The sequence below is a fragment of the Paenibacillus sp. J22P143 genome, from assembly GCF_059692035.1.
Genome location: NZ_JCAUAQ010000016.1, coordinates 1 through 115343, shown reverse-complemented (window position 1 = coordinate 115343; position 115343 = coordinate 1). Strand labels below are relative to the sequence as shown.

97 protein-coding genes and 1 riboswitch (1 of these 98 running past the window's edge) are annotated in these 115343 nt (G+C 48.8%); of the genes, 63 read left to right on the top strand and 34 right to left on the bottom strand.

Translation table 11 applies throughout. The features are described 5' to 3' along the window. Positions 1-952: the 5' portion of a copper amine oxidase N-terminal domain-containing protein gene (locus AC58PQ_RS20180; RefSeq protein WP_497244646.1), read on the bottom strand. 77 nt of this gene lie to the left of the window's left edge; the window shows 952 of its 1029 coding nt (coding positions 1-952); its start codon is at positions 950-952; its stop codon lies off the left edge, out of view. Between the two features lie 182 nt (positions 953-1134). Between AC58PQ_RS20180 and AC58PQ_RS20175 the strand changes: the two genes are divergently transcribed. The 30 genes from AC58PQ_RS20175 to AC58PQ_RS20030 all read left to right on the top strand — a co-directional run bounded on the left by AC58PQ_RS20175 (position 1135) and on the right by AC58PQ_RS20030 (position 37450). Next, a complete protein-coding gene (locus AC58PQ_RS20175) occupies positions 1135-2880 on the top strand; it encodes an ABC transporter ATP-binding protein (protein WP_497244644.1) in 1746 nt (581 codons plus the stop codon). A gap of 62 nt (positions 2881-2942) precedes the next feature. After that, positions 2943-4691, top strand: coding sequence for an ABC transporter ATP-binding protein (locus tag AC58PQ_RS20170; protein WP_497244642.1), 1749 nt, complete (start codon positions 2943-2945; stop codon positions 4689-4691). Positions 4692-5312: 621 nt separating this feature from the next. Continuing rightward, positions 5313-6266 carry a Fic family protein gene (locus AC58PQ_RS20165; protein WP_497244640.1) on the top strand — a complete coding sequence of 318 codons (954 nt, stop codon included), beginning with the start codon at positions 5313-5315 and terminating at the stop codon, positions 6264-6266. Positions 6267-6459: 193 nt separating this feature from the next. Then, on the top strand, positions 6460-6903 hold the full coding sequence (locus AC58PQ_RS20160) for a MarR family winged helix-turn-helix transcriptional regulator (protein WP_497244638.1): 444 nt from the start codon (positions 6460-6462) through the stop codon (positions 6901-6903). Positions 6904-7015: 112 nt separating this feature from the next. Next, entirely contained in the window at positions 7016-7969 is a 954-nt protein-coding gene (locus AC58PQ_RS20155; RefSeq protein WP_497244636.1) for a ring-cleaving dioxygenase, read from the top strand. Then, positions 7966-8574, top strand: coding sequence for an alpha/beta hydrolase (locus tag AC58PQ_RS20150; protein WP_497244634.1), 609 nt, complete (start codon positions 7966-7968; stop codon positions 8572-8574). Before AC58PQ_RS20155 ends, AC58PQ_RS20150 begins: the two co-directional genes overlap by 4 nt. Positions 8575-8598: 24 nt before the next feature. After that, on the top strand, positions 8599-9210 hold the full coding sequence (locus AC58PQ_RS20145) for a flavin reductase family protein (RefSeq protein WP_497244632.1): 612 nt from the start codon (positions 8599-8601) through the stop codon (positions 9208-9210). A gap of 231 nt (positions 9211-9441) precedes the next feature. Further along, positions 9442-10476: a Delta(5) desaturase DesA gene (gene desA, locus AC58PQ_RS20140; protein ID WP_497244630.1), complete on the top strand. Its 1035-nt coding sequence runs from the start codon at positions 9442-9444 to the stop codon at positions 10474-10476. 127 nt (positions 10477-10603) lie between these two features. Next, the gene (locus tag AC58PQ_RS20135) at positions 10604-11227 is read left to right on the top strand and encodes a TetR/AcrR family transcriptional regulator (protein WP_497244628.1); all 624 of its coding nucleotides are present in this window, start codon (positions 10604-10606) and stop codon (positions 11225-11227) included. A 70-nt stretch (positions 11228-11297) separates the two neighbouring features. Further along, entirely contained in the window at positions 11298-14423 is a 3126-nt protein-coding gene (locus AC58PQ_RS20130; RefSeq protein ID WP_497244626.1) for an MMPL family transporter, read from the top strand. 783 nt (positions 14424-15206) lie between these two features. Then, positions 15207-16139 carry an ABC transporter permease gene (locus AC58PQ_RS20125; protein ID WP_497244659.1) on the top strand — a complete coding sequence of 311 codons (933 nt, stop codon included), beginning with the start codon at positions 15207-15209 and terminating at the stop codon, positions 16137-16139. Between the two features lie 18 nt (positions 16140-16157). Next, positions 16158-17039, top strand: a complete 882-nt coding sequence (locus tag AC58PQ_RS20120) for a carbohydrate ABC transporter permease (RefSeq protein ID WP_497244624.1) — start codon at positions 16158-16160, stop codon at positions 17037-17039. Between the two features lie 169 nt (positions 17040-17208). After that, entirely contained in the window at positions 17209-18795 is a 1587-nt protein-coding gene (locus AC58PQ_RS20115) for an extracellular solute-binding protein (protein ID WP_497244622.1), read from the top strand. An 88-nt stretch (positions 18796-18883) separates the two neighbouring features. After that, entirely contained in the window at positions 18884-19921 is a 1038-nt protein-coding gene (locus tag AC58PQ_RS20110) for a response regulator transcription factor (RefSeq protein WP_497244620.1), read from the top strand. Continuing rightward, positions 19921-21777: a cache domain-containing sensor histidine kinase gene (locus tag AC58PQ_RS20105; protein ID WP_497244618.1), complete on the top strand. Its 1857-nt coding sequence runs from the start codon at positions 19921-19923 to the stop codon at positions 21775-21777. The genes AC58PQ_RS20110 and AC58PQ_RS20105 overlap by 1 nt, the downstream gene beginning before the upstream one ends. 351 nt (positions 21778-22128) lie before the next feature. Further along, the gene (locus tag AC58PQ_RS20100) at positions 22129-22896 is read left to right on the top strand and encodes an SDR family NAD(P)-dependent oxidoreductase (RefSeq protein WP_497244615.1); all 768 of its coding nucleotides are present in this window, start codon (positions 22129-22131) and stop codon (positions 22894-22896) included. After that, positions 22893-24965 (top strand): heparinase II/III domain-containing protein, encoded by a 2073-nt coding sequence (locus tag AC58PQ_RS20095; protein ID WP_497244613.1) that lies wholly within the window; start codon positions 22893-22895, stop codon positions 24963-24965. The genes AC58PQ_RS20100 and AC58PQ_RS20095 overlap by 4 nt, the downstream gene beginning before the upstream one ends. Positions 24966-25120: 155 nt before the next feature. Then, positions 25121-27421: a DUF4962 domain-containing protein gene (locus AC58PQ_RS20090; protein WP_497244611.1), complete on the top strand. Its 2301-nt coding sequence runs from the start codon at positions 25121-25123 to the stop codon at positions 27419-27421. A 255-nt stretch (positions 27422-27676) separates the two neighbouring features. Then, positions 27677-29017, top strand: coding sequence for an extracellular solute-binding protein (locus AC58PQ_RS20085; protein ID WP_497244609.1), 1341 nt, complete (start codon positions 27677-27679; stop codon positions 29015-29017). A gap of 191 nt (positions 29018-29208) precedes the next feature. Continuing rightward, the gene (locus tag AC58PQ_RS20080) at positions 29209-30099 is read left to right on the top strand and encodes a carbohydrate ABC transporter permease (RefSeq protein WP_497244607.1); all 891 of its coding nucleotides are present in this window, start codon (positions 29209-29211) and stop codon (positions 30097-30099) included. Between the two features lie 17 nt (positions 30100-30116). Further along, entirely contained in the window at positions 30117-30998 is an 882-nt protein-coding gene (locus AC58PQ_RS20075; protein ID WP_497244605.1) for a carbohydrate ABC transporter permease, read from the top strand. An 82-nt stretch (positions 30999-31080) separates the two neighbouring features. Next, a complete protein-coding gene (locus AC58PQ_RS20070; protein ID WP_497244603.1) occupies positions 31081-32919 on the top strand; it encodes a sensor histidine kinase in 1839 nt (612 codons plus the stop codon). A gap of 5 nt (positions 32920-32924) precedes the next feature. After that, the gene (locus tag AC58PQ_RS20065; protein ID WP_497244601.1) at positions 32925-34121 is read left to right on the top strand and encodes a response regulator; all 1197 of its coding nucleotides are present in this window, start codon (positions 32925-32927) and stop codon (positions 34119-34121) included. Positions 34122-34278: 157 nt separating this feature from the next. Further along, positions 34279-34818 (top strand): C40 family peptidase, encoded by a 540-nt coding sequence (locus AC58PQ_RS20060; protein ID WP_497244599.1) that lies wholly within the window; start codon positions 34279-34281, stop codon positions 34816-34818. 83 nt (positions 34819-34901) lie between these two features. Beyond that, positions 34902-35300 (top strand): pyrophosphohydrolase domain-containing protein, encoded by a 399-nt coding sequence (locus AC58PQ_RS20055; RefSeq protein ID WP_477588213.1) that lies wholly within the window; start codon positions 34902-34904, stop codon positions 35298-35300. A gap of 12 nt (positions 35301-35312) precedes the next feature. Beyond that, entirely contained in the window at positions 35313-35525 is a 213-nt protein-coding gene (locus tag AC58PQ_RS20050; protein WP_497244597.1) for a helix-turn-helix domain-containing protein, read from the top strand. 175 nt (positions 35526-35700) lie between these two features. Then, positions 35701-35901, top strand: a complete 201-nt coding sequence (locus AC58PQ_RS20045; RefSeq protein ID WP_028555213.1) for a cold-shock protein — start codon at positions 35701-35703, stop codon at positions 35899-35901. 196 nt (positions 35902-36097) lie between these two features. Further along, on the top strand, positions 36098-36394 hold the full coding sequence (locus AC58PQ_RS20040; RefSeq protein ID WP_497244595.1) for a cyclic nucleotide-binding domain-containing protein: 297 nt from the start codon (positions 36098-36100) through the stop codon (positions 36392-36394). Positions 36395-36466: 72 nt separating this feature from the next. Then, positions 36467-36757 (top strand): hypothetical protein, encoded by a 291-nt coding sequence (locus tag AC58PQ_RS20035; protein WP_497244593.1) that lies wholly within the window; start codon positions 36467-36469, stop codon positions 36755-36757. Positions 36758-36829: 72 nt separating this feature from the next. After that, positions 36830-37450, top strand: a complete 621-nt coding sequence (locus tag AC58PQ_RS20030; RefSeq protein WP_497244591.1) for a TRAP transporter large permease subunit — start codon at positions 36830-36832, stop codon at positions 37448-37450. Between the two features lie 186 nt (positions 37451-37636). Here the strand turns inward: AC58PQ_RS20030 and AC58PQ_RS20025 are convergent, their stop codons facing one another. The 4 genes from AC58PQ_RS20025 to AC58PQ_RS20010 form a co-directional block, all read right to left on the bottom strand. After that, a complete protein-coding gene (locus tag AC58PQ_RS20025; RefSeq protein ID WP_497244589.1) occupies positions 37637-38971 on the bottom strand; it encodes a 5'-deoxyadenosine deaminase in 1335 nt (444 codons plus the stop codon). A gap of 70 nt (positions 38972-39041) precedes the next feature. After that, a riboswitch (purine riboswitch) is annotated at positions 39042-39141 on the bottom strand. Between the two features lie 133 nt (positions 39142-39274). Then, positions 39275-39910: a multicopper oxidase domain-containing protein gene (locus AC58PQ_RS20020; protein WP_497244587.1), complete on the bottom strand. Its 636-nt coding sequence runs from the start codon at positions 39908-39910 to the stop codon at positions 39275-39277. Between the two features lie 9 nt (positions 39911-39919). Beyond that, positions 39920-41143, bottom strand: coding sequence for a multicopper oxidase family protein (locus AC58PQ_RS20015; protein ID WP_497244585.1), 1224 nt, complete (start codon positions 41141-41143; stop codon positions 39920-39922). Between the two features lie 244 nt (positions 41144-41387). Beyond that, on the bottom strand, positions 41388-43469 hold the full coding sequence (locus AC58PQ_RS20010) for a multicopper oxidase family protein (protein WP_497244583.1): 2082 nt from the start codon (positions 43467-43469) through the stop codon (positions 41388-41390). A gap of 309 nt (positions 43470-43778) precedes the next feature. Between AC58PQ_RS20010 and AC58PQ_RS20005 the strand changes: the two genes are divergently transcribed. The 4 genes from AC58PQ_RS20005 to AC58PQ_RS19990 all read left to right on the top strand — a co-directional run bounded on the left by AC58PQ_RS20005 (position 43779) and on the right by AC58PQ_RS19990 (position 48411). Then, complete coding sequence (locus AC58PQ_RS20005; protein WP_028555206.1) at positions 43779-43979, top strand: cold-shock protein; 201 nt, start codon at positions 43779-43781, stop codon at positions 43977-43979. A 90-nt stretch (positions 43980-44069) separates the two neighbouring features. Further along, positions 44070-44297, top strand: coding sequence for a cold-shock protein (locus AC58PQ_RS20000; RefSeq protein ID WP_056622331.1), 228 nt, complete (start codon positions 44070-44072; stop codon positions 44295-44297). Between the two features lie 219 nt (positions 44298-44516). Next, complete coding sequence (locus AC58PQ_RS19995) at positions 44517-45929, top strand: peptidoglycan DD-metalloendopeptidase family protein (RefSeq protein WP_497244581.1); 1413 nt, start codon at positions 44517-44519, stop codon at positions 45927-45929. 136 nt (positions 45930-46065) lie between these two features. Continuing rightward, positions 46066-48411: an ATP-dependent DNA helicase gene (locus AC58PQ_RS19990; protein ID WP_497244579.1), complete on the top strand. Its 2346-nt coding sequence runs from the start codon at positions 46066-46068 to the stop codon at positions 48409-48411. A 100-nt stretch (positions 48412-48511) separates the two neighbouring features. On the opposite strand, the gene AC58PQ_RS19985 is transcribed toward AC58PQ_RS19990, so the two are convergent. Then, positions 48512-49675, bottom strand: a complete 1164-nt coding sequence (locus AC58PQ_RS19985; RefSeq protein ID WP_497244577.1) for an iron-containing alcohol dehydrogenase — start codon at positions 49673-49675, stop codon at positions 48512-48514. Positions 49676-49817: 142 nt separating this feature from the next. On the opposite strand from AC58PQ_RS19985, the gene AC58PQ_RS19980 reads away from it, so the two are divergent. Next, the gene (locus tag AC58PQ_RS19980) at positions 49818-50213 is read left to right on the top strand and encodes a VOC family protein (RefSeq protein WP_497244575.1); all 396 of its coding nucleotides are present in this window, start codon (positions 49818-49820) and stop codon (positions 50211-50213) included. A gap of 493 nt (positions 50214-50706) precedes the next feature. After that, positions 50707-52527, top strand: coding sequence for an ABC transporter ATP-binding protein (locus AC58PQ_RS19975; protein ID WP_497244573.1), 1821 nt, complete (start codon positions 50707-50709; stop codon positions 52525-52527). Between the two features lie 64 nt (positions 52528-52591). Here the strand turns inward: AC58PQ_RS19975 and AC58PQ_RS19970 are convergent, their stop codons facing one another. After that, complete coding sequence (locus AC58PQ_RS19970; RefSeq protein WP_497244571.1) at positions 52592-53203, bottom strand: FMN-binding negative transcriptional regulator; 612 nt, start codon at positions 53201-53203, stop codon at positions 52592-52594. A 179-nt stretch (positions 53204-53382) separates the two neighbouring features. On the opposite strand from AC58PQ_RS19970, the gene AC58PQ_RS19965 reads away from it, so the two are divergent. Beyond that, a complete protein-coding gene (locus AC58PQ_RS19965) occupies positions 53383-54363 on the top strand; it encodes a Gfo/Idh/MocA family protein (RefSeq protein ID WP_497244569.1) in 981 nt (326 codons plus the stop codon). A 64-nt stretch (positions 54364-54427) separates the two neighbouring features. Here the strand turns inward: AC58PQ_RS19965 and AC58PQ_RS19960 are convergent, their stop codons facing one another. Then, positions 54428-55915, bottom strand: a complete 1488-nt coding sequence (locus AC58PQ_RS19960) for an MDR family MFS transporter (RefSeq protein WP_497244567.1) — start codon at positions 55913-55915, stop codon at positions 54428-54430. A gap of 118 nt (positions 55916-56033) precedes the next feature. Here AC58PQ_RS19960 and AC58PQ_RS19955 point away from each other — a divergent pair, with 118 nt between their 5' ends. Next, positions 56034-56573, top strand: a complete 540-nt coding sequence (locus tag AC58PQ_RS19955) for a PadR family transcriptional regulator (protein WP_497244565.1) — start codon at positions 56034-56036, stop codon at positions 56571-56573. Positions 56574-56580: 7 nt separating this feature from the next. Here the strand turns inward: AC58PQ_RS19955 and AC58PQ_RS19950 are convergent, their stop codons facing one another. Beyond that, on the bottom strand, positions 56581-57066 hold the full coding sequence (locus tag AC58PQ_RS19950; RefSeq protein WP_497244563.1) for a hypothetical protein: 486 nt from the start codon (positions 57064-57066) through the stop codon (positions 56581-56583). Between the two features lie 189 nt (positions 57067-57255). Here AC58PQ_RS19950 and AC58PQ_RS19945 point away from each other — a divergent pair, with 189 nt between their 5' ends. Both AC58PQ_RS19945 and AC58PQ_RS19940 read left to right on the top strand, forming a co-directional pair. Next, positions 57256-57930: a response regulator transcription factor gene (locus tag AC58PQ_RS19945; protein WP_497244561.1), complete on the top strand. Its 675-nt coding sequence runs from the start codon at positions 57256-57258 to the stop codon at positions 57928-57930. Then, positions 57927-59069 (top strand): ATP-binding protein, encoded by a 1143-nt coding sequence (locus AC58PQ_RS19940; protein ID WP_497244559.1) that lies wholly within the window; start codon positions 57927-57929, stop codon positions 59067-59069. The genes AC58PQ_RS19945 and AC58PQ_RS19940 overlap by 4 nt, the downstream gene beginning before the upstream one ends. Before the next feature lie 969 nt (positions 59070-60038). On the opposite strand, the gene AC58PQ_RS19935 is transcribed toward AC58PQ_RS19940, so the two are convergent. The 3 genes from AC58PQ_RS19935 to AC58PQ_RS19925 form a co-directional block, all read right to left on the bottom strand. Further along, complete coding sequence (locus tag AC58PQ_RS19935) at positions 60039-60410, bottom strand: DUF2500 domain-containing protein (protein ID WP_497244557.1); 372 nt, start codon at positions 60408-60410, stop codon at positions 60039-60041. Positions 60411-60463: 53 nt separating this feature from the next. After that, positions 60464-60907, bottom strand: a complete 444-nt coding sequence (locus AC58PQ_RS19930) for a GNAT family N-acetyltransferase (protein WP_497244555.1) — start codon at positions 60905-60907, stop codon at positions 60464-60466. Positions 60908-61106: 199 nt separating this feature from the next. After that, on the bottom strand, positions 61107-62183 hold the full coding sequence (locus AC58PQ_RS19925) for a M42 family metallopeptidase (RefSeq protein WP_497244553.1): 1077 nt from the start codon (positions 62181-62183) through the stop codon (positions 61107-61109). Positions 62184-62375: 192 nt separating this feature from the next. Here AC58PQ_RS19925 and AC58PQ_RS19920 point away from each other — a divergent pair, with 192 nt between their 5' ends. Continuing rightward, the gene (locus AC58PQ_RS19920; protein ID WP_497244551.1) at positions 62376-63101 is read left to right on the top strand and encodes an MBL fold metallo-hydrolase; all 726 of its coding nucleotides are present in this window, start codon (positions 62376-62378) and stop codon (positions 63099-63101) included. Positions 63102-63116: 15 nt separating this feature from the next. Further along, the gene (locus AC58PQ_RS19915) at positions 63117-63695 is read left to right on the top strand and encodes a TetR/AcrR family transcriptional regulator (RefSeq protein ID WP_497244549.1); all 579 of its coding nucleotides are present in this window, start codon (positions 63117-63119) and stop codon (positions 63693-63695) included. A 71-nt stretch (positions 63696-63766) separates the two neighbouring features. Here AC58PQ_RS19915 and AC58PQ_RS19910 read toward each other — a convergent pair whose 3' ends face one another. Further along, positions 63767-64447 carry a DNA-3-methyladenine glycosylase family protein gene (locus AC58PQ_RS19910; protein WP_497244547.1) on the bottom strand — a complete coding sequence of 227 codons (681 nt, stop codon included), beginning with the start codon at positions 64445-64447 and terminating at the stop codon, positions 63767-63769. A gap of 98 nt (positions 64448-64545) precedes the next feature. Between AC58PQ_RS19910 and AC58PQ_RS19905 the strand changes: the two genes are divergently transcribed. From AC58PQ_RS19905 to AC58PQ_RS19890, 4 genes are all read left to right on the top strand, one after another. Continuing rightward, positions 64546-66546 carry a GTP-binding protein gene (locus AC58PQ_RS19905; protein WP_497244545.1) on the top strand — a complete coding sequence of 667 codons (2001 nt, stop codon included), beginning with the start codon at positions 64546-64548 and terminating at the stop codon, positions 66544-66546. A 190-nt stretch (positions 66547-66736) separates the two neighbouring features. Further along, a complete protein-coding gene (locus AC58PQ_RS19900; RefSeq protein ID WP_497244543.1) occupies positions 66737-67318 on the top strand; it encodes a glycerol-3-phosphate responsive antiterminator in 582 nt (193 codons plus the stop codon). After that, positions 67315-68823, top strand: a complete 1509-nt coding sequence (glpK, locus tag AC58PQ_RS19895; protein ID WP_497244541.1) for a glycerol kinase GlpK — start codon at positions 67315-67317, stop codon at positions 68821-68823. The genes AC58PQ_RS19900 and glpK overlap by 4 nt, the downstream gene beginning before the upstream one ends. A 150-nt stretch (positions 68824-68973) precedes the next feature. After that, a complete protein-coding gene (locus tag AC58PQ_RS19890; RefSeq protein WP_497244657.1) occupies positions 68974-70731 on the top strand; it encodes a glycerol-3-phosphate dehydrogenase/oxidase in 1758 nt (585 codons plus the stop codon). Between the two features lie 95 nt (positions 70732-70826). On the opposite strand, the gene AC58PQ_RS19885 is transcribed toward AC58PQ_RS19890, so the two are convergent. From AC58PQ_RS19885 to dgoD, 5 genes are all read right to left on the bottom strand, one after another. Then, positions 70827-72197: an MFS transporter gene (locus AC58PQ_RS19885; protein ID WP_497244539.1), complete on the bottom strand. Its 1371-nt coding sequence runs from the start codon at positions 72195-72197 to the stop codon at positions 70827-70829. A 46-nt stretch (positions 72198-72243) separates the two neighbouring features. Then, the gene (locus tag AC58PQ_RS19880; RefSeq protein WP_497244537.1) at positions 72244-73860 is read right to left on the bottom strand and encodes a beta-N-acetylhexosaminidase; all 1617 of its coding nucleotides are present in this window, start codon (positions 73858-73860) and stop codon (positions 72244-72246) included. Between the two features lie 131 nt (positions 73861-73991). Further along, positions 73992-74648 (bottom strand): TetR/AcrR family transcriptional regulator, encoded by a 657-nt coding sequence (locus AC58PQ_RS19875; RefSeq protein ID WP_497244535.1) that lies wholly within the window; start codon positions 74646-74648, stop codon positions 73992-73994. A gap of 205 nt (positions 74649-74853) precedes the next feature. Then, a protein-coding gene (locus AC58PQ_RS19870) for an IS1182 family transposase (protein ID WP_497244533.1) occupies positions 74854-76211 on the bottom strand; the annotation gives its coding sequence in 2 pieces (ribosomal slippage) (positions 74854-75647 and positions 75647-76211; 1359 coding nt in all). Positions 76212-76365: 154 nt separating this feature from the next. Further along, entirely contained in the window at positions 76366-77514 is a 1149-nt protein-coding gene (gene dgoD, locus AC58PQ_RS19865) for a galactonate dehydratase (protein ID WP_497244531.1), read from the bottom strand. 177 nt (positions 77515-77691) lie between these two features. On the opposite strand from dgoD, the gene AC58PQ_RS19860 reads away from it, so the two are divergent. Continuing rightward, complete coding sequence (locus tag AC58PQ_RS19860) at positions 77692-78345, top strand: glycosyltransferase (protein ID WP_497244529.1); 654 nt, start codon at positions 77692-77694, stop codon at positions 78343-78345. 151 nt (positions 78346-78496) lie between these two features. After that, positions 78497-79084 carry a TVP38/TMEM64 family protein gene (locus tag AC58PQ_RS19855; protein WP_497244527.1) on the top strand — a complete coding sequence of 196 codons (588 nt, stop codon included), beginning with the start codon at positions 78497-78499 and terminating at the stop codon, positions 79082-79084. Between the two features lie 105 nt (positions 79085-79189). On the opposite strand, the gene AC58PQ_RS19850 is transcribed toward AC58PQ_RS19855, so the two are convergent. The 5 genes from AC58PQ_RS19850 to AC58PQ_RS19830 all read right to left on the bottom strand — a co-directional run bounded on the left by AC58PQ_RS19850 (position 79190) and on the right by AC58PQ_RS19830 (position 84006). Further along, positions 79190-80302 (bottom strand): ArsR family transcriptional regulator, encoded by a 1113-nt coding sequence (locus AC58PQ_RS19850; RefSeq protein WP_497244525.1) that lies wholly within the window; start codon positions 80300-80302, stop codon positions 79190-79192. Between the two features lie 97 nt (positions 80303-80399). Beyond that, positions 80400-81131, bottom strand: a complete 732-nt coding sequence (locus tag AC58PQ_RS19845) for a DUF421 domain-containing protein (protein WP_497244523.1) — start codon at positions 81129-81131, stop codon at positions 80400-80402. Positions 81132-81244: 113 nt separating this feature from the next. Continuing rightward, entirely contained in the window at positions 81245-82096 is an 852-nt protein-coding gene (locus AC58PQ_RS19840; protein WP_497244521.1) for an SDR family oxidoreductase, read from the bottom strand. Between the two features lie 292 nt (positions 82097-82388). Continuing rightward, on the bottom strand, positions 82389-82889 hold the full coding sequence (locus AC58PQ_RS19835) for a DinB family protein (protein WP_497244519.1): 501 nt from the start codon (positions 82887-82889) through the stop codon (positions 82389-82391). 175 nt (positions 82890-83064) lie between these two features. Next, positions 83065-84006, bottom strand: a complete 942-nt coding sequence (locus tag AC58PQ_RS19830; protein WP_497244517.1) for a helix-turn-helix transcriptional regulator — start codon at positions 84004-84006, stop codon at positions 83065-83067. A gap of 191 nt (positions 84007-84197) precedes the next feature. On the opposite strand from AC58PQ_RS19830, the gene AC58PQ_RS19825 reads away from it, so the two are divergent. Beyond that, the gene (locus AC58PQ_RS19825) at positions 84198-85058 is read left to right on the top strand and encodes a YybI family spore inner coat protein (protein ID WP_497244515.1); all 861 of its coding nucleotides are present in this window, start codon (positions 84198-84200) and stop codon (positions 85056-85058) included. Between the two features lie 87 nt (positions 85059-85145). Here AC58PQ_RS19825 and AC58PQ_RS19820 read toward each other — a convergent pair whose 3' ends face one another. Next, positions 85146-86375: an aminopeptidase gene (locus AC58PQ_RS19820; protein WP_497244513.1), complete on the bottom strand. Its 1230-nt coding sequence runs from the start codon at positions 86373-86375 to the stop codon at positions 85146-85148. 84 nt (positions 86376-86459) lie between these two features. Here AC58PQ_RS19820 and AC58PQ_RS19815 point away from each other — a divergent pair, with 84 nt between their 5' ends. Continuing rightward, a complete protein-coding gene (locus AC58PQ_RS19815; RefSeq protein WP_497244511.1) occupies positions 86460-88139 on the top strand; it encodes a glutamine--tRNA ligase/YqeY domain fusion protein in 1680 nt (559 codons plus the stop codon). A gap of 381 nt (positions 88140-88520) precedes the next feature. After that, on the top strand, positions 88521-88676 hold the full coding sequence (locus AC58PQ_RS19810) for a hypothetical protein (RefSeq protein WP_497244509.1): 156 nt from the start codon (positions 88521-88523) through the stop codon (positions 88674-88676). A gap of 63 nt (positions 88677-88739) precedes the next feature. Here the strand turns inward: AC58PQ_RS19810 and AC58PQ_RS19805 are convergent, their stop codons facing one another. Continuing rightward, entirely contained in the window at positions 88740-89087 is a 348-nt protein-coding gene (locus AC58PQ_RS19805) for a hypothetical protein (protein ID WP_497244507.1), read from the bottom strand. A gap of 207 nt (positions 89088-89294) precedes the next feature. Between AC58PQ_RS19805 and AC58PQ_RS19800 the strand changes: the two genes are divergently transcribed. From AC58PQ_RS19800 to AC58PQ_RS19780, 5 genes are all read left to right on the top strand, one after another. Further along, positions 89295-89999 carry a response regulator transcription factor gene (locus tag AC58PQ_RS19800; RefSeq protein ID WP_497244505.1) on the top strand — a complete coding sequence of 235 codons (705 nt, stop codon included), beginning with the start codon at positions 89295-89297 and terminating at the stop codon, positions 89997-89999. After that, complete coding sequence (locus tag AC58PQ_RS19795; RefSeq protein WP_497244502.1) at positions 89993-91381, top strand: sensor histidine kinase; 1389 nt, start codon at positions 89993-89995, stop codon at positions 91379-91381. Before AC58PQ_RS19800 ends, AC58PQ_RS19795 begins: the two co-directional genes overlap by 7 nt. A gap of 97 nt (positions 91382-91478) precedes the next feature. Further along, positions 91479-92045, top strand: coding sequence for a hypothetical protein (locus AC58PQ_RS19790; protein ID WP_497244500.1), 567 nt, complete (start codon positions 91479-91481; stop codon positions 92043-92045). 290 nt (positions 92046-92335) lie between these two features. Next, on the top strand, positions 92336-93868 hold the full coding sequence (locus AC58PQ_RS19785; protein ID WP_497244498.1) for a hypothetical protein: 1533 nt from the start codon (positions 92336-92338) through the stop codon (positions 93866-93868). Positions 93869-93916: 48 nt separating this feature from the next. Next, complete coding sequence (locus AC58PQ_RS19780; protein WP_497244496.1) at positions 93917-94951, top strand: potassium channel family protein; 1035 nt, start codon at positions 93917-93919, stop codon at positions 94949-94951. 3 nt (positions 94952-94954) lie between these two features. Here the strand turns inward: AC58PQ_RS19780 and AC58PQ_RS19775 are convergent, their stop codons facing one another. From AC58PQ_RS19775 to AC58PQ_RS19745, 7 genes are all read right to left on the bottom strand, one after another. Continuing rightward, entirely contained in the window at positions 94955-96136 is a 1182-nt protein-coding gene (locus AC58PQ_RS19775) for a cation:proton antiporter (RefSeq protein WP_497244494.1), read from the bottom strand. Positions 96137-96176: 40 nt separating this feature from the next. Further along, positions 96177-96455, bottom strand: coding sequence for a hypothetical protein (locus AC58PQ_RS19770; protein WP_497244492.1), 279 nt, complete (start codon positions 96453-96455; stop codon positions 96177-96179). 17 nt (positions 96456-96472) lie between these two features. Further along, entirely contained in the window at positions 96473-97753 is a 1281-nt protein-coding gene (locus tag AC58PQ_RS19765) for an ArsB/NhaD family transporter (RefSeq protein WP_497244490.1), read from the bottom strand. 216 nt (positions 97754-97969) lie between these two features. After that, positions 97970-98425 (bottom strand): hypothetical protein, encoded by a 456-nt coding sequence (locus AC58PQ_RS19760; RefSeq protein WP_497244488.1) that lies wholly within the window; start codon positions 98423-98425, stop codon positions 97970-97972. Between the two features lie 101 nt (positions 98426-98526). Continuing rightward, entirely contained in the window at positions 98527-100365 is a 1839-nt protein-coding gene (locus AC58PQ_RS19755; protein WP_497244486.1) for an ABC transporter substrate-binding protein, read from the bottom strand. A gap of 125 nt (positions 100366-100490) precedes the next feature. Next, complete coding sequence (locus AC58PQ_RS19750; RefSeq protein WP_497244484.1) at positions 100491-101999, bottom strand: ABC transporter permease; 1509 nt, start codon at positions 101997-101999, stop codon at positions 100491-100493. An 11-nt stretch (positions 102000-102010) separates the two neighbouring features. After that, positions 102011-103432, bottom strand: a complete 1422-nt coding sequence (locus tag AC58PQ_RS19745) for an ABC transporter permease (protein WP_497244655.1) — start codon at positions 103430-103432, stop codon at positions 102011-102013. Positions 103433-103677: 245 nt separating this feature from the next. On the opposite strand from AC58PQ_RS19745, the gene AC58PQ_RS19740 reads away from it, so the two are divergent. From AC58PQ_RS19740 to AC58PQ_RS19730, 3 genes are all read left to right on the top strand, one after another. Continuing rightward, positions 103678-105411 (top strand): ABC transporter ATP-binding protein, encoded by a 1734-nt coding sequence (locus AC58PQ_RS19740; RefSeq protein WP_497244482.1) that lies wholly within the window; start codon positions 103678-103680, stop codon positions 105409-105411. A 158-nt stretch (positions 105412-105569) separates the two neighbouring features. Continuing rightward, on the top strand, positions 105570-106403 hold the full coding sequence (locus AC58PQ_RS19735) for a DUF72 domain-containing protein (RefSeq protein WP_497244480.1): 834 nt from the start codon (positions 105570-105572) through the stop codon (positions 106401-106403). A 258-nt stretch (positions 106404-106661) separates the two neighbouring features. Beyond that, on the top strand, positions 106662-107030 hold the full coding sequence (locus tag AC58PQ_RS19730; RefSeq protein ID WP_497244478.1) for a Na-translocating system protein MpsC family protein: 369 nt from the start codon (positions 106662-106664) through the stop codon (positions 107028-107030). A 245-nt stretch (positions 107031-107275) separates the two neighbouring features. Here the strand turns inward: AC58PQ_RS19730 and AC58PQ_RS19725 are convergent, their stop codons facing one another. Further along, positions 107276-107524, bottom strand: a complete 249-nt coding sequence (locus tag AC58PQ_RS19725) for a hypothetical protein (protein ID WP_497244476.1) — start codon at positions 107522-107524, stop codon at positions 107276-107278. Between the two features lie 367 nt (positions 107525-107891). Between AC58PQ_RS19725 and AC58PQ_RS19720 the strand changes: the two genes are divergently transcribed. The 3 genes from AC58PQ_RS19720 to AC58PQ_RS19710 all read left to right on the top strand — a co-directional run bounded on the left by AC58PQ_RS19720 (position 107892) and on the right by AC58PQ_RS19710 (position 113682). Beyond that, entirely contained in the window at positions 107892-110249 is a 2358-nt protein-coding gene (locus AC58PQ_RS19720; protein WP_497244474.1) for an FdhF/YdeP family oxidoreductase, read from the top strand. A 2-nt stretch (positions 110250-110251) separates the two neighbouring features. Further along, positions 110252-111058 (top strand): formate dehydrogenase accessory sulfurtransferase FdhD, encoded by an 807-nt coding sequence (fdhD, locus tag AC58PQ_RS19715; RefSeq protein ID WP_497244472.1) that lies wholly within the window; start codon positions 110252-110254, stop codon positions 111056-111058. A 95-nt stretch (positions 111059-111153) separates the two neighbouring features. After that, positions 111154-113682 carry a trypsin-like peptidase domain-containing protein gene (locus AC58PQ_RS19710; protein ID WP_497244470.1) on the top strand — a complete coding sequence of 843 codons (2529 nt, stop codon included), beginning with the start codon at positions 111154-111156 and terminating at the stop codon, positions 113680-113682. A gap of 43 nt (positions 113683-113725) precedes the next feature. Here AC58PQ_RS19710 and AC58PQ_RS19705 read toward each other — a convergent pair whose 3' ends face one another. Continuing rightward, on the bottom strand, positions 113726-114544 hold the full coding sequence (locus AC58PQ_RS19705) for a (2Fe-2S)-binding protein (RefSeq protein WP_497244468.1): 819 nt from the start codon (positions 114542-114544) through the stop codon (positions 113726-113728). Positions 114545-115155: 611 nt separating this feature from the next. Between AC58PQ_RS19705 and AC58PQ_RS19700 the strand changes: the two genes are divergently transcribed. Next, on the top strand, positions 115156-115343 hold a 188-nt coding region (locus AC58PQ_RS19700; protein WP_497244466.1), incomplete at its 3' end, for a hypothetical protein.

Sequence of the window (115343 nt, the reverse complement as noted above, 5' to 3'; positions counted from 1 at the left end):
AAAACCCGATGACATTCGTGCCTTTAACGAGAGCGGATTTGTCTACAGGCTCACCTTTGCCGTCTACGATGGCTGTGTCAGCGCCAACTGTAAGAACAACCTCACCTGGAGCATCTTCGGTAAGCCCCTGACCTTTGACCAGAAGTCCGCCATCCTCGCGAACAGCTTCAATCACACCCGCTGTACCTAGCGCACCCTTATGAGCTGCTGTATCAAGCACCGTGATGTTGGATGCGGACGTTTGTGGCGGCAAGCTAAGTGTCATCGCCATAGAATGCTCTGCTGTGATCGTTAAACCAACGTGAAGATCAGCAAGTGTCAGCTTCGTGCCGTCAAGCATTTGGTAGGTCGTTTCCGGGCTCACGTTGAGAACGATACCGCCCGTACCCGTGTCTTGAATGTGAATTTGAGCGTTAACGCCTGTCGTGTTAATAGAGGTAATGACGCCAGTAGATTGCACTTTCTTGGCCTCCTCTTTCATCGAGATCGTAACGGAATTGCCTTCTGTCACAGCAGTGCCGTGCAGAATTTTAGTAACGAAGGAAGCGGGCACATACAGCTTGCTGTCCACCAATTCAGGTGCCGTGCCGAGCTGCGTCAACATTTTATTAATCGTATAGCGATCTTCGCCGGTTTTCACGGTTGTAAAAAGGTTACCCTTTGTCAAATCTACAGAATAAGTTTCTGGGTTCCACGTTAAAGAAAATCCAAGGCTTTCGCTCACAGCACGTAAGGGAATCATCGGCTGGGTGGTGCCGGATTTCACAAAGCCATTCTCGGTTGCTGTTCCATTTACTTGAACGGTAACATCGAGCTGGGTCTTCACAGGCTGGATCTGAATCGTGTTCATAATGGGAACGACTGCTTCAGGGGCAGCTGCATAAGCTGCACCTGTTGCCAGCATGCTGGATAGGGAGAGGAGAGTGAGCGTTTTTTTCATCATCGGTTTCATGGTTGTGTACGTCCTTCCTGTATGTAAATTATGGTGGGTGTTCGGATTCTCTAACGCAAGGGTTTGTGAGAAGGTTGCAGACAAGCCGAAAGTTTCATTATAAACAACATCGGGTGTGGACTTCACTTGGTTGAAACTATAGAATCAATGTGATGACTGGAAATTTGGAAAAAGAGGTGGAAATGTTGTCTTTTGTTATGAAGCTGCGATGGTTTTTTAAAGAGAGATGGAAGTATTATGTACTCGCGGTCTCCCTGCTGATCGGTGTCAATTTATTGGCGACCATTCCCCCTAAAATGATAGGAAATACCATTGATCATATTCGAAATGGGAATTTAACAGCTTCGGAGCTTCATCAAACGGTCTTATTGCTCGTTGGACTTTCTCTCCTTCTGTATGGGATGACCTTTGTGTGGATCACGAGCCTATTTGGTAACTCTGCCTTAGTGGAGAAGCTGCTTAGAGGGAGGTTGCTGGCGCATTTGTCGACAATGTCACCGGCCTTCTTCCAACGCAACTCAACGGGTCAGCTCATGGCTTTGGCGACGAATGATATTCTAGCCATCGGTCAAACCTCGGGTTACGGGGTGATGACACTCGTCTCAACCTTCGTTGGTGCTTCGGTCGTTATTATAACGATGGTGTCGCTCATCTCCTTCAAATTAATGCTTGCGGCGTTGATTCCGCTGCCTTTTCTTGCTGTTGTCATTAATCTGCTAGGTAAAAAGGTGAGAGTGCGCTTCCTTGCGGCTCAGGCCTCCTTTGGTGTGATGAATGATCATGCGCTGGAATCAATCTCAGGCATACGCGTTATTCGCTCCTATGTGCAAGAAGCGCAAGATTTGAAGGCTTTTGATGACGTCACCTCCGATGTCATGAACAAAAATCGCCGCGTCTCGATGCTCAATGCGCTATTTCAGCCGCTAACCTCGTTGATCGTTGGTTTAAGCTACTCGATCGGCATCGGATATGGCTCTTATCTGATGTTTCATGATGAAATCACGCTCGGTCAGCTGATATCGTTCAATATTTACCTCGGTATGCTGATCTGGCCGATGATTTCCTTCGGTGAGTTTATTAACGTCCTGCAGCGCGGAAGCGCTTCGGCGGATCGTCTGGATAAGGCGTTGTCGCAAAAAGCCGATCTCATTGATGTGGAAACGCCAGTTCCAGTAGCTGTCCCTGAACGCATCGAGATGAAGGGGTTAACCTTTACCTACCCGACAGCTAATCATGCGAGCCTCGTCAATGTCTCATTCCAGCTGGAGAGAGGACAAACGCTCGGTATTGTCGGCCGAACCGGCAGCGGCAAAAGCACGCTGCTCAAGCAACTGCTGCGCCAATACCCGATCGAACCGAGCAAGTTGTGCATTTCGGACGTTCCAATCGAACAAATCGCCATAGATCAAATAAAGCGTTGGGTCGCTTATGTGCCGCAGGAGCATCTGCTGCTGTCCAAGTCGATTCGCGACAATGTCGCGCTAGGCAAGCATACGGCTTCGCCAGAAGAGATCGCACATGCCGTGGAGATGGCTTCTTTTACCCAAGATATCGCTCAAATGCCAGAAGGTTTAGCAACCATTGTCGGTGAGAACGGCGTGATGCTGTCCGGTGGACAAAAGCAGCGTTTGGCGATTGCACGGGCCTTGCTGATTGATTCCGAAATTTTGCTGCTGGATGACTCCCTCTCGGCGGTAGATGCGCGGACAGAAAGTCGCATTCTGCAGCATATCCGCCAGGAACGTGCGGGCCGCACAACGCTGATTTCTACCCATCGCTTGTCTGCTGTCAGCCATGCCAACTGGATTCTCGTCCTCGATGAAGGCAGAGTGATTGAGGAAGGCACGCATGAAGAGCTTATGCTGTTCGGCGGCTGGTATCGCCAGCAGTGGGATCGCCAGCAGATGGAAGCCAGTCTCGAGGATTGAGAACTTAGCCCATGCTTACGACGATCGTTTTACCAAAGTAAAACTTTTAGGAGGACGACAGATTGTCTAAACCGACTACGGCCAGACGGCTGATTTCCTACGCACTCGTCCACAAGTTCAGAATTCTCGGTGCGCTGCTCATTCTTTGCTGTTCAGTAGCTGCAGATCTGGGCGGGCCTTTTATAACCAAAACAATTATTGATCAGCATCTCTCGGGTGGTGCGCGCGAAATTGCGCCCGTTCTTAAGCTGCTTGGCCTCTATATGGGTTTACTGTTAACCGCTGGTCTATGTAATTATTCGCAAGCTTACATTTTACAATCCACCGCACTGCAAATTATTAAAAACATGCGGATGGATCTCATGCAGCACATCCAACGCATCTCGCTGCGGTATTTCGATAACACACCGATTGGGCAAGTCGTTTCGCGTATTGCAAATGATACGGAAGCCGTTCGTGATCTCTTCATGAGCTTCATGGCGACTTTCATTGTCAGCATCATGCAGCTCATTGGGATTTACGTCGCACTTTTCTTATTGGATTGGCATCTTGCGGTGTTTTGCTTGGCGCTGCCGCCGATCTTCGTTGTGATTATGTACATTCATTTGAAATATTCGAAAATCTTCATCACCATCATGCGCGCTAGACTGAGTGATATGAATGCGATGATAAACGAGTCCATCGTCGTGATGCCGATTATCCAAGCTTTTCGCCGTGAAAGGGTCACATTGGAGGAATTTGAAGTCCTGAACAAGGATCGCTATGTAAATCAGGTGAAGCAGTTCCGTATTTATGCGCTTTCCACGCGGAATATCGTAGGAACGATTGGCAGCCTAGTGACAGCGATGGTGATTTGGTATTTCGGTGGAAAATCCTTGGAAACCGCCATCTCCTTCGGGGTGTTTTATGCGTTTATCGATTATTTGGGACGGATATTTCATCCGATCATTGGGATTTTTGATCAGTTGACGAATGCGCAGCGGGCTTTTGTATCTGCGGAGAAGGTATTTACGATCCTTGACATGGAAGGTCAAGAGGTCGAGAAGGTTGGTCACGTGCAGCGCCCAGAGGGCATCGTGAAATTCGACAACATCACCTTTGCATATAAAGAAGGGGAGAATGTATTAAAGGGGATTTCCTTCGAGGCGCGAAAAGGGGAAACGATCGCTTTAGTCGGGCATACCGGCTCAGGCAAAAGCTCCATCTTGAACCTGTTACTCGGCTTCTACGAGCCGAATGAGGGCTTGATTACGATTGATGGCCGTGATATTAAAGGCATGTCCAAACAGGCGCTGCGCAAGCATATGGGGATCGTGCTGCAGGATCCGTTCTTGTTCGCGGGGGACATCAAGTTCAACGTGAGTCTGTACAATCAGGACATCTCGCTGGATAGAGTGAAAGCTGCGCTGCGTGATGTTGGGGCAGCTGGCTTTATCGAGCAGCTGCCGAACGGCTACGACGAGCAGGTCGTGGAGCGGGGAAGCACGCTGTCCTCCGGTCAGCGGCAGTTGATCTCGTTCGCGCGAGCGCTGGCGTTCGATCCGTCGATCCTGATTCTCGATGAGGCGACAGCCTCCATCGACAGTGAGACGGAAGGTCTCATCCAGCAAGCGCTGAAGGTTGTGAGTGAGGGGCGCACGACGCTCATCATCGCGCACCGGCTTTCCACGATCCGCGATGCGGATCAAATTCTTGTGCTGCACCGCGGCGAGATCGCCGAGCGGGGTAATCACGACACGCTCATGGCGCTGGGCGGGCGCTACGCGAAAATGTACCAACTGCAGAAGGGGACTTCGGCAGTTGTAGGGTAAGGAAAGGCGCTTCCTCGGGATGAGGAGGCGCCTTTTCACATGTTAGTTGGAGATATCTTGTAAATTATCGGTGAGCGGGGATTAAACTCGATGTGTGGAGTCGAGAATAGTAACACTTGTAACTGATGGAGGTGTCTCTATGACAGTTGTTTGTCCGTCCTGCAATAGGGAAGTGGAAATTAAGAGGAACGGGAATGGCAAATGTTCATGTGGATCTCATATAAAAGTGATAAATTAATGCATAAATGATGTTTGTGGAATCGTATTTATAAAATATTGCGTTTTTTTATAATTAGAAATAGACAAATCGTTAATAATGTGTAAATATCTTTATATATTAGAATTGAGGTGTCTAACTTGAGGTACATACATAAATTTTATCATGAACAAACATCCGCTCAGTTTAACGAATTACACCAGATGAGGCTTAATTCTGATTCGACTGTTCATTTGGGTTTAAGCATAAAACCTATAAGTCAACCTCATCGTTATGAGTTATATTACATACCGACAAATGACATGCTGAATATGATAAGTAAAATTCATCATGTATCTAATGCATTTTTGAAAACATTTAGTGGACTCCCTACAGTTGCTCAGAATCAATTCATTAACGAGTGTTTGGTAGAAGAATTATATAATACGAATCAATTAGAAGGAATAAGGAGTAGTAGAGAGGAGATAGCGAGAAGCACAAAAGAATTAAAGTTAAATAGAAAAACAAAAACAAGGTTCGACAGCATGATTAAATCATATATGAGTCTACTGGGGGGTCTAATTGATGTACCAAAGAAACCAGAGGAGATAAGGAACATCTATGATGACATTACGAAGGGGGAAATAGATCAAGAGGAGCTCCCAGACGGTGAGGTTTTTAGGAAGGAAGCAACCTATGTATTAAAGAAGTCTGGTTCTGGTAAGGTTATTCATCAAGGAGTAACGCCGGAAGAGGAAATTATTTCTAAATTAAAGCAACTGTTATCCTTCATGAACGATAATGACGAAATACCTGAGCTCATTAGAGTTGCAGTCGGTCATTATTATTTTGGATATATACACCCATTCTATGATGGAAATGGAAGAACATCTAGATTTATTAGCTCCTTATATCTATCGAAGACATTGGATAATATCTCCTCATTATCAAGGGGTTGCAATACATATAAAAATAAATACTTAGAAGCGTTTGAATTTACCAATAGCATTAAGAGTAGAGGAGAAATGAATGGTTTCATTGAAACTTTTCTAAGTATTATGCTAGAGGCACTTGTTGAAATGAATGCTGAGTTAAAGGAAAAGAGTGAGTTGTTAGGCATTGCAGCAACTAAATTGAGTAGCGAATTAAAATTACGTGAAATGGATGACCTTCATAAGGAAGTTATGTTTATTCTGGCGCAAAATCATTTCTTCGACTCCAATAGTGGACTGACTATTAAAGAATTAGCAGGGATTCTCGCTAAATCGGAAGCGACTCTCAGGAAAATAGTCAAAGAATTGCTTGATCTTTCATTAATTAGTCAAAAGGGTGAGAGACCAGCCTATTATTATATTGGGCAAAATTACTTTGAGCTCTAAGTGAAGCATCGGCCAGCCTCTGCGCTAAAAATTTTCTGTTGATAAGGATCGGAGCGATGCAAGTAAACACGGCAAACAAACTGCTGCGGCCTAATGCACCGATCCAGTACGATATACCTGTTGACTTTTATCTCAAAATAAAGTATCTTTAAATTAAGATAAATGAAACGAACAAGAAACGAGGTGAAGCAACATGAGCGAAACGAGAAATCATTCTCTAGATCTGTACATCGCCCTTTCCAGAGCGAGTGAGTGGGTGAATGCCCACGGGGACCGAGATATTCGCAAGCATGGACTGAACCGCACGGAGTTTGGCGTACTGGAGCTGCTTTACCACAAGGGAGCGCAGGCCATTCAACAAATTGGCAGCAAGGTACTGATGAGTAGTGGAAATATCACCTATGTGGTTGATAAACTGGTCAAGAAGGAATACGTAAGGCGCAACACGTCAACGGAAGATCGCAGATTGATTTTTGCTGAAATTACCGACAAAGGGAAACAATTTATTGAGGACGTATTTCCGAAGCACGCCGTCGTGATCGAAAGCGCCTTAGCGGGATTGACGGATGAAGAGAAGAAGCTCGCAAGTCAGCTTTTGAAGAAGCTTGGTAAATATGCACAAGAGGGATTCAAGTAGAGAGTCATCCGAATTCTTCTTTATCGCGATGTTGCATGCTCGGCATAAATGATAACATCTCACGTGAACTATCTTAAAATAAAGATTCTTAAATATGAAGGAGTTGGTTATGATGTCAACACAACAAACCGCAGGTATTCACCATATCACCGCTTTCGTTCAACATGCACAGGCAACCGTTGATTTCTATGCTGGTATCTTGGGGCTTCGCATGATCAAAAAAACAATCAACTTCGATGCACCGGAAGTCTACCATCTCTATTTCGGTAATGAAGCGGGTAGTCCAGGCACGATCATTACCTTCTTCCCTTACGCAGGTTCACGCAAAGGTCGGATTGGTGGCGGTCAGGTCGGCATCACAACTTACGCCGTGCCAACGGGAAGCCTTTCCTTCTGGGAAGCGCGTCTAGCACAATTCGATATCGCCTTTGAGAAAAATGCTCGATTCGGCGAAACGTACCTTCAATTCAAAGACCCAGACGGTCTGAGACTTGAGATCGTCGAGCGCGAACAAGGCGCGCTTAGTCAGTGGGCTTTTGGCGGCGTTCCAACGGATAAAGCGATCAAAGGTTTCGGAGGCGCTGTTCTATACAGCACAGCGCCAGACAAAACCTCGGAGCTACTCGTTAACGTCATGGGGCTGCAAAAAGTAGGGCAAGAAGGTGCCTACGCACGCTTCGCTTCCTTCGGCGACTTAGGCAACATCGTCGATATCAACGTAACGCCGATGGACTACGGTGCTGGCGGATCAGGAACGGTACATCATATCGCATGGCGCGCCAAAGATGATGCGGAGCATGCGCTCTGGAGAAGTCATGTGGCGAGTCACGGCTACCACCCTACACCGATCGTAGATCGTCAATACTTCAATGCGATTTACTTCCGTGAAGAAGGGGGCATCCTATTTGAAATTGCAACAGATCCTCCAGGCTTTGCGAGAGATGAGCAGCCAGAGGCGCTCGGTGAAAAATTGATGCTGCCGGAATGGTTCGAAGCAAGCCGTGATCAAATCGTAAACAATCTGCCGCCGATTGAAGTGCGGGTATTGGAGGGTGACGGGCAATGAGACATATCTATCAGCAAGGTTCTGATCTAACTGCACCCGTGCTCGTTCTGTTCCACGGAACGGGCGGGACAGAGCAAGACCTGCTGCCTTTGGCGCAGGCAATTTCACCAACCTCCACTGTACTGAGCGTACGAGGGAATGTCCTAGAGAATGGCATGCCGCGGTTTTTTCGCAGGCTAGCTGAAGGCATCTTCGACGAGGAGGATCTCATCTTCCGCACGAAGGAAGTATATGATTTCCTCGACGCAGCAGCGGTAGAACATGGCTTCGATCGCAGTAACGTGGTCGCTATCGGCTATTCGAACGGCGCGAATATCGCGGGCAGTCTCTTATTCCATTATCCGAAGGCACTCCGCGCAGCCATTCTGCATCATCCCATGGTGCCGCGTCGTGGCTTGCAGCTGCCAGATCTCTCAGATACACCTGTATTCATCGGCGCAGGCAAGAACGATCCGATCTGCTCCCCTGAGGAGTCCGAGGAGCTAGAGCGCCTGCTGAGCGATGCTGGATCGGATGTTCATGTGCATTGGGAGAACTCGGGTCATCAACTGACGCGCTCCGAGGTTTTTGCCGCAGCAGAGTGGTTGAAGGGAATTTCTATCTAACAGAATGAATAAGGAGTGGTCATAATGTTAAGTATAGATCCATCAGCGCTAAGCGAGCGAGAGAATTATAAGCTGCTCATCGGCAGTATTATTCCGCGGCCGATCGCATTTGTCACGACCTTGTCCACAGGAGGCGTGCTAAACGCCGCGCCCTTCAGCTACTTCACCATCGTCACGGCGGATCCGCCGATGGTCGCTGTCTCCGTGCAGCGGAAGCAGGGTATCCGTAAGGACACATCCCGCAACGCAATCGATACTGGGGCCTTCGTCGTTCATATCGCAGGCGAATCCTATATCGACCAGATCAATCAGAGCGCCGCTGCGCTGCCACCTGAGGAAAGCGAAGTGACGCTGACGGGACTTACACCCGTCGCGAGCCGCCAAATCGCCGTCCCTGGCGTCGCAGAAGCCAGCATCCGCATGGAATGCGTCCTCGAGCAGGCGATCCCGCTCGGCGGTACAGCGGATTCACCCGCGGCAGATTTGCTCATCGGACGTGTCGTATATTTTCACATCGATGAGAACTTAGTTGACAACGGTCATATTGATCCGCAGAAGGTGAAGCCTGTAAGTCGGTTAGCCGGGAGCTCGTACGCGAAGCTCGGTGAGATTTTTGCAATAGATCGCCCAGTTTAACGGGGAGACGAATGGCTTCGTTCTTAGTCTGAACGAGCGGCCATTCGTCTATTTTTTGAGGCGACTGACTTTTATTGCATTTTACAAAAAGGGTTTACCCACGTATGATGAGATAGCTATGTAATATTTCTTATCCTATAACGGGAACTTATTTCGGTTCGCAACGTACTAACTTCAGTGATATAAACTTACAAGATCCGACACGACGCGGAGAGAGGGAGTTCTAACAGGATGAAGCATGAAGATAAGGGTGGGTGGCGTTCAGATATCGCACCTTTCGAAAGACCACATATGAAGCATAGTGTGTGGCAAATCATCAATACAGTGGGACCCTTTTTCGTGCTTTGGTATTTTGCTTTTCTAAGTCTTTCCGTTTCCATTTGGCTAACTTTCGTGATCGATCTAATAGCCGCAGGATTTTTAATCCGCATTTTCATTATTTTCCATGACTGCTGTCACAAATCTTTTTTCAAAAACAAACTCGCCAATGAAATTGTTGGCACGCTGACAGGGATTCTAACCTTTGTACCGTACCACCAATGGCGCCATACACACTCCGTTCACCATGCATCCAGCGGGAATTTGGATCGCAGAGGTGTGGGTGATATCTGGACGCTAACCGTGGATGAATATATGCAAGCAACATGGCTCAAAAGAATGACATATCGCCTCTATCGCAGTCCGTTCGTGATGTTTGTTATCGGGCCGATTTTCATCTTCCTCATTGATTACCGGTTTAACCGCAGGAAGGTAGGCATGAAAGAAAGAATCAATACGTATATCACCAATATCGGAATTGTTGGCAGCATTGCTCTACTTTGTTGGGGCATCGGCTGGCAGTCTTTCCTGCTGATTCAAGGACCGATGTTCTTCTTCTCAGGTATGGCGGGAATTTGGCTTTTCTACGTACAGCATAACTATGAAGAAACGTACTACGAGAATGATGCAGAATGGGATTACGTCAAAGCCGCGATGCACGGCAGCTCGTTCTACAATTTGCCGCGCATTCTACATTGGATCACGGGCAATATTGGGTATCACCACATTCATCATTTAAGCCCGCGCGTTCCTAACTATAATCTGCAAAAGGTTCACAATAAGAGTGCAGCACTTCGTAATGTGCAGACGATTACACTGAAAACCAGTCTGGAATCTCTAAAGTTCCGTATCTGGAACGAGGAGTCCAAGAAATTTATTCAGTTCAAGGATTTGAAGCAATTCCGAGTGAAAGTGGAGCCTCGTATTGTTAAAGCTGTAGAAGAGTGAGAAATTATCGTCCAACCTGTGGTAGTAACTGCGGGTTGGACGTTTTTTTATCAAAATAGCGTTGCAATACCATATAGGGCGCTGTATAATGCCTCTATGACGTCAAATAGTGAACGGGTGTTTATTAATGCAAATTTTAAAAGATGAAGTCAAAAAGAGTATCCGCCAAGCGGCCTTGGCCGAGTTCAAGAAGCATGGATATTTGAAAGCCTCCATTCGGCAAATTGCAGATGCCGCTGGCATAACACCTGGCAACATCTATCGCTACTTCAAGAGCAAGGATGATCTGTTCGATGAGCTGATCCAGCCCATTCAGGAGCAATTAGCCGAGGTTTTGCGAGTGAGTAAGCAAGAGGTGGATAACACCCTTTGTACGGCATTGTCTGATCATTTACTGATTTTGCGCAGAATTGATGCATCACTGATGCTGCTGTTCAAGGAATCCAGCACGGAGCTTACGATTCTTCTGAATCTGAGTGAAGGCTCGCGATTCGCGTCGGCGAAACAGGATATGATTACGCTTGTGTATCAGATTATCACGGAAGTATTTACAGCAGAATTGGCACCGACGGGTGATCTACCACAGAAAGAACAGCTAGCTGCTCGCATGATTGCGACCACCATGATTGAGAGTATTTGTCTCATTTTGCGCGACCATGAGGATGGCGATACGATTAAAATGCTTGTTGATGAACTGTTGTACCTGTATTGCACAGGTATTTCAGAAAAAATAAAGCTTTGCCAGTCCTAAATTTTTTAGCCCAATAATGAACGCTCGTTTACTATCAGTTTCAATTGGGTGAGTGGAGGAGAAGAGAGAGATGAAATCAATTATTAAATGGCGCTGGGCGATTCTTGCCGTATGGTTGGCAGTTACTGTGCTGTTGACGGCTTTCCAGCCCGATGTGAACGCGATTCTTGGACTTAGAGGGCAAGATCCGCTGCGCAGTGACGCACCGTCGAAGGTTGCTTCAACGATTTTGAACAAAATCAATGGGGTCGAGGGCACGAGTGATATCGTCGTTTTCCATAACCCAAGCAAACTGTCGGATGCGGATATGAAGGCGATCGAGGCAGGCATTACGAATTTGAAAAGCCATCAAGCCGAGCTTGGATTCAATCAGTTGATTGATCCGTTTACGATGCCTGAGGCGAAGTCATCGCTGATTTCCGAGGATGGCACCACCTTAATGGCGAGTTTCTCTTTGGACAAAAGAGGGCGCCACGTTGAGGACATTAAGCTGGAATTTGAAGATGTTTTGAAGGACGTGAAGGTGGAGTATTACCTCTCTGGGGAGGATTTTATCCAGGATGATTATATTAAGGTTTCCGAGTCTGGTGTTGAAAAAAGCGCCGCGCTAACGGTCATTTTCATCCTAGCTGTCCTAGTGATTATGTTCCGTTCCGTCATTATTCCTGTGGTGTCCTTGCTTGCGGTCGGTATTTCGTACCTCGTGTCCATGGGGATCGCCGCACAGCTCATTGATAAGTTTAATTTCCCGGTGACGAGTGTCACGCAGATGCTGTTGATTTTGATTCTTTTCGGGATTGGAACCGATTATAACATTCTCTTATTTAATCGATTCAAAGAGGAATTATCCCATGGCTTATCCGTGGATGAAGCGATCCTTGTCACCTACCGCACGGCGGGTAAAACGATTTTCTACAGTATTTTGACTGTGTTTATCGCGTTTGCCGCATTAACCTTCTCCGATTTCGGTATTTATCAATCAGGTAATGTGGTTGCGATTGGTACGGCGATACTCCTGCTCCAAATCGTAACAGTGACACCATTTTTCATGAAAATGCTTGGGAATAAGCTCTTTTGGCCTTCCAAGGGAGCAACCGGGCATAAGGAGAGTAAATTCTGGGCTGGCTTGACGAAAATTGCAGTGAAAAGGCCAGTCGTTACGACGGTCATCATCTTGATTGTGACGATTCCGCTTGCACTTGCGAATCATCAGAAGCTGTCTTTTGACCAGTTGAAGGAGCTTGGGAATGATCACCCATCCACCAAAGGCTTCAGCCTTGTGGCGGAGCATTTCAGCCGCGGTCAGGCGCTTCCGACGATGGTCGTGCTCGAAAATGATAAACCACTTAACACCAATGAGGGTTTAGCTGCGATTGATAAGGTGACGGAGAAGCTGAAAAGTATTCCAGGTATCGATATGGTATCTAGCGTGACACAGCCGGAATCGAAGCCGATTGATGATTTCTATATCTCTAGCCAAACCAAAACAGTTGCGGATGGGATTACCGCTTCGCAAAAGGGTGTAAACCAAATTCGCGACGGACTTACACTGATGCAAAGTAAATTGACGACACCGGATACATCAAGCGTGGGCCAACTTGTAGATGGCACGAGTCAAGTGCAGGGCGGCTATAGCAAGCTCACGACTGCGCTGGATCAAGTAGCTAGCGGCATTGCGCAAGGTGCTGGCGGTGCGGGTGAATTGAGTTCGGGTATTGCTGCGCTGAAGGATGGTATTGACCAAGTGAATGCCAATAGCGTGAAGATCACGGATGGGCTTACGCAGCTTGGTCAAGGTTATAGCGCCATGACAGATGGCTACAGTCAGATTGAGAATCAGCTTGGGGGCATCCAGCAAGGGCTTGTCGGCATGAATGGGTTGATTGGCGGACTTGGCAGCAAGTACAGCGAGCTGACCATAGATAGCGATTACATCAAGCTGAAGCAAACGGGCGAAGGTCTTGCTTCCGGTCTGGCGCAGCTGAGCGGCGGACTTGGGGAGCTTGGCAAGAACGCTGCCAAGCTGAATAGTGCTTTCGCGGAGGCGACGCAAGGCTTGGCGCAAGTGAATGGCGCGCAGGCGCAGCTTGCCGCAGGGTTGGCTTCACTGGAGAGCGGAGCGGCTGAGCTCGCCAAAGGGCTGAAGCAAGGCAGCGCGGGCAGCCGCGAGATCGCTGCAAACATGGCGAAGCTGAACGCTGCGCTAGGCAGCGTCAAGGACGGTCAGCAGAAGCTGAGCGAAGGCTTGTCGGGCCTCAGCGGCGGCATGGGCCAGCTGAAGGACGGCCTTGGCCAGAGCGGCAACGGACTCGGTGACGTGTCCGAGGGGCTTGGCTTGACGAGCCAGTTCCTGACGCAGCTGAACGGCTCGAAGACGTTTTTCATCCCGAAAGAAGCGCTGTCGAGCGCGGATTTCGGGAAGTCCTTGGACAGCTTCATGTCCAAGGATCGGACGATGACGAAGATGATCGTCATTCTGAAGGATGATCCGTATTCATCGGCTGCGATGGATACGATTGAAGCCATTAACGCAGAGCTCGCTGCCAGCGTGAAGGGCACGGTGCTCGAGCATGCCAAGGTTGGCGCGGCGGGGCCGAGCTCGACGACGTATGACACGAATAAGGCACAGGTGAAGTCGTTCAACAGCACTGCGATCATCGTCATCATCGGCGTGTTCATCGTCTTGTTGTTCGTGATTCGCACCTTCTGGCCAGCGGTTTACATCATCCTGAGCTTAGTGATTTCCTACTACGTGGCGATGACAGCGACGAATGTCGTAACGGATAAAATCATCGGTGCCGATGGGGTTTCCTCCTTCGTACCGTTCTTCTCCTTCATCATTATTATTGCTGTCGGTGTCGACTACAGCATCTTCCTGATGATGCGCTACAAGGAGCTTGGCGAGCTATCGCCGGCAAAAGCGATCGTTCAAGCCGCCAAGCACATCGGCGGCGTGGTTATCTCGGCCATGGTCATCCTCGGCGGAACCTTCGCCACCCTCGTGCCATCGGGCCTCGTTCTGTTGATCGAGCTGGCGGTGGCCGTGATCGTCGGTCTCATCGTGCTCTGCTTCGTCTTGCTGCCGATGCTTCTCCCGGCGCTTCTAGCTATGCCAGAAGTACTGCGGACGAAACGCGGTGTCGCGGCGCACAAGGTGTCGACGGAAAGTCGCACGGCGCAGCACGTGAACGGGTAAATGAAAAGAGATAAATGAAAGTGCCTTCCCACCTTTGTCCTTTGTGGGAGGGCACTTTTTTGCTTATGATGCAGTAGTCGCAGAACGCTACCAAAGGTTGCCTCACTTGGTACACAACCTTCTCCGTAACCCGAACCCGAACTCCAGCCCTTGTAGCCTCCGCCCGCTAGCCCCTGTCCCCCTCGCAGAAATCCTGCTCGATCACTAGTGGCGGCATTCATAACCTAACGGACATGAATGCCGTTATATCGGATAGAATGGGCCATTTCAGAATCCAACGGACACAACAGCCATTAATTGGGCATATTGACTCCAAATGTGTACGAGAATTGGTAAATAGAAGCGTCTGTGTCCGTTAGCAAGGGTTGGAGGAGAGTATATCTCCTCCCCTCCAACCTTTGACTAGCCGTAATGATGAAAAACATAACTACAGCAACCACATTCGTCTGTTGAACCCACTGTAGTGGTGAAAAACCACCTTACAGATGATGAAGCCGGCCAAGAGGCCGTCCTTCTGTACCCGTAGTGATGAAAAACATCACTACAGCAACCATACTCAGCGCTCGAGTCTTTGAATTGCTGGAATCCGCCCAAGCTACTGTGCATCATGCAGGAGGCACTCCCTGTTTTTACCACCCCCAAAAACCTAAAAAAAACACAAGTCAGTGAAAAGGCATTCCATAGCTGTAAGCTGCTGTATCGGGGTAGGATAGACCTATAACATCGACGAAGATGAGTGAGGGGGGCCAGAGGATGGCGGTCAACGCACAAGCGGTAAAGCAAATGACTAAACGTAAGCAGATAAGCAAAGGAAAGGCCTTGCTGCGAGCGTTTTGGAAGTATAAGGCGTTATATCTGATATCACTGCCGGGCATTGTTTATTTTATTATTTTCAAGTATGTACCGTTGTTAGGCTCTATTATTGCGTTTCAGGATTACAACATTTTCGACGGCTTCACAGGCAGTAAGTGGGTAGGCTTTGATAACTTTACCCGGATGTTCGCACACTATGACTTTCTCAACATTTTGAAAAACACAGTGCTCATTGGTGTTTATGATTTATTACTTGGTTTTCCAGCGCCGATTATTCTCGCCTTGCTCTTGAACGAGCTTCGCGTTGTATTGTACAAGCGTATTCTTCAAACCGTCGTGTACATGCCGCACTTCCTGTCATGGGTTATCGTGAGCGGGATCGCGATTGGTATTCTTTCTCCATCTACAGGGGCAGTGAACCACTTCGTTACGTGGCTGGGCTTTGAACCGATTTATTTCTTAGGTGAAGAATCATGGATTCGCACCGTGTTGATTGGTTCGGGGATTTGGCGTGATTCTGGTTACGGCACGATCATTTATTTGGCTGCACTAGCGGGAATTAACCCCGATTTATATGAAGCTTCTGAAGTAGATGGCGCGAATCGTTGGAGACAAACGATTTCCATTACACTTCCGTCGCTTCTACCGACGATTATGATTTTGTTCCTTTTACACATTGGTAAATTCCTAGACTTTGGCTTTGAGCGCGTGTATGTATTCTTGAATCCGCTCAACAAAGAAAATGGTGAAATTTTAGATACGTATATTTACACCGCAGGTTTGCTAGGTCAGCAATATAGCTATACGACGGCAATTGGACTTTTCAAAGCGGTAGTCGGGGTCATCTTCATTGCGACTGGCAACATTTTGAGTAAAAAAACAACGGGTGAAAGCTTGTACTAAGACGGAGGTGAACGCTATATGAATCGCAAGCCGACAGCCGGCTGGCAAGTGTTTAACGGCTTTAATGTGATAATCCTAACGGCAATTTCTCTCGTGATGCTGCTGCCGTTCTTAAACGTACTGGCTCAATCCTTCAGTTCATCGGAAGCGATCGTGAAGGGGGATGTTCTTTTCCTGCCGGTTCATTTTACGACGATTAACTATCAATACGTGTTCAGTGATCATGCGATCTGGCGTTCTTTCGGGGTAACTGTGTATATTACGATCGTAGGTACGCTTATCAATCTAATTGCAACAGCGTCCTTGGCTTATCCGGTTTCACGCCCTGAGTATATGGGCCGCAAAGCGATTGTCGTCATGGTTTTGATTACGATGGTGTTTACAGCGCCGCTGATTCCTAACTTTATTTTGATGAAAAATTTACATTTGACGAACTCACTCTGGGCTCTTATGATTCCTGGTGCGATCAGTGCTTTTAACTTTTTCATTATGCGATCGTTTTTCTTGCAAATTCCAAGTGAAATCATTGATTCGGGTCGTATTGACGGCACCTCTGAAATGGGCATGATTTGGAGAATCGTGCTGCCGCTATCGAAGCCAGTTATGGCTTCACTCGGTATTTTCTACGCGGTAAGCCACTGGAACACGTATCAAAGTGCGATTTACTACCTCAATAAGCCTACGCTCTGGCCGCTGCAAGTGAAGCTGCGTCAGTTGATCGTGTCAGACGATATTACGATTGATCCGAACGCCTCCCAATTCAGCGGGCTTGCTCACATGGATCCGGAGGGTATTAAAATGGCGACGATTATTATCGCAACACTCCCGATCATTATTATTTATCCGTTCTTACAGCGTCATTTCGTCAAAGGGATGATGGTTGGATCGGTTAAATCCTAAATATCTTCGACAAAATTATACAAAATAGATATTATTTAACTCTTTTTACACAATTCTAAAAAAAAGACAATTCAAACTAAAGACAGTCCATAGTCGCTAATTGTAAACGCTTTTACAATGAAGATGTGAAAGCGTTCGTTACTTAGTCGATATGAAAAGAGGGGTAGAAATGAAAAAATGGATTCCCACGACGATGGCTGCGGTGTTAATGGCCAGTACATTGGTTGCTTGTTCTTCTTCGAAGACGGAGGATCAACCTACATCTAGTGCTGCTGCAGGTGCAGCTAGTACGAAGCCAGCAGAGAAAACGAAGTTCTCGATCTCCTTGCGTACACTTGCGTTCGGACACGTTGAGAAATCACCTGATATTAACCAAGACAAATGGGTGAAGAAGCTTGAAGAGCTAACGAACTCGGATATGAATATCGTGCTTGTTCCTCACAAAGAATATGAACAAAAAATGATCCAAATGTTTGCAACCAACGACATTCCTGATGTTGTACAAGGCAGCGGCGGTGTAAACGGGAAAGAAATGGCAGGATCTGTGAAAGCGGGTGTATTCCAACCGCTGGATGAGTTACTGAAGAAGTACGGCCCGAATTTGCTGAAGAAAGTTCCGAAAGATGCATGGGATAACGTAACGTACAACGGTAAAATCTATGCGATTCCAGAGTACTTGTCCAACCCATCCCGTCGTTCGATCTTTATCCGTAAGGATTTGCTGGACAAAACGGGTCTAGGCGTGCCGAAAACCGTAGATGAGTACATGGCAGTTCTGCGTAAGTTCAAAGAAATGGGTGTTGAGAACCCATACATGGGCCGCGAGAACTTCAAGTATTCCGATTCCTTCTTCGGCGCTTATGATGTGTATCCGTACCTGTCGATGTTCGAGAAATCAGGCGATCAAATCTTGCCGAAATTCTTCGATACAGAGAACATGACGAAAGCCCTGCAAACATACAAAACGATGTTTGATGAAGGCTTGATCAACAAAGAATTCGCAACCATCAACGCGACTGTGTTCAAGAACACCATTCTTGCTGGTAAAGCAGGTATGTGGTCCATGAACGCGAACGAAATGCTGCAATGGGAAACACAGCTGAAAGCAGCCGTTCCAACGGGCGATATTGAAATTATTAGTTCCCCAACGGGACCGGATGGCAAAGGCGGTCACTACTTGTATGGACCTGCGCCGCGTGCTTATTTCATCAATAAGAATGTGAAGAACCCAGAGCAAATTATTAAGTTCTACGATTGGATGATGTCCGACGAAGCTGAGAAATTCTTCACTTTCGGTATCAAAGACGACACGTACACAGAAGTAGATGGCAAAATCAACTACAAAACGCCAACGGATCCGGCTGCGGTTGATGAGGAGCGTTACCGTCAATCCTTCTTGTGGCTCGTTCAAGATACAACTTATAATAAGGGAACACTTAACTTGACAGAAGATGGTAAGAAATTGATGAACGTGTATGACACAACATTGAAGAATGAAGGACGCGATGGTATCAACTTCGAGCCTCGTCTAGAATCTTTGATGAAAAATCCTGATATTTCACCGCTTTCCGATCAAGCGCCTCCTGTTATCCTTTCGCACATGGTGAAAATGGTTTATGGTAAAGAACCGATTTCCGACTGGCCGAAAGTATTGGAAGAGTGGAAGTCCAAAGGCGGAAATGAAGTGATCAAGGAAGCAACAGAGAAATTTAATAGTAAAGATTCCGGTACGACAGTGTCGATGCCGCGTAAATAAGCTCAGTTCCTGAGCATGCCGACTCCTCACGTACCCAACGGTACGTGGGGAGCGTGCATTTCAACAGGTTTTGAAAGGAGAGCTCCTCATGTACCGCATACTCATTGTCGATGACGAACCGATGATACGCAGAGGATTACAGAAGCTTGTGGAACAATCGGAGCTGCCCATTGAAAGCTTGCGAACGGCTGAGAATGGCGTTGTCGCAATGCAGCGGATTCAAGAGGAACGACCTGATTTTCTGTTTACAGATATACGCATGCCGAAGATGGATGGCCTGGAGCTATGTGCTCAAATTGCCAAGCTGGATGCCGACATTCAAGTGGTCGTGATTTCAGGTTATGGAGATTTCGAGTATGCACAGAAGTGCGTGTCTTATGGTGTGAAAGAATACCTGTTAAAGCCAGTCAATATTAAGGGATTTCAGCAGGTGCTGGAGAAGCTCATTCTGAACAAAAGCAAAGTGAGCTCAGAGTCATTTGTCGCCGTCACGAAGCTGGAGAACTGGGCTACCCGCCTGGAGCAAGCGGTGTGGATGCTGCAGCAAGAGGAGCTTGAGCGTGTTCTCGAGGAGATCCAATCCGAGCTAAGCACCTATAAATTAAAGCTCAACCGCGTTAGTGATATTGTGCAGGAGATCTATACGCTTGTGCATGGGCGGCTCACCGTTCGCGATGTGTATGTGATCCAGGAGGAATTGAAAATTTCCGCTTCGCTAAGCGAGGAGGACGTGTGGCTCTGGTTCACGACATCTGTGAAAGGGCTGCTGCAGGAGCTTAAGAGCAAGCGTAAAGGCAAGCAGAAGGATCCTGTCGAAGAAGCGAAGCAGTACATGGAGAAGCATCTCGCTGAGGAGGTTTCCTTAGAAGAGGTAGCTGATTTCATTGGGTTAAATCCCTCTTACTTTAGCCAATTGTTTAAGCAAAATACGCAAGAAACCTTCGTTCAGTATCGGACACGTCGACGTATGGAGAAGGCGAAGAAGCTGCTTCAGCAGCCGCATTGGCGTATTACAGATATCTCCGGTGAGGTTGGGTATGCGGATCATCCGCATTTTACGAAAACATTCAAAAAGTATGAAGGCTGTCTACCCTCGGAATACCGTCAGCGAATGGGGATTCGCTAATGAAGAGAAAGTCGCTTTCGCGTCAAATTTATGCGTACTTTCTCATCGTTATCGTGCTGTCGCTGATGTCCGTTGGCGCTGTTTCCTACTGGCAATCTTCGCGTGCACTGGATGATCAAGTGAAGCAATATATGGAGCAGATGATCGATAGTGCGAACTATCAGACGGATAGCTATTTACAGGCGTATGAGCTGCTCAGCAATGCCTTTTCGTCGAATTCTGACGTGCGAGCGTTCATGGAAATTAAGCCGGATGATGGCTATGAGTATTATGTGTATTCGGAAAAAATTAAGGAATTCGGCCGCATTTCGGTCACGTCGGTCATTACCTTGTATAAACAGCTAAACATGATCTATGTCGCAGGTCAGCACGGTCGTTCGGTTATTTATGAGAATCAGAACTTGCTGAATTTTGATCCTGTGCTTGTGCGTGAGAAGTACGATTATTTAATGAAATCAACGCCTGGCGATGGCAAAATCGCGCTGCTCAACATGAGTATCCGTCCTGTTGATGAAGGAGCTGTTGTAACGATGGCTCGCAAAGTGCGGGGTCCTTCGTATGGGGATGCGAACCGCGGCGTTGTCGCCATTGAAATTAAATTAGACGAACTTGCGAAGACGTGGGACCGTGTCAGCTTGGGCAAAGAGGGCTTCTTCTTCATCGTAGACGACGCTGGTCATTACATTTATCCGCAAGCCATGAGTGAACGGAACCCGCAAGACGATCTAGCTTCACAAGTGCTTGCAAGTGGTAATCAAACCTTTTTGTCCAAATACAACGGGGAAGAGCGGATGTTTGTATCGCGCAAATCAGCCTATTCAGACTGGAATCTGGTAGCCTCCATGCCGGTGAAGGAGCTTCGTCGACCCGCTAACACGATTCGAACAACGACGATTATTGTAGGTCTAGTAACATTGGCTGCTGCGCTCGTGCTTGCTTCACGGTTTGGTCGCTCCATTATTGCTCCGATTCGAGATCTCAAAGACAGTATGAGGGAGACGGAGAAAGGGAACTGGCAGTATATCGAAGATACAGGCCGAACCGATGAGGTGGGTGGGCTCATTCACAGCTATAACCTGATGGTGACGCGCCTGTCGGATATGATCGAGCGGGTGTATGAGGCAGAATTGGATCAGCAGAAGAACGCGCTGGAGCTTGGCGAATCCAAGCTAGAACGTCAGCGGGCTGAATTCCAGTCCTTGCAGCTGCAAATCAACCCGCATTTCTTATATAACACGTTAGAAACGATCAACTGCTACGCCATTGTTCAAGATTCCAGTGAAATTACGGATATGGTTGAAGCGATGGCATTCATGCTTCGCTACTCCGTTCAAACTAATTTGGAAGAAATCACGGTAGCGAATGAGTTGAATCATGTACGTAACTATATGATTATTTTGCAGCATCGCACAGAGCGGGAATTCGAGATTGAAGTTGCGATCCCACCGAGCTTGCTGTTGGAGAAAATGGTTCGCTTGACGTTGCAGCCGTTGATTGAAAATATTTTTCAGCACGCCTTTCCAGATGGTGTGGAGGATCGGCATACCATTCGGATTGATGCCCGCAAAGAGGCCGGCTTGTTTCAGGTCTTCATTGAGGACAACGGCGCGGGCATGTTGCCGGAACGACTAGCTGAGCTGCGTAGGAAACTGAAGGAGAATCGCTTGGCGGAGCCGGAAGAAGCTAGTACGGTGGCTAAGCGGGGTGGTGGCATCGGATTAATGAACGTCCACCGACGGATTCAAATGGTGTTTGGCGAAGCTTACGGGCTGTCCATCGACAGCGAGTGGGGACGCGGGACCAACGTCACGATGACGATGCCGGAGACGGTGCGGCCTCGGCTGCGTAATCCCTAACCATCCGAATCCATCCGAATCGATCACCTAACGGACATGAGAGACGTTATTTGGCGGAAAAGGCAGGATTACGAATTCTTACGGACATCACAGCCGTTATTTGCTGCATTGAGGCACATTTGTACCTTCAAAACCGTAAATAACGGCGCTGATGTCCGTTACATCGGGAATCTGCTTCTTTTTCAAGATATAGAGGCTTTCATGTCCGTTAGAGATTCAGTAGATAGAGCAGATAGAGCAGATAGAGCAGATAGAGCAGATAGAGCAGATAGAGCAGATAGAGCAGGAAGTCGCGCTGCTATCAGCGCATTTTAATAAAAAATAGGTTTACATCCATGGGAGGATAACACAATGAACATCAACTTAACGGGGAAAATTGCACTTGTAACAGGATCTAATGCAGGGATTGGACGCGCGATTGCGCTGGCGTTGGCTAGTAATGGCGCTAAAGTTGGCGTTAACTGTTTGAACAATGTGGCACAAGGACAGGAAGTTGTTGCTGAAATTCAAGCATTGGGTGGGGAAGCGGTTCTGGTACAAGCGGATGTAACGAATGTAGAGCAAATCGACAGACTTGTGAGTGAAGTTGAGCAAGCACTAAGCGGAACCATAGATATTCTTGTTAACAATGCAGGTCACCTCGTACAACGTGTACCGAATGCTGACATGTTTGAAGAGATGTACGATCGCATCATGGATGTGAATTTGAAGAGCACCGTATTCATGTCCAAACGAGTGCTTGCTGGTATGAAAGAGAAAGGTTACGGTCGTATCATTAACATGACATCCGTTGCAGCTCATAACGGCGGTGGACCGGGATCCAGCATTTATGCAGCAAGTAAAGCAGCTGTGCTAACCTTCTCTAAAGGTCTTGCGAAGGAAGTTGCTGCTAGTGGAATCACCGTGAACAACGTATCCCCTGGTTTTATCGGTAATACGATGTTCCACGCGACATTCACGACGGATACAGCGCGTCAAGCTACGATCAATGGCATTCCGCTGCAACGTGAAGGCACGCCGGACGATGTAGCTGGTGCAGTTCTTTACCTAGCATCCAATTTAGCTGCATATGTAACGGGTGAAACGATCGAAATCAACGGCGGGATGATGATGCGATGAGTACCGCGATTCCGTTAGGCGCCAAAGTAGAGACAACGACGTGGGCGGGTCAAACCGCCCAAAGGCTGAAAGAAGAAATCGACAGGCTGCAGCAAGCAGGCAGCCTGATCGTTCCTAAAGAACCTGGGGGTTGGTGGCACCAGTATGTTTGTCCACACCATCATACCGAACTGGTGTTCGATGAAAGCGTTGTAGATGCTTCAGAATTTCTATGTCCGCATGGTTGTGTCATCACAGGTGAAGCCTATCGCGGTGCGTGGCTCGTGTTTAAGCATCAGTCCTTAGCGCGAGTTGCTTTGCAATCCGCGGCAGTTTATGCAGCTTTGGGCAACCAGTCCTACGCGGAGATCAGCAAAAGCTTGCTTGTCGAATACGCGGAGCAGTTTCCGCTCTATCCAGTGCATCCGGAAGCACAAAGTTGGATGCTGAAGGGACGCGCCTTCCATCAAGCGCTGACGGAGGCGATTTGGTCGACAACGCTGATCCGCGCTTATCTGCTTCTTCGCGATGAGGGCATTACCTTCGATGCCAAGGAACAGGTAGCGATCGACGTGTTCTTAGATTTGTTGTCGGGGAGTATGGAGGAGTACCGTCATATTCTAATTCATGAACGGAACAATGCGGAGAATAACTATACCGCTTGGCTGAATGCGTCCTTATCTTGTGTATATGCAGCGAGAGGCGAGCAAGCAGCACTAGAAGCGCTAATTGAAGGCGAAGGCGGCTTCATTCATCATCTTTCCATCGGCGTCAAACCCGATCAATTCGAATTCGAAGGAAGCACGTATTACCACGTATTCGTGCTTCGTGCCTATCTGATCGCTGCCGAAATGGCACAGCGCTTTGGCATTGATCTCTACGCCACGACTGGCGCAGAGGAACAATCCATGTGCGGCATGCTTGCAGCATTGGCCGACTTGGCCGACGACCAGGGCGCTCTGCCGGCCCTGCATGACGGGCCGCTTGCGCGGGGCCCTTACGCCCGCGAAATCGCCGAGATCGCTGAGCAGGGGCTCACGATCTACGGCATCGCCGGGCTTGCGCCAGTGCTGCGCGAAGCGTATCGGCAGCTAGGCGCTGCCGGGAACGAGCAGCTCGAGGCGCTGCTCTACGGCGGTGGCGCTGACCGCGCCGCTACACCAGAGCCGCGCAGCTCGCGGCTCTGGCCCGAAGCTGGCTTCGTCATCGGCCGCATGGCGGGGAACCCGTTGTCGTTCCTCGCCGATTTCGGCGAGCACGGCGGTTCCCACGGCCACTACGACAAGCTGCATCTCACGTTGATGCACCAAGATCAAACCCTGACGCCCGATCTCGGGATGGTGCCTTACGGCTCGTCCATGCGCAGATCGTGGTTCGCAGAAACAGCCAGCCATAATACAGTGTCGCTGGCAGGGCAATCCCAAGCGCCGCATGAAGGACGCCTTATGCACTACGAAGCAACGGAAACATCGGTCTACGCTTGGATACAATCGACCGAAGGTTACGAAGGCTGTACGATGAATCGTCATCTTTTGCTCACGGGTGAGTGGATGTTGGACTGGTTCCAGGTAGAGCTCGCGGCCGAAGAACCGCAAGCGATTGAATGGTGGATGCATCCCGTTGTGCCGATCGTAGCCTCACAACAACCGCTTAACCAAGAGGCTGCCTATAAGCTGCTTATCGCTGAAAAAACGGGTGAAACAACGGCGCTCAAGGAGCAACAGCTGCCTATCGTTGGCCGATATGTGCCGTGCGAAGGTCTTGGCGCTAACGGAGCGGGGCAACTTCAGGTTTCGTATAATCTCACTGGTTCTGGCGAAGTCATCTTCCATTCCGCACTCGTTCAGCCAGGCGATGAGGTTGTCGCCGTGCAAACACCAGGAGATGCTGTAGATCCTAGCCGCTCCCTTACGGCGATGCTTCATCGCCGAAATGACCGCAAGGCGGATTTCATCCACGTGTATCGTGCGGGAAGCTCTGTTCAGCTTGCGCAGAGTGCGGTAAATGAAATTAGCATTCGTATCCCTGATCACCCAAGTGATTCTGTCCGCATTCAATTAATGACAGATAAGGGATTACAAATTTTGTGAAAATATAAGATTTTATATGTTTCACATAGTAAGTCGGCTATATTTCTCCATAAACGCACTCGTCCTAAGAGGACGGCGTAGACGATTATTTTGTTTATCATTCGAGCGTTTGCTCGAAGAACATACTTAACGCGCTGAAATCGGGGGAATCATCCATGACATTATCTCCACTTTACGAACCGCAGAGCGGTGTGTTAACCGTACAATACGAGCCGAATGAGAAGACGGTGTTGCTGGAAAACCCGCCACGCTTCACGTGGATTCCGGCACAGCTGGAGCAGGATCGATATGTGCTTCAGATTGCACAATCCGAGGCTTTCTCGCAGGCAGAAACGCAAACGGTTCAGCCAATTCCATATAACCTATATACACCTGATGCAGCGCTTGAAGCAGGCACGTACTACTGGCGTTATGCGTTGCTTCAAGAAAACGGAGAACAAACGGCGTGGAGCTGTGTTCGACGCTTCGATGTACCGGCAGATTTGCCGGAAACGCCACTGCCAAGCAGAGCCAAGCGCTATGCAGAGGTTTCAGCTCAGCATCCAAGATTATGGCTCCAAGCGTCCGAGGTAGAAGCCTTCCGCAGTCAATTAGCAACAGATCCAACCTATTGTGCATGGGATGTTTTCTATGAAAAATCCGTTCAACCATGGATCGAACGCGACCTGATTGCAGAGCCCCTTCATTACCCAGGAAATAAGCGGGTAGCCAAACTGTGGCGTCAGATGTATATGGATACGCAAGAAGCGCTCTATGCCGTGCGTCATCTTGCCGTAGCTGGTCAGCTTTTAAACGACACATCCTTATTACATCGCGCGAAAGCCTGGTTGCTCCACATCTGCACATGGGACATAAGAGGGACTACAAGTCGCGATTATAATGATGAAGCTTCCTTCCGAATGGCAGGGGCAATCGCCTGGGGATATGACTGGCTCTATGATCAACTTTCCGATGATGAACGAAAGCAAATTCGCCACGTTCTTCTCGAACGTACACGCCAAATCGCGCAGCATGTCATCGAGCATTCCAAGATTCATCATGTTCCTTTCGACAGTCACGCCGTGCGCTCCTTATCCAGCGTGCTTGTGCCTTGCTGCATTGTGCTTTTGCAGGAAGAACCGGAGGTTCAAGCGTGGTTAGACTATACGCTTGAATACTACGCGTGTCTCTACTCGCCATGGGGCGGGCCGGACGGAGGCTGGGCCGAAGGTCCGATGTATTGGACGACGGGGATGGCTTTTGTGACGGAAGCGATGAATTTACTGAAGAAATATACGGGGATTAACTTCTATATACGACCATTTTTCGCTAAAACGGGCGATTTCCCGCTGTATGCGTTCAGTCCAGACACCTTGCGGGCAAGCTTTGGCGATCAATCGACATTGGGAGATCCGGTCAGCCTGAAGACCGGCTTTAATATCCGTCAATTTGCAGGCGTGACAGGAAACGGCTTGTATCAATGGTATTTCGAACGCGTTAAAGAGACAGATACGGATTCGGAAATGAAATTTTACAATTACGGCTGGTGGGATTTCCGGTTTGATGAGATGGTGTACCGTCACGACTATCCGCAAGTTGAAGCTGTCGCGCCAACAGACGCGAACATTCAGTCCGTCAAATGGTTCCGTGACATCGACTGGGTTGCATTCCACTCGAATATGGCGGATCCAGAGCGTCACATTATGCTGCTTACAAAGAGCAGTAAATATGGCTCTGTCAGCCATAGTCATGGCGACCAGAACGGCTTCTTGCTGCATGCCTACGGCGAGCCGTTAGCTATCGAAAGCGGCTACTACGTTGCGTTCAGCTCCACCATGCATATGAATTGGCGCAGACAGACACGATCGACGAACAACATTTTGATCGATGGCCTGGGCCAATATGCGGAGAAGAATAAAGTGCTGAACATGGCGGCCAATGGTTTCGTTGAGATTGCCGAACAGCGCAAGGGCTACGGCTATTCCCGCAGTAACGCGACTGCGGCATACCAAGAATACGTGCCATACCTGGATCGCTATGTACGTGAGTTGTATTTCTTCGGCACCTACGTTTTGGTCGTTGACCATATCGATCTCACACAGGTTGGGACCGTTGATTGGCTGTTCCAGACACTGTATGAAATGAAGCTGAGCGGTCAAATGTTTAAAGTTCAAGGCCGCAAGGCCGATATGGACGGCCGATTCGTGTACTGCTCCTCAGGTGAGCTAGAGCTTTCACAGCATCAAAGCTTCACAGATATCGATCAGTCTGAGATCGAGGGATTACCGCCGCACTATCATTTGAAGGCAACAACGAAGCCTGCTCGCAGCCACCGCATCGCGACACTTCTTGTGCCGATCAAGCACGGCGAACCGAAATACGTGTCGTATTTCATGGATGATCAAGGATTTGACGTTCACATCTACTTCACCCAAGACGGTATCACGAACCGCGTAGAAGTGCCAAAAGCCTACTGAAAAATCCTGTTTAACCAAGCGATTCCAAGTCAGCGTATGCTGCCGAGGGGTCGCTTTTTTCCTTTCCATTTTTCCTGTAATTCGCATCGAACTTCCGTTTTTCTCATAAAGAAACCGCCTTGCGGGGAAGTTATGTGAGGAGATAAACCTATAAAAATCAAACATGATACCTAAAGTTCACGCATTGTAAGGGGTATCATTTTCACGGCATAATAAGGACATAAAGACATTCACTCAAAACGAGGGGGATTTACATTGGTGAAAAAATATAAATCACTACAAGTCATTGCGGCAAGCTTGCTAGCCATTAGTTTAACAGCGTGTGGTTCAGGTGGAGATAGCACGAGCACAGCATCACCAGCAGCAGGAGCAACAACGGCGCCAGCAACTGGGAAGAACATTACGATCACGTTCCAAAACATATATCCGGATCCAACTGATCCGAAAAACGGTATGTTGAAGAAAATCGTAAACGACTATCAAACTAAAAATCCGAACATCAAGATCGAACTTGATTCCTTGAACACGGATCAACAAAAGCTTAAATTGAAAACACAAGCAGCTTCCAAAGAAGTTCCTGACATCACTGTCGTGAACCCAGCTGCACAAATGCAACCTTTCGTTGATGCAGGCCTATTCGCTCCTTTGAATGACATGGTTGAGCAAAACGGACTTAAAGGTACATTCCAAGAGGGTATCCTTAACTGGTATACATTCAACAATAACATCTACGCATTGCCGGATGGTAACAACATCGCTGTTGTTTATTACAACAAAGACTTGTTCAAGCAAGCTGGCGTTGAAGTACCAAAAACATTCGAAGATATGGTTGCAGCTGTTAAAACATTGAAAAGCAAAGGCATTCAGCCAATGGCGATCGGTGAAAAAGATTCATGGACAGGTTCCTTCTTATTCATGAACGTATTGCTTCGCACAAACGGCGGTCCTGGATTCTTGCAAGCCGTTGTAGACGGTAAGAAAACATTCTCTGATCCCGCATTCACAGATGCAGTAAGCTCTTTCCAAGACTTGGTTCAAGCTGGTGCGTTCCAAGAAGGCGCAACATCGTTTGACTACAACGCAGGTGAGAACTTGTTCAAAACAGGTAAAGCAGCTATGTACTTCATGGGTAGCTGGGCAACTGGCGGTATCGAAACATCTTCCGTTAACGGTAAAGTTGGCGTATTCCAATTCCCAACTGTTAAAGGTAAAGGTAACCCAGATGAGTTCATGTTGGCTCCAGGTTCTGCATTCGCAGTATCTGCTAACAGCAAGAACTTGAAAGAAACGAAAGATTTCTTGAACTACTTCATGTTGAACTTCCCTAAAGAAGCTTTCGCAGTTAAAGGCGCTGTAGGTATCGCACAAAAAGTTGACGGCGACTTCAAAGCTGCTGGATACTCCGATATGGCAATGGACGTACTTGGATTGTTCAAAAAAGTTAAAGGCGGAGACCTTGCGTTCGATAACACGATGAACCCAGGAACAGCGCAAGGCCACTTAACAAGCATTCAAAACCTTTTCGTACAGAAGTCAGATCCAGCTGCTGTAGCGAAAGAGCACCAAACAGCTTACGATACAAACAAGAAGAAATAAGTTGATATTATAGCCCAATAGGGAATTTGCCTGGTGTGCCGCAAAGGGTACGCTAGGTAAATTCCCATTGAAATATAATCATATATATGTTTCACATAATACGCCGGCTATATTTTTGGATAAACGCATTCGTCCTGTAGGGAAGAGGGAGTCGTTTATTTTAGTATATCCCCATGAAGGAGGCGAGCCAAGTGAATGTGTTAAGAGTCTCCAAGTGGACGATTGCCATGTTTGTACTGCCCTGTTTATTGATCTATGTTTGTCTCGTTTTTGTGCCCATTCTTGTATCCATGTATAGTGGATTGCTTGATTGGAACGGGATCAGTGGTGCTAAGTTCATTGGACTTGAGAATTTCCGCACGATGCTTTTCCATGACCCTGTGTTCTGGCCATCCGTGAAGCGCACATTAATGTTTGCTGTATTTTCCATGTGTGAAATCCCAATTGCATTGGGTGTAGCCATTTTACTTAATCGTTTTGTCAAAAAACCGAATTTCCTCGTTTCTGCGTACTTTTTACCGGTTATTTTATCAGTTGTTATCGTTGGTCAATTGTGGAAAACCATTTATAATCCAGCGTCTATGGGCGGTATGCTCAATCAAGTTTTAGATCTGCTAAACTTACATAGCTGGACGAGATCGTGGTTAACCGATCCGAAAATAGCCATGTATTCCCTCTATTTTGTAGCACTTTGGCAGTACTTGGGTTACCACACTTTAATCCAGTTTACTGGTATTCAGAACATTCCTGCTGATATCTATGAAGCTGCGCGTCTTGATGGAGCAGAAGGCCTTAAAGCCGACTGGTATATTACTTTCCCTATGAATATTCCGATTTTCAAAATATCGATTGTCCTTGCTTTCATCGGTTCCTTACAAGCGTTTGACATGGTTATGGTTATGACTGGTGGCGGACCTGCCCATGCGACAGACGTTATTTCTACACTGATGTACAACAACTCATTCCTTTCCATGAAATATGGCTACGGAAGCGCGATTGCTGCGTTCTTGGTTGTGATTTGTCTGATTGCTACGGTCATTATTAACTCGGTGTTTAACCGTTTAGAGAGAAGATTTACTTGAGGAAGGGGAGTGTCACCATGCAAAACGCCAGGGAAGCAGCTTCGGCTAAACCTGCCATTATACGGAGACGCAAGAGCTTCTCTATCCTGAAAGTCATTGTCATTGCATTCTTGTCCTTACTTGTGGTCACACAGGTATACCCATTGCTGTGGCTATTTATTTATTCATTAAAAACCAATGAGGAAATTCTCTCGGGACGTTTTTTCGCTTTACCAGAAGTGTTTCAATGGAAGAACTTTTCCAGTGCGATTGAAGCAGGGAATTATTTCAAATATTTAAAGAATAGTTTATTTGTTACGTTGGTCACGATGGTAAGTGTTCTGTTCTTGAGCTCCTTAACGGCCTTTGCGATTACAAGGTTCAAATGGAAATACGGTCAATTGGTCATGGTTATCTTCCTGATCGGGATGATGGTTCCGATGCAGGCAACATTATTGCCGCTTATGATTATTTTTAAAAACATGCATATCCTGAACACGCATCTGTCCATCATTTTGCCTTACATTGCGTTTCAGACGCCAGTTGCCGTCTTTATCCTTAGCGGCTTCATGAAGTCTATTCCGGCAGAAATTGAAGAGTCAGCGGTCGTGGATGGAGCCGGAGTCTTTAAGATTTTCAGCGGCATCATTCTTCCCATTTCCGTGCCTCCGATGATGACGGTGTGTATTCTAACCTTCATTAATATCTGGAACGAGTACATCCTTGCGGCGACATTTATCTCGTCCGAGCGGCTTAAGACGCTTCCTTTCGGGGTGAACAGTTTCGTAAGTCAATATTCCGTTAATTATGGAGCGATCGGCGCTTTCCTCGTACTAGGTGCGCTGCCGGTTATTCTCGTGTACTTCTTATTAGCGGACAAAATCACAAAAGGTATGGTAGCGGGAGCGGTGAAGGGTTAACTTCACCCCTCTCTTTTTTCGTTTTCAAATTTAGGTGTGTTAAAATAGCAAATACTGCCTAACGAAAGGGGACCGCGCAGACGTGAAACGGGGCCTTAATTCCATTCATAATCGGCTATTCATGCTATTTATCACTTCTATGCTCGTGCTCGTGCTGCTTGTCAGTGTTCTGTACTACCAGAAGACAACCCAAATTATACATAGCAAGATTAGTGATTTGGCTCAGAAAAATATCTCGCAAACCGTAGGTTTATTTGATCTGCTCTTACAGGGCTATGATAGTATTACGAAATCATTAAATAGTAACTATGAAATGCTTCGTCTCATTCAAGATCGTGATTCGAATCCTGATCTGGCAAGTAGTATTTTCAATGAACGTACCATCACGAATATTTTGGGAGCGATCTATTATTCGCGTGATGATATCATCGGTATTCATGTCATCACGAATGCAGGTAAGAACTATAATTATGAGCGCGGCTTTGACAGTGTCATTAATACCAACTATTCATCTGCGGACTGGTACCAGAAGCTACAGGACTCCTCAGGCGAAATGGTCTGGTTAGGGTTGGTCGAGGGATCAGTCATCAATCAGTTTCAGCGCGCTCCACTCTTCGTCTTTGGCAGGAAGCTATATGACCTCACGGACCATCGGGTGATTGGTGTCATGCTGATCGAAACGAATCCACAACCCATTCTTGCTGCACTTTCCAACGTGACAATTAGCCCGAACAGCAGGGTTTATATCGTAGATCGAGAGAATCACCTGATCGCAACGACAGCTGAAGATAAGAAATCATTTCCTTCGTTCAGTGGTCTTCCGCGTCCTTCAGAGAATGAAATCATTGTAGATGATCGCACAGATCAATTAATTGTAGCCGCGAAAGCGAAAATGTCAGATTGGACCGTTTTCGGCTTAACACCCAAAGAGGATATCAATGCGGAAGTCGTGAAAACGAGAGAGTACCTCTATGTTGTCATCGTTGTGCTCATTATTCTTTCTACGGCATTGGCGAGTCTGATATCGCAGAATATTGCCTCCCCGCTGAAGCTGCTGATCCGTGAGATGAAGCAAGTGGAGATGGGGAATTTCAAGGGCTCGGTGACGGTCAAATCCTTTGAGGAAATTAACTCGCTGGTGTCCTCCTTTAATCGCATGGTGAATCGGATGGATGAGCTGATTGAACGTATTACGCTAGCTTCCATGAGTGAGAAGAATGCCGAACTGCAGGCACTGCAGTCTCAGGTGAATCCTCATTTCCTCTATAACACGTTGGATATGATTTATTGGATGCTAGATGAACGAGAGAATGATCGCTTAGGCAAAGTCATTCTGGCGTTGTCTCATATGTTCAGGTACAGCAGTGATTGGCAGGAAGCGTCCAAAACGACGCTGCAACAAGAGCTGGATCAGATGCGCCATTATATGACGATCATTGAGAACCGCTTGGAGGGCAGGGTAAGTACGGAGATTCACATTGATCCGGAGTGGTTGGATGTTGTTCTGCCCAAAATGACGCTGCAGCCCATCATCGAGAATGCTGTTAAGTATGGGCTAGAGCCACTTCGAGAGCCTGGGGTGCTTCGGGTATTCGCTCAGGTGCAGGAGCAAGAGCTGCATATCATTATCTCCGATAATGGGGTGGGGATTGAGGAAAGACTTCTTCGCCAGATGCAGGAAAGACTTGTAGAGGATGCGCGCATGATAGGTGATCCGTATACCTACAAAGCAGGTGACAAATCAACTGACTTGCAGCCCATCCAGGGCAGCATGATGACGCGGAGAGGCATCGGTCTTACCAATGTACATCGACGTATTGTATTACTGTTCGGTGAGGCCTACGGACTCCGGATAGAAAGTAAACAAGAGGTAGGAACTACGGTTATCATTGCGATGCCGCTTCCTCGTAAGGGGGTATAACGATCATGGATATTCTTATCGTTGATGACGAGACCATTATTTTGCAAGGCATTCAACGCACGCTTCAGAATCGCTTTCCCGAACACATAATCCACTTAGCTTCGAATGCGGAGCAAGCCATAAGTATACTTCGCAGTCAAACGATTCATATCGTGCTAACGGACATACTGATGCCGGGGATGACGGGTCTAGAGCTTATGAATATGTCGCGCAGCCGCCATCCCCATGTGAAATGGGTTGTGATCTCCGCTTATTCGGAGTTTTCCTACGCACAAGAGGCTGTGCGTCTTGGGGCAAAGGACTATTTGCTCAAGCCGATCGGCAAAGAAGTGCTGAGCGAAATGATTCGCAAGCTGAGCGACGAGATCGCCCATGATACAGAGCTGATCGAGGAAGCGGAGCTGCTTAAGACGAATCGCAAATTTCTGCAGGAAGCTGTTTTCCAGCGCTGGGTGCAGGGTCTAGATACGGGGCGTATCGATATGGGACCTTTCGTGGAGCAGCACCCTTATTTCAACTTAATTATGGTCAAAATGGAGACCGACAAGGCCGTCTTCCTCGAAAATTTCATTATCGAGAACGTCCTGTTGGAGCTGATTGAACGCTACGGCAAGGGCTTCGTGACGGTTCACGACAGCAAAAGCTTGCTGGGACTCGTCACGCCGCCCGAAGGAACAAGTATTGCACAGCTCATTGAGGAGCTTCGCAGTCATCTCATTAAATATTTGAAGGTTCCCTTCCAAATCATGAGTACGGAACGGATCAAGCAGTTCCAATCGGTGCCCGCGGAGGTGCAACGGATGCGGCAAGCGTCAACCACGCAGGTTTATGAGCATCATGCCAGCGGCAGTGATCGTTCTGTCGAAGTTGCCCTCCAATATATGCGTACTCACTATCATGACGATCTTTCACTGGAGAAAGTGGCGTCGATTGTCTACTTGAACCCTGTGTACTTTAGTCAGCTCTTTAAGCAGAAGACGGGTCAAGGCTTCAAGGAGTTCGTGATTAACCTGCGATTGGAGCAGGCGAAGCAGCTGCTTATGAATCCGAAGATGAAGCTGGCTGACGTTGCTGAGCGTATTGGCTATCAAGATATGAGGCATTTTTCTCAGGTGTTTAAAAAGAAATATGGGGTTACGCCGTCGGAGTTCCGTCTGGAGCATACAGGCGATAAAGTGGATTCATTGCTGTCAAGAGATTGATTCTCATCGAATTCTCATGGAATTCTCAGAATAATGCCTACATCTAGGCGTGACGCGACTTTCCTCCTTCGATGTTAAATATTAGGGTGTTTGGCATGTGCTATGGTAGTAGCAGGTCAAGCAAGCTCATATTTAATTTTAGAGGAGGAAATCAATCATGCTTTTTGTGAAAAAGAACCGCCTTACTCAATCTGTCGTAGGTCTAAGTCTTTCCTTGTTAGTCGCGGGAACTGCGATTTTAAGCCCGCAGGCGGCCTCTGCTGCCACGGCGACTACTAGTTCAACCATAACAAGCGCTTCAGCTACATCACTGAGCACGTCCCGCGTAGACAGCATTCTGCGTACAGCGAAATCGTATATCGGGAAGGTTACCTACCGCTACGGTACGAGAAACACAAGTAGTCTTATCCTAGATTGCTCTGCCTATACGCAACTCGTATTCAGCAAAAATGGGATTTCGATCCCATGGGGGTCTAAAGCGCAAGCGCAATTAGGAACCCGTGTCTCCAAGAAGACAAGCCTAAGCAAGGGTGATCTAGTGATGTTCAGTACATCGACACCAGGTCGTGTTAATCATGTAGGCATCTATATCGGCAATGGGCAGTTCATTAGCAATACAACCAGTTCTGGTGTTGTCGTACGTGAAATGAACTCAGGCTATTGGAAGGACCGTTTTATTATGGGTCGTCACTTGTAATAGGCATGGGAGATATTGACCACAACTCCTCCAAATGGTATATAGTAGAAAACGAAAACCATGGTAAGGGAGTTTAAGATACAATGACATTAAAGCTAGCTTTTGAAGCTGTGAAAAAGTTTCATGAAACATTTGAGCATCCGGTGGGCGCATCACCGCAGCGCCTATCCGCTCAGCGTAAGGCCGCGCGACTTGCGTGGATGCAAGAAGAGCTGAATGAATTTGAAGAAGCAGCTACCTTAGAAGATGAAGTCGATGCAATGATCGATGAATTATATTTTGTACTGGGAACACTTGTAGAAATGGGTGTAGAGCCAGGACCGATCTTTGATATCGTTCAGCACGCGAACATGTCCAAGGTTTGGCCGGATGGCAAGGTTCACAAGAATGAAATGGGCAAAACCATCAAGCCGCCAGCCTGGGAAGACCCATTCGACAAAATTAGAACTGAAATTCATAGACAAAAAAAGTTGGAAAGTTGAGGTGAGGCGATCATGGCCTTCCATATCCGGCTCAAAGAGCTGCGGCAACAGCAAAATATCACACTTCGTAAATTAGGGGAGAAAGCTGGGATCTCTTATTCCATCCTAAATTCCATCGAAAATGGTCGAATCGTCCCGTCGAAAGATGTCGCATTAGCACTAGCTGTGGCGCTTAAAATTGACGATAGGGAATCCTTCATAGCTTTAGCAATAAATCCCTCTTAGGTATAATTGCAATACCGAATATTGTGTGGTACAGTATTAATAGTCTTAAAGGGAAAACCTGAATTGCGTATTGCAAAGGGTTATCATTTAAGTAAATGAAACCTTTTCCAATGTGTAATTTTTTTGTTCGAAACAAGAAAAAAGACATGTTAATAAAACTTTGGAGGTATTACCCATGGCAGTAGGAACAGTTAAATGGTTTAACGCAGAAAAAGGATTTGGATTTATCGAAGTTGAAGGTGGAAACGATGTATTCGTACATTTCTCCGCAATCACTGGCGAAGGTTTCAAATCTTTGGACGAAGGCCAACGCGTTGAGTTCAACGTAGTTCAAGGCAACCGCGGACCACAAGCTGAGAACGTTGTAAAACTGTAAGCTTCAGCTTGCAAATATAGCATTCTCTAGAAAGACCCTTAACTTTTAGTTAAGGGTCTTTCTTTTTGCGTTGTGATGGCTGCTAGGAATTTTTGTGGACAAATTTGTCATATCAAACGTACAGTATTCTTTGAGCTGATAGATTTACGTGTATACATAGCATCTGCAAGAGTAAACTTTTGTGGTGATTAAAGACATGGAGATGTTTAAGGACTTCTCTAACATAGAGTTAGCTAAGCTTTTGGGGAAATTAGACAAGCTGAAGGGGCGAGCGGGAGATACGCTATTTAAGCAGGGTGACCCTGGCGATAGCATGTATCTAATTGAGAGTGGCAGAATTGAGCTGTTCTCTCAATCGCCAGAGGGTGCGCGCCAGTCGCTAGCGAGCTTGCAGGATGGGGATACGCTAGGGGAAATGGCGCTGTTAACGAACGAGCCAAGATCGGCAACAGCCATCGTAGCTGTAGATAGCGTTCTCTACTATATTGATTGAGAAACCTTCGATCGTTTAGTCGTCGAGCAGTCTCAGATCTCCTCTTATTTCATTCGGCTGCTTTCGCACCGGTTGGTATCGACCAACGGTCGATTACAAGCCTCGAAGGAAGCGAAAGCGCAATGGGTGCTGCACGAGGTGGAACAGCTGCCAGAGCCTGTGCGAGACTTCCTATTTGCGTGTGCACGCTTGCCGAGTATGAACAGCGGACTGTTGATGCATCTGTTTAAAGTGACCATGCAAGAAGCGGATGAGGCATATGCTGCTCTTGGACGCTTCTTGCAGAAGGACTTGGAGAGCAATTCCGTTCAGATGCGTTCTGAAATCGCACGAGTGATGCTGGACATCTTGCCACAGTGGTAAGACGAGAGTCAGCAACAGCTGTGGGTGGATCAAGCTTTGGCTTACTACCGAGCCGAAGGAGACTGGGCAGCTATGGTTGAGATTTATGCTGCGCGAAATGAATGGGAGCATGCACTCGACGTGGCGGCGCTAGCCGCAGGGGAAGCCGAGGAGCCGGGGCAGGCACTCGAAGGAGAGCGAGCAGAGTCTGAGCGGCAGCAGCAGGCAATCGGCCATGCGCTTCGACGCTGTCCAGACGGGCTGCTCGTCGCGCGCTACGCGGTCTTGTGGGCGTATGGCTATGTCCGCTACTGCGTGAAACACGCGCCTGAAGCGGGCTTATCCATCGTTGAGGCGGCGCTGGATCAGCAAGGCGCCGCCTTCAGCTTCTCGGCCGCCGCCAATGAGCTTGGACTTGTCGAAGCGCTATCTTCGTTCCTAGGCCAACATATGGGCGTTTTCGTAACGTCGCCGTTCTTCTTCCTGGCCGCGGTTATCTTGCTCTCGTTCATCGTTACGTTGATCGTTCGGGATGATCCAGCCGTTATTTTGCTGGTCACGGCACTCTTGCCGTTGGCTGACCAAGCAGGTGTGCACCCGTGGATTCTCGTTTTCGTGGTGCTGCTATCGACGGATCCGTTCTTCTTCGCGTATCAATCGCCGACGTATCTGACGGCTTACTATAGCTCGGAGGGGAAAGCTTTTAGTCATTGACAAGGCCAAAAGGTTGCATTTGCCTACGGATTAGCCGTGTTGCTGCTTGCTCTTCTGTGTGTACCTTATTGGAAATAGCTTGGGCTGATTCACTAGTTAAATACAGCAGAAATCCTCCAGACCCTTAGGTGACGAAAGGGTGATGGAGGATTTTTTGAGTTGGGAGAGGAATGGCGGGAGTTGAGGTTAACGCAGGTTAGCTCGCTTCAGCAACCGCTGAATCGAGCGGTTCGCTTCCGGCAGGACGATGTCCTTATCAACCGTCCGCATGATACGGTTTTCCATGACGATCCGACCATTGATGATGGTCGTCTCCACATCGGCGCGTGTCGCGGAGTAGACGATGCGCGAGATCGGATCCACGTCGTAGGACGGATACGTGTGGAAGTTGTTGAGATCGAGGATCGCAAGGTCGGCCTTCTTGCCGACTTCGAGACTGCCGATCTCACCCTCCATGCCGACCGCGCGAGCGCCGCCGATGGTCGCCATGCGGAACACCGTCTGCGCGTTCATTGCCGTCGGTCCGTGAACGGGCTTCTGGATGAGCGCAGCGAGCCGCATCTCGTTGAACATATCGAGATTGTTGTTGCACGGCGCACCATCTGCTCCTAAGCTGACCGAGATGTCCAGCTTCAGCATCTCTGGGGTCTCGGCGACCCCTGAAGCCAGCTTCAGGTTGGAGCCTGGACAGTGGCTGACATGCACGCCACGCTCGTGGATGATGCGTTTTTCCTCATCATCGAGCCAGATGCAGTGCGCCAAGATCAGCCGCTCATTGGCTAAGCCGAGATGATCGAGGTAGACGACGTTGCGCATGCCCGTTTCGGCTTGAACGATCTCGATTTCACCGCGATTTTCGGACGCGTGTGTGTGCACTTTCACTTTGTACTGTTCGGACAAATTGCGAACCTCACGCAGCAATTCCTCCGTACACGAGATGACAAAACGCGGTGAAAACGCGTACTGGATGCGTCCGTCGTCGTGTCCGTGCCATTTTTCTAGCAAATCAACACTCTGTTGTAGCGATTCTGTCGTATTTTCCTGCAAGGCGAAAGGAACCTCGTCCCCTTTGTCCATCATCACCTTGCCAGATAAGGCCCGAATGCCGCTCTCTTTTATAGCCTGAAAAGCAAAATCGGTGTGATGCACCGTCTCCATATCCACGATCGTTGTGGTTCCGCTTTGAATCAGTTCGCCAATACCGAGCATCGCGGAGTAGTAGATCGACTCTTCGTCATGGGCGGCTTCCAGCGGCCAAATCCGATTTGTCAACCAATCCATCAACTCGAGGTCGTCCCCCTTACCACGGAACAACGTCTGACACAGGTGAATATGCGTTTGAATAAAGCCGGGAATGACGGTGCGGTTCTTGGCGTTGATGATTTTATCTACATGTGCGGGATTCAAATCCGGTCCAATAGCGGTAATGCGATCATTTTCGATCAACATATCCCCGTTTAAAATGTCTCCATTGCGGTTCATGGTCACGATCTGCGCATCTTTAATTAAAATAGTTGTCATCGTTCAAAACCTCCTACTCCCCTAATGTATGAAAATGTAGGCATAAAAAAACTAGCCATGAAAAATATGCCTGTCCGTGCACATTTTTCGTAGCTAGAAATTTACGGTTTCTAAGTAGAGACCCTTAATCCAATTATTAAGGTTATACGAAAGAAGTCATATGCAATTATGTCGTGCCTGCTTTTCTTAGCGTAATCCGCAGAGGTCAATTTGTCAACGGTGTAAGTTAACATGACATGCCCTCCCTCTTTTTTGAAAAAACGGCTTCCAATTGTTGAAATTGCGCGATAAATAGCACTTTGGTTATTCAGGATGGTTTAACGTGCCGCTTCCTACCGAATAAGGCGTTGTGATTCCCTCATACATCAAATGCATGGTCATCCCCGTAGTCGCATGCTGCAGATTGTGGCAATGGTCCATCCAAAGGCCAGGATTATCCGCGACAAAAGCAACCTCGTACGTCTCACCTGCGGCGACGTTCAATGCATCCACACACCAGGGACTTCCGGTTGAAGGCTGCCCGTTGCGACTCAGCACCAACATGTGGTGTCCGTGCAAATGCATCGGATGGGTAGCGCTGCTGTGATTGGCGATCGTCGTTTTCACAACGTCTCCCTCTTTTACCATTAACATAGGCGTATCAGGAAATAGCTTGCCGTTTATCGTAAATGAATACGTGAATGCTCCATTGAAGAAGCCTAATCGTTTATCTAAAATGAGCTGGAATTCGCGGTCGTATTGTCCGTTGAAGGCTGCAATAGCGTTGGCATCTGGACTGCCGTACGTCAGTGGGTCCCAGAGGGATCCGCGCGTGCTCGCAGTGTCCTCAAACGCTATATCCTTGCCATCTGGACTCATCAACAAGGAGGCATGGTTACCCCTCCCATTCTCGGACTGTGGACCTAGTAGCACATACCCCAGCGGCATCGTGAATGTCACGTCATAGCGTCAACCTGCTGCGAGGAGTAAATCTTTCTCAACTAGATCTGTAGGCCCATGAAGGTTCGATCCATCAATGGCGACCACTTGAAAAGTCGTACCTAATAACTTGAAGGTTATGGGTGCATTGTCTGTATTAATGAGACGTAAGCGAACCGGCGTACCCGGTGTAATCCGCTGGATTTGGCGTGTATCCGAAGCTCCAAAAGCGATTTTGTTCGATGTACCGTCAACGGTTGAATAGGTATGTGCAACAATCGGGATGTCTAGTTCATTTGGCTTAGTATCGGTATCAAGTTGAGCAGGCTCTACAAGTAATGACCCAAACAGACCTTTACCAGCTCCCACATAGGATTGCTGATGAGAATGATACCAATACGTTCCCGCATCGCTGGCCATGAATCGGTACACATAGGTTTGGCCGGGCATGACGGCATTTTGTGTTACTCCTGCCACTCCATCCTCCGCATTGGGGACATCGAGGCCATGCCAATGGAGGGTAACGCCATCCTCGATATCGGTGTTCACCAACGTGACTTCCACCAATTGCCCTTGCTTCACGCGCAGCTCTGGGCCTGGCAGCTGGCCGTTAAACGTCCACGCATCCACCTGTTTACCTGAGCTGAGCATCACGGTTTTCTTCATAGCCGTGAGCGTAAACCGCTGATCCGGCGTCCCCTCGCGGGGACCCGTCAGCGACGCCACGCTCGTACCGCCCACGCCGTGGTGGGCGTGGGAAGTGCCCTCCGCCGCCATGTTCATTTCGGCGGGCAAACGGCTCATCTGGCTAGCTGCGCTTAGCCAGATCCATAAAACAGCTGCCGCCGCTAGGACGCCAGTGGCAGCGCGCACAACCCGCACCCCGAGCCGTGGCTTCGTCCACGCGGGGCTGCGTATGGCCAGGTATCGGCGGTGCAGCCGATACCCCTGCAACAACGTGCCGGCTGCGGCTAGCAGCGTCGGCACGACGATAAGCTTCACCGGCAGCGGAACCGCGGTGAAGTAGGTGTAAAAGAACACGGTCATCGCACCTAGCATGACCGCGTGCACGGGCAGCGCCAGCGCGATATGCGCAGCGCTAGCACGCACTTCCGCAGTAAGAGCTACGCACTGCGGCCCTTTCAACCTTTCCAACAGCCGAGTCAACCGCCACAGCCTAGGCACGGACCAACACAGCGTCGCCAACACCGGAGCGCCGACTAATAACAGCTCAAGCCCCAGCTTCACCTGCATCGATGGCCAACCTGCCGGCCACGATGTTAGGATGATCGCGGCTTTGACAAGGACAAGAATCTCACCTAGCAGGATGAGGTTGAGTAGCCCTTTAGACCTGCATCTCAGCTGATTTTTCCCGGAGATATAGGCCAAACGACTGATAAATACACAGTGATGGACCATAAAAGAAGGAGCCCAAAGGAACTAAATCCTGCGGCTCCAAATATGTCTTAAGTCATGTTTATAGGTCCCCCATGCCAAGTTATTCCGGATGATTCTGGGTGCCGCTTCCCACCGAAAATGGTGTGGTAACCCCTTCATACATCAGATGCATCGACATGCCAGCAGCAGCGTGCGCGAGATTATGGCAATGATCCATCCATAGACCAGGATTATTGGCGACGAAAGCGACCTCATACGTTTCCCCTGGTTGAATATCCAGTGTATCCGACCACCAAGGACTGCCTGTGGAAGGCTTGCCGTTGCGCGAAAGCACAAGAACGTGATGACCGTGCAAATGCATCGGATGCTCCACAATGCCGCGGTTGACGAATGTCGTTTTGACTACATCCCCTTCCTTCACCATGAACATCGGTGCGTCTGGGAACACTTTGCCATTCAAGGTATAGAGTAAATCGAAATTCCGATTATAGAAGCCTAATTTATTATCTAAAATAAGGGTGAAATCACGATCGAATTTGCTATTCGCATCGAAAGGTGTTGCTTTCGGACTTCCATATACGAGCGGGTCGAAAGCTAAGGTTGGCGGTACGTCAGGGATGTTGCCTTGCCCATTAGGTGACAGCAGAATACCTCCATTTTTCAGAAATCCCACATTTAAATAAATAGGGTGATCCGGCATGATAAAAGTTAGATCATAACGACCCCCAGTAGGCACGGTAACACGAGTATTCGTTAGGAGATCTGGTTTATTCAGGTCCGTTCCGTCAATAGCCGCGACTTCAAAAGGTGTACCTACTAATGTATACGTTTGATCAACCCAATCATCGGTGTTAATTAAACGCATGCGGACAGGCGTCCCTGGTGCAACCGTTTGGCGGTCCAATTCATCATTGGCACCAATAGCGAACGTATTTTTCCAAAGATGGGTCATCACGGTGATATCCTTCAGTGCTTGAGAAACATCTTTCGGCTCCACGATCAGCGCCCCGAAAAGCCCCTTGCGAACAGCTTCTTGTGATTCCTGATGCGAATGGTACCAGAAGGTTCCCACCTGTTCAGCACGGAATCGATACGTGTAGGATTCGCCAGGCATGACCGCATTTTGTGTAGCGCCAGCAACGCCATCCTCTGCATTTGGTACATCTAGACCATGCCAATGGGCGGTTACGCCTTCTTCAATATCTTGGTTCGTTAAAGTGACCTCGATGAGCTCGCCTTCCTTCATGCGAAGCTCAGGTCCGGGAATTTGCCCGTTGTACGTCCAAGCGTCGACGGTTTTGCCGGAGCTGAGTGTGACTGTATTTTTCTGCGCAACGAGTGTAAAACGACGATCCGGTGTCCCCTCTTTCGGGCCCGTTAAGTCGGCGACAGAGACCATCCCTGCCATTGCGGTCTTATCATGACTGGCATGCTCTCCTGCAGCGCCGCCGCCGTAATCATGCGTTCCGCTTGCCATATTAATCTCGGCTGGCAGTACGCTTTTGTCCATGGCGAATGTGATTAAATAGAAGCCAATACCCGCGATCACGACGAGAACGCCTGTCATCGTGCCAACTCGCGTCCATAGACGCGGTGCTTGATAGCTAGCCACTTTACTTACTCGCTCGGAGCGAAGTTGATGCCTCCACCAAAGCCCTGCAGCGGTGAGAACAAGCGCGCCAAGCGGAATGGTGGTTTCTACCCATTCGAATGGTACAGGTGCTACAATTGTGAAATAAAGTGATGTCACGGCGCTAAGTGCGGTTAATTGATAAGGGAAAGTGAGACCAGGACTAGCGGATCTTTGGAACATAGCAGGCTCAATTGTAATGCCGGTCTCAGCCAAGCTTTGTTTCGTTAAGGAACGAAGCTTCAACAGTTTAGGAACGGCTACGAACCATATGCTCAAAAGAGGAATAATAATTAGAGGTGCTTGCAGATAGACACGGTCCCTCCAAAAGATTGGATCCATGTTCATCTGAAACCACGCAATGGCGGCGACGATGGCAGCTCCGGGAATAGCCGGGAACCATGCCCAGAATAGCAGCTTGCGCGTTTTTCGGTGAAGCTTCTCTAGGCTCCTGCTATACAGTAATCGGGACGCCTTGACGCCGCCGATCCATGTGAAAATGACGAATAATAAGCTTGCGATTACAATGGTTAAAATACTTGCGTTAAACATGATTTGGACCCTCCTAGACGCGATATTTCAAGTATAGACCCCCTACTCTGCGCATCAAACCGTCTGGAGACCAAGGGGCAACCTAGACTAAAGTTGGGGAGCCCATTTTTTAGTTTTATACTTGCAAAGTCTGGAAATAGGTTGCGTTTTCATAAACGGTGTGTTATGATAAATCCAATCGACAAATAGAACCTGAATTCACATATTTTAAAGGGTTTTCATTTTTGTTAGTGAACCTTTTATAATGTGTGAATTTTTTTCTCTTTGAAGAATAAAAAACATGTTAATAATTTTTGGAGGTATTTCACAATGGCTACTGGTACAGTAAAATGGTTTAACGCAGAAAAAGGTTTCGGTTTTATCGAAGTTGAAGGCGGCAACGATGTATTCGTTCACTTCTCCGCAATCCAAGGCGACGGTTTCAAAACTTTGGACGAAGGTCAAGCAGTTGAATTCAGCGTAGTTCAAGGCAACCGCGGTCCTCAAGCTGAAAACGTTGTAAAACTGTAATATAATTAAAAAGACTGCCTTTACGTAAGTAATGGCAGTCTTTTTCAATTTAAAGCAAGCTGACACTCAGCACTCTAAGGAGGTTTATCCATGTATTCCAGAAAAAAGTCGCTCGAAGAGATGCCTCTAGAAAATGTGACGGTATGGTCTTGTGAAAATGAAGGCTGTAAAGGCTGGATGCGAGATAATTTTGCATTCGATCACGTGCCGACATGTCATTTATGTCAGTCCACAATGGTTCGAAGTGTCAAGTTACTTCCATTAGTAAATAACACCAATAGTGATCAGAAAACGCTCAAAAAGGGCGTACAAATATAGCATAGTAAAACCCGGAGGCATAGCTGTCTTCGGGTTTTTTGTAAATTGTAGACTGTATGTTTCACATATTACATGGGCTAAATTTCTTGATAAACGCGCACTCGTCCTAAGAGGACGGCTTAGCCGTTTATTTTGGTTACCATGAGAAGAGCGAAATCAGAGACGAAGGTGTCTAGCAAGTGGACAAACCGCCGTCATTCAAGGGAGGTAGGAACGTCTGTGAGACCAAGAAAGAGGCGTCAATGGCCACTGTTGGCTGGCGCTTGCATCCTTGCGGCGTGCGTGGTGATTCTTTTCGGCAAATATCCATTTGAGTCATCACCTGCATTGCAAACGAATGTACCTGACACGGTAACAGCAACACCAGTGCCAACGCCAACACCACGTGTGGCTGTGGAATTTCGGATGCTCGATCTCGATCGAGGCTGGGTGAAATACGCAGACGGCATGGTTCAAACCGTGGATGGCGGCGCGCATTGGCAAGAAGCTTCGGGTACGGAAGTACTCCCAGTAGATGGTGCGGTTGATACGATGGGCAGTGAAACGATTGCTAAGCTGCTAAGCTTGGAAGCAGAGACTGGCAGTCCGACGGGATCGGCTGGTGCCGCAGTTCAAGGCGGCCTAACTTCCGTAACACTGAACGGCAACACGGTTGCTGTGAAGCAATCACAATTCGTGACACCGAAAATTGGTTGGGTGCTTTTATCCCGAACGATGGATAGTAAGAACCCTCTCCTCCTCACCACGGATGGCGGGCAAACCTGGATAGATGGCATGACGGAGGACGCGAAGGCGATCATTCTTGGGGAGAAAGCACATTTGGCACAGCTAAAAGCGGAATCATCTTTATATAAAGATGAAGCAGGCGCTAAAGCGGTCATGGGCTCTATCTGGAAACTCATACCGGAGCAGGCTTCGCCGGGTGATATTGTGCTTGTGCGCCATAAGGAGCCTGGCAGCATAGCTTGGCAGGGTAAGACATACACGCTTCAGCCATATGAAGCAGGATACTTCACGTACTTGCCAATCTCGATGAGCGTAAAAGCGGGTACGTACCCGATCGGTGATCAGACGCTGACCATCAAGGCGAAGCAGTTCGAGACACAGTATTTGAAGGTCACTGAGCAAATGGAAAGCATGAAACAGGATACCGCGCGCATCAATGCCGATCAGAAGAAGATCGATCTGGCGCGCAGCAAGTCGGAGCCGACATTTTTGTTCCGCGGGCCGTTCGTGAAGCCGATCGAGGGGATTTTGACTACGCCGTATGGGTACACCCGTTATGTAAACGGGAAATACGACAGCTCGCATATGGCTCTTGATCTGGCAGCCAAAGAAGGCACTCCGATCAAGGCTACGAACGACGGAGTTGTCGCGCTAGCAGAACTCCTATATTTAACCGGCAATTCCATCTATATTGACCATGGGATGGGGCTGTTCTCGCAGTACGCGCATCTCTCCGAGCTGCGTGTGAAAGCTGGCGACCGCGTCAAGCAGGGCGACATTATTGGGCTCGTCGGCACGACCGGCTTCTCTACCGGGCCGCATCTGCATTTTACCTTCTGGGCGCATAATATCCAGGCCAATCCGGACTTGTTTTTTAATACAACCCCGTTTCAGTGGGTGAAATGATAGTAGTGTGAGACATCAGCCTGGGCTGGTGTCTTTTTGCATGCTGTCGAATACCTGTCTGTAGCCCGTGAAAAGTAGTTTTTCGAATCTCCACATGTTATGATAAGGAACAAATGTTCTTAAATGGAGACGTATAATGCTACCTTTGGTGAATATATCAGTTCGGTCGCTTGTGGAGTATGTGTTTAGCAGTGGCAGTATTGATTCGGAGTTTCGATCGAACACGTCACTAAGGGAAGGCACGAAGGCGCATCAAAGGCTGCAAAAGCAATACGGAGAGTCAGACCAGCATGAGGTGTATGTCTCAGCGGAAATAGCGTATGAGGGACTTTTATTTGTTATTGATGGGCGTTGTGATGGGCTTCTTGTTGGGACTGATGACGGCGATACGCTAACCGTAGATGAAATAAAATCGACTTCCTCGGATATTACACTTATTGAGGAGAATTCCTACCCTGTGCATTGGGCGCAGGCGATGTGTTATGCGTACATGGTGGCCCTTGATCGCGGACTCCACTACATGCGGGTTCAGCTTACGTATACGCAGGTGGATACGGAGGAGACTCGGCATTTTGTGAGGGAAGCTACTTACGAGGAGCTTGAACGGTTTGTGTATGAGGTGATTCGGGGCTACTATCCGTATGCACAACTGAAGCATGAGCATGAGGGGCGCAGAAATCAGAGCATCAAGGCGCTGCAATTCCCTTTTCCGCAGTATCGTGAGGGGCAGCGTAAGCTGGTAGGGGCGGTGTACAAAACCATCCAGGACGGGCACAAGCTGTTCGCTAAGGCACCGACAGGGATTGGTAAGACGATGTCGACTCTTTTTCCATCGGTTAAGGCGATGGGAGAGGGCGTGCTGCAGCGGTTTTTTTATTTAACGGCGAAGACGATAACTCGGACAGCGGCAGAGGAAGCTTTTTACCTATTGCAGGACAAAGGCTTGCAGCTACAGGTGGTTACGCTAACGGCCAAGGAGAAAGTGTGTTTGAAGGACGAGGTCAGGTGTACGCCGGCCCATTGTGAGTTTGCGGACGGTTATTATGATCGGGTGAATGGGGCGGTGCTTGATCTGCTCAGGCAGGAAACCGTGATGACGCGTGCTGTGATTGAGACGTATGCGCGGAAGCATCGGGTGTGTCCGTTCGAGTTTTCATTGGATGTGGCATATGCGGCGGATGCGGTGATTTGTGATTATAACTATATTTTTGACCCGCGTGTGAGTTTAAAAAGATTGTTCGAGGAGCAGAAGCGCCATACAACGCTGCTTATTGATGAGGCGCATAATCTGGTGGATCGAGCGCGCGAGATGTACGCTAGTGAGCTGAACAAATCGATCTTCCTTACGTTGCAGCGGGAGTTCATAGGTATTAGTAAGGAGGTCTATGCTGCGGCGAAGGCGATCAACACCTATTTCATTGCGCTCCGCAAGCAGGTGGGGGATCGAGAGATGATGGTGGAGTCCGGAATGCCGGAGTCGTTGTTGGTGCATGTGGAGGCTTTTATAGCTGTAGCTGAAAAAGAGTTAGCCAGATCGGCCGGAGGTACCGCAACGGGTACGGCACTCTTGGATGCTTATTTTGGTGCGCAGAATTTTGTGCGCATTTCGAAGCTGTACGACGAGCGTTATGTGACGCTGGCTGTGAATGATCGGAACGAGATCAGTGTGAAGCTCGTTTGTTTAGATCCATCCCACCTGCTGCGGCAAATGGGGAAGGGGTATCGGGCGCACGTGTTTTTCTCGGCGACACTGTCGCCGTTGTCCTATTTCATGGACACCTTAGGTGCGGGGGAAGAGGATTACTCCGTGACGGTAGCGTCACCTTTTGCGAAAGAGCAGCTGGAGGTTTTCGTGCAGCCACTGTCGACCCGTTATCAGGACCGGGAGCATAGCCGTACGCGGATTGCGCGTTCTATCTATGAACTGGTCGCGGGGCGAGCGGGTAATTATTTGGTGTTTTTTCCTTCGTATGCGTATATGAGCAGCGTGTATGAGGCTTTTACGGATTTTGTAGGTGAGCAGGAAGGGGACAGCAGTGGACGTAGTAGCGAGCTGAATGTGCTCGTTCAGATGGCCAAAATGACGGAGGAGGAGCGAGAACACTTCCTGGGGGCTTTTCAAGCTGGTGCGGGGCAGACGTTGGTGGGTTTTGCGGTGATGGGCGGCATCTTCTCCGAGGGCATCGATCTCGTCGGCGACCGACTAACAGGCGTCGTCATTGTAGGTGTAGGCTTGCCGCAGCTTGGACCGGAACGCAACCTGATCAAGGATTACATGGAGCGTACGGGTAAAAACGGCTACGACTACGCCTATGTCTACCCCGGCATGAACAAAGTGCAACAGGCTGGCGGTCGGTTAATCCGTTCCGAAACGGATCGCGGCGTGCTGCTGTTGATCGACGACCGCTATCTGCAGCCGCGCTATCAGCGTCTGTTGCCGGAGGAGTGGCGCGACTATACGGTTCTGCCAGTGCAGCGATAGTAGCTGCGGCGGCGATTAGCCCCTTCTCGCGTCCGAACGCCTCGCGCGCGCACAAAAAAGCGTTGCACCCATGTGCAACGCCACTTCACTGTCGCTATCCCTATAGCGACATCTGATAAATCTTTACCACATCCGCGCGAGTCAGCTTCTGGAAGTTGCCGAAGTCGCCGTAAATCATGGCTTTATCGGCCATGAGCTCGATGGTGGAGTCGTCGATGCTGTAGTCTGCCAATCGGCTCGGTGCGCCGATGCTGCCGAAGAATGCACGCAGTGCTGCGATGCCTTCCTCGGCTACTTGCTTGTCGGACTTGCCAGCGGCATCGATGCTGAACACGCGTTGTGCGAACTGCTTGTAGCGCCCAACATTAGCATCGAGGGTATGGGTCATCCAGTTCGGAAAGAGGATGGCCAAGCCGCCGCCGTGCGGAATATCATGAACGGCGGAAACCGCATGCTCCAGATTGTGCGTCGCCCAATCCCCGCGAATGCCCATGCTTAGCGTGCCGTTAAGCGCCATAGTGCCGCTATAGAGAATGGTCGAACGGTGCTCCAGATTGTTCAGATCCTGCAGCAATAGGGGTGCCGTATCGATAACGGTACGTAAGATCGTTTCGCAGAATCCATCCTGAACAGGGGAGCTCGTGACATGATGGAAGTATTGCTCGAGCACGTGAGACATGATATCGACCATGCCGTAAACGGTTTGGTTTTCAGGCAAGGATGTCGTATGAGCCGGGTCGAGGATAGAGAATTTCGGATAGGTGTAAGGACTTCCCCAACCGAGTTTATCATTCGTTTCCCAGTTCGTGATGACCGAACCAGCGTTCATTTCGGAACCAGTCGCAGCAATCGTGAGAACGGTAGCTAACGGAAGTGCACCTGTGGCCACTGCTTTACGTGTTGCAATGTCCCAGAAGTCGCCATCGAACTTCGCGCCAACCGCGATCGCTTTGGCACAGTCAATCACGCTGCCGCCACCAACTGCAAGGATGAGATCGATGTCGTGATTAAGGCACAAGGCAACGCCGCGATGAACGGTCGTTAATCTTGGATTGGGCTCAACACCGCTAAGCTCAACGATGGTTGCTTCAAGGCCTTGTAACAGGTGGACCACCTTGTCGTAGATACCATTGGCTTTGATGCTGCCTCCCCCATAGACGAGTAGGATATTTTTCCCATACTTAGGTACTTCAGTCGTTAGCTTTTCTAATTGACCCTGACCGAAATGTAGGGTAGTTGGATTATGGAAAGTGAAATTATGCATGATCGTACCTCCTCGAACATAACTAGGAATGGTCCCCTCTTACAATTGTATAGTAACCAATGGACAAAAACAAAACCAGCGAGAGGTACAGATTCATCTAGGAAGTACAGTATGAGCGGATAAGAAGGATGGAGGAATAGCGATGGCAACCTTATCACCATATATCTATAGCACAGACGCTCGTAAACAGGCTGACTTTTATGTGAGCGTGTTTAGCGGAGAAATCATCAGCATCCAATCGTATGGCGATCTGCCAGGGATGGAAGAGTCCAAGAAACACTTAGTTATGCATTTGGAGCTGCAGGCGCTAGGACTGCGATTTTTCATGGCAGATGCAGGCACGGATGCAAATGATCGCGGTACTGGCATGGACCTGGCACTCACCTTCAAGGATGAGGGGGAAGCTGCTGCGATTTTTAACGGTTTAGCAGCCGATGGCGATGTCATCATGCCATTTGAACGCATGTTCTGGGGCACAATGCTCGGTCGTGTGCGAGATCGGTACGGTGTGATGTGGCAGGTGGCCACAGAATCGTAGATAGAACAATGAGAAAGCTCCTTTGTGAGAAGCCGTGCGGCTTTTCGTGAGGGAGCTTTTAGTTTCTCGGGGGAGTACCCCTCGGCGACCGAATCTCAGCGCTGTAACGGTGAAAAACATCACTACAGCGGCACCGGACTGATTTTCCCATGCTGTAAGAGTGAAAAACATCACTACAGACCAAGAAATACCCCAAATGACCGAATCTCAGCGCTGTAACGGTGAAAAACATCACTACAGCGATATCGGACTGATTTTCCCGTGCTGTAAGAGTGAAAAATGTCACTATAGACCAAATTTGTCCCCCCTTTCTGAGCTAAAGGGGGGGACAGACAGGAGACCCTGATGCATCAGAGCTACTATTCCGCCTGCGGACCGATTCGACCTCGTTTATATTCTGTTTAAAATAGGGGAGTATGATCATAACAAGTGTTAGAGATGAACAATCATAAATAACGGAATTACATCCGATCGGGTAAAGGAGTAGAGATAGATGGCAATTGCAAAGAGTGAACAACCGAAACAAAAAAACGACTGGCGGGGATTCATCCGTTTACTAAAGGATGCGAATCCACCGAAACTTCTGTTGAGTATAGCACTAGGGTTAAGCGTGATTGCCACGCTGGTGGCGTTGGTGATTCCACTTTTCACGAAAAATGTGGTTGATAATTTCAACATTTCCTCACTAAATTGGTGGCAAATTAGCGGAATGGCTCTTGCATTCATCGCATCCGCGGTAGCTTCTGGGGTAGCCACGTATCTACTTAACTATTCAGGTCAACGCGTGGTGGCGGGTATCCGAGATCGCTTATGGAAGAAGCTGCTCGTGCTGCCGGTTCGCTACTATGATAATCATCAAACAGGAGATACGATCTCCCGGATGACAAACGACACCGCAATTATTAAAGGACTGATCGCCGAGCATACGGCGGGCTTTATTACAGGCACCATTTCCATTATCGGGTCCATCGTGGTGCTCTTATATATGGATTGGAAAATGACACTCATCATGTTCAGCATTTTCCCGATTGCATTTCTTATCCTTTTTCCTTTGGGTCGGCAAATGTACAAAATCTCTAAAGGCATGCAAGCCGAGACAGCTAACTTCACTTCCGTGTTAAACCGGGTGCTATCTGAAATTCGCTTGGTGAAGGCTGCAAATGCAGAGCCTGTGGAGTATAAGGAAGGTAGCGCAGGGATTCAGACGCTGTTCAAATTTGGACTTAAAGAAGGTAAAATTCAAGCACTAATGTCCCCTCTGATTATGTTTGTCATGCTGATGATGTTCGTCGTCCTATTCGGTTATGGCGGTACACGTGTGGCGTCAGGTGCGATATCAGCGGGGCAGCTGGTGGCCTTTATGCTTTATTTATTCCAAATTGTCATGCCGATTACGCAGATTACACAATTCTTCACGCAAACGCAGAAAGCGATGGGAGCAACGGATACGATTCTTAAGGTGCTGGATCATGAGGAAGAGGATCCCCACGCGGGTTTCACGGTTAAGGATGCTTCTCAATCCCTGCATTTCGACAACGTATCGTTTGGCTATAAAGAAGACGAGAAGGTCCTGAAAGACGTAAGCTTCACTATGGAATCGGGTAAAGTCACCGCGATTGTAGGACCGAGCGGAAGCGGGAAGACGACGATGTTCTCGTTGCTGGAGCGTTTTTACTCGCAGCAGGAAGGTAACATTTCGTTAGGAGAAGAAAGTATCGGTCAGTACTCGCTCGTCTCATGGCGTAGCCAAATCGGCTATGTGTCGCAGGAAAGTCCGCTCATTGCAGGGACAATTCGAGATAACATCTGCTATGGCTTACAGCATGAAGTAACGGAAGAGGCGCTGAAACGGGCATCCGAGATGGCGTATGCCGATGGTTTCATTGAAGAGCTTCCGCAGAAGTATGACACGGAAGTTGGAGAGCGCGGGATTAAGTTGTCCGGCGGGCAGCGTCAGCGGATTGCGATCGCCAGAGCGCTGCTGCGGGATCCAAAGATTCTGATGCTGGATGAAGCTACCTCGAGTTTGGACAGCAAGTCCGAAGTCGTAGTGCAGCAAGCATTGCAGAACTTGATGCAAGGACGCACAACGCTAGTCATCGCCCATCGCTTATCCACGGTCGTGGACGCGGATCAGATCGTGTTCCTCGACAAAGGTGTCGTGACAGGCCGCGGCACCCATCAGCAGCTCATCGAGTCACACGAGATGTATCGCGAGTTTGCTACCCAACAGCTGCAGATTCAAGAACAGCTGATTGCGGAGCATTCTCCCATGGAGCCTGATTCCGTGTCAATGGAGCAAGTGCACTCGTAATTGAAAAAATGCCTCTACCCCCGAGAAATGACGGGGTGTGGAGGCATTTTTTGCATTCACAGGCTTAGGATTGGCTCAAGTTCTCCTTCATAAGGGCGGCAATCTGCCGCTCAGGATAGCCTTTTTGCTCAAGGGCTCGAACAATGCCTTCTTGGCGCTCTATCGGTTGGTTCTGGCTCAGCTTGGCTTTACCCTCGATGCTCGAAATGGGCAGCTTGAAAGCTTGTATCCCTTTGCTCAACCCAGCAATAAAGTGCGGATCAATGCTGTCTAGATCATACGAGCTATCCGGCTCCTCGTACTTGCGTGTTAGCTGCTGTAAAACATGCAAGACTTCCTGATCATCGTGGATGAATTCGACCTTACCATACACATGAACAGCTGTGTAATTCCACGTAGGTACAGCGGAAGGCGTACCATACCAGGAAGGTGAGATGTAGCAGTGAGGACCTTGGAATATCACCAAAACTTCTTGTAGCGGGGTATCGGTCCACTGCGTGTTAAGGCGGGCGAAATGGCCGTATAAGCAATGATCCTCGGGATCCAGCAATAAGGGAATATGCGTCGCGAAAGGGCGCTGCTGATGATGTGAAACGACCGTAGCAAAGCTATGCGCCTCTATGAAGGCATACATTATGGACAGGTCCTCCATTTTAAAATATGAGGGAGTGTACATGGCTTCACCTGCTTTGTTTTAGGTATAGAATAGCAAGTTATGTGGTACATACAAAGTACCAATTTCATCGGTTTTGATTAGACCACTTTCTACGACTGTTCAGATTGCTGTTGAGGCACAGGAGGACGCAACTTCCACGTCGAATACCTAACTAACTACGCAATCTCAAGGAGGCAACAATGTTGGAGAAGGTACGTTGGGGAATTATCGGCTGTGGCAACGTGACGGAGGTCAAAAGCGGCCCCGCCTTGCAGAAGGCAGAAGGCTCAGAGCTAGTCGCGGTTATGCGCCGTGATGGCGCACTCGCAGAGGATTATGCACAGAGGCATGGTGTGGCAAAATGGTACACTGACGCGGCAGCACTCGTGAATGATCCGGATGTGAATGCGGTTTATGTCGCTACTCCGCCTGGATTTCATCATGAATATACGCTGCTCGCTGCAAAAGCAGGGAAGCCCGTTTATGTGGAGAAGCCGATGGCTAGAAATCACGCAGAATGTCAGGAGATGATTGCGACCTGTGAGGAAGCGGGTGTGCCTTTGTTCGTGGCCTATTATCGCAGGGGACTCCCTAAATTCGTGGAAATAAAGCGCCTGCTAGATTCCGGTGTAATCGGTGAGGTCCGCTTTGTGCAATCGACCTACCTGCAACCGTTGAGAGAGTATCAAGAAGGGTTAGAGCCATGGCGCATTCAGCCTGAGCTGTCGGGTGGCGGATTGTTCGTGGATTTGGCGAGTCATACGCTAGATATTCTCGATTATTTGATTGGACCGATCGGAGAGGTCAAAGGCTTCGCAAGGAACCAAAACGGTAAGCAGAAGGTTGAAGATATCGTGACCACGAGCTACGCGTTCGAATCCGGTGTGATGGGTACTGGAGTTTGGAGCTTCAATACCTACACTCACCTAGATTTGAATGAGATTGTTGGCAGCCTCGGCAAACTATCGTTCTCCACCTTCAGTGGCGATCTGCGCATTGAAACGGCAGACGGAACCGTGGAAGAACGAACGATTCCCAATCCTCCACACGTTCAGCAACCGTTAATCCAGACTGTGGTGGACGATCTCAGAGGCATCGGGCAGAGCCCGAGCACTGGCATAAGCGCCGCGCGTACGAATCGCGTAATGGATGAACTGCTGCGCGATTTCTACCGCGCCTAAACAATCGAAAACCCCAGTCGGATGTGCAAGTAAACACATCCGACTGGGGTTCTTCATTTAGGTCTTACGCTTTCGGGCTCGGCGTTGCCACAATCGGTGCGGGTGCCGACGCTGAAGGATTGTCTGGCGCTAAGGAGCGCTTGCGAATGAACAAGCTAAGCGGCAAAGCGACAAGTACGATAAATGTCGCAAGTAAGTACACGTTATTGACACTCATGGTAAAGGCGTGTGTACCAATTTGTACTTTGTCCGTCATTCCGCCAGCAGCGAGTTCCTTGCTGTGTGTAACGGTTTGGGACGATAATACAGATGTAAATAGGGCAATCGCGAAGGACCCGAATACGTTACGAACCCAGTTGTTAATGGATGTTGCATGACCAGACAGGGTTCTCGGAATTTGCTCCATGCCTGCATTACTTGCAGGCATCGTAGCGAAGGCGATCCCGACGTTCCGAACGATCATCCAGAACACAATATAGCCGCGAGAGACGTCTGTACTCAACCAACTTAGGGTAAGTGTACCAACTGCGATTAACGTAATACCGACAAAAATAAGAATGCGAGGCCCAACACTGCTATACAGTTTGCCTACGATTGGCATACAGAGCGCCATCACAAGGGATGCCGGCAATAAGATTAATCCCGTATCGAGCGGGGTGACATGCTGAATATTTTGCAAGAAAATCGGTGTCAGGAAGGTACCTGAGTATAAACTTATCGTAACAATACTAGAAATAATAAGTGATAAAGTGTAACGCGGGTTCTTCAATACACGTATGTTCAATAAGGGTGAATCGACTTTAAGCTCTCTCCAAATGAATAGGATAAGGATCAGGAAGCCTGTTGCGAATAGACCGATGACACGGCCTGATGTCCATCCCCAAGCATGGCCTTGCGAGAAGCCGACGAGCAAGGCAAGACTGCTGACGATGACGGTCAGTAAGCCGATTAAATCAAATCTTTTGGGAACAGAAAGACGGTAATAAGGGATTAATTTGAAAACGAGAATAATAGCGACAACGCCGACAGGTACGTTCATGAGGAACAACCAGTGCCAGCTCCAATTTTGCAGCAACCAACCGCTCAATGTTGGCCCAATGGCAGGCGCCATCATCGCAGATAAGGACCAAAGGGAAATCGCAATCGGTTGCTTATCACGCGGAATCACTTGATACACGATAGTCATCGTAGCAGGCATAATCAGACCACTGAAAGCCCCTTGAACAATACGGAATGCAATAAGCGATGATGCATCCCAAGCTAGTGCACATAACAGTGAAAACACGGTAAAACCGATCAGTGCAATGGCGTATAGCCGCTTGTAGCTGAATTTCTCACCGAAATACCCTGTAATTGGGGCGATTGTACCGCTTGCGAGCATGAAGCCAGTAATCGTCCATTGGATTTTGCTTAAATCGGTATTGAAATGCTCGCTAAGAATTGGTATGGCGATATTAATCGTACTCATGCTTAGGATCGAAACGAACGACCCAAAGAAGATCGCGATCATGATTGGCCAGAAGCGCACTTGCTGTAACTCATCCTTACTCAAAATAATGCCTCCACTCTATCCATTGATCTTAACGATAGTATTCTCTATAATTTTTAATGAAAATCATCATACTACCGATATGTTTATATGTCAATAATGACATAAAGAAGGAGCGACAATGAATACCCTTTCATATGGATTACTAAGCCTTTTAACGAAAAACTCCCGTTCGGGGTATGAGCTCATGCAGCATATTCAGCCATTCTGGCAAGCTAAACATAGCCAAATCTACCCATTATTGGCGTCATTAGAGCAGGCGGGTCACGTTGCTTTCGTACATGTCCCTCAGTCGGATAAGCCGGATAAGAAAGTCTATTCCATCACGGAACAAGGCAAAGTAGCCTTGCAGGAATGGATTGTTATGCCAACAGATGATCCTGTTACGCGGGATGAGCTTGCATTGAAAGTATACTGCATCGGTCTCGTGGATAAAGAGCAGGCGAAGAAGGTTATCGCGGAGCGAGAGATCTATTATAAGAAGAAAAAAGAGCGATTCGCACTCCTCTTGGAAAAAATCAAGCAAGAGAGTGACAAACCGCTCGAGGCGTTAGAAATGGATGATCGTGGATTTGGGATGTATGTCCTGCTGCATAAAGCGACGATGAAGGTAGATGCAGATTTAATTTGGTGCGAGTGGATGAAGGGAAAGCTCAGTTGATGTCAAATTAACCGCCTATTTCCTGAATCACCGTTTGGATTTTCTGCAGACGAATGTATTCGGACTTCTCTAATTGCGGTCGGAAATAGGCATACAGATAGGCCGCATCCTCGAATGTCAGGGCTGGGTAGCAGACAACCTCTTGCACCACGAGTGGATTATCCATAATAACCTGCCATTCGCCGGCTCTTTCCGCGAGAGGGATGTTGGTGAAAATGTGTTTTTTAGCAGCTATTGTACATGTGAGCTCTGGCCAAATGTTCTCCCAGGATGGACTGAAATCTACGGGTTCCGGAAAAAGTCGCTTCGCCTTGGCGACCGACTGCTCTACGGATTCCATGTCTGTGTCCCCTGCCGCTTTGATCGCTTCCGTGAGACTGTCGAGTAACCGCCTGAAACCTGCGAATCCTTCCGATAGCACCTCGCTTTGAAACAGGGCTTCCGCTTCCGCGGTAGTCAGCTTGTTGAAATCCGCCAATGTGTTATTTGTCATACAGGCCACAACCCCCCAAACTGTTCCTTTTCCCAAATTTATCACAAAACTTTTTCCAAATAAAGCCCTTTCATTTGCAAAAGAGCTCCTTTGGTTTAAATTAAGTTTATATTGCTCGCTTATACTAATTTCTATCAACGAGCATGGCTAAGACAGCACTGTACTTCAACAAGTGAGGATGAATGAACCATGGCACCCATTATGATCGTAGATGATGATCCGTATATTCGTGAGCTTGTCCGTGTTTTCATGCTGAACGAGGGCTTCGATGTTGTCGAGGCCGCGGATGGCGTTGAAGCGCTCAAGATGCTGCAAACCGTCCAAGTCGATATGGTCATCCTCGATGTGATGATGCCGAATATGGACGGATGGGAGCTGTGCAAGGAGCTCAGAGAGCAGTATGATCTGCCGATTCTCATGCTTACGGCCAAAGGAGAAACGGCACAGAAGGTCAAAGGCTTCGAGCTCGGTGCCGACGACTACCTCACCAAGCCCTTCGAGCCGCTTGAGCTGGCGATGCGAGTGAGAGCACTGCTTAAGCGCTACAAAATCGCCTCATCGCAAACCATTCAGGCCGGCGATCTCAGTATGAATCGAAAAACGTATGAAGTCACCGTAGGTGCAGAGAGCATCACGTTGCCGCTCAAGGAGTTCGAGCTGCTATATAAGCTCGCGAGCTACCCGGGCAAAACCTTCTCGCGCGATCAGTTGATCGAGCAGATTTGGGGGTTTGACTACGAAGGCAACGAGCGAACCGTCGATGTGCATATTAATCGGCTGCGAGAGAGATTCCCTGAGGATCGGCACGCTTTTCGAATCGCCACAATTCGAGGCTTGGGCTACCGCTTGGAGGTGCTGAAGTGACCAATAGGCGGAAAGCGGAGAGAAGAGAGCGAAGAGAAAGACAGAAAAAGCGGCGAATGCACCACAAGAAGCAATCCATTCTCCAGCGAATAAGCGGCTTCTTTTTTGGCTTAGGCATATTTGTTCTTATCATTGCGTATTGGTTAGCCACCTTCTATGGCATGGAGCATCTCTACACGTATTTAGGGAAACGCCCTGCGGAAGTCATTGTGCAGCTGATCAACTGCATCGGAGGCATGTTCCTATGGGGGCTCACCATGGCCATACTTGGCCAATTTTTGCGTAAACATCAGTTGATTTTCTTTCAAAGCTTGAATCAAGCGATACGCAGCATGTCGAGAGGAGATTTCAATGTGTCGGTGGATAATAATCCGCGGAATGGCCCTTTCGTTGAGTTAGCGGAATCCATTAATCAAATGGCGACCGATCTCGGGCAATTGGAGAAAATGAGACAGGAGTTTATTTCGAACGTCTCCCATGAGATTCAGTCGCCGCTAACGTCCATTAGCGGATTCTCCCGCGCGCTGCAGAATGATCAGCTGTCGCCTGAGGAGCGAAAGCATTATTTGACTATCATTGAGACGGAAAGTATTCGTTTATCGAAGTTAAGCGAAAATCTGCTGAAGCTGACCTCGTTGGAGTCTCAGCATCACCCTTTTGAACCGAAGAGCTACCGACTGGATAAGCAGTTGCGCAATCACATTCTGGCTTGTGAGCCACAGTGGGTGGATAAAGACATTGAAATGGACATCGAGCTGGATGCTATAACGATTACGGCAGATGAGGATTTGCTCAGTCAGGTATGGATCAATTTGATCCATAATGCAGTGAAATTTGTGCCTGTTGGCGGGACGATTCGTGTTCGTGTGGTTAGCAGCGGGGAAGAGGTTGTTACGCGGATCTCCAATAATGGCGCGAGCATCCCGGAAGAGGATCAGACGCATATTTTTGAACGCTTTTACAAAGCCGATAAATCTAGAAATCGAATGGCGGGCGGCAATGGGCTTGGCTTGTCGATCGCGAAGAAGATCGTGGAGATGCATCACGGAACGATCACCGTGGAAAGCGGGATGGATGAGATGACATCCTTCATCGTTCGACTGCCGATTGAGCAGAGGACAGAGATACCAAACAAATAACACGACTTAAACGCAAATAGAGACCTCCGCTTATCTATGATAACCGGAGGTCTCTATGAGTCATTTGGCCTATTCAATTGTTCTTCCACACACTCCATTCCCCGAAAAATCACAAACCTGTTTCTGAAATCGATACGTACGCCTCAAAGTCAAAGTGTCCTTTCCTCATGTTAGTCTCCAACATAATCACGCATACGACAAGTCGCTCACTTCAGTTCCTTTCCTCGAATGATGACCTGCCTGACCTGATTTCCCGCATGCTTGTTGAACGATTGGGACGTTCCTGCACGTGGCTCCTGTCGTTTAGAGCGCAAGTGAGCAGCATGCTTCGCTAACGTGGTCCAATGGACTATCCCCTCTCATTGGTAGATTTTCAGGCTCTTCGTTGTTACTACACCGTCTGGTGTGGGGTTGTCCTCCCTGTCTGCCTTGAATTCATAATAGCCTATTATTTTAATATTGTAAATATTCAGATTATTCCAATATCGACGGAAATATGTCGATTTTTTTGTGTTTTCTTGTAAATGCTTGCGATTGCGCTGTTTTGGAAAATAGCGTCTTGGCTCAAATCCATTCAAATGCATAGAAATCGTTTTTGAGTGCGATTGAATCAAAAAGACGAACGAATTAAGGTTAAATGACTACCAATTGGAAGAAAGCGCTTCCTTAGAGAAGGAAAGACGAGGTAAGGAGATAGTTTTCGATTGCAGTCACATGGGAAGAACGCGGAAAGTTACCATTCTGAATGTGGAAGGAGACATTGGATAGGAGGCAATTCGTTCAAAAGATTCAAAAAAATGTCGGAAGATGACAGCAGTTTCCTTGATCGCATCCATGGTTCTAGGTTTGTTTCGAGACTGAAGATAACGGGCGGGTGCTTTGCGCGAATTGCCCTCAAAAAAGGATGAGGAGTTTCTATAAATTGACTTTTAAGCAGGTCCCTGAGGCAGCAAGTTGACTACCCGGGACCTACATGGCTTTCTTACGATCGAATTCTTTGAAGCGAGTACCTTGAAATGTTAAATTTCCAGTGTCCCCCTCAACCATGTAGCCAAACTGCTGCCGTCCTATCCATAATTCCATTCTACTCTGGTCCTCGAATTCGAAAGTCACGTAGTAGGAGGTATTCGAACTCAAGTTATCGGAACTTCCGGAGAATTGTATTCGTTTGGCGACAACCCTACAGGATCGATCTTGAATAGGCGCGTTGTAATTGGCGGTCCAGACCGAAAGAGATTTCAGTATGATAAAGAAAAAGATGCTAATAACGAGGACAAAAATGGTGATGAAAAGGATAAGAAACAGAGTATCTAATGCTCCTTCATTAAAGTCAGTCAGCACGCGTAAGCACTCCTTCGCATGATTGATAGAAAAGGTTATAAACACATTCAGGATTAGAGAAATCGTTTGACAAAACGGTAGCCGGTTTCATGAAAGCCGATTGGGGGGTGGGGAGATCGGGATTTATCGGCGGACTCTACGTCTGTAAGCCACATTATCCCGGAGCAATTATGATCGCTGGTAAGCTGTTCGGCATAGCTTTTCAATTGTTCCAAAGGCGCTTGACTGCTATCTGGATCTTGCTTAAAGGAAATAACCGAAATTTCACTAAAGGCCAAATTCTGCACTTCATGATCTCTGCGAATTCGAAAGCTTAACGTGCCAAGAATACGATTCTTGGCTTCATAGACATAAAGCAATTCGTCAGGTTTATCCCGCATGTTATGCAGCCTGTTTTCAATATGTAAAGGGGAAATGACCTTGCCAGTAAGATGAGAAACGAGCGAGCTTATCGCTGATGTATCCTGGGGTGTTGCTTCACGAATGATTGAGGTCATGGGTATCCTTCTTTCTAAGAACAAGTTATATGTTAATTGTACCATATTTTGGAACATTAGTTCTATAATTATGAAAAAAATGTAAAAATTTTACCTTCAATAGAGGTTTCCCCATTTAACACGCGATGATCGTTGTGAAGTGCACAAAAAGCGCAGCAAGATGGACTCTTGCTGCGCTTTTTGTGGTTAGAGATTCAACTCATGCCCCAGCATGAATGGTGTTTAATGTCGTGCGATCGCTGGCTTGCACCAGCTTGATCAGCAACTCCTTCGCAGCGGCATAATCATCCACGTGAAGAATCGACGTGGATGTGTGGATGTAGCGTGCGCATACCCCAATCACAGCGGATGGAATTCCGCTGCCTTGCACGTGTACCTGCCCAGCATCCGTTCCGCCTTGCGAGATGAAGTACTGATACGGAATCTTATGCGTCTCCGCCGTATCCAGAATGAACTCGACCATCCCGCGGTGAGTGATCATCGTGGGGTCGAAGATCCGCAGCAGCGCCCCGCGCCCCAGCTGCCCGAAGGCCTGGCGGTCGCCGGTCATATCGGCCGCCGCACTTGCATCCAGCGCGTAGAACAGGTCCGGCTGAATCATATTCGCAGCCGTCCTTGCGCCGCGCAGGCCAAGCTCTTCCTGTACGGTGGCACCCGCGTACAGGATGTTCGGGAGCTTCGGCCCGCCATGAAGCTCCTTCAACAGCTCAATCGCGAGGCCGACGCCGTAGCGATTGTCCCAAGCTTTGGCCATAATCCGCTTCGGATTGGCCATGGGTGTGAACGGGCAGATCGGCACGATCTGCTGCCCGAGCTTGATGCCGATGGCGATGGCATCGGCCTTATCTTCCGCGCCGATGTCAATGTACATCGACTTGATGTCTGCGGGCTTGCTGCGCGCAGCCTCGTCCAGCAAGTGCACAGGAATGGAGCCGATCACACCGATGATCGGTCCGTTCGCCGTCATGATCTGCACGCGCTGCGCGGGCAGCACTTGGCTGAACCAGCCGCCGAGCGGCTGGAACTTGACCGTGCCGTGCTCGGTGATGCCGCTCACGAGGAAGCCGACCTCGTCGAAGTGGCCGGCGACCATGATGCGCGGTCCTGTTTCATCGCCGCGCACAACCCCGAATAGGCTGCCGAGCCCATCCTGCACGAACTCATCGGTATATTTAGCTAATTCGCCGCGTACAAATGCACGGATCTCTCGTTCAAAGCCAGGAGCGGCCTGCATTTCGGTTAATGTTTTAAAAAGCGCTAATGTTTCATTATTCATAAGGTGACCTCACTCACTTTGTATAGACTGAATGGCAAATATGAGAACTATTTTACCACAGTGGTGACAGGGAAACACTCGAACGATTGCATAATGTTGGGGTTGAGGAAGATAGTGGGAATTAACCTATTTACAAAACTAATGACATTAGTTAAAATGCTAACATAGATAGCAAATAGGAGGCGTTGCAGAATGAAGATAACGCGTAACGGACATTTGTATCAGCTGGCTTTTATGCCGAGATTTTTCCCGGTGAATTGTTACCTGGTGGAGGAAGAATCCGAATTAACCTTGATTGATGCGGCTTTGCCATTCAGTGTTAAGGGCATTCTTCAGGCGGCAGAGCAGATTGGAAAGCCCATCACGCGGATCGTGTTAACTCACGCTCATGGCGATCATATTGGGGCACTAGATGGATTGAAGAAAGTGCTGCCGCAAGCGCAGGTCTACATCTCCAGAAGAGATGCGAAGCTGCTGGCAGGCAATGTGGAACTGGAGCCAGGTGAGCCTCAAATTCCGATCAAGGGGGGCGTCCCGAAAGGCATTCAGACGAAGCCCGATGTGCTGCTGGCTGATGGGGATCGGATCGGTTCGTTGCAAGCCTTCGCAGCTCCTGGGCATACACCAGGCTCAATGGCTTTCCTCGATGTGCGGAGCCGGGCGTTGATCGCTGGGGATGCTTTTCAGGTACGAGGCGGAGTAGCGGTATCGGGTGTGGTGAAGTTTTGGTTCCCGTTCCCGGCGATGGCGACATGGAGTAAAGAAGCATCCCTAGAGAGCACGCGCAGATTGAGACAGCTAGAGCCAGGCTTACTGGCAGTCGGGCATGGGCGGATGATTGAGCAGCCAGGTGCGATCATAGATGCAGCGCTCGAAGAAGCAACTGTCAAGTTTCAAGGAGCGTCAGCAACCATTTAGAAAAGAGGATAGATCATGGCGATTCGACCAGGGTTAGACGCAGAAATGGTCCTGCAAGCGGCGATTGAAATCGCGAATCAACAAGGGATTGAGCAGCTCTCACTTGCTGTGTTAGCCGCCAAATTGAACATCAAAACACCCTCCCTTTACAATCATATCAAGGGTCTACCTGATCTGAGAAAGCAGCTCTCTAAGCGTGGGCTGCTCCTCGTGAAGGAAGCGATGATCGAGGCTGCCATCGGCAAAGCCGAGCATGACGCGCTGATGGCTGCGGGTGTAGCTTATGTGGCTTTTGCCCGGAAGCAGCCAGGCTTGTATGAGGCAATCTCAGTGCTGCCCGACTATGAGGATTCTGAGTTGAAGGAGGTAGGCGCTGGGGTCGTGAGCTTCCTGCTCCGCATTCTTGAGCCTTACAAGCTCAGCGAAGAAGACGCGCTGCATGTGGTGCGCGGATTCCGCAGCATGGTGCATGGCTTCGCCTCGCTTGAGCGGCAGAATGGCTTCCGTATGGGGCTGGATCGGGATGAGAGCTTGCGTCGGTTGTTGCTGACGTATTTGCAGGGGCTGCGGACAGAAGCAGAGTGTGAAAAGTAGATAGATACGGTTGGGGATTAGGGTGCAGTAGGGACAGGATGCACATTGACCGCAACAGGCGTAGAGCTTCTCTACGCTTGTTGCGGTTTTTCGCACGCCTTCACTGGTAAATTAGAATCCACAAGCCCCGTATCAATAGCGCGCCACAAGTAGAGGGAGCCGAAGCTGCGAAAGGGTGCCCAATTGGCGGCGGCGACGCTCAAGTAGTTCTTATCTTGGCGCTCAGGAAGGGCATGCAGCCAGCGGGCAGCACGCTGTAGACCTGCATCGCCGAGCGATAGAATATCGGGTCGTCCTAAGGTGAAGATGAGAAACATTTCAGCGGTCCATACGCCGATGCCTTTGACACTAGTTAACTGCTTCAGAAGTTCTGTGGTATCTACATCATGAAGCTGATCGAGCATCACCTCTCCGTTCAGCACCTTGGTGCTGAGGTCGCGGATGTAGCGGATTTTGGGATAGGAGACACCGCATTGCCGGATGGCCTCTTCATCGGTGGCCAAGACGTGCTCTGGCGTGACAGTTGTGATGATATTTTTCACTCTTGTCTTGATGGTTGATGCGGCTTTGGCTGAGAGTTGTTGGGAAATAATCGACATGATAAGAGACTCATAGGGGCGATCGCTAGGTGTGAGGGTGAGTTCCCCAATCAGCTCGATTAGGCGAGCTAACTTAGTGTCTGCTTGAGATAAGGCGATGATGGCCGGATGCTGGTTATCGAGTCTAATGGTTATAGGTACAGGTGGATGCATAGGCGTTTCTCCTCATAAGAGTTGGTGAACTTATCCAAATTGGCACTCTTTTAGTATAATAGATGCAAGAATGAAAGCCAAAGGGGCTCGGAGCTGGCATGACGGATGTAATAGGTATAAAGTCGAGAAGAAATGTGGGGATTTTCGCACATGTTGATGCGGGGAAAACGACTACGACAGAGCACCTGCTGTATCTAAGCGGGCGTATTAGAGCGCTTGGCAGTGTGGACAGCGGAACGGCACAGACGGATTCCCTTGATGTGGAGCGTGAGCGGGGGATTTCGGTACGGAGTGCAACGACGAGCTTAGTCTGGCAAAATACGTGGATCAATCTCGTAGATACGCCGGGTCACGTCGATTTTCTGTCGGAGGTAGAGCGCTCCCTGCGGGTAATGGACGGCGCGATTCTCATCATCTCTGCGGTGGAGGGTGTGCAGTCGCAGACGGAAATGATTTGGCATGCGCTGCAATCGCTACGCATCCCGACTTTGCTGTATATGAATAAGTTAGACCGCGTCGGGGCCGATCCCGAACGCGTTCTGCAGGAGATTCATAAGCAGCTCACGGGGATGGCGGTGCCGGTCTATGCACCGCTTGGGATTGAGGACACGTTCCGCGGCATGCGGAACGTGCTGGACGACGCGCCGCCCGCAGTCGGCGCGCTTAACGGATTCGACCTCGCGTCAGCGGTCGAAAAGCTCTCCGAGCTCGATGAGCCGATGCTCACGAGCTACATCGAAGGTGCGCCCATCGCGGCGCACGAGGTGAAAGCGACCCTGCAGCGGTACGCTCGGCAGGGTGAGGCTTTTCCTTTGCTGGTCGGAGCCTCCAGCAAAGGCATTGGTATCGAGGAGCTGCTCGCAGCGATCCTCGATTACTTGCCCGAGCCGCGCGGAGATGCCGAGCAGCCGCTGTCGGCTGTGGTGTTCAAGGTCGAGCGCGACAAGACCATGGGGCGCATGGCATACGTCCGCCTCTACGAGGGGACGATTCGTAACCGGGACACCGTCGTCAATGCCACGCAGGGCGTGGAGGAGAAGGTGACCCAGATTCGCCGGATCGACGGCCGTAAAGCCGAAGATCTCGGCGTGGTCGCGGCGGGCGACATCGCGGCCGTCTGCGGCTTGACGCAGGTGCGGATCGGCGATGTGCTGGGCCGGCCAGACAGCGTGCCGCCTGCGCCGCGCATGGCGGTGCCGCTTCTCACTGTGCAGGTACACGCCGAGAGGGATGCGCAGTATCCGGCGCTCGTCGCCGCCCTGCAGGAGCTCACGGACGAAGATCCGCTGCTCGATCTGCAGTGGCTGCAGGACGAGCGTGAGCTGCACGTCAAGGTCATGGGCGCGATCCAGCTCGAGATTCTGACGAGTCTCTTGAGTTCGCGGTTCGGCCTTCACGTAAGGTTCGACCAACCTTCCGTGATCTATAAAGAAACGCCTTCGCAAGCTGGCGAAGGCTTTATTGCCTATACGATGCCCAAGCCATGCTGGGCAATCTTACGCTTTCTTATCGAGCCTGGTGCGCCAGGCAGCGGGCTCGTGTATGCGTCACAGGTACGCGGCGAGCAGCTGCTCGTGCAGTACCAGAATGAGGTAGCGCGCCGCGTGCCGGAGGCGCTGCAGCAAGGATTGTTCGGTTGGGAAGTCACCGATGTGAAGGTGACGCTCGTAGAGGGCGAGCATCATGTGTGGCACACCCATCCGCTTGATTTTGCTGTCGCTACGCCGATGGGCATGATGCAAGGGTTGGCGCAGACAGGGACAACGCTGCTGGAGCCGATGCTCCAGGTACGTATTACCGTGCCAGAAGAGTTCGGCGGCAAGGTGCTAAGCGACCTCGTGCAGATGAGGGCGACCTTCGATCCGCCTAGCATAGCAGGTGGACGGTTCGTCTTGGAAGGCCGACTGCCTGTGGCAACGTCACTGGAATATCCGGTGAAGCTAAGCGCCATGTCGGGCGGGCGAGGCGTCATTACTTCCTCCTTTGCAGGTTATCAGCCAAGTCCGCCTGATGTGCATGCAGAACGTAAGCGGCGAGGCGTGAATCCGCTGGATCAGTCGAAGTATATTTTGGCTGTGAGGAAGGCGCTATCGAACTAAGCTTTATCGGCAACCAGCCCCCATTGACAGGGCTTCTCTCCTTTGAGTAAAATACAGGTAAGTTAATAACATGTGACGGAGAACAGGAGACTCACTCGGATTGCCCTTTGAATAGAGAAGGCAAATCTTGGTGAGTCTTTTTGTCGTAAAAGTCATGTTTAGATAGGTACAGAAAACAGAGGTGAAGCGCATGTCACTGCAGGATCAGTCTATTTTACCAGCCATCCGTAAAATGAAGGATTTAGAGAAGCTGATGAAGTCGTCGTACACGTATATCGTGCTGCTCGACAGTCATATTGGTCAGCTTAAAAGCATTGTCGATCTCGGCAGATCGCACGGAAAGAAGCTGCTGCTTCACGCGGATTTGATTGAGGGGCTGAAAAACGACGAGTTCGCCGCTGAATTTCTGTGCCAAAGCATTCGCCCTGCGGGGATCATTTCCACGCGTGGCAATGTGATTACGAAAACAAGGCAGAACGGTTTGATCGCGATTCAACGGCTTTTTCTGCTAGATAGCTCGGCGCTGGACAAAAGCTACACCCTGCTCGAACGCACGCAGCCAGATTATATCGAGGTCATGCCTGGCGTCATTCCGCACATTATCAAAGAGGTGAAGGAGCGCTCGGGTATTCCGATTTTTGCAGGAGGCCTGATTCGTTCTGTAGATGATGTGGAGCAGGCACTTGCGGCAGGTGCGACGGCGGTGACGACCTCGAACCATGATCTATGGCAGCATTACGAACAGACGAAAGGTGGCTCTTCCAAACGATGACAACAACGGGATCCAAGCCCTCCTACATCCTCTCCCTCGATCAGGGGACTACGAGCTCTAGAGCGATTTTATTTGATCAAAAAGGGAGCATCATCCATACGGCTCAGCAGGAGTTTAAGCAGTATTTTCCGAAGCCAGGTTGGGTCGAGCATGATGCGAACGAAATTTGGCTGTCAATTCAAAGTGTGATCGCGACGCTTCTGTCCGAGTCCGGGGTTCAGCCTGCAGAGATTGCCGGAATCGGCATCACGAACCAGCGGGAGACGGCGGTTGTGTGGGATCGGCATACGGGTATGCCCGTGTACCATGCGATTGTGTGGCAGTCGCGGCAGACGGCGGATATTTGTGAGGAGCTTAAGGCTCAGGGGCTTAGCGATTTGTTTCGGGAGCGGACGGGGCTGCTGATTGATGCGTATTTCTCGGCGACCAAAATCAAATGGATTCTGGACCACGTCGAGGGCGCTAGAGCGCGGGCCGAGCAAGGAGGTTTGCTTTTTGGCACGATGGATACGTGGATCATCTGGAAGCTGACGGGCGGCAAGGCGCATGTCACGGATTACTCGAACGCTTCGCGGACGCTCATTTACAACATTCATGAGCTGAAGTGGGACGAGGAGCTGATGGGGCATTTGGACATTCCCGCAGCGATGCTGCCGGAAGTTCGTTCTTCGTCCGAGGTGTACGGATATACGCAGGAAAGTTTATTTTTCGGTGCGGCGATTCCGATTGCGGGGGCGGCTGGAGATCAGCAGGCGGCACTGTTCGGTCAAGCGTGTTTTGAAAAAGGCATGGCCAAAAACACCTACGGCACCGGCTGCTTTATGCTGATGAACACAGGGAATCATGCGATTCCGTCGCGCAGCGGCCTTTTGACTACCATCGCTTGGGGATTGAATGGGAAGGTTGAGTATGCGCTGGAGGGTAGTATTTTCGTGGCGGGCTCGGCGATCCAATGGTTGCGAGATGGTCTGCGGATGATTAAATCCGCTAAGGATTCGGAGGACTATGCGAGGAGAGTCGTGTCCACCGATGGTGTGTACGTGGTTCCAGCCTTTGTCGGGCTAGGAACGCCGTATTGGGACAGCGATGTGCGGGGCGCGGTTTTTGGACTGACACGGGGGACGTCGAAGGAGCATTTCATCCGGGCAACGCTGGAATCACTCGCGTATCAGACGAAGGACGTGCTGCAAGCGATGGAGGACGATTCGGGCATTGAGCTTATGAAGCTGCGAGTTGATGGCGGTGTCGTGAAAAACGACTTCCTCATGCAATTCCAAAGCGACATGCTGGGTGTGACGGTTGAGCGTCCGGTGATCAATGAAACGACTGCGTTAGGGGCAGCCTATTTAGCTGGTCTTGCGGTCGGTTTTTGGCAGGATCAGGCTGAAATTGCCACCCAGTGGCAGGTAGATCGGGCTTTTGAACAGGAAATGGCAACGGACTTGCAAGAAAAGTTATACAGTGGTTGGAAAAAGGCAGTAAATGCCGCAATCGCTTTTAAATAAAGGCATACAGTGTTATACTACACCTAACAAGTTCATATTCGGTTGGAGATTAGGAGAAACCACAGCGGACCTTTACGTGCAAACGTGATAGGGTTGTTGTGGTTTTTTCATTTTTTTTTAAAGGGAGAGATTAGCATGGCAACAGGGCAAATGGAAGCGGGACAACATAAAGGGAGCGGTCAACAAGGAAAGGGGGAAGGGCAAAGGGTGTTTAGTGGGTTAAAAAGGAAAGAAACGCTGGAAGCGATGGCGCAGCAGCCTTTCGATGTCATCGTGATCGGCGGCGGGATTACGGGCGCGGGTATTGCGCTGGATGCGCAGAGTCGCGGGCTTCGGACGGCGTTGATTGAGATGCAGGATTTTGCTTCGGGGACGTCGAGTCGATCGACGAAATTGGTGCATGGCGGTCTGCGATACTTGAAGCAGCTGGACGTGAAGGTTGTGGCGGAAGTAGGCAAAGAGCGTGCGATTGTGTACGAAAATGGACCGCATGTGACGACGCCGGAGTGGATGCTGTTGCCTTTTTATAAAGGAGGAACATTCGGTAAGCTGTCTACCTCGCTTGGATTAAGAGTGTATGATTTCTTGGCGGGAGTTAAGCGGTCGGAACGACGCAAAATGTTCAGCTCTGAGGTGACTTTGCAGCACGAGCCTTTGCTTCGGAAAAAAGATCTTAAAGGCGGCGGCTACTATGTAGAATACCGCACGGATGATGCGCGATTAACGATTGAAGTGATGAAAAAAGCGGTGGAGCTCGGCGTGATGGCGGTGAATTATGCCAAGGTAGAGGAACTGATCGTGAAGGATGGGACGCTCGTTGGTGTGAAGGTTGTGGATCAGCTGGTTGGAGCGGGATGGACGGATCAAGGGGAGATGAAGGATCAAAGCGCTTCGTACGCGCTTTATGCGAGCAAAATCGTGAATGCGGCGGGGCCGTGGGTGGACACCCTTCGCGAAATGGACCGCTCAAAGCAGGGCAAGACCTTGCATTTGACCAAGGGTGTGCACTTGGTCTTTGATCAGAGCCGATTCCCGCTGGGGCAGGCGATTTATTTTGATACGCCGGACGGGCGAATGGTGTTTGCCATCCCTCGTGATGGCAAAACTTATGTCGGCACGACCGACACGAACTACAAAGGGGATATTGCTAATCCCCGTATTACCACGGCGGATCGCGCCTATGTGCTGCATGCCGCGAACGAAATGTTTCCGTCCCTCGGGTTGACCGAGGCTGATGTCGAATCGAGCTGGACCGGGCTGCGCCCGCTGATCCATCAGGAGGGCAAAGACCCTTCCGAGATTTCGCGGCGCGACGAAATCTTCATCTCTGGCTCCGGCCTCATTTCGATGGCCGGGGGCAAGCTGACCGGCTACCGCAAAATGGCGGAGTCGGTCGTGAACCAGATCGCCGCCATGCTGGCGGCGGAGGGCAAGGTCTCGGCGACTTTGCCGCCGAGCCGCACGAAGACGCTGCCGATATCCGGCGGCGATGTGGGCGGCTCCGCGCAGCTGGCGCCGTTCTTGCGCAGCAAGGTCAGCCAAGGCCTGCGGCTGGGGCTGACTGAGCCTGAGGCAATGCTGCTCGCGCAGCGATACGGATCCAACGTGGACGCCGTATTCGCGCTGCTGGAGCAGCACCGGGGTGAAGCGAAGCGGCGGGGGATGCCCGCCGCGGTGCTCGCTGCGCTCGTGTACGCTACCCAGCACGAGATGGTCGTGAAGCCGGCGGATTTCTTCATCCGCCGCACGGGCGCCCTCTTCTTCGACATCGCGTGGGCAAGGCAGTGGAAGGCGCCTGCGACGGCCTTCCTGGCGGAGCGCTTCGGCTGGAGCGAAGCGCAGACAGCGGCTTACACCGCCGAGCTGGAGCAGCTGCTCCATGAGGCGGTTCATCCGCTGGAGGCGTAGTATAATCTTATACAAGTCTTACTATTCATTTATACAAAATAAAAGCGTGTCGACTTTGTCGACACGCTTAACTGTCTCTATGGAGATAGTATTTTTTATTTCTGACTCGCCTTTTGGAGATTTGCTTCAACCATCATTTTCACTTTATCTTCGGTTAAATCATAGAATTTCAGCAACATGACAATTGCAATGATGGAACCTACCACCGGCCCCAAATTCATAGTTGCCCAGAGTGCCTGAAGAGCTGCAGGTGTTTGAGTTACAGCTTCACCAGCAACGGCAGCTTTGTAGCCGGCAACACCGATAATCCACATACCCAAGCCTCCTGAAATGGCTGTGGAGATTTTAGCCATAAAGGTTTGAGCTGCAAATGTCACAGCTTCAAATCTAGTTCCGTTTTTATAATCGTCATATTCGATTGCATCTGAAAAGAATAGCGAATAAATAATTGTGAGTGGAGAGGAAAGTAATCCTCTTAGGAACATGAACACAAGAAACAAAGTGAAATTATCCTTTGTAAAGAAGTAGATCAGCAATGAAAACACAATGTTTGCTGCAAAAGAGAAGACAGTCAAATTGATTTTGCCAAATTTTCTAATTAACATTGGAGCAAAAGGTGCCATAAAAATCATCGGTAAAAACCCTATGGCCATAATGATTGAAACGGAGCTTGGATTACCAAATATATCGCCACCAATAAACGGTGTTAGCGTCATTGCGAAGTTGGTTCCATTTGAAAGTAGACTAATAATGACAATAAGGACTAAATATTTGTTGTTTGCAACAGATTTGAATATTTCACCAATGGCAGGGTGCTTGCTTCCATCATGCTTCACTCTTTCCTTTGTAAAACGAATCATAATCATGGTAAGAAAGGCGATAGCTGCAAATATTGAAATGGATATAAACCAGTTGTCGTTTGTAGCGGATAGTACAAGAGGGAATGCAATCATGCCTCCTAATCCACCGATTAGACCTGTAATCTTATTAAAGGTTAATAATAAGTTTCTTTCTTCAGGGTAAGGGGTCATAACCGTTGACAGTGCATAAGCAGGAGCATCTGAAGCTGCATAAATGGTCCCCCAGATAAAGTATGTGATCGTCGCATATGCAATTCTTACGCTGAGGCTTTGATCAATCAGAAAATCACTAAAACCAAAGCAAAGAACGGTGAGAATGGGAACCGTATAGGCAGCGAGAAGTACCCATGGCTTGAATTTCCCACCTTTCAGGTTGGATTTTTCAATAATCGCTGCAAGCAGGGGGTCCATGAACGCATCCCAGATCCGTGCTGTCAACAGGATTGCTGCTACAATGGTAGCCGGAATGCCAAGGGTGGAGGTATAGTAAATGCTTAAAAAAGTAGTGAGGAGCAAGAATATGATGTTTTGCCCGGCAAAAAACATGTCATAACTAGTTCTTTCAAAGCGTGTTGCTGCAAACATATTTTTTGCTGTTTCTTTCACTGTAAGCAACTCCTATAATATAGTTTTTGATAATTCCTATATCGAATTAAATGAAGTTTAATGATTTTGCAACTTCTTTTGCTGTCTCTGCATCAAAAACATTATTTATAAATGCCGCTGCCATCCCTTTTAATTCTTCCTGAGAGAGTCCCATATCAACGTCTAGATTGGATAACATGCCAATAAAGGCTTGCATAAAGCCAATAGCTTGGGTTTTTGCTTCTTCACCACTAATGGTAGCTTGTTCAAAAGGTGTTGCCATCAACTTGACCAGACCTAATTCATTGAAATGTGCTTGTAAACGGATCAAGAAATCTTCATAATCCCGTTCGATTGTCCAGGAAGCTTCTGCGAGAGCTTGAATTCTAGGAGAAATCATAGCTTCTAATAACTCAGAGGTTGGAACACGTTCAGTCCAAATAGCGCCTTCAATCCCCAAGACATTGTCCCCTTGTAGATTTGTATTCCCCATGATTTTCGGTTCATACTCATACGTCTTCTTCAATGGAACAATACAATATGGATAATCAAAATACATATGGAAGACATCTGAGAAAATCATAGGTAGACCTTTCTCAAAGTGTGGATAAACATAACTCTCTTTCGCCCACTCGACCCAATATTGTGCCGTAATAGCTGTAGATATATTTTGAGCTTTTAAGCTTTCATTCCAACAAATAACTTTCTTTCCCTTGAGGGTTAAATAATCAGTGATTTTTCCTGTGAACACACCTTGTAAATCTTCATAGTTTTCAATGTCATTTTGTTTCATATATGCGTTGCAATGTGGGCATACTTCCCATTTATCCTTAGGAGCTTCGTCTCCACCTAGATGTATGCGATGTGATGGGAAAAGCTCTATAATTTCATCCATCACCTTATAAATCCAGTCATAAGTGCTTTCTTTACCTGCACACATAATAACTTTATAAATACCCATTCTCTCTGTAACCTGAATGGTTTCATCTAAGCAGCTTAATTCTGGGTACGCTGCAATCGCTGCGGATGTATGTCCTGGCATGTCAATTTCGGGAATAATTTCTACGCCTCTACTGGCAGCATAGTCTACAATTTCTCTAATTTGATCTTGCGTATAATAGTTGCCGCGGGAACCGATTTCGTTAAGTTTTGGATACACCTTGCTTTCAATTCGCCAAGCTTGATCTTCGGTTAGATGCCAATGTAAAACATTTAACTTATTGATGGACATCTCTTCAATAATTTTTTTCATTTCCTGAACATCGAAGAAATGACGACATACGTCAACCAATAAACCACGATGCGCATATTTAGGCCAATCTTTAAAGGATGTACCTGGAAGCTTTCCATCATTTTTCTTGTGTGCTTCTACTAAAATTTGAAATAGGGTAGTGAGTGCCCATGTTATCCCTGCATCATCACTAGCATATAAGCTAATTCCGTCAGCTCCTATTTCCATGGAATAAGCTTCTTTAGTAGTGCTTGGATCCCAGATAAGTTTAATATCTGCAGTGTTGTTATCGCTTACATAACCGCTAATATGGCAGTTTGCCTTAACTCTTTGTAAGAAAACCTCCACGATGGATAAATCAAAATCACCTATATTGATTTTAAAATTGTCCTCTAAAGAATATTGGACGTCATTGTTTACAATAGTTCCGTTAATTTTTGGAATTGTAAGCAAGTTAATTCCCCCTTTGATACAGTCATAATAACTCACAATGAGTAAAAATTCAATTAAAATTACACGATATGTGAAAATTATAAGAATAAAAAAATCCATTCTTTTTATTGAAAGGATTCATAAACAGTAGATTAAGCTTTTAAACCACTTAAAAGAACATCGATTAACAGCGAGATACTTTGTCTGTCATAACCTGATTCAAATTTTATTATTTCTTCACGAAATAATATTCTTTGAGCAAACGAAAAGAGAGAAGATGCGACGACAAAAAAGACTTCTTCCATATTTTCAGCATATTGTTTCTTAATACTTCCATCTTCGACTCCTCGTTGGAGTTCGGAGGAAAATGAATGCTCTATGATTTCATAGGCAGAAATAATTCCTTTTTCACTATATGCATCATCGCCATAACCCTTTTGGAAGAAGTAATCAGCTTGTACAGTAAATAAAACGATATCTTCATTTTTTAACATGAATTCTAAATAAGTGTGAAGTATATATTCTAATCGAGCATATCCGGTATCCAAGTAGTTTGGAATATGTAATAAGATTTTATTAGATTCTGAGAGTGTGCAATTGATTAGTTCAATGGCTATTGCTTCTTTATTTTTGTAATAATAATAAAGTGTACGGCGTTGTATGGAGGAAGCATCAGCAATGTCCTGAATGGTAACATTCTGAATACCTTTATCAATAAATAATCGATAAGCTTTATTTAATATGATATTTCTTTGAATATGTCTTGTTTTGCTTTCATCGTAATTCACCTCAAAAATAGCAATCGCCACCTTTTTTCTCACTTTATGAAAAAGTGTTGAAAATATAAATTTATTTTAACGAAGTATAGTAGAGTTAGCAAATGATTTTAGCGTAAACCGAAAACAAGACCGCACCCTCTCAAGAGGATGCGGTCAGATTGTTGACAAACCCTATCTTGGCAACTAATTACGACCATGAATGACCGTTCTAAGTAAAACAAATAAAGATTGCCTACTATCCGGCCTTTCTAGCCAGGTGGTTGGCAATCTTTTTCATGTTCTGGGCAATGGCCGTCATCAACGCTTGTTCTTGGACTTTCTCTCGCCCTCGAAACCGGCAATAGCGAAGTCCATGGAGCTCTTTGGCATCCGCGAAACTTCGCTCTATGGTTTGACAACGCAGGCGGTACAAATATTTGCCAGACTTACTTAGGCGATTTAACCGTACCCATTCTTTACTATTTTCCCAGACATGTCGGCTAATGACCCTTTGTTTGTTTTTCGAACGTGTACATTGGTCAAGCAGTGGACATTCGCGGCACAGGTCAACCTTAGATTTGTACATGCGGTAACCATCACGATCGGTTGTGGAATACGTGAGTTCTTGCTTCTGAGGGCAAACATAGACATCTTTTTCAGAATCATATTTGAAGCGCCATTTCGCTAATAATCCTTTTACGGGTGTGAATGCTCTTCCTCCAATGACGGCAAAAACTTTTTTATCCTGCAGTTTCTTACAAATGTAAGACGTTAAATAGCCAGCGTCAATAGCAACAGCTTCCAATGAATTTTCAAAACCAAACTTCGAAATTTGGTACTCTAATCGTTCGATGTAAGGCACAGAGTCATGTACGTTGCCTGCCGTCACGTGAACGTCTGTAATTATGTTGTATTTATGGTCAACAGTTCGATGGTCCAGATAAAAGAAGCCCTCCGGTTTCCCATCTCGCATCATATAGCCACTTTCAGGGTCTGTCGTACTCACTTTAACTTCTTTGGTTTCCATCACTTCCTTTTTTGGTTTTAGTGCTTTTTTCCGTGTTGCTTACGATCTTCCACAACAGCTGCGTCCAGCTCTTCCATATATGCCTTTGTGCTTTGCTCAACTTCTTCTCTTATCAATTTGCGCTTATTGGCATTTGCCTTTAAGTGGGTGGAATCTGAAATTAACACGCGGCCACCAACCAGGCGGTGAGAAATGGCTTGAAAAACGATGTGGTCAAAAATCTCTTGAAACACGCCGCTTTGGCTCAGACGCTTGCGATTTAAACTCAGTGTGCTGTGATCGGGAACAGGATCCTTGATTCCAAGGCCGAGAAACCATCGGTAAGCCATATTGACCCGAATCTCTTTTTCCAATTGTCGCTCAGAACGGATACCAAAAAGATAGCCAACGAGAGACATTTTAAATAAGCGAATAGGATCTTCGGAAGGTCGACCATTATTCTCACAATAAAAGGGCTTCACTTTTTCTAAAATAAATGAGAACTGGATATGAGCATGTATATATCTCAGAAGGTGATCTGCTGGGACTAGTTCTTCGATACAAACTAATTCGAAGGCATTTTGGACATCGGATTCGGAGCGTAACATAAGGGTTCACCGCCCTTTATATAATAGTAATATTATAGCATATTAACGCGGTGAATTGTTAAAGGGACGATATAAAAAAATAGCCTGTTGAACTTTATCAACAGGCTGACCGCACCCTCTCAAGAGGATGCGGTCTTTATTCATTTCAATTATCCTACCACTCCGCCACAGTTCCGTCCTCTTGACGCCAAATTGGATTCTTCCAATTATGCCCGATGGCCGCCATTTCACGGACCTTCTCTTCATTGATTTCAATCCCTAGACCCGGAGCCGTTAAATTCTTCACGAAGCCGGCTTCATATTGAAACACAGTCGGATCTTTCAAATAATCCAGTAGATCGCTGCCTTGATTATAGTGAATGCCCAAGCTTTGCTCCTGAATGAACGCATTAGGCGAGCAGATATCCAGTTGCAGACAGGAGGCAAGTGCAATGGGACCAAGCGGACAATGCGGTGCAATGGCAATGTCATACGCTTCGGCCATGGCGGCAATTTTTCGGGTTTCCAATATCCCGCCGGCATGTGAAAGATCAGGTTGAATGATATCTACGATGCCCTGCGCCAGTAGCTCTTTAAAGCCCCAACGCGTATACATGCGCTCTCCCGTGGCAATGGGGCATGAGGTATAGCGAGCGATTTCCTTCAATGCCTCATTATTTTCAGGCAAAACAGGCTCTTCAATGAACATCGGGCGGTAGGGCTCAAGCTCCTTCACCATAATTTTAGCCATCGATTTATGAACACGACCGTGGAAGTCGATGCCGATTCCCACGTCTTTGCCAACGGCTTCGCGGACGGCCGCAATGCGGGCAATGGCTTCATCTACTTTGCTAATCGAATCAATGTAATGCATTTCTTCTGTAGCGTTCATTTTCACCGCGGTGAAGCCGGCTTTAACTTGCAACCTAGCCGATTCACCTACGTCACTCGGGCGGTCGCCGCCAATCCAGGAATAGACACGTGTGCGATCGCGACAAGCTCCCCCTAATAAATCATAAACAGGAGCGTTGTAGAACTTGCCCTTAATGTCCCAGAGTGCTTGTTCGATGCCAGAAATTGCACTCGAAAGAATAGGCCCTCCACGATAAAACCCGCCACGGTACAACACCTGAAACATATCTTCGATTCGCATCGGATCCTTCCCGATGATGTGATCGCTCATTTCCATCACGGCGGCTGCTACCGTATCCGCTTTTCCCTCTACGACAGGTTCTCCCCAACCTGTGATCCCTTCGTCCGTTTCTATTTTCAAAAACAACCATCTTGGCGGCACTTTAAACAGTTCTAATTTCGTAATTTTCACGGAAATACGTCCTCTCCCTGTTACCCTAGAATGTTTGACAGTTCACATGTTGATTTTCGTGAAGCGCTGCCAAACTCCTGCTGGACCTACCGAGGACCGAAGGGAAAGGGCATAAATTAGCTAATTTTGCTCAAAATAAACCATGTTCGAGAATTGCTTGCAGAGGAGAATGTTTTCATGAAACGAAGGTTCCGATTAATAACGCTGCTCGTAACGATGGTTCTCTCCTTCACTTTCATGCCAATTGGCGCACATGCAGCCGGGAAAGAGCCTGGTTCATCGTCCTGCTGGTCCTCATCGCAGGTGAAGCTGATTCAAGACATGAGGAGACTTTGGGTTGACCATGTGGGCTGGACGAGGAGCTACTTGATTAGTGCGATTGCAGGGCTAGAGGATCAGAAGGATGTATTGGCAAGGCTGCTGAAGAATCAGCAGGACATCGGTGATGCTATCAAACCATTTTATGGAGATGCGGCGGGTAATAAGCTGGCTGAACTGCTGAGGGAGCACATTCTCTTGGCTGGAGGGGTCGTAGACGCGGCCAAAAGCGGCAATCAAGCCGAACTAGCCAAATTCAACAAAGAGTGGTACCGGAATGCGGATGATATCGCCAAATTTCTAAGCACCGCAAACCCGCATTGGTCGGAGAAAGAACAGAGGGACATGCTCTATGCCCACTTGCAGTTCGTCACCGATCAAGCTACTGCACGGCTGAAAAAGGATTGGAAAGCCGATATCCTTGCCTACGACAAGGGTGAGGATCATATGATGATGTATGCCGATATGTTATCGGTCGGGATTATCAAGCAGTTCCCAGATAAGTTCAAATGAAATAAGTTCGTAAGCCAAGCTGATACTGGATGCATCCGGTGTCAGCTTGTTTTGTGCATAACCGTGCGCGGGCCTAGGGCGTCATGCTATAATCGTGCCATATGAACGAGAGGAGAGGAAAGGCTGAGTTCAGTAGGCTTTTCACACGCATATGGATATCAAAGAGCTCTTATCCTATCTTACCGAAGAGAATCTAATGCTGCTTTTGGACAAGTACCGTTCATTCGGTCCGTTGCCAGGGCTGCTGCTTCCTTTTATGAAATCCTTCATTCCACCGCTCCCAACATTGGTGATCATTAGCGTGAACGCAGCTGTGTATGGGCTGTGGCTCGGCTTTCTTTACTCGTGGATCGGAATTGTGTGCGGTTGCTTGGTGACGTTTGCGATTGTTAAAAAGGTGGCAGGCCACCCTTACCTCGTGCGCTGGTCGCAGAAACCGAAGGTTCACAAAAGCCTGAATTGGGCGCGACGCCATGCGTTTAATTATGTTTTCATTCTTAGCTTATTCCCTCTTGGCCCCTTCGTGGTTATCAATATGGCTGCTGGGCTCGTCCAGATGCGGTTTCGCTCATTCCTTCTGGCAGTTGCGGCGGGGAAAGCGGTGATGGTCATGTCCGTTAGTTTTATTGGCTATGATCTAAAGCGGTTCGTGAATAATCCGTACCAGCTTATTTATGTGGTCTTATTCATCGGTATTTCATTGGTTATTAGCAAAAAAGTAGAAAAGCGGTTTATGTGAGCATTCATAATGACCCCGGCACATAGCAAAGGATGACGGATCCCAACTCAGGGGGTCGCGCTGCCTTAGCTAGGGCCGGGGTCATTTTTAAGATTATAGGAAAAATTATTGGGAATCGCTCCACACGATCAGTCTTAAGTTGGGATAGGAGGCTGCAAGCTCGGCGGCTTGTTGTTGAAGTAGGATGAAGTCAAACGACTGGCTGAAAATAGCGTGATCCGGCAAAAAAGTCACACTGGTCCCCGTTTCCTTCGTCAAACCTACCGTTTGGACCTCACTCTGAGGAATGCCATGCTTATAGTGTTGCTGAAAAATGCACCCATCCCGCTTGATCGTGACAGAAAGCTTGCTGGAAAGCGCGTTGACGACTGGCATGCTAATGCCTTTTTCACTGCCTGGAGCGAAGAACTGGGCACTTCCGCGCAGGTGGCTCATATCCGTCAGAATAGACTGGACGCGCGGTATTTCTTCACCGTGCAATGCCAGAACAGGGATGCCTCGGCCATTATCCGAAACCGTCATACTGCCATCCTCATGCCAAATAAGACTAACCTCCGTACACGTGCCATGCTGATGCTCCATAAGGCAGTTCTCTACGACAGCCCAGAGTAGTAGGTGCGAGTTGTAGGCCTCATTGGTGTCGCCTAAGTAGGCAGGAGCATTCGTCCGTACCTCCGTCATCGCGATGTAATCCGTTGTATCCATTAGATCGGAAGCGGCTGCCAGCAGTAATAAAAGAGGGAGTACGCGATGCCCCGGGATTGCATATGTTCCGCCTCGCTCTTCTTGCACAAGCAAATCTGCGCCAACTAATGCTTTCAAATGATGATAAAGCTGTCCTGTCGTGCCCATATTCAAGCGTTCCACAAGCTCAGGCCCCGTAAGCGGTTCTTGTAACACTAATCGCAAAATATCCAAACGCTGCTTATGTGCAAGCGCACCTAGTACTTTGGCCGATTTATCGCTGTCCAGTTGAAGCAACTGACTGACTTGTTTGTCCTGCGGCTCCCAGCGGTAGCTTGCCTGCTCTCCTCGATACTGCCCCGAATAAAATAAACGACCTAGCTCATTTGAAGCGTGGGTCTCTTTGTTGTGTGAGAAAATAAGGGGATGTTCCTGCCCATCCCGTTTCAGTAATTGATGAACCAGCTGTCCCAGTTGGTTCATTTGTGCCTGCAAAGCATCCAGCTCGGTGCCATAATCCCGTGTTGTACTCAAATGAATCACCTCATCTAAATTATTTAATTACGTAATTACATAATAACATAATGGGGTTGTTCATTGGAAGGGGGCCCCAAAAAAGACGAACCAACGCTTATGACAGCGCCTGTTCGTCTTGAGATGTGTCTAGTCCCGTGTACACACGCACCTGATCTTGATCATCGATGGTTGCAAGCACGACGTGCTCGAATTGGGCCTGTGCGGCGTGAATCTGCGCTTCTAACCAAGCCAGGTCTTTCCCTTGCTGCGCGAGCAGCTTTTTATCGATGGCACCCTGTATGATGATTGGCTTCACAAGGGAGAAGGGATCGCTGGGGATTGCCATATCTTTGGTGGTCACCGTTTGATGCTGCGGCTCGAGGAATACGGAGACCATTCCGCCGGGCTCCCACAGAGCGAGCGCAACCTTCTCTATATCTTCAACTTGTTGCTTGCGCAGCTCAGAGAAGAGGTGATCGACGGAGATTTTGGCTTTGCGCAGGCCGCTCATGCGAAGCTGTCCGTGCTGAATAAGCGTAAGTGGTGACGGTTCAAAGAGATGCTTGAGGAAGTTCCATTTTAGACTCAGCCAAGAAGTAATGAGATATAGCACAACGAGTGCAAGGGTGGTGATCATGGAGCCTTTTAAGGCTAGGTGCTCGTCAGAGAGCGGGTGAGCCATGATATTGCCTAGGATGAGTGCGATCACGAAATCGAGAAAACGCAGCTGGGAGATCGAGCGTTGGCCTAATGCTTTGGCAGTGATGAGCAGGAAAAAGTAGCCTACGATGGCGCGTAAAATCCACTGCATGGTGGTTAGCGATTCTTGACTACGAAAGAAGTCCAAGGGTCGTCACACTCCGTAAATAAGGTAAATGCTACCTATAACGTACCCTTATATATGGCGAGCTATCCGCAGTTTTTGCGAGAGGGGAAGGGAGTTAGCTCCCTTCGATCCCGTTACGCACCGTCGGTTAGCACGACTTGTTCCTCGCTCCAAGCCCAGAGCTGACGAGCGAGCGTATCGTCCTTCGCTTTTGCGGACACAGGCGCAATCTGCCGCCTGTAGTAGTACTCGCCGCTGACCGTGCTTACGTCCGGGCTCGTGGCCAAAAACACCGCCGTATCCGCGCCCTGCGCCGGCGTCAAGAAAAACGGCCGCATCATCGCATGCACGGCCTTCCCAAACCCGGTGTCGCGATCGACACCGATGTTCGTGGCCACGGCGCCTGGATGGAGCGAGTTGGCCGTGGCTGAAGTGCCTACGAGCCGCTTCGCGAGCTCACGGGTGAACAGGATATTCGCCAGCTTCGACTGGGCGTATCCGTTCCAAACCCGGAACCCTCGCTGCAGGTGAGGGTTCCTGAAGTCGATGCGCCCAATTTTGTGGGCGCCGGAAGAGACATTGACGATCCGCCCCTGCGGAGCGCGGATCACAGCCTCCAGCAGAAGCTGGGTCAGCAGGAAGTGGCCGAGATGGTTGACACCCATCATGGCCTCGAAGCCATCTGCTGTGGTCTGCCGCTTCACGGTGACGACACCCGCGTTGTTCACGAGCACATCCAGCACGTCGTGCTTGGCAAGAAACGCCGCAGCAAAATCCCGAATGCTCGCAAGTGAAGCGAGGTCGCACAGCATCAGCTCAATGTGCGCGGAGCCGCTCTGACGGCGCGCTTCCACAAGCGCCTGCTCACCTCTTTGTCGGCTGCGACAAAGCATAATGACATTGGCGCCTTGTTTAGCCAAAGCCATCGTCGTGGCAAGACCCATGCCGGAGTTAGCTCCGGTGATAAGTACCGTTTTATTTTGCATAGAGGATCGCCTCCTTTTTCCTCAAGTATAGCCCATGAGGCGAATCCCCGCATGGATTCCTGCAGGATTGGTGGAGCCGACAACTTTTCTAGATGTGGTGGTAAAATAAGTGGAAAAAGCGTTGAAAAGAATTCCGATCAGAGGAAGTGAGGAGTGTGCACAGGTGGAAGCGAAAAAAGCTGCGGCAGAACTAGCCGTACGAAGTTGAAAAGAGTTGTCCATCAAGTAGAGTAAGCATACTTGTTGAGACAACTCTTTTTTTATTGCTACTCCATACGACCTTAACTCAACCTTACACCAACGGCTGCATACCCATGGCAATCCAAGACTCCCGTGTAGGACCATAAATGTCTGGTACGATCAGTCCAGCTTGGCGCATGAGGACGATCATTTCACCACGGTGGTGAATTTCATGGGAGATGAGGATGCGCAGCGTGAGCCCATTAGGCCACTGATCGCCGTACATATCGCTAGTCTCGGTCAGCTTCGCTTCAGTCCATTGCGACTGAATGGCTTCAATGGCTGCGGCAGCGGATGAGCGGTAGGTATCGGCAATGGTTTGCGCAGAAGCGGGAGCAAGCTCTTCCCCTTCCGGTGCGGTGAATGTCAACCCCGTGCGAGATAGCATCTCGTGGATCGTTGTTGCGATATGCCAAGCAATTTGTCCAAGTGAACGGTGTTCAGGCGTAATCTTCTGGGCAAGTGAAGCATCTGTCAGGACATCCAGCACGCGCTGGGTGCATATCGCTTCATTGGTGTATTCTGTTACAAAATCTTCAATCATTTTGATCATGGGGGTTGTCCTCCTCAAAGTTTTTCGCCAGAAAGAACTGGCATCGTAAGTATGGTATGGCTTTCATGTGTAGATAGGTCGTCAGCAGGGGCAGTATTTCCGCATGTATCATTGCTCATGGTGTGTTGCACACGTCATATCCTTATTATAGACAAACATCACTGACAACAGAATGTCAGTGAGTCGAATAGAGGGCAACTATTTTCTCTGCCTTCTCTTTGACTGCTGCTGCGATATGCGCAGGCTCAATAATTCGCAAGCTTGGACCATAGCTGAGCAGCATGCCGTGCAGCCAAGGTTCATCAGGCTGCGTTGATCTCACCATCAATGTTCCATCGGGCTGCTTGGTCACATGCTCAGGACGGAAGTAGTCCTCGATCTGCGCCCTGACATTCGGTTGTGCGTGCAGCACAAGCGTAATTAGGGTGGAGGGGTCTCTTTTGCCCCAACGATAATCAAGTTGTTCCAGTGTTTCCTGTTTGCGTTCGAATGTTTGGAAGAGCACGTCGACTTCATGCATACGGGATAGTCGGAAAACCCGAAAATCCTCACGCAGCAAGCAGTACCCATGCAAATACCAGCCAATGCCTTTGACCACGATGCTCATGGGCTCGACGGTTCGTATGGACGCTTCGCTTTGAGAGGACGTATATGAAAAAGTGACGAGTCTTGTCTCTTTAATGGCGGTGCGGAGGGCTGTTAGCTGCTCGATATTGTGATGGCCATTCTGCCATGGATTCATGTCGAGGATAAGCTGGTTACCTAGCCTGGCCGCAGCGGGTTGCTCAGATTTGGTGACTAGTGCACCAACCTTATCCAGCAAGTTGCTGATTTCTTGATCGCCGATGGAAGCGCGAATCCCTTTGAGGCCGATGATGATCGATTGTAGTTCTTCTAAAGACAGAAACTGGCGGTCGAGCCGATATTGGTCCATGATTTCATAACCACCACTGAGCCCCGCATAGGAAATGACTGGGATACCAGCTTGGTTAATGGCTTCCACATCTCGATAAATGGTGCGCAAGGACACCTCGAAACGTTCGGCAAGCTCTTTGGCGCTAATGCGTCGACGATTCAGCAGCAGCATGGTGATGGCGAGTAGACGATCTATTTTCAAAAGGAGCACCTCATTGATTATGGTCGTATTCGTATGTAAATATTCGATTATGCGGATGAAAATCCTTGTGGCTCGCTCGGTTGGCAATGCTTTGAATCGCAGTCGCCAAGTTTGTAGTTCTTCCTCGCATACCCAATGGAATAATTTGAAATAATAAACCGAATTAAATTCCAAGATGGGAAGTGCGACAGATGTATCGGTTTAGAAAAAGGTTTACAATCGCGCTGCACATCGCAGCAATCAGTGTTATGATGAGCGGTGGCTTAGCCTTCAGTGGATCGGCAGAGGCCTTCGCTCAAACGGTGCCTCCACCCCCTACACAACTGACACCCCCTCAGGGCGGACAGGGCCAGCTCATTCAAACGCGTGAGATTGATGTCACGGGCGATGGCAAATTAGATTCGGTTTCCCTCGTTGGCTTAAAGTCGGACTTGAACAGTCCCTATTATGACAAGCTGTTTATCTCCGTCGTAGGGCAGGGGCAGGCACAGGTTGTGATTCCGCTGGAAGGCGGATATAACCCGAAGATGGATTTTTGTGATTTTATCCACGACATGCTGCCTCAGATTTATGTGACTTCCGATACTGGCGGCAGTGGCGGGTTTACCTCGAATTACATTTATTCGCTCAAAAATAACGTGCCAACCAATATTCCGATGCCCGAACCGCTGCATGTAAAAGCGACCTTTAAGAATAACTATAAGGTGAAGATGAAAATCGAGGAAACGGGTAAATCCTTCACTCTTGATATTTCGGATCGGAAGGAAGCTTACGAGCAGTTTGGGGTGTACAACCAAGGAAAGATTGTGAAGCCGATCATCGTCAATGTGGATGCATACAGCTTGCTGACGCCAGTCGATGTGAATAAGGACGGCTTCTGTGAGCTGAAGGGTGTTCAGCGTATCACCGGTATCGCCAATGCGGATACGCTCGGCTATGTCACCTCATTATGGAAATGGCACAAGGGCAAGTGGCAACTCAAAAAGGCGGCCGTCGTTCAAACTTTGCAGACCAGCATGATGCGTGCACCGGGCCCGGAAGACGAAGACTAGCACTAACACGAAGAAGACCGCTCGTACATGGAGAAAACTCCAGTGCGAGCGGTCTTTTTACGTTGTGTAGCGTCTTACGACGGAGCCTTAAGCCCAATTCCCATTGCGGAATAGTGGCTCTCTCGTACCGTCAGCAAGAATGCCGTCAATCGCCATCTCCGCAGAGCCGATCATGAAATCCACGTGGATTAAGCTTTTGTTATAGCCATTCGCGACAAGCTCTTCGGCATTCATGGTCGTTCCACCCTCAATGGTGAAGGGGTAGGAATTACCGAGAGCGACGTGACAGGAGGCATTTTCGTCAAAGAGTGTGTTGTAGTAGATGAGGCCTGACTGTGAAATCGGTGAATCATAAGGCACGAGTGCCACTTCGCCTAAATATCGAGCGCCTTCATCCATATTCAGCATGTTGTTCAGCACTTCTTGCCCCACTTCTGCTGTCGCTTCGACGACGCGGCCATCCTTGAAGGTCAGGGAAAAGCCATCGATCAACGAACCTTGGTAGCTTAGCGGCAGGGTGCTGCGAACGGTACCGTTCGTTCCGTTACGAGCTGGCATTGTGAACACTTCTTCGGTCGGAATGTTCGGCACGAAGAAAATGCCCCGCTCAGACTCGCTGCCTGCGGCAACCCACTGATGCTTCGGTGCTAGCTCTATGTACAGGTCTGTGCCTGGTGCTTGGAAGTGTAATTGCTCGAACTTCTTGCTGTTGAGCAGGTTCTGCTTCGCCGTTAATGTGCCGATATGCTCTTTCCAAGCGTTAACTGGATCCGGTTTATCTACACGTGTCAGCTTGAAAATTTGCTCCCACAGCTGCGTAATCCGTTCGGATTCGCTCAGGTTAGGGAATACCTTGGCAGACCATTCGGCTGTCGGGTAGGAAACCAACAACCAGTTAACCTTGTTGCTGCGTATATAGGAAAGATAGCCTTCGCGCGCGGTGGCCGCTGTTTTACTGGACATCGCGACGCGTTCTGGGGCTACATCCTTGAGTAGATCCGAATTAGGCGCATAAATGGAAAGGAAAGCTGCTCCTTCTTTCGCCATTTCTTCCAAGCCTGCGGCTCTCCACATCGGGTAGGTGCGAAGGGTATCCTCCGGAGCGTGTTTAAGACGGAGCGCCTTCACTTCATCATCGTCCCAGTCCACGACAACGTCTTTGGCACCGGCCTCATAGGCCTTCTTTGTCAGCTTGCGAACGAAATCAGCGCAGGCGATCGGCGTCGTGATGACGACGGTTTGATCCTTTTGTACATTCAATCCGACGCGTATCGCAAGCTCTGCATATTGATCTAAGTAATGCTCGAATGATTCCATCTCATTGGCTCCTTTATATTTGAGTACCATATAGTGTATGATAGAAAATAAAACTTTAACCCGTGGGAGAAAGGCTGGGCACATATGGAAACGAAAAACGCGGAAGCTAACGTAAGCGCAATATCGAATTTCATTAAGAACATTGTAAACGAAGATTTGAAATCAGGCAAAGTCAGTCAGGTCGTGACCCGATTTCCCCCGGAGCCGAACGGTTACCTTCATATAGGACATGCAAAGGCAATATGCACGAACTTTGAAATCGCCGATGATTTCAATGGGTTGACGAATCTTCGATTTGATGACACCAATCCAGTCAAAGAAGATGTTGAATATGTGGAGTCCATTAAAGCAGATGTGGCTTGGCTCGGTTTTAAATGGGACGGACTTTTCTTTGCTTCGGACTATTTCGAAGAGATGTATAACCGAGCATTAGTCTTGATTCGCAAAGGACTGGCTTATGTAGACGACCAATCAGCGGATGAAATACGTGAGACTCGCGGTACGCTGACACAGGGCGGTTCTAACAGTCCTTATCGTGAACGCACGATAGAGGAAAATTTGTCCCTATTTGAGCGTATGCGTGCTGGTGAATTCAAAGACGGTGAGCGTGTGCTGCGCGCAAAAATTGATATGTCATCGCCAAATATTAATTTAAGAGACCCTGTCATCTACCGCATTCTCCATGCACATCATCATAACACAGGGGATACGTGGTGCATCTATCCGATGTATACCTATGCCCATCCACTCGAAGATGCGATTGAAGGGATAACGCACTCGTTATGTTCGAGTGAGTTCGAGGATCAACGCCCGTTCTACGACTGGGTCATTCGAGAGTGCGAGATGCCGAATGTGCCAAGGCAGTATGAATTCGCTCGTATTAGTCTAATGAATACCGTAACGAGCAAAAGAAAGCTGAAACAACTTGTCGACGAGAATGTTGTTGATGGTTGGGACGATCCGCGTATGCCGACGATTTCGGGTCTGCGCCGTAGAGGTCTAACGGCAGAATCGATTCGTAACTTTGTCCGTGAGCTTGGGGTGTCCAAAGGTGGCGGAGGCAGTGTCGTTGATACTCGCATGTTGGATCACTTCGTCCGCGAGGATTTGAAGCTGAAAGCGTTGCGCACCATGGGCGTGCTGAATCCGCTCAAAGTTGTTATCACCAACTATCCAGAGGATCAAGTGGAGATGCTGGAAGCGGAGAACAATTCGGAGAACCCGGAAATGGGCAATCGCATGATTCCGTTCTCCCGCGAGATCTACATCGAGCAAGACGATTTCATGGAAAATCCGCCGGCTAAGTATTTCCGCTTATTTCCCGGTAATGAAGTGCGTTTGAAAAACGCCTACTTTATCAAGTGCAACGACTTCATCAAGGATGCGGATGGCAACGTGGTTGAGTTGCATTGCACCTATGATGTGGAGACGAAGAGCGGCAGCGGCTTCACCGGTCGCAAAGTCAAAGGCACCATCCACTGGGTGGACGCCAAGAGCGCGGTACCAGCGGAGTTCCGCTTGTATGAGCCGTTGATTTTGGATGACGCGGAAGGTGAAGAAGAGGCATCTTTCCTGGATAAGGTAAATCCGAACTCGATGCAAATCGTGCAAGGCTTCGTCGAAGACAACATGAAGGGTGCGAACCCGCATGACAAATTCCAGTTCTTCCGCCACGGCTACTTCAACGTGGATCCGAAGTACACAACACCTGATCACCTGGTGTTCAACTTGATCGTTTCGTTGAAAAGCTCGTTCGTGGTGTAACGAACGCGTTTATAGATGGATTGACCTCCTAGCCGGATGCTAGGAGGTCGTGTTATATCAAGCCTCGCGACAACGGGCGCCATACTTCAAGCCCCGCAAAACCTGCAAAAGTGTAAAAGTGCAGGATTTGTGGGGCTTTTTGCGCGAAAACGGCAGGAAAGATGCAAATGTGCAGTTATTTGGGCCGGAATTTCCCAGAATCGGAGTATTCATGGGAAAAAGATGTATTTTCGCAGGTATTCACCGCTACGTAGGGGATTGGTGGGAAAAGGATGCATATTTGCATTTTTCGCCGCAGAATTGCTCTAGTACTTCACGAATTTAATAAAAAGAAAACTAACAAATCAATACTGAAGAACTTTAGCCGTTTTGGAGGAAAGCATGGGGGAAATATCAAAGTTTGTTGGTCGATGGATGAATCAGGCTGGCCATGTATTAGAAATAAATGAGATTGGTGATGTCGATGTATATGTTGATTTTGAGGACGATTTTGGTGTTCCGTGGATTAACCCACTATCGTTATTTGAAAAGATATAGTAACTAAAAAAGCTATCCCCCCAGCACTCTCATGCTTCGAGGACAGCCATGTTTCTCTAGCAGTTAACCAATAATCGCAAATGCAGATACCCCAGACGGAACCGTACGTGTACGGAACAAGTTGCCGTCAACATCGAAAGTACGGATAACAAGGGTACGTGTCGTTGGTGTAAAGATGCTTCTAAAAACGGCTGTTCCAAAGTTGTCGAATCGAACCACAGCTAGACGAGTGCCACCGAGGGTACGCGCTTCGCAAGTAAAGCCAGCTGTAGAGAAAGGGACACCTGCCGTGTTCACCCAGAGGACAGTGAAGCGAGTTAGTCTTTGTGTGGGTTTAAGGGAAGCGGGCATACGATGCAAAGCTTTGCCTTGGCCTTTATCTACTCTAGTAGGAAGAAGTTTAGCAGCCATTGATTTCACCTCCTTCCGTCTCTATCTACATATAGTAAATGCAAGAGTAGCTATGCCCGATAGGAAGATTTCCCCATTCTATTAAAAATGTGTATTTGGATCAGATGACGACTACTAGACTAGGTTGCGCAGAAAAATAAATTTTTTCTTCACAATTAGCCATTAGAATAGGAAGATCATTGTTTTAATTAGGGAGCGTGTGCGCGCGTGACAACGGTATTGGTTGTGGATGATGATTTGAATATATGTAAAATCACGAAGCTATATCTGGAGAAGAACGGCTACGAGGTAGCAACCGCGCACGATGGGGAGCAGGCGCTCACGAGGTTCAAGGAGCTGCAGCCCGATTTCATCGTGCTGGACATTATGCTGCCGAAGCGCGACGGTTGGTCGGTCTGTCAGAATATTCGCGCGCAGAGCGATGTGCCGATTCTGATGCTGACGGCAAGAGGCCACGTGGATGAGCGAGTCGAGGGTTTACAGATGGGGGCGGACGACTATCTGGTGAAGCCTTTTGACCCGAATGAGCTGGTCGCTCGGGTAACGTCGATCCTTCGCCGGACGGGGCTTCGAGCCCAAGTGACGCCAACTCCGCATATCTACGAGATCGGCAGTTTGCGCATAGACAGTCAGGGGCATGAAGTGACGGTTGAAGGGCATTTTGTACAGTTACCGAAGAAAGAGTACGAATTACTGCTATTCTTCGTACGGAATCCGAATCAAGTATTCACTCGCGAGGATCTGATCACGAAGATCTGGGGGTGGGATTTCGAGGGCGAGGACCGTGTCGTTGATCTCTACATCAAACGGTTAAGAGAGAAGCTTTCGGCGCTCACGCAGCGCAAAGAAGACTGGAGCATCCGCACCGTATGGGGTGTAGGTTATAAATTTGAGGGGCCAGGCACATGCTGAATTCCTTTTATCGCAAGCTCTTATTTATGTATATAGCCATTACGGTGGTGTCGATTCTAGCGATTTCGAGCACGATCGGCTACACGATGAAACAGAAGACGTATGAGCGGAGTGAGAAGCTTCTTCTGGAGAAGGTGGAGCAAGTCGAGGAGATGGCCAAGGATTTGTTCGATAATTCGATGGCTCAGAAGGATTTCCGCAAGCAGATTAGTGCCATTGAGCGAACGTCGAATGTGCGAGTTTCCGTAATTCGGCATCCCAAAGCGACCTTAGATAAAATCCAGGCCGTTGGTGAGAATCCAGCAAGACTAGGTTGGGTTGAGAAGGTGCTGAATGGGTATCCAGTGACGGTGAAGAGCAACTTCACGCAGAATAGCACGGTCAAAATGCTTATTGTGGGTCGTCCTGTCCTACAGGACAATCGCTTGGTTGGTGCCATTTTCTTATATACTCCGATTGTTAACATCCAAGGTACGATCCGGGAAATTAACCGGGCGATTTATGCCTCTGCGCTTGTTGTTGCGCTACTGGCAATTGCACTTCTTTACTTTGTTTCACGGCATTTTGTGAAGCCTCTACAGCAGATGAGTAAGACGGCGGAAGCGCTGGCACTCGGGGATTTTAGCGGCAGGGTACCCGTGCGTGGAAAAGATGAAATTGCCTCGTTGTCAGGTTCGCTCAACCGAATGGCCGGCAAGCTGCAAAAGGTCGAAGAAGGCCGCAAGCGGTTCCTCTCTGAAATTTCTCATGAGCTGCGGACTCCGCTAACGACGATCCGGGCATCCCTGCAGGGGATTACCGACGGGGTGGTAGAGCCTGAGGATGCGAAGGAATTCATCGATATCTCTCTCCAGGAGACACTCAGATTGAATCGTCTCGTCGAAGATTTGCTGGAGTTGTCCTCTTTCGAGGAAAAACAAGTACAGCTACATATAGGCGTGGTTGATGTTCCTGAACTTACAGGACTCGTCGTGACACAGCTCACGATGAAAGCAAAAGCGAAAGGGATCGAGCTCAGCACCGATGCGGAGGGGCCGTATACCGTAAGGGCTGACGCGGACCGACTCAGGCAGGTATTTATCAACTTACTAGATAATGCGATTAACCACATTCCGGAGGGCTCGCAAGCAGGGATTCGGGTGAAGGCGATTAGGCAGGAGCGATGGATTGAGGTGTGGGATTATGGGCAAGGTATCGCCCCGGAGAAGCTGCCGCATCTATTTGACCGGTTCTACAAAGCGGACGAAAGCCGCAATCGCTCTGGCGCAGGGCTGGGTTTAACGATTTGTAAACACATTGTCGAGGCGCACGGAGGCTCGATTCGCGTGGAGTCCCAGCTGGGGGTTGGGACGGTTTTCAAAATCTTTTTGCCTATCGCATAAATGTCCTCACATGACAAACTTATGACATAACTATGGGATAAGATAGGATTCGTAGGGTAGAGGGAAATAACCCATAAACGAATCGAGGAGTGATCACATGTTGAAGAAGTTAGCAGGAATCGTGTTGGTAGGTGCGATTGTATGTTCCGTTCCGGTGGCGGCTTTCGCCAAAGGTGATGCAACAGCGTCTTCCACAAGTAAATTTCATCCCATGAAGCAACTTTTACTAGAAAAAGCGCAAGCTTTTGGCATATCGACGGAAGGTAAAACGAATAAGGAGATTAAGGCTGAGCTGAAAACGGCATCCACGACAAAACAAACCGAGCGTTTAAATGCAGCGGCAGCAAAATTGGGTATCTCCACAGAGGGTAAGACAGCGGAGCAGCTCAAAACGGAGATCAAAGCCGCTGTTGCTGTGAAGCTGCAGGAGAAAGCCGCAAAGCTTGGCGTGAGCGCGGACGGATTGACGAACAAGGAGCTGAAGACAGCGTTGAAAGCTGCTAAAGAGGCCAAGAAAGCAGCGAAAGAGACGAAGAAATCCGAGGCTGTGAACAAGAAAGCAGCCAAATTAGGTATCGCCACGGATGGTAAAACAACCGAGGAGATTTACGCAGAGATGGAGAGCGCGCTACAAGCCAAATGGGCGAAGAAAGCTGCGAAATAAGCAGGACATAAGCGGGCAGTAACGCCAATCAAATTATATAGACGAAATAACCCTTGAAGGCGACTTCGGGGTTATTTTTTTGACCACATTAGAAAGTATAAGTTTTCGGTTCCCGAAAACATCTTTCTAATTGGCGATAAAAACTACATTTAAAACGCGGTCGCCCATCCTCGAAGTACTTCGATAGAAGTTTTTCTCATAAGTTTTAGATTTACCATCCTTTTTTTGTAACTTTCCACGTAGGGCTGCGTCAAATGAGTAGAAAGTAAATTGAGGGATGTGAATTTGAATTGAAAAGAAGTGTCTTATTAGGTCTCCTCTGTTTATTAGGTAGCTATTTGTTGCCAAGTATGGCTCAGGCTGATAGTGGGAACGTGAAAGTACATATCGCTAATTTTCCGGTCAAAGTGAACGGTCAACTTGTAGATAATAGTCATAGTCGCTTTCCATTTATCGTGTATAAGGACATTACGTACGCTCCCCTCAATTGGGATACGTTGCAGGAGCTTGAGCTTAACGCAGAATGGAATGAATCGGATGGTCTGAAAGTGTACAGAATCTGTTGTACGTCTCCTTATTGGATGACCAAGGCCTTAGAGAAGCAACCGTACGCGCAGGATCTTACTTTTCGTCAGAATACGAATACAGCCTACACAGCGCAAGTCAGCCAGTATCCCGTAGAAATCTGGGGTGAACGTCTGAAGAATGAAGAGGAGCCGTATCCCTTACTAGCGTTTCGGGATGTCACCTATCTGCCCTTAACCTGGAAATTCGCCCACACGCGATTGATGATGGATTTACAGTGGAGTGAGGATGAGGGACTTTCCATTTGGAGTGGACAGGATCGTGTGATGACGCAAATTGTGGATGATGATGACGATTCCCTATACATAAGTGCGGGATATTCCGTAGATGCGCCTAGTAAGGTGTTGAAAGTGGCAAAGACTTTAGAAGCAACACCAGTCTGGTTAGACGATGTGCAGTCGAAAGACATGGAAGACAAACTGAACGGTATGCCGGTAGCCAAAGGAATGGCTGGCATTCCAATTGAAATTGATAACCAAGACGGTAAGCTGAGCTACAAGGGATATCCGCTGGGGCAGCTTCTGGAAGAAGAGAAGCACATACTAGGGGATACGACACTTCGCATCGAAGGGACGTTATATCCCATTGATGAAAGAAGGCAGCTGATTGTCATCTACTCTTATTTTCCTATTCCTGTGATTGGGCCGCCTCCGAATAGCCGCTTTCAGTTGTTCTCCATTATCGATGGGCGATCGCAGGCTGTAACCGATTACCCTTATTTACCGCAATTTGTACAGAAAAATGCCGACGGTACAGTCTGGATTGCCAGTGAAAGAACACCGACTAGGAGATATAATTATCCCGGTAGGCTGGCTGTTATGGATCCGGATGGTCATATTCGAGTGGCGAACTCACTTCTGAATGAGCAGTATATTGCTCCTTTGGGTCTAACGAGCGGATCGAATAGCCCGGTTCATGCAGATGGGAAAATGATTATACGTCTCTATGGTATCCCCTATGGAGAGAGTATCCTTGGAGGTAACCATTCCACATCCGCGAAGACTACGAACAGCAGCCAACCTGCTGAAGATGGCATTTACGAGGTGGACACAAGCTTTCACTTAAAGAAAGTGTCCAGTGCACCTGAGGAGTCCTATACGGAATATGGAAATCTCTACCTGTATAAAGATAAGCAAGGTGATGTATACACGATTAACGGGTATAGCAACACGATTACGAATTGGACCCAAGGTCGCCATCGCACGTGGACGGACCTTGATCTTCTTACCAAACCGTAATAAGCAGGCACAATAACTATGCTTGGATATACCTGTAAGGAGGTCACCATGCTTTTCTTCTCGAAATTCCTATTGCGTCTGATCCGCTGGAATAATCTCTTTATTTTTGGCGTAGCTGCGGTATTCATTGCTGGTAGCTCTTTGTTAGCGTATGAACTTGAGCCGAGCACCTTCGAGACCCGATTTAACGGCTTATGGTGGGTGATGACGACGGTTACGACTGTCGGCTATGGTGATTTTTATCCCCATACGGTCGCAGGCAAATGCTTAGGCATCGTTGTCTACATCTTCGGTATCGGACTTATTTCCATTACGATTAGTAAAGTGGTGGATGCGTTATTTGTATACCAGCGCAAGAAGGAGGAAGGGAAATTGAGATATGCGGGGACGAACCATTTTGTCATTATTGATTGGAGTCAGCACGCAGAGAATGCGATCAAGGAAATTCTGAACTCAGACCCCCTGGTGGAGGTTGTACTTATAGATACACTGGAAAAATCGCCAATTCAGCATGAGCGCGTGCATTATGTGCTGGGCAACCCGCAGCTCGTGTCGACACTCGACATGGCGAATACGTCGAAGGCAAGAGCAGTCTTCATCTTTGCAGATGAGGTGACGCAGTTCCAGAACACCATTCGAGATCCCGCCTTCGTCGATGGTAAAACACTGCTTGTCGCCACGACCGTCGAACGCAACTATAACCACGTGTACACGATTGTGGAGATCCGTGATAAGCACAATCTGCCCAACTTCCAGCATATTCGCATTGATGAATTCATCTTTGGCAGTGAGACTATTTCCCAGCTCGCAGTACGCAGCGCCTTTAACCCGGGCAGCTCGAAGATCCTTACGCAGCTATTGACGCGTACGCCGAGCGGCGAGGATCTTTACGAGATTCCTACACAGGCCAAGTGGGTGACGTTCCACGATGCATTTCAGGATTTGCTGCAAAAGGGTGCCACACTGATCTCAGATGGCGAGCATCTGAATATTAACAAAAGGCTTCATGAGAAGATCCCTCAGGGGGCTAGGCTGTTCGTGATTTGTGATAAGGAAACGTATGGGCGGTTGACGATTAAATAGAAATTACTTCACCTTCAAAAGCGCAACCAACCGGCTCAATGTCGTCCCTTGAACTAACAACGAGAACACCACATTACTGAAGGTCATGGCGAGCAGCAGGTCACGCCCCTCGAATGTTGGCGACACGCCTAGCAAGAGGGCAATCGACAGAGAACCCTTGAGTCCGCCCCAGGCAATGATGGGCTTCCATGCTCTAGGCATGTCGCGATCCATCGCAAGACTGACATAGACGGCAATGAATCTGGCAAGGAGGACGATGACGATACTGCCGCCGATCTCTAGCCATTTGTCCGTGAAGTTGATGTTCGATATTTCCAAGCCGACCATGAGGAAAATAAGGGCATTACCAATAAAGGCGATGACCTCCCAGAAGGAGTCCATTTTCTCTAGTGTGGTGTCGGACATACCGATGTTTTTGCCGTAGGTGCCTAGCAACAGCCCAGCAAAAACGACCGAGATCACACCAGATAAATGGAACATCTCGGCTATTTCGAACACACCATAGAACAACACAATGGAAAGGCCGATTTCGACGAGGTAGTTATCGATCCGCGAGGTGATTCTAGAAGCTAGGAATCCGCCGGCAATCCCGATCAGCATGCCGCCTAGCACAACTTTGGCAAACTCTAAAGTGCCATCCATGAGACTGGACATGCTTAGCATCGTAGTGACTAGCGCGATTTTGAAGAGGACGACGGCGACACCGTCATTAGCTAAGCTTTCTCCCTCTACGATCGTGGAAAGCTTGGAATTGAGCCCGAGCGATTTGAATATACTGAGCACGGAAACGGGATCGGTAGCGGCCATCAAGGCGCCGAATACGAGTGCCTTTTGGAGAGAGAGACCTAAGAAAACGGAGCAGAGCACCGCTACAAGAACAAAGGTAATCAGCGTACCTAGCAAGGAGAGCAAGAGGATAGGACGTTTATTCTCCTTCACCTCGTGGAAATGCAGCTTAATCGCCGCATCCCCTATGAGGGCCGACAAGAAGATAAGGATAACCGTTGTTTGGAAGACGTGATCAGATGAGATGTAATCTTTGAGCTTATCCATGGCTGGAATGGGAAGGAGTCCCAGGAGCAAGCCAGCGATTACGAGCAGCGTTGGATAAGGTTGCTTCGTTTTATCAGCCAAATACGCGATAGCTACCGCGATGGCAAGCAAGACGAGCCAGTAGTGCATCATGCTAGTTCCTCCTCTCGTATTCGCCTTCGTGTCCAATCAGCTACACCCAGGTAACACTTGTCAAAAGTCGGTGCTTCATTAGGGATAGGATAAAGGCCTCGTAGTAATCCTTGCGAACAATGAATTGGTAGTGATGATTATGAAAGGCATAGAACAACACATCCGTAAGCACATGATTATGTTCGAAATCATGTTGGATGTCTTTCACCCTTTGATCAATTGCCGCATCCCCGAGAACGTGAATATGGAATTCCACATCCTGTCCGTTGGCCGTTTCATTGAGCTCGATGATTTTCTCGTCAAATGTGTACTGTAACATGGGCCGTTCCTCCTTTTTCACATCAAATACCTGAAGTAAATGTACACGCTGGAAAGCACAATCGACAGGAGCATCAACGGGAAGCCATATTTCAAATATTTGACGAAGGAGATGGGATGGCCCTCTTTGCCAGCCAAGCCGGCTACAATTAAGTTCGCGCTCGCCCCAATTAAGGTACCATTCCCTCCTAAACAAGCACCTAAGGCCAGACTCCACCAGAGCGGTTCTAAGTTGCTAACGCCCATATTGCCCATTTCTTGAATCAGTGGAATCATCGTTGCGACGAAAGGAATGTTATCGAGAAAAGCCGATGCAATCGCGCTCAGCCACAGAATAAGCATGGATGTAGCGAACTCGTTGCCTCCTGTTAATTCGATCGCATGCACTGCTAATTGGGTAATTACACCTGTTTCTACAAGTCCAGATACAAGCACGAAAAGCCCGACAAAGAAGAAGATCGTAGGCCACTCGATACTGGCAAAAGCAGGCTCCAACATATGCTCACCGGTCAAGAGGAGTAGCAGAAATGCACCGCTCAGCGCAACCGTAGCCGATTCCAAATGCAAGCTCTGGTGCAGGAAGAAGCCTAGAATGGTGAGGGCTAGCACGATGAGGCATTTCCATAAGAGCTTACGATCCGTCAGCATGGCCTTCTCATCCATCGCCATAATGCTTTGTTGCAGCTCGGGAGTAGACTTGATTTGCTTCCCGAAAAGGACAAGGAATAAAGGGATATAAGCCAGCATGATAATGATCACGATGGGGGTCAGATTCGAGATAAATGCCATGAATGTGAGCTCTTTCACCGCGCTGCCGATCATAATATTGGGCGGATCGCCAATCAGCGTGGCAGTTCCACCAACATTGGATGCAAGGATTTGTGTAAAAAGGAACGGAAATGGATTCACGCGAAGCTGCCTCGTAATACTCAGGGTGACAGGGACCATGAGAAGTACCGTCGTCACATTATCCAAAAAGGCGGAACAGACCGCTGTGATGATCACGAGCGCGATTAGAATTCTTCGCGGCTGCCCCTTGGCGAGCTTCGCTGCCTTCACAGCGATATATTTGAAAAGCCCTGTCTCCGCTGTAATGCCCACGATAATCATCATCCCGATGAGGAGACCCAGTGTATTGAAATCGATGTGATGCAAGGCTGTTTCTTGGCTAACGATACCAAAAACAACCATAAGCACGGCGCCAATCATGGCAATAATGGTGCGGTGAATTTTTTCGGATATGATGATGCCATAAATAAGTAAAAAGATGCCGATAGCAAAGTACGCTTGTAGTTCCAATAAATCCGCCCCCAATGACTGTAATTCAGGATTTCCAGAATTGACCTGAGTTATGTGTTTGCGCCCCTCAGTCCCCTGAAAAAGACAAAAAGAGCCCGCTTTTGGCAGGCTCCTCCGGGTCAATCCTATATAGCGTAACTATACCTGCTCCCATGAGAGTTGTAAAGATAAAGTCATGAGTATCCTCGTGGAACAAGTAATAACGATTGCATGACTTCACCCTCGGACGAGAGGCTCGATGACGTAGGTCGAACTCGCTTCAGGCGTAGCTGTATGCTCTCCGTGCACGACCCAGCCATAGGAGAGTACTGCAGTCAGGCGTTTATGCTGCTCAGCGGTAAGACTTGCAACGACCGCTTCGTGCCCGGTCTCTAGCTGCAGCTCTGGCTCCTGGCCGAACACGACGAGTATCCAGCTGGCGATGCCGCGAAGTGTATTGTATTTGATCTGGTAGCCGCGGCGTACGGCCTGCTCGAACGTATCAGGATCGCTGCTTGCGAGCTCGGTTAAGCGCGCATAATCGAATTGGAACTTGCTGTCGTCTACTGGAAGCTCGCCAGACTGAACCCGCTGAAGCAGCTCGTCTGGGGACCATCCTTTGGCTTTGAGCGATTCTAGGATGAGTGCATCCCATTGGGATAGTTTAACTTGGATTGGTTCGGGAGTTGGCATCTTCATTCGCTCCTATCTAGGCATGTGGCTTTGTATGAAAGAGACTGCCCAACCGTCATATTGACGATGAGGCAGTCTTCTTCGCATGTTCAGCTGTTGAGCTATTTGGTGGATTTGCTGGCGTTATACTTGCTCAAGAAATCCTTCACTTTCGCAGGGTCTGCTTTGATTTCTAGTCCCGTTTTGACAAGCGGGCTTAATGTCGAGATCGCTTTGAATTTGTTGTTTTTGTAGTAAGCAAGGAACTCGTCTTGATTGATGGCGTACAGCACAGCTTTTCTCAAGTCAGCGCTTTTGGCAACCTCACGGTTCTTGGTGTTGAACAACAAGTAAGAAACTGCGTTACTAGGCATTGTTTGAAGCTGAAGCTTGGTATCCGCTTTGACGACATCGAATTTCACTTCGGACACGCCGTAGTACAAGTGAATCTCACCGCTTCTGAGCGCTGACAGGGATGCTTCAGCATCTTTGATGAAACGGATTTTGATGGATTCGACTTTCGGCTCGTACTTCGTACCCTTCATGTAACCTGGGTTTTTGTAGAAGACAGCTTCATAATCATTTTTGTAAGAAAGAATGTAAGGTCCGCTTGTAGCCAACGTATTGTTGTATTTAGCACCCTCTGTAATCGTTGCTTGGTCGCCGTAGGCGATGTCTTTATTTACGTCATATTTCGTTACATCGTACGTGTTAATGCTTTCGACTTGCTTCTTGGAAACGATACCCGCGGATTGATGCGCCAAATAGTTCAATACTTGCGGGAACGGTTCTGTCGTTGTCAACTTGACAACTTGATAATTGCCTTCTTTATTGCTCGCTTTTGTCTTATCAGATACCAGGGAAGAGATTTTGGAGCCTAGACCTTTTTCTAAGCCAGCTTTGATCGTGTCAGAGCTTCCAGAAATCTTAATGGAATCAAGTACGGCAGGGTCTGTCACGAGCTCTACGTTTTTAATATGTTCATGAAGCGTAAATGTGCGGTGATTTGGCACTGAGTTTTTGTTCTTAGCACGATTTAGCGAGAAGATAACATCTTCTGCACCTACGCGTTCGCCAGAATCAGCAGCTAGCTTGTTCTTGATTTGCGCAAAGTTGATATCATCACGCAGTAAGAAGTAGTAGTCTGAATTGCCTTCAGCAATCGCGAAGTTGTGCGAAAGGGAGCCTTCAGCCGTTAGCTTATCGTCGTCTGTCAAGTTAAGTAGACGTACGTACATGTTCGTGTTGATAATATTGATCGAACCATCGTTACCTTTGATCGGATCAAGCGACGTCAAGGAAGGAAGCGTGGATTGCAGAATGATCGGGTCTTTCGCACGTTTAGCGGTATCTTTGAAATCCAGCTCTTCCCATGGAAGGGAACGTGACTTCGAGAGACGTACAGACTCTTTTTTCAGAACATCTTGATTGAATGCTTGTGATTTAAGTGAGTTGTAAAGTGGTGCGATGTAAGCCTTGTCTAGCACTAATTGTTGTTCGAAATTCTTGTATGTTTCTGTGAACTTCTCTGGTGTTTGTGCTGCTGCTTGATCAATCAGTTTGTCGATTTCTGGATCGGACATGATGCTGTAGTCGCCGCCTGTTTTGAACAGGGAACGTACCGCATAGTCGGGGTTACCAGTAACCGTAGTCCAGCTGGACAGGGCAGCGTCGAAGTTGCCTGCATCTTGTTGGGCTTTGAACGTACCGTAATCCGGTTGGATGTTCAGCTTGACGTTAAAACCGTTCTTGGTAAGTTGGTCGCGAACGATGTTAAGGTCTGTTTCGTTTGCACTCATACCCAATAGCTCGATATCGACTGGGGTATTGTTGACAACAGCTGCTCCTGGCGATGGTGTTGGTGACGCTGCTGCGTCATCTTTGGTTGTGAAATTGCATCCGCTTAGCATCATAGAGAGACCGAGGATGACGGGGATGACGACCTTGCTTTTCTTAATCATTAGATTGACCCTCCTAGTAAAAGTTAAGTGTATGAACGCACATTCATTCCATATCCCTTCAAGTGTAAGTGTAACGTAGAGGTCCATGGAGTAAGAATGAATATTCCAAGATGAATATCGTTTGTTTAGTCAAGCTTGGGATCAAGTGCGTCGCGTAGTCCGTCTCCAAGGAAATTGAAGGACAGTACCAACGCGATGATAGCCAAGCCTGGGTAGATTGCCGTATAGGAATGGGTTTCAAGGTAGGAACTCCCTACCTTCAGAATATTGCCCCATTCAGGGATATGCGGCTCGACGCCGAGTCCGAGATAGCTTAAGCTGCTCGTCGAGATGATAGCCCCGCCGACAGTTAGCGTAGACTTGACAATCATCGGCGCAATGGAGTTCGGGATGATATGTCTGAGCAGAATGGTGAGATCGCCTGCGCCAAAAGCGCGTGCTGCTTGCACATATTCAAGTGTTGAGACGAGCAGCACGTTGGCTCGCATGGTCCGAGCATAGGTAGGGATGGCCCCGATGCTCAGCGCGATAATGAGATTGACGGTGTTGGCACCGAATGCCGCGATGATAGCAATGGCTAGTAGGATGCCTGGAATCGCGTATAAGATATCAAGCGCTCGCATGACGAGATTGTCCGTATTGCGTCCATAGTAGCCGGATATCGCTCCAAGTGAACCCCCGATTATGACAGGGATCAATGTTGAGAGGATACCGACGAAGAGCGAGATACGTGCACCGAATACGATCCGAGAGAATAGACATCGGCCAAAATTGTCCGTGCCAAGCGGATAGGCTAGGCTTGGCGTTTGCAGGATCGCTCCGTAATTATTCTCGATCGCCATCCCGTAGTCGAATGTTAAGTAGCTGCACAACGAGATAGCCAACAGGAAGCCGATGAACCACAGGCCCAGCATGGAAGTGGAACTGCGGGACAGCCGGTCGATAACCTCATTTAATTTCGTGCCGGACGAACCTTCTCTACTCTTAAGTTTGGACATTAACAGGATGCCAAATGCCAGTGCGAACAAATTGCCCGTTAGAGAGGTTGCAAGCAGCAGGACCGCAAATATCCACATCCACTTAGGCAGTAGCTGATCGTCTGCATACCGGGAGATCAGAAGCAGGGCAAGTAGTTGAATGGCGCCTGCGACTAAGATCAGGGACATACCAGGTACGAATAAGTTGGATACATAGGGCTTGAAAACGTTTAACGCAGATACGGCGAATACGAACACTGTGGTCAACAGTGCGTAGACCGAGAGTGTGTAGACTGCGCTCTTCTTGCGCTTGATGAGTTGAAAGGCTGCCGTTACGATGAAAATATTAGCGGTCAGCAAGCTGAGCAATAGTACGTAGCCTATCCAGCGAGTCGTGCGACGCAGCTCGCCATGCTGAAGCAGATCTCTGCGGATCAAAGCCATTGTTCCCAATTGGAGCAGAGCGAAGGCTAAATAGGCGATAAAAGCAGCGAACACGGCTGAATTCACAGCCAAGTGGGCCCCTTCGAAGCTGTTGATCAACAATACCATTGCCAAGATTAAAGAGGCGATCCCGGCGAAGCTGGCCTGTCCGTATTCCGAGCAGGTGCGTAATCTGAAATGAGTGTCTTGTTTAGTAAGTATCGGTTTAGTCACGTTGTCACCTGCTAGTATTGTTTCATTTTGGAACGGATTCTTGGATCAAAAAAAGCGTATAAAATGTCGATGACGACATTGACGATAGAAATCGTGATAGCGGTGTAGACGACTCCGCCCATGATTGCGGGAATATCGGGGATAAACTGCTTGTCCACGATATAGCTTCCAATCCCGTTGATATTGAACACCTTCTCCGTCACAGCCGCTCCTCCGAGCATCGCACCGAACTGAAGTCCGATGACCGTAATAATCGGGATGAGCGCATTGCCTACGGCGTGCTTCCAAAGCACCTGCCTGCGGGATAACCCTTTGGCCCGGGCTGTCGTAATATAATCTTCGTGGATGACCTCCAGTGTAGAAGAACGTGTCATCCGCGCGACTGCCGCCGTAAGGCCTGTTCCTAATACGACAATCGGCATGATCATGGTCAATGCGTTCTGAGGATTATACGTAGCTGGGAGCCAATGCAGCTTGATCGAGAAATTCAGGATGAGGACGAGCCCTTGCCAGAAGTTCGGGATCGACAATCCAATTAGCGCAATCAGCATGAACGTATAGTCAAAAAAAGAATTCGGCCGAGTAGCGGATATCAACCCGATCGGCAGGGCGATCAGTACCGCTACGATTGTAGAGATGACGGTTAGCGTCAGCGTTACGGGAAACTTTGCAGCGATGGAGGTGGTGACCACTTCGTTGCCTGCGAAGGACTTGCCCAGATCGAATGTCAGAATACCGCGGAACGTATGCCAGAGCTGAGTCAGATAAGGTTGATCAAGACCGTAAAGTTGATTAAACTTGGCAATCTGCTCGGCTGTAGCCGTTTCCCCAATGATGTTGGCGGCAGGATTCATGGGCGACAGATAGAGAATGGTAAAGACCAGAAAGGCGACGCCAAAAATGACGAAAACGGTCATTACGAGCCGTTCAGCGATGTATTTGAAATAGGCATTGCTATAAATCAACATAAGTATGTACATGAGCACGCCGGGAATAATGGAGATAGCCAAAAATGCATGGTGCCGGATCAGTTGGGTAAATGTATCGGCATAGGTGGTCTGCGACTTGCCATTCCCATCTTGCTCAGCATCAAGGTGACGCAACAACGCTTCCCTGAACTTGATCGCCGTGATCTGGTTAGCTTCGCGATTCAGCTTCTCTGGTGCGACGGTCTGACCGAAAAATCGGTGCTTGCGTTCGAGTTGTTCCTTCGTCTCTGCGAGCAGTTGATCTCGATATCCGGATGAAGTCCATTGCTGTTCTAACTTGTCCAACTTAGCCTTGTGCATACTCTTCTTCTTATTAGACAGATGAACCGCAAAGACGACTAGATGCAACGGAGCGCCCGCTAATAGCAGCAGAAAGCGATAAGTTGGATGCAATAGCATTTTGGAAAAGAGGTTCCCGAGTCTGTCGACTAGTGGGGAATCCATAGTGGAAGTGTGCCGGGTCAAGTTGAGTGCTCCTTTGTCGGTCAGTTTATATTGCATTATTCCGATCGATATAGTAGATTTTAAGATCGGTAGCGAAAAATGTCAATAAAAGTCGAATAATAGTTTATTTTATTTGAATTATATATTTTTTTTATCGTTGCTATATAATTAACTTATATTTTAACATGTATTTACGAATGATAGAAACTTTCTTTTCAAGTTTATCCCAACTCAAAGGTGATTATATGACATCCATATTAGAAGTGAAGCAATTATCTGTCTCTTTCTATGCTCGCGATAAAGAGGTTGAAGCGGTTCGTAACGTAAGCTTCTCCGTTCGCGAAGGCGAGACACTGGGCATCGTCGGCGAATCCGGCAGCGGGAAGAGCGTTACGGCACGTACGATCATGAGGTTATTGCCTTCGCCTCCTTCCATGGTGAAGGGGGGAGAGGTACTTTTCCAAGGACAGAACCTAGCCGATAAGTCAGATTTGGAGATGGAGCAGATTCGCGGTCGCGATATCGGCATGATTTTCCAAGATCCAATGTCCTCGCTTAATCCGACGATGCGCATTGGTCGGCAGATTGAGGAGAGTCTGATCAAGCATCGGAAGCTTGGCAAGGAGGAAGCACAGCGGGAAGCGATTGAGATGCTGAAGCTAGTCGGGATCCCCTACCCAGAAGCACGCTATTTACAGTATCCCCATGAATTTTCCGGTGGTATGCGTCAACGGGTCATGATTGCTATCGCGCTTGCTTGTCGGCCTTCGTTGCTTATTGCGGACGAGCCAACTACATCGCTTGATGTAACCATTCAGGCGCAAATTTTGCACCAGATGAAGGAGATTCAGCGAAAGCTCGGCACGTCCATCATCTTGATTACGCATGATCTAGGTGTCGTCGCCGGCATGTGCGATCGGGTCGTGGTCATGAAGGATGGCGAGGTCGTCGAGACGGGCACGACGGAGGAAATTTTTGCTGCACCGAAGCATCCCTATACGGTGCGCCTACTGAATGCACTGCCAAGGCTTGACGAGAAAAAGAAACCCAAATTGGTTTCCTCCGTCATCCGATCTGCAGATGGTCGCCCGCTGCTGGAGGTCCGATCGCTTAAACAGCATTTCAATCTAGGCAAAGGCCAGATTATCAAAGCAGTCAACGATGTCAGCTTTGACATCCGTGCCGGGGAGACGCTTGGCGTTGTAGGAGAATCAGGTTGTGGTAAGTCCACCACGGGCCGTACGATCTTGCGTTTGAACGAAGCGACAGGCGGAGAGGTGCTGTACAAGGGCATCTCGCTTAATCGCTTATCCCGCAAGGAGATGAAGACGATGCGGCGCCACATGCAGATGATCTTTCAGGACCCGTATGCCTCCCTGAACCCGCGTATGCGCATTGCCGATATCATCGGCGAGGCGCTGGACCTCCATCACATGACGAGCAGCAAGGGGGAGCGGCAGCATAGGATCGAGGAACTGCTTGAGATGGTCGGTCTCAGCGCATCTCACGCTATGCGTTACCCGCATGAGTTCTCCGGCGGGCAGCGGCAGCGGATAGGCATCGCTCGAACACTGGCTGTGGAGCCGGAGTTTATCGTCTGCGACGAGCCGCTCTCGGCCCTGGACGTTTCGATCCAGGCGCAGATCGTCAAGCTGCTGGAGGAGCTGCAGCAGAGACTGGGGCTGACGTACCTATTTATCGCTCACGACCTTTCGATGGTCAAGCATATTAGTGACCGAGTAGCCGTTATGTATAAGGGCAAGATCGTCGAGCTTGCGGAGAGCGAAGAGCTATATGCCAACCCGATGCACGCGTATACCAAGTCGCTGCTTGCAGCGATTCCAGTTCCCGATCCGGCGGTGCAGTCTCGTAAGACGTTCGTGCCACTCATTGATCCGACCATACAGGATCCGTACGGGCTGGAGCGGTCAAGGTTTATCGAAGTACAGCCTGGCCATTGGCTGGCTGTAAACGAGTGATAAATGTAAGATGAGAAAGCGCGTCTCTTCAGGGAGGAGACGCGCTTTTCCTCATCCAGCTATAGGGTGAAGACTATAGTTTTTTGTATGGTGGAGGAGGATGTTAGGATAGATGAACGAATATTTTAGATAAAGTGATTCAGCACGAGGTGGTAACAATGATTAACATCGGCCTAGCGGGTTGGGGTGACCATGATTTGGGAGGAAGCAAAGGGAAGCTGACGACTTATGGTGCCCATTTCCCACTGGTGGAGGTGGATACCTCATTCTACGCGGTTCAACCAGAACGCAACTATGCGAAATGGGTGCAAGAGACACCCGCAAATTTTGGCTTCATAATTAAGGCCTTTCAAGGAATGACGGGGCATCTGCGGGGAGAAAATCCTTTTGCAGGTGGTGCTGATCAGATGTTCGAGGCGTTTCTGCAGTCGATCCGCCCCGTACAGGAAGCGGGGAAGCTGAAGGCGGTGCTGTTTCAGTACCCACCGTGGTTTGCATGCAACAAAGCGAACGTGGATGTTATTCGAGAGGCGAAGGCGAGAATGGGCGATGTGCCACTCGCGTTGGAGTTCAGACATCAGAGTTGGTTCACGGAGGACATGCGCGATAAGACGCTGGCCTTCATGCAGCGTGAGGGCTGGATACACAGCATCTGCGACGAGCCGCAGGCGGGAATTGGATCCGTTCCGATCGTCTTGGAGGCTACGCATCCGGACATGACGATGGTTCGCTTCCATGGACGCAACGTCGGGGGATGGGTGCAGACGAACGAGGCCAACTGGCGCGATGTGCGGTATTTGTACGACTACAATCCGCAGGAATTGTTGGAGTGGAAGGTGAGGCTGCTCCGCTTGCAGGAGCAGACACGTGAGGTTTGTATCATTTTCAACAACAACTCAGGTGGACATGCCGCGGGGAATGCGAAAACATTGATGAGCATGCTAGGATTAGACTACGAGGGGCTTGCGCCGAGGCAGTTGGATTTGTTCTAAAGGGTGATACAATGGGATGTATGAGTAGATAAAAGGGGGAGTGTTGAAGGTGGTTGGTGCGGTCATTGGAAGTGTAATTGCAATCGTTATTGTTATTGGGCTGACGATTTGGATAACGAAGAAGGCTTATTCGCGTAAATGGGAAGATGATGAATAGAGGCAAGACATTCTGCGCCCTAAAGTGTTGTCAGGTATAGGCTTTCTTGCTATGATGAAGAGGACAAGCTTGTAAACGTAATCATAAAGGTGGCTGGGCCGATGAATCGCATGGAGGCCGAATTTAGTAACCTGGTGAAGGCGTATCGCAAAAGGCATATGGGCAAAGGGCCAGAACGCGTAACGACGACCTTCTGCAAAAGCTGGGCGATCTGTGAAATGGCAGGGAACCTTTCCCCTGTAGAGAAGTTTATGGCGAAGACGGGCGATGGCAGGCAAATGCTCCGCACGGCACGCACAGAAATGGTCAAAGAGATCTACAAGGATCATCCACCTGTAGAGATGGAAGAGCTGCTTGGCTCGAAGTTCATTCAGCTATTCGTCGATATCGATATTGAGCAGGATGTAGGCATGTCGGTATTCGTCTTTGATGAGGATTTGGAAAAGAAGTTCGGTACAAGAAACGGATAACTAACCGCTCGTATATCTACATATATATTAGTAAGGTGCTTGGCACTTGGTAGCGAACCTGCCGGAGACTAACCACTGTGAGACAACCCGAGACTCTTCTCGTAAAGAGGGGCTTGGGGTTGTTTTGCGGTGGTTTTTTGCTTCTTAGAAGCTGAAGAGCATGGGGGATGAGCGGAATAGAATAGTCAGAGCGGGTTGCATAGGGAATGAGATGGGGAACGGGAGGTTAGAAGGGTTTCTGGCGGTTAGTCGGTTGGCAAGAAGCTCAGGTAGAAGGCTAGAAAGAGCAGAAAGAGCAGGAAGAGCCGGAAGAGCAGGAAGAGCAGAAAGAGCAGGAAGAGCAGGAAGAGCAGGAAGAGCAGGAAGAGCAGGAAGAGCAGAAAGAGCAGGAAGAGTAGGAAGAGCAGGAAGAGCAGGAAGAGCAGGAAGAGCAGAAGAGCAGAAGAGCAGAAAGAGCAGGAAGAGCAGAAAGACAAGAAAGACCGTTCAGTCAAGCGGGCGAGAGCTCAGCTAGTCAGCAGTCAGGTTAAAGATGCAAATGTGCAACAATTTCACGCTAGATTCCCCGTCGAGAAGTAAAGGTTGCGAAAAGGCAACCTTTTGGCGAGAAGTAAGCTACAAACATTAGAAATGGCAGAATTAGTTGCATAATCGCACGCATTTCTCGAAAACATGTGATTAGTTGGCAAAAAGTTGCATAATCGCAATTTTGGAGGGACGTGCAGTGCGATTAGGGAGAGATGGGCGGAACAAGGGAAGAAAGCAAGGTGGAGTACGTAAGGGAAGACAAGACAAGACAAGACAAACATGAATGCAAATATAAAGAAATAACATACATACACGCACTGGGAGGCGTTTAATTTGGGGAAAACGAAGCACACGGGGCCGATCAAGCTGCCCGCTAAACCAGATCCGAAGCTTTGGGTCAGTAAGATACCGTTCGGTCTCGGCAAGGTCAAGCCGAAGCATATTCGGGAGACGGCCAAAATCGCTTGGCAAAATCGAGATAACCTGCCTTATGCGGTGAGGATTCTGACACAAGGGGTGTGCGATGGCTGTGCGCTAGGGGTGTCGGGACTGTACGATCAAACGCTGGCGGGGCCGCATATCTGCACGACACGGCTGAACGTGCTGCGGCTGAATACGATGCCAGCTATCCGTGAGGAGCTGCTGCATGCGGACATCGACGAGCTCAGCCGCTTGAGCTCCACCGAGCTTCGTCAGCTCGGGCGCATTCCTTATCCGCTCATCCGCAGGAAGGGGGAGCGACGTTTCCGTCGCGCCACTTGGGATGAGGCGCTGGAGCTGGTTGCGGCGAAGATGCGCGGGTTGAACCCGAAGCAGATGGCGTTTTACTTGACGGCGAGGGGAATTACGAACGAGTCGTACTATGTGGCAGCGAAGGTAGCGAGGTTGCTCGGCACGAACAATATCGACAATGCCTCGCGCATCTGCCACTCGCCGTCGAAGACGGCCCTGAAGCGCTCCGTAGGTGTGGGCGCTTCAACCTGCAATTACAAGGACTGGATCGGCACGGACGTCCTTGTGTTCTGGGGCAGTGTGGCCGCGAACAATCAACCGGTCTCGACGAAGTATATGTATGCGGCCAAGCGTAAAGGGACGAAGATCATTGTCATTAACCCGTACTACGAGCCGTCGATGGAGCAGTACTGGATCCCTTCGATTGCCGAATCGGCGCTATTCGGCACGAAGTTGGCAGACGATGTGTACCAAGTGAACATCGGCGGAGATATTGCCTTCATGAACGGGATCATGAAGGTATGGTTTGAGATGGAGGAGCGCGAGCCTGGATCCGCGATTGACCATGCGTTCGTGGCTGCGCACACGAACGGTTACGAAGAGCTGCGCGCCCACGTGGCGCAGCAGGACTGGACGACGCTGGAGCAGTCGTCCGGCCTCACCCGCGAGCGCATCAGCGAGCTCGCGGCAATCCTAGCGCGTGCCGCTAGCGCGGTTTTTGTGTGGAGCATGGGGCTCACACAGCACCGCTTCGGCACGGACAACATCTCGCAGGTGGCGAATCTCGCCCTCCTGCGGGGCTTTCTCGGCCGCGAGCATTGCGGGCTGATGCCCATCCGCGGCCACAGCGGCGTGCAGGGATCCGGTGAAATGGGCGCCGATCCCTTCTCCTTGCCAGGCGGCGAGATCTCTAACGCCGCCGACCGCAAGCGCATCGAGCAGCTCTGGGGCTTCGAGCTGCCGGGCTGGCAGGGTGACATCGTTGGTGTCACCCTCGAGAACGCGCTCCTGCCCGAGGAGCAGGAGCGGAAGCTCCGGCTGTTTTACACCTCCGGAGGCAACTTCCTAGAGACGATGCCGGACCCGGAGTTCGTCCAGCAATCCCTTACAAACATGGATGTCCGTGTCCACCAGGACATCATCCTCAACACCTCCACGCTGCTTGACGCGCGGGAGGCCGTGGTGGTGCTGCCCGCGATGACACGCTACGAGCAGCCTGGGGGCGGCACATCCACCTCCACGGAGCGGATGGTGTATTTCTCGCCCGAGATCACCGGTCCCCGCATCGGCGAAGCCCGCGCGGAGTGGGACATCTACGTCGATCTCGCCCGCCGCGTGAAGCCCGAAGCTGCAGCGCTGCTAGGCTGCGGCAGTGCGGAAGCGATCCGCGCGGAGATCGCGCTGGCCGCGCCGAGCTACGACGGCATCCAGCACCTGCGGGAGCGCGGGGATGTGTTTCAGTACGGCGGCGCGTGGCTATGCGAGGACGGCGTCTGTCCGACGCCGGATGGCCGCGGCACGCTGCTGCCGATCGAGCTTCCGGAGCTGCGGAAGCCGGAGGGGCATTTCGCGGTGACGACGCGCCGCGGCAAGCAGTTCAATTCGATGATCTACAGCGACGTAGATCCCTTCAATGAAGCGGATCGCTACGATGTCCTGATGGGACAGGAAGATATGCGCAGCCTTGCCTTACAAGAAGGCGAAGCCATTGTTGTCTACAACGGCTATGGCAACATGCATGGCAGAGCCAAGCAGGCCGACATCCGCAAGGGTAACATCGAAGTCCACTGGCCCGAAGGCAACAGCTTGATACCCAAAGGGGTATATGAACCTTTTGCAGGCATTCCCGAGTATAATACGGCCGTCATCGTTGAAAAGGCGGAAACGCATCACGCACACAAAGACACACGTTACGTGGAAAAGCGCATTTTAGAGCTGGAAACCGAAATGGAGGGATAAGGATGGATGAATGGCAGCCTTCAGCAACTACAACCACGTGGTCCATCCACCGCTATAACGGCTCGGAGGTGCTTCCTGAAGAAGACACAATCGCGATCGAAGCGCCGCTAACCATCCTGCTCGATGGCGAAGAATTCGCCACACTCGTCTATACACCAAGCGACACGGTCGATTTGGTCACGGGTTTCCTTGCCTCGGAAGGCATGATCCGGTTCGTGGATCAGATTGAATCCCTATCCCTAGAGGACGACCGCGGCTTCGCCCATGTGAAGCTGCGGCATCTTCATCAGCTGAGCCGTCAGATGGTGTCCAAACGATTCATCGGGTCCTGCTGCGGGAAAAGCCGTCAGTTTTATTTTCACAATGACATGCGCACGGCCAAAACGGTGACGACGAAGCTCAGTCTGACCATTCCCCAATGCTTCCATCTGATGAGCGAGCTTCAGGAGCAATCGGCTGAATTTCGGCTTACAGGAGGTCTGCATAACGCGGCGTTGTGCACGGCGAATGAGCTTCTTCTTACCCGAGCCGACATTGGCAGACATAACGCGCTTGATAAAATATACGGACACATCCTTCGGGGGCGGATTTCAGTTCGGGATAAGGTCCTTGCTTTCAGCGGAAGAGTCTCTTCCGAGGTGGTATTAAAGGCGTCGAAAATCGGCGTCGGCATTCTTTTGTCCAAATCAGCACCAACCGATCTAGCCCTTCGTCTGGCTCATGATCTAGGTATTACCGTTGTTGGCTTCATTCGGAGGGACCACTTAACCGTGTATACGCATCCAGAAAGGGTTGCGGAATGTCGATAAAGTTCCCTTTTTGTGGAAATATTTATGTTGTCTCTCTATCAGAATTGTGCTAGATTCTAGCTATTGCTAACTTTGGTTAAGAGAGGAACGACACAATGGCGAATTGGAACGTTTGGATGAAAAAAGGGGGCATAACGCTGGTCGCAGCTTTCGTACTGACGACGACGTTTGCGCAGCCTATGTCTTCACATGCTTATGCAGCAGAAATTAATGCAGAGATTCCGCAGGTTATCGAGAAAGCCTCGCCTTCCGTTGTCGCCATTATAGGAAAGCCATCTTCTGAGATGGACAAGTCATTAGAGAAAAATCGATTTAACCTTGCACACGGGACAGGTGTGATTGTGGCCTCGAACGGTGTGATTGTAACGAATGCTCATGTTGTCAAAGATATGAAAAATATCGTCGTTGTGACCTCCGAGGGGACAACCTATCGCGGGCATGCTTCGAATATCGATGAGGAGAGCGATCTGGCACTAGTCAAAATCGACGCTGTCGGTTTAAAGCCTGCCACATTTGCATCCTCCTCGGATATAAAAGTGGGTGAAACGGTAGCGGCCATTGGTACGCCGATCTCGTTCGCTTTACGTAACTCCGTAACGGTCGGAATTGTCAGTGGTCTAGATCGCTCCGTGAGCTCGCAGTACCAGCTGATTCAAACAGACGCAGCGATTAACCCGGGCAACAGCGGTGGTGCTTTGATCAATATGAAGGGCGAAGTCATTGGGATTAATACGATGAAATACGCCGATATTGGCGTGGAAAATCTCGGGTTTGCGATACCCGTGGATACCGTGAAGTTTGTGTTGAAGCATTTTGAACTGTATGGCAAAGTGAAACGCGCCTACACAGGGCTCGAATTGGAAGAAAGCTGGGAGGCTGTTGTAGGCCTGCCAAGCTCAACGGGGTTAAGAGTGGCCTACGTGGATGCGGATTCGCCGGCGGCAGAGGCGGGAATTGAACAAGATGAAGTCTTGATCTCCGTCGGTCCAAGTGCTGTCAAAACACTCGTGGATTACAACGAGGCGATTAAAACGTATGTGCCAGGCCAATCGGTGGATATTAAGCTTCAATCGGGAAGCGCGACCTTGACCAAAACGGTGAAGTTAGGGGAGCTCCATAGTGCAGGAGCGACGTTAACCGAGGATACTGATGACGGGAGCTCTCTGGACGCGGACAGCGGTAAAACGAAGATTGGCGACAGCCACTTCGGCTGGTCCATGAAATACCCGGCGGGACTTGTCAAAAGACAACAATCGGACGACGGCGATTCGGCAAGCTTCGTTGATGCGAAGGGTGAATTCGCGCTTTCCATTCGCGTAGATAGCGATCAAAGCGATGAGCTGTCACCATCTGCGCTATTGAACAAAGTAGCAGGCGGTGATGATAGTGAGTATTCGGGTTACGCGGATAGCGCAACGATTTTGGAGCGTCAGTACGTGAAGCGTGCAGACAGTCCTTATGCCAAAATCGTAAGCCGTTCAGGAGAAGACGGCTATATTCAGACACGAGGTTACCAGCATGGCGGTCGCTTGTATACCGTGCAATTATTCGTAACCAAAGAACAGTACACGAATCGTTCCAAACAAAATAGCTATAATGATCTGTTGGATAGCTTTAAGCTTGCTTTTAATCCGGCCGATAACTCACTGAAGGATATCTCCGTGTTTAGTTCCGACGACGTAACGTACACCAGTGAGTACGGGTTATCGATTGATTTGCCTGCGGCTTGGGAGCAGAGTCATCGTGGCAGCACATCCTTTTATAATGATGATTATTCGCAATCGGTTCATGTGAATGTGACCTCAGCGTCTTCAGGGGATACCCTTCAGGACTGGGTAGATCGTGAGATCGATGAGTTCGAAGCGCAATATACGGCGGATTATCGTCGTGTGGACAAACCTGTGGAAGTAACCGTAGATGGTGCGCCTGCCTGGCAGGTAGGCTTTGCGAGTTCCTTAGGGGACGAGTGGTATGCGGGGATTTCGCTTTTCTTCATCAAAGACAAGTACAAATATGAAGTTCAAATGACCTATCCACAGGACGATCAAGGTGATGAACTAGAGAAAATTTGGGATAACGTGGTGGCGTCGATCTCGGTGGATAAAGAGACGATGGATGGGGAGCTCGGCTACATTCAGGATCTTGATGAACTTGCCGATCCGGATCGTACGGCTCTGTACAAGAACGAGAAGTTTAACTACACCCTGCGCATCCCAGAAATGTGGACAACGAACCGTCCTTATGATGGCAACGATCAGGCGACGAAGTCCTTCACCTTTACAGGTGGATACTTGCGTGTAGAGACAGACAGCAAAACGGCCTACGCCGAGGTGCTGAAAGATGCTGAGGATGAGCAGAGGGAAAGTCATTCCAATGATAGTGACTACACGTACACGTCAGAGGATGTCACGCTTTTCGGTGATGTGAAAGCGAAGAAGTATACGGTGAGCTACTCGAAAGAGCACATTCCGTATACCGAAACGGTCTATTTGTTTAATCGTAAACAAGTCACGTACACGGTAACGCTTCGTATCGATGCGGCAGTCAGCACCGACGCGAATGTCGCGCGTTTAAATAAGGCGTTTGCTTCGTTCACCTTTGTGAACGGTGCGGGCGGGAAATAAACGAAAGCCCCTGAGAATGATCTCGGGGGCTTTGATTTATCTGTTAACCAGCAGTAGCTTCACTCGCTTGCTTGCTTTTGATCTCATTGAACATTTCGTCACGCTGCGACTCCTTGAGGATCGGGCAACTGAAGCACTTTGTTCCTTCTTCGCGGCGGTAATACATGCAACAGGAGGAGCGCATCAGAATTTTTTTACCTTCTTGATAAGGGCTGTCTATGTACTTCGGCTCATGGACGAAAGGATTTACTTTACGGCCAAAAACATCCGGCGTTAATTGCTTCGTCAACACCTCGTAGTCAGCGACGAACTGTTCGCGGACTTGTGGGCGAGGGTCATTTTCCAACACATAGTCACGAACAAATGTCATTCTCGCGGCAAATTGATTCCAAATCATGGCTTGGTTCACTTTGGCTTGCTCAGCGATAACGGCAATAACCGGGCTTATGAGGTTCGTGAAAAGTGAGCGCATCTCCAACTCAATGAAAAGATCGCGATCTTCAGTCGGGACTTCCTTCCACTGGAGGTTAACGATCTTGAAGCCGGAATGCGCATGGTCGTCGTGGTTCTCTGCTTCAAACGCGATATTGTCCAAATCGAAGGCCAACCATTGATTGTACTGAGCAAGGAAAAGTTGGATCGTAGCCACCAGATTGAAAAGCGTGAGTCCAAGGAAGGACGCTGATATATCGAGTCCCTTGCCGAGTAGCATCGTTTGACCCTGCTGCAGGACGTTGAGCATCGTCGGTCCATCTAAAAGCTGCCGTCCAGGGATGTGCAGGAGAGGTTCTTCCATTCCTTTTGGTGAAATATGAAAGTACATTTCTACTAGCGAAAAATCGACGTTCTTCTCGATGGGCATCGTCAGCACGCTCCAATGTATAATAATGATTATCGTTATCAATGTAATTCCTTTGATCATACTAGATGCATGACGAGAGTGTCAATTTGGTTTCTTTCCATAAAAGGTAGGTGGATCCTACAATATAAAAGGAAAAAGCACATGTAATTCGGCCCCGTTTCACAGAAAAGGCAGGTTAGATGTGCACGCATAACGCTATTTTACAATTAGGTGTCCATTGGTACCGAATAGCGTTTTCCTGTAACGTAATCAAATCTAAAACCGCTGCATTGCCTTGCCTTAGGTTCTAGACGGTAGGTACGAATGCTATTGGAGCCTGGCTTCGAGATAAGGTGATGGCATCACCTTATTTTGGTCTTTTTACTTTTCTTGCTAGAAATAAAGTGATCGCGCAACGCTATTTTGTTAAATTTCGAGGAAACATCGACTTATGGCGTTATTAGCGTTATCGCATAACGCTATTTTACAAATAGGTGTCCATTGGTACCGAATAGCGTTATGCGATAACGTAATCTAATCTAAAGTCGCTGCATTGCTTTGGGTCCTAGACGTTAAGTACGAATGCGATGGGAGCCTGATACAGGAAGCAGCAGCTCGGATTGGACTAGTTCGTGAAGCAAACTCCGCGCATGCTGGCCATTAATAGTTGGGGGAGAGTAGACCAAATAGAACACCACCCAATCCATATGGGGCTGTTGACAAAATGGGTTGAGGATATTGTCCTCAACCCATTTTGTTGTTTTTATAGACTTTTTGTTAATTGTAAGGCCAACTATTCCATCTATACCGTGGCCTTAAT

Excerpts from the sequence above, each read along its gene's own strand:
- AC58PQ_RS20175 (WP_497244644.1), top strand. The coding sequence starts at position 1,135 with ATGTTGTCTTTTGTTATGAAGCTGCGATGGTTTTTTAAAGAGAGATGG.
- AC58PQ_RS20160 (WP_497244638.1), top strand. The coding sequence starts at position 6,460 with ATGAGCGAAACGAGAAATCATTCTCTAGATCTGTACATCGCCCTTTCC.
- AC58PQ_RS20155 (WP_497244636.1), top strand. The coding sequence starts at position 7,016 with ATGTCAACACAACAAACCGCAGGTATTCACCATATCACCGCTTTCGTT.
- AC58PQ_RS20150 (WP_497244634.1), top strand. The coding sequence starts at position 7,966 with ATGAGACATATCTATCAGCAAGGTTCTGATCTAACTGCACCCGTGCTC.
- AC58PQ_RS20145 (WP_497244632.1), top strand. The coding sequence starts at position 8,599 with ATGTTAAGTATAGATCCATCAGCGCTAAGCGAGCGAGAGAATTATAAG.
- desA (WP_497244630.1), top strand. The coding sequence starts at position 9,442 with ATGAAGCATGAAGATAAGGGTGGGTGGCGTTCAGATATCGCACCTTTC.
- AC58PQ_RS20135 (WP_497244628.1), top strand. The coding sequence starts at position 10,604 with ATGCAAATTTTAAAAGATGAAGTCAAAAAGAGTATCCGCCAAGCGGCC.
- AC58PQ_RS20130 (WP_497244626.1), top strand. The coding sequence starts at position 11,298 with ATGAAATCAATTATTAAATGGCGCTGGGCGATTCTTGCCGTATGGTTG.
- AC58PQ_RS20125 (WP_497244659.1), top strand. The coding sequence starts at position 15,207 with ATGACTAAACGTAAGCAGATAAGCAAAGGAAAGGCCTTGCTGCGAGCG.
- AC58PQ_RS20120 (WP_497244624.1), top strand. The coding sequence starts at position 16,158 with ATGAATCGCAAGCCGACAGCCGGCTGGCAAGTGTTTAACGGCTTTAAT.
- AC58PQ_RS20115 (WP_497244622.1), top strand. The coding sequence starts at position 17,209 with ATGAAAAAATGGATTCCCACGACGATGGCTGCGGTGTTAATGGCCAGT.
- AC58PQ_RS20110 (WP_497244620.1), top strand. The coding sequence starts at position 18,884 with ATGTACCGCATACTCATTGTCGATGACGAACCGATGATACGCAGAGGA.
- AC58PQ_RS20105 (WP_497244618.1), top strand. The coding sequence starts at position 19,921 with ATGAAGAGAAAGTCGCTTTCGCGTCAAATTTATGCGTACTTTCTCATC.
- AC58PQ_RS20100 (WP_497244615.1), top strand. The coding sequence starts at position 22,129 with ATGAACATCAACTTAACGGGGAAAATTGCACTTGTAACAGGATCTAAT.
- AC58PQ_RS20095 (WP_497244613.1), top strand. The coding sequence starts at position 22,893 with ATGAGTACCGCGATTCCGTTAGGCGCCAAAGTAGAGACAACGACGTGG.
- AC58PQ_RS20090 (WP_497244611.1), top strand. The coding sequence starts at position 25,121 with ATGACATTATCTCCACTTTACGAACCGCAGAGCGGTGTGTTAACCGTA.
- AC58PQ_RS20075 (WP_497244605.1), top strand. The coding sequence starts at position 30,117 with ATGCAAAACGCCAGGGAAGCAGCTTCGGCTAAACCTGCCATTATACGG.
- AC58PQ_RS20065 (WP_497244601.1), top strand. The coding sequence starts at position 32,925 with ATGGATATTCTTATCGTTGATGACGAGACCATTATTTTGCAAGGCATT.
- AC58PQ_RS20060 (WP_497244599.1), top strand. The coding sequence starts at position 34,279 with ATGCTTTTTGTGAAAAAGAACCGCCTTACTCAATCTGTCGTAGGTCTA.
- AC58PQ_RS20055 (WP_477588213.1), top strand. The coding sequence starts at position 34,902 with ATGACATTAAAGCTAGCTTTTGAAGCTGTGAAAAAGTTTCATGAAACA.
- AC58PQ_RS20050 (WP_497244597.1), top strand. The coding sequence starts at position 35,313 with ATGGCCTTCCATATCCGGCTCAAAGAGCTGCGGCAACAGCAAAATATC.
- AC58PQ_RS20045 (WP_028555213.1), top strand. The coding sequence starts at position 35,701 with ATGGCAGTAGGAACAGTTAAATGGTTTAACGCAGAAAAAGGATTTGGA.
- AC58PQ_RS20040 (WP_497244595.1), top strand. The coding sequence starts at position 36,098 with ATGGAGATGTTTAAGGACTTCTCTAACATAGAGTTAGCTAAGCTTTTG.
- AC58PQ_RS20030 (WP_497244591.1), top strand. The coding sequence starts at position 36,830 with ATGGTTGAGATTTATGCTGCGCGAAATGAATGGGAGCATGCACTCGAC.
- AC58PQ_RS20025 (WP_497244589.1), bottom strand. The coding sequence starts at position 38,971 with ATGACAACTATTTTAATTAAAGATGCGCAGATCGTGACCATGAACCGC.
- AC58PQ_RS20015 (WP_497244585.1), bottom strand. The coding sequence starts at position 41,143 with ATGCAGGTGAAGCTGGGGCTTGAGCTGTTATTAGTCGGCGCTCCGGTG.
- AC58PQ_RS20010 (WP_497244583.1), bottom strand. The coding sequence starts at position 43,469 with ATGTTTAACGCAAGTATTTTAACCATTGTAATCGCAAGCTTATTATTC.
- AC58PQ_RS20005 (WP_028555206.1), top strand. The coding sequence starts at position 43,779 with ATGGCTACTGGTACAGTAAAATGGTTTAACGCAGAAAAAGGTTTCGGT.
- AC58PQ_RS20000 (WP_056622331.1), top strand. The coding sequence starts at position 44,070 with ATGTATTCCAGAAAAAAGTCGCTCGAAGAGATGCCTCTAGAAAATGTG.
- AC58PQ_RS19990 (WP_497244579.1), top strand. The coding sequence starts at position 46,066 with ATGCTACCTTTGGTGAATATATCAGTTCGGTCGCTTGTGGAGTATGTG.
- AC58PQ_RS19985 (WP_497244577.1), bottom strand. The coding sequence starts at position 49,675 with ATGCATAATTTCACTTTCCATAATCCAACTACCCTACATTTCGGTCAG.
- AC58PQ_RS19980 (WP_497244575.1), top strand. The coding sequence starts at position 49,818 with ATGGCAACCTTATCACCATATATCTATAGCACAGACGCTCGTAAACAG.
- AC58PQ_RS19975 (WP_497244573.1), top strand. The coding sequence starts at position 50,707 with ATGGCAATTGCAAAGAGTGAACAACCGAAACAAAAAAACGACTGGCGG.
- AC58PQ_RS19970 (WP_497244571.1), bottom strand. The coding sequence starts at position 53,203 with ATGTACACTCCCTCATATTTTAAAATGGAGGACCTGTCCATAATGTAT.
- AC58PQ_RS19965 (WP_497244569.1), top strand. The coding sequence starts at position 53,383 with ATGTTGGAGAAGGTACGTTGGGGAATTATCGGCTGTGGCAACGTGACG.
- AC58PQ_RS19955 (WP_497244565.1), top strand. The coding sequence starts at position 56,034 with ATGAATACCCTTTCATATGGATTACTAAGCCTTTTAACGAAAAACTCC.
- AC58PQ_RS19950 (WP_497244563.1), bottom strand. The coding sequence starts at position 57,066 with ATGACAAATAACACATTGGCGGATTTCAACAAGCTGACTACCGCGGAA.
- AC58PQ_RS19945 (WP_497244561.1), top strand. The coding sequence starts at position 57,256 with ATGGCACCCATTATGATCGTAGATGATGATCCGTATATTCGTGAGCTT.
- AC58PQ_RS19930 (WP_497244555.1), bottom strand. The coding sequence starts at position 60,907 with ATGACCTCAATCATTCGTGAAGCAACACCCCAGGATACATCAGCGATA.
- AC58PQ_RS19925 (WP_497244553.1), bottom strand. The coding sequence starts at position 62,183 with ATGAATAATGAAACATTAGCGCTTTTTAAAACATTAACCGAAATGCAG.
- AC58PQ_RS19920 (WP_497244551.1), top strand. The coding sequence starts at position 62,376 with ATGAAGATAACGCGTAACGGACATTTGTATCAGCTGGCTTTTATGCCG.
- AC58PQ_RS19915 (WP_497244549.1), top strand. The coding sequence starts at position 63,117 with ATGGCGATTCGACCAGGGTTAGACGCAGAAATGGTCCTGCAAGCGGCG.
- AC58PQ_RS19910 (WP_497244547.1), bottom strand. The coding sequence starts at position 64,447 with ATGCATCCACCTGTACCTATAACCATTAGACTCGATAACCAGCATCCG.
- AC58PQ_RS19905 (WP_497244545.1), top strand. The coding sequence starts at position 64,546 with ATGACGGATGTAATAGGTATAAAGTCGAGAAGAAATGTGGGGATTTTC.
- AC58PQ_RS19900 (WP_497244543.1), top strand. The coding sequence starts at position 66,737 with ATGTCACTGCAGGATCAGTCTATTTTACCAGCCATCCGTAAAATGAAG.
- glpK (WP_497244541.1), top strand. The coding sequence starts at position 67,315 with ATGACAACAACGGGATCCAAGCCCTCCTACATCCTCTCCCTCGATCAG.
- AC58PQ_RS19890 (WP_497244657.1), top strand. The coding sequence starts at position 68,974 with ATGGAAGCGGGACAACATAAAGGGAGCGGTCAACAAGGAAAGGGGGAA.
- AC58PQ_RS19860 (WP_497244529.1), top strand. The coding sequence starts at position 77,692 with ATGAAACGAAGGTTCCGATTAATAACGCTGCTCGTAACGATGGTTCTC.
- AC58PQ_RS19855 (WP_497244527.1), top strand. The coding sequence starts at position 78,497 with ATGGATATCAAAGAGCTCTTATCCTATCTTACCGAAGAGAATCTAATG.
- AC58PQ_RS19840 (WP_497244521.1), bottom strand. The coding sequence starts at position 82,096 with ATGCAAAATAAAACGGTACTTATCACCGGAGCTAACTCCGGCATGGGT.
- AC58PQ_RS19835 (WP_497244519.1), bottom strand. The coding sequence starts at position 82,889 with ATGATCAAAATGATTGAAGATTTTGTAACAGAATACACCAATGAAGCG.
- AC58PQ_RS19825 (WP_497244515.1), top strand. The coding sequence starts at position 84,198 with ATGTATCGGTTTAGAAAAAGGTTTACAATCGCGCTGCACATCGCAGCA.
- AC58PQ_RS19820 (WP_497244513.1), bottom strand. The coding sequence starts at position 86,375 with ATGGAATCATTCGAGCATTACTTAGATCAATATGCAGAGCTTGCGATA.
- AC58PQ_RS19815 (WP_497244511.1), top strand. The coding sequence starts at position 86,460 with ATGGAAACGAAAAACGCGGAAGCTAACGTAAGCGCAATATCGAATTTC.
- AC58PQ_RS19810 (WP_497244509.1), top strand. The coding sequence starts at position 88,521 with ATGGGGGAAATATCAAAGTTTGTTGGTCGATGGATGAATCAGGCTGGC.
- AC58PQ_RS19805 (WP_497244507.1), bottom strand. The coding sequence starts at position 89,087 with ATGGCTGCTAAACTTCTTCCTACTAGAGTAGATAAAGGCCAAGGCAAA.
- AC58PQ_RS19795 (WP_497244502.1), top strand. The coding sequence starts at position 89,993 with ATGCTGAATTCCTTTTATCGCAAGCTCTTATTTATGTATATAGCCATT.
- AC58PQ_RS19790 (WP_497244500.1), top strand. The coding sequence starts at position 91,479 with ATGTTGAAGAAGTTAGCAGGAATCGTGTTGGTAGGTGCGATTGTATGT.
- AC58PQ_RS19780 (WP_497244496.1), top strand. The coding sequence starts at position 93,917 with ATGCTTTTCTTCTCGAAATTCCTATTGCGTCTGATCCGCTGGAATAAT.
- AC58PQ_RS19775 (WP_497244494.1), bottom strand. The coding sequence starts at position 96,136 with ATGATGCACTACTGGCTCGTCTTGCTTGCCATCGCGGTAGCTATCGCG.
- AC58PQ_RS19770 (WP_497244492.1), bottom strand. The coding sequence starts at position 96,455 with ATGTTACAGTACACATTTGACGAGAAAATCATCGAGCTCAATGAAACG.
- AC58PQ_RS19760 (WP_497244488.1), bottom strand. The coding sequence starts at position 98,425 with ATGCCAACTCCCGAACCAATCCAAGTTAAACTATCCCAATGGGATGCA.
- AC58PQ_RS19755 (WP_497244486.1), bottom strand. The coding sequence starts at position 100,365 with ATGATTAAGAAAAGCAAGGTCGTCATCCCCGTCATCCTCGGTCTCTCT.
- AC58PQ_RS19745 (WP_497244655.1), bottom strand. The coding sequence starts at position 103,432 with ATGGATTCCCCACTAGTCGACAGACTCGGGAACCTCTTTTCCAAAATG.
- AC58PQ_RS19740 (WP_497244482.1), top strand. The coding sequence starts at position 103,678 with ATGACATCCATATTAGAAGTGAAGCAATTATCTGTCTCTTTCTATGCT.
- AC58PQ_RS19735 (WP_497244480.1), top strand. The coding sequence starts at position 105,570 with ATGATTAACATCGGCCTAGCGGGTTGGGGTGACCATGATTTGGGAGGA.
- AC58PQ_RS19730 (WP_497244478.1), top strand. The coding sequence starts at position 106,662 with ATGAATCGCATGGAGGCCGAATTTAGTAACCTGGTGAAGGCGTATCGC.
- fdhD (WP_497244472.1), top strand. The coding sequence starts at position 110,252 with ATGGATGAATGGCAGCCTTCAGCAACTACAACCACGTGGTCCATCCAC.
- AC58PQ_RS19710 (WP_497244470.1), top strand. The coding sequence starts at position 111,154 with ATGGCGAATTGGAACGTTTGGATGAAAAAAGGGGGCATAACGCTGGTC.
- AC58PQ_RS19705 (WP_497244468.1), bottom strand. The coding sequence starts at position 114,544 with ATGCCCATCGAGAAGAACGTCGATTTTTCGCTAGTAGAAATGTACTTT.